The sequence below is a fragment of the Desemzia sp. C1 genome (assembly GCF_020882875.1).
Classification (GTDB): Bacteria; Bacillota; Bacilli; order Lactobacillales; family Carnobacteriaceae; genus Desemzia; species Desemzia incerta.
Genome location: NZ_JAJIZP010000003.1, coordinates 2569568 through 2684910, shown reverse-complemented (window position 1 = coordinate 2684910; position 115343 = coordinate 2569568). Strand labels below are relative to the sequence as shown.

Annotated in this window: 93 protein-coding genes, 12 tRNA genes, 3 rRNA genes, 4 pseudogenes and 1 other annotated feature (2 of these 113 running past the window's edge); of the genes and pseudogenes, 87 read left to right on the top strand and 25 right to left on the bottom strand. The window is 38.2% G+C overall.

Features of this window, described 5'->3' with window-relative positions; all coding sequences use genetic code 11:
- From LMF32_RS13410 to LMF32_RS13385, 6 genes and pseudogenes are all read right to left on the bottom strand, one after another.
- Nucleotides 1-726, bottom strand: partial view of a glycosyltransferase gene (locus tag LMF32_RS13410; RefSeq protein WP_230525046.1) — the 5' portion only. 258 nt of this gene lie to the left of the window's left edge; the window shows 726 of its 984 coding nt (coding positions 1-726); the start codon lies at nucleotides 724-726; its stop codon lies beyond the left edge, outside the window.
- On the bottom strand, nucleotides 726-1448 hold the full coding sequence (locus LMF32_RS13405) for a Wzz/FepE/Etk N-terminal domain-containing protein (protein ID WP_230525047.1): 723 nt from the start codon (nucleotides 1446-1448) through the stop codon (nucleotides 726-728). The genes LMF32_RS13410 and LMF32_RS13405 overlap by 1 nt, the downstream gene beginning before the upstream one ends.
- A gap of 26 nt (nucleotides 1449-1474) precedes the next feature.
- A complete protein-coding gene (locus LMF32_RS13400) occupies nucleotides 1475-2767 on the bottom strand; it encodes an O-antigen ligase family protein (RefSeq protein WP_230525048.1) in 1293 nt (430 codons plus the stop codon).
- Nucleotides 2768-2804: 37 nt separating this feature from the next.
- A complete protein-coding gene (locus LMF32_RS13395; RefSeq protein WP_230525049.1) occupies nucleotides 2805-3734 on the bottom strand; it encodes a DUF6625 family protein in 930 nt (309 codons plus the stop codon).
- 104 nt (nucleotides 3735-3838) lie between these two features.
- Nucleotides 3839-5011, bottom strand: coding sequence for an aminotransferase class I/II-fold pyridoxal phosphate-dependent enzyme (locus LMF32_RS13390; RefSeq protein WP_230525127.1), 1173 nt, complete (start codon nucleotides 5009-5011; stop codon nucleotides 3839-3841).
- A gap of 36 nt (nucleotides 5012-5047) precedes the next feature.
- Nucleotides 5048-6439, bottom strand: a pseudogene (locus LMF32_RS13385) (nucleoside-diphosphate sugar epimerase/dehydratase); the annotation flags it as partial.
- A gap of 30 nt (nucleotides 6440-6469) precedes the next feature.
- Here LMF32_RS13385 and LMF32_RS13380 point away from each other — a divergent pair.
- The 16 genes and pseudogenes from LMF32_RS13380 to LMF32_RS13305 form a co-directional block, all read left to right on the top strand.
- Nucleotides 6470-7822 (top strand): annotated as a pseudogene (locus tag LMF32_RS13380) (nucleoside-diphosphate sugar epimerase/dehydratase); the annotation flags it as partial.
- Between the two features lie 36 nt (nucleotides 7823-7858).
- Nucleotides 7859-9031 (top strand): aminotransferase class I/II-fold pyridoxal phosphate-dependent enzyme, encoded by a 1173-nt coding sequence (locus LMF32_RS13375; protein ID WP_230525127.1) that lies wholly within the window; start codon nucleotides 7859-7861, stop codon nucleotides 9029-9031.
- A gap of 104 nt (nucleotides 9032-9135) precedes the next feature.
- Nucleotides 9136-10065: a DUF6625 family protein gene (locus tag LMF32_RS13370; protein ID WP_230525049.1), complete on the top strand. Its 930-nt coding sequence runs from the start codon at nucleotides 9136-9138 to the stop codon at nucleotides 10063-10065.
- 37 nt (nucleotides 10066-10102) lie between these two features.
- Nucleotides 10103-11395, top strand: a complete 1293-nt coding sequence (locus tag LMF32_RS13365) for an O-antigen ligase family protein (protein ID WP_230525048.1) — start codon at nucleotides 10103-10105, stop codon at nucleotides 11393-11395.
- A gap of 26 nt (nucleotides 11396-11421) precedes the next feature.
- Nucleotides 11422-12144: a Wzz/FepE/Etk N-terminal domain-containing protein gene (locus tag LMF32_RS13360; RefSeq protein WP_230525047.1), complete on the top strand. Its 723-nt coding sequence runs from the start codon at nucleotides 11422-11424 to the stop codon at nucleotides 12142-12144.
- On the top strand, nucleotides 12144-13127 hold the full coding sequence (locus LMF32_RS13355) for a glycosyltransferase (protein ID WP_230525046.1): 984 nt from the start codon (nucleotides 12144-12146) through the stop codon (nucleotides 13125-13127). Before LMF32_RS13360 ends, LMF32_RS13355 begins: the two co-directional genes overlap by 1 nt.
- A 32-nt stretch (nucleotides 13128-13159) precedes the next feature.
- Nucleotides 13160-14161 carry a glycosyltransferase family 2 protein gene (locus LMF32_RS13350; RefSeq protein ID WP_230525045.1) on the top strand — a complete coding sequence of 334 codons (1002 nt, stop codon included), beginning with the start codon at nucleotides 13160-13162 and terminating at the stop codon, nucleotides 14159-14161.
- 345 nt (nucleotides 14162-14506) lie between these two features.
- Complete coding sequence (locus LMF32_RS13345) at nucleotides 14507-15763, top strand: dicarboxylate/amino acid:cation symporter (RefSeq protein ID WP_230525044.1); 1257 nt, start codon at nucleotides 14507-14509, stop codon at nucleotides 15761-15763.
- 29 nt (nucleotides 15764-15792) lie between these two features.
- Nucleotides 15793-16755, top strand: a complete 963-nt coding sequence (locus tag LMF32_RS13340) for an alpha-L-glutamate ligase (protein WP_230525043.1) — start codon at nucleotides 15793-15795, stop codon at nucleotides 16753-16755.
- Nucleotides 16756-16928: 173 nt separating this feature from the next.
- On the top strand, nucleotides 16929-17669 hold the full coding sequence (locus LMF32_RS13335; protein WP_230525042.1) for a glycerophosphodiester phosphodiesterase: 741 nt from the start codon (nucleotides 16929-16931) through the stop codon (nucleotides 17667-17669).
- A 254-nt stretch (nucleotides 17670-17923) separates the two neighbouring features.
- The gene (locus tag LMF32_RS13330) at nucleotides 17924-18595 is read left to right on the top strand and encodes a hypothetical protein (RefSeq protein WP_092479561.1); all 672 of its coding nucleotides are present in this window, start codon (nucleotides 17924-17926) and stop codon (nucleotides 18593-18595) included.
- Between the two features lie 160 nt (nucleotides 18596-18755).
- On the top strand, nucleotides 18756-19802 hold the full coding sequence (locus tag LMF32_RS13325; RefSeq protein WP_230525041.1) for a LacI family DNA-binding transcriptional regulator: 1047 nt from the start codon (nucleotides 18756-18758) through the stop codon (nucleotides 19800-19802).
- A gap of 117 nt (nucleotides 19803-19919) precedes the next feature.
- Nucleotides 19920-20516: a sugar kinase gene (locus tag LMF32_RS13320; protein WP_230525040.1), complete on the top strand. Its 597-nt coding sequence runs from the start codon at nucleotides 19920-19922 to the stop codon at nucleotides 20514-20516.
- Nucleotides 20513-20746, top strand: a complete 234-nt coding sequence (locus tag LMF32_RS13315) for a PfkB family carbohydrate kinase (protein ID WP_230525039.1) — start codon at nucleotides 20513-20515, stop codon at nucleotides 20744-20746. The genes LMF32_RS13320 and LMF32_RS13315 overlap by 4 nt, the downstream gene beginning before the upstream one ends.
- Before the next feature lie 125 nt (nucleotides 20747-20871).
- A complete protein-coding gene (locus LMF32_RS13310) occupies nucleotides 20872-21198 on the top strand; it encodes a four-helix bundle copper-binding protein (RefSeq protein WP_092479563.1) in 327 nt (108 codons plus the stop codon).
- A gap of 150 nt (nucleotides 21199-21348) precedes the next feature.
- Entirely contained in the window at nucleotides 21349-21903 is a 555-nt protein-coding gene (locus LMF32_RS13305) for a dihydrolipoamide dehydrogenase (protein ID WP_230525038.1), read from the top strand.
- 161 nt (nucleotides 21904-22064) lie between these two features.
- On the opposite strand, the gene LMF32_RS13300 is transcribed toward LMF32_RS13305, so the two are convergent.
- Both LMF32_RS13300 and LMF32_RS13295 read right to left on the bottom strand, forming a co-directional pair.
- Nucleotides 22065-22748 carry a deoxynucleoside kinase gene (locus tag LMF32_RS13300; RefSeq protein ID WP_092479564.1) on the bottom strand — a complete coding sequence of 228 codons (684 nt, stop codon included), beginning with the start codon at nucleotides 22746-22748 and terminating at the stop codon, nucleotides 22065-22067.
- Nucleotides 22749-23101: 353 nt separating this feature from the next.
- Nucleotides 23102-23725, bottom strand: a complete 624-nt coding sequence (locus tag LMF32_RS13295; protein WP_230525037.1) for a histidine phosphatase family protein — start codon at nucleotides 23723-23725, stop codon at nucleotides 23102-23104.
- A 254-nt stretch (nucleotides 23726-23979) separates the two neighbouring features.
- On the opposite strand from LMF32_RS13295, the gene LMF32_RS13290 reads away from it, so the two are divergent.
- From LMF32_RS13290 to LMF32_RS13275, 4 genes are all read left to right on the top strand, one after another.
- Nucleotides 23980-25053, top strand: a complete 1074-nt coding sequence (locus tag LMF32_RS13290; protein ID WP_230525036.1) for a MupG family TIM beta-alpha barrel fold protein — start codon at nucleotides 23980-23982, stop codon at nucleotides 25051-25053.
- A gap of 16 nt (nucleotides 25054-25069) precedes the next feature.
- A complete protein-coding gene (gene murQ, locus LMF32_RS13285) occupies nucleotides 25070-25963 on the top strand; it encodes an N-acetylmuramic acid 6-phosphate etherase (protein WP_092479567.1) in 894 nt (297 codons plus the stop codon).
- A 26-nt stretch (nucleotides 25964-25989) separates the two neighbouring features.
- Nucleotides 25990-27465 carry a PTS transporter subunit EIIC gene (locus LMF32_RS13280; RefSeq protein WP_230525035.1) on the top strand — a complete coding sequence of 492 codons (1476 nt, stop codon included), beginning with the start codon at nucleotides 25990-25992 and terminating at the stop codon, nucleotides 27463-27465.
- Between the two features lie 128 nt (nucleotides 27466-27593).
- Nucleotides 27594-28463 carry a MurR/RpiR family transcriptional regulator gene (locus LMF32_RS13275; protein WP_092479569.1) on the top strand — a complete coding sequence of 290 codons (870 nt, stop codon included), beginning with the start codon at nucleotides 27594-27596 and terminating at the stop codon, nucleotides 28461-28463.
- Between the two features lie 55 nt (nucleotides 28464-28518).
- On the opposite strand, the gene LMF32_RS13270 is transcribed toward LMF32_RS13275, so the two are convergent.
- The 3 genes from LMF32_RS13270 to LMF32_RS13260 all read right to left on the bottom strand — a co-directional run bounded on the left by LMF32_RS13270 (nucleotide 28519) and on the right by LMF32_RS13260 (nucleotide 30152).
- The gene (locus tag LMF32_RS13270) at nucleotides 28519-29589 is read right to left on the bottom strand and encodes a peptidoglycan-binding protein (RefSeq protein ID WP_230525034.1); all 1071 of its coding nucleotides are present in this window, start codon (nucleotides 29587-29589) and stop codon (nucleotides 28519-28521) included.
- Nucleotides 29590-29689: 100 nt separating this feature from the next.
- A complete protein-coding gene (locus LMF32_RS13265; RefSeq protein WP_092479571.1) occupies nucleotides 29690-29914 on the bottom strand; it encodes a DUF2922 domain-containing protein in 225 nt (74 codons plus the stop codon).
- A gap of 34 nt (nucleotides 29915-29948) precedes the next feature.
- Nucleotides 29949-30152, bottom strand: coding sequence for a hypothetical protein (locus LMF32_RS13260; protein ID WP_092479572.1), 204 nt, complete (start codon nucleotides 30150-30152; stop codon nucleotides 29949-29951).
- 229 nt (nucleotides 30153-30381) lie between these two features.
- Between LMF32_RS13260 and LMF32_RS13255 the strand changes: the two genes are divergently transcribed.
- The 9 genes and pseudogenes from LMF32_RS13255 (at nucleotide 30382) to LMF32_RS13215 (ending at nucleotide 40705) form a co-directional block, all read left to right on the top strand.
- A complete protein-coding gene (locus LMF32_RS13255) occupies nucleotides 30382-31212 on the top strand; it encodes a general stress protein (protein ID WP_230525033.1) in 831 nt (276 codons plus the stop codon).
- A gap of 183 nt (nucleotides 31213-31395) precedes the next feature.
- Nucleotides 31396-32265 carry an SDR family oxidoreductase gene (locus tag LMF32_RS13250; protein WP_230525032.1) on the top strand — a complete coding sequence of 290 codons (870 nt, stop codon included), beginning with the start codon at nucleotides 31396-31398 and terminating at the stop codon, nucleotides 32263-32265.
- Nucleotides 32266-32300: 35 nt separating this feature from the next.
- The gene (locus LMF32_RS13245; protein WP_230525031.1) at nucleotides 32301-32837 is read left to right on the top strand and encodes a general stress protein; all 537 of its coding nucleotides are present in this window, start codon (nucleotides 32301-32303) and stop codon (nucleotides 32835-32837) included.
- A gap of 184 nt (nucleotides 32838-33021) precedes the next feature.
- Nucleotides 33022-34780 (top strand): annotated as a pseudogene (locus LMF32_RS13240) (glycoside hydrolase family 3 N-terminal domain-containing protein).
- Nucleotides 34781-34930: 150 nt separating this feature from the next.
- Nucleotides 34931-35776 (top strand): recombination regulator RecX, encoded by an 846-nt coding sequence (gene recX / locus LMF32_RS13235; protein ID WP_177192473.1) that lies wholly within the window; start codon nucleotides 34931-34933, stop codon nucleotides 35774-35776.
- Complete coding sequence (gene mutY / locus LMF32_RS13230; RefSeq protein WP_230525030.1) at nucleotides 35773-36966, top strand: A/G-specific adenine glycosylase; 1194 nt, start codon at nucleotides 35773-35775, stop codon at nucleotides 36964-36966. The genes recX and mutY overlap by 4 nt, the downstream gene beginning before the upstream one ends.
- Nucleotides 36967-37588: 622 nt before the next feature.
- Nucleotides 37589-38878, top strand: coding sequence for a group II intron reverse transcriptase/maturase (gene ltrA, locus LMF32_RS13225; protein WP_230524654.1), 1290 nt, complete (start codon nucleotides 37589-37591; stop codon nucleotides 38876-38878).
- 196 nt (nucleotides 38879-39074) lie between these two features.
- Entirely contained in the window at nucleotides 39075-39611 is a 537-nt protein-coding gene (locus tag LMF32_RS13220; protein ID WP_092479624.1) for a DUF402 domain-containing protein, read from the top strand.
- Between the two features lie 236 nt (nucleotides 39612-39847).
- The gene (locus LMF32_RS13215; RefSeq protein ID WP_188204477.1) at nucleotides 39848-40705 is read left to right on the top strand and encodes an SGNH/GDSL hydrolase family protein; all 858 of its coding nucleotides are present in this window, start codon (nucleotides 39848-39850) and stop codon (nucleotides 40703-40705) included.
- Nucleotides 40706-40758: 53 nt separating this feature from the next.
- Here LMF32_RS13215 and LMF32_RS13210 read toward each other — a convergent pair whose 3' ends face one another.
- Nucleotides 40759-41859: an aromatic acid exporter family protein gene (locus LMF32_RS13210; protein WP_230525029.1), complete on the bottom strand. Its 1101-nt coding sequence runs from the start codon at nucleotides 41857-41859 to the stop codon at nucleotides 40759-40761.
- A gap of 99 nt (nucleotides 41860-41958) precedes the next feature.
- Entirely contained in the window at nucleotides 41959-43251 is a 1293-nt protein-coding gene (locus tag LMF32_RS13205) for a glutamate-1-semialdehyde 2,1-aminomutase (RefSeq protein WP_230525028.1), read from the bottom strand.
- A gap of 295 nt (nucleotides 43252-43546) precedes the next feature.
- Here LMF32_RS13205 and LMF32_RS13200 point away from each other — a divergent pair, with 295 nt between their 5' ends.
- The 3 genes from LMF32_RS13200 to LMF32_RS13190 all read left to right on the top strand — a co-directional run bounded on the left by LMF32_RS13200 (nucleotide 43547) and on the right by LMF32_RS13190 (nucleotide 46075).
- Nucleotides 43547-43993: a Fur family transcriptional regulator gene (locus LMF32_RS13200; protein ID WP_230525027.1), complete on the top strand. Its 447-nt coding sequence runs from the start codon at nucleotides 43547-43549 to the stop codon at nucleotides 43991-43993.
- A gap of 159 nt (nucleotides 43994-44152) precedes the next feature.
- On the top strand, nucleotides 44153-45109 hold the full coding sequence (locus LMF32_RS13195; RefSeq protein ID WP_092479582.1) for a LacI family DNA-binding transcriptional regulator: 957 nt from the start codon (nucleotides 44153-44155) through the stop codon (nucleotides 45107-45109).
- A 54-nt stretch (nucleotides 45110-45163) separates the two neighbouring features.
- Nucleotides 45164-46075, top strand: a complete 912-nt coding sequence (locus LMF32_RS13190; protein ID WP_230525026.1) for a diacylglycerol kinase family protein — start codon at nucleotides 45164-45166, stop codon at nucleotides 46073-46075.
- Nucleotides 46076-46149: 74 nt separating this feature from the next.
- Here the strand turns inward: LMF32_RS13190 and LMF32_RS13185 are convergent, their stop codons facing one another.
- The gene (locus tag LMF32_RS13185; RefSeq protein WP_188204481.1) at nucleotides 46150-47523 is read right to left on the bottom strand and encodes a D-serine ammonia-lyase; all 1374 of its coding nucleotides are present in this window, start codon (nucleotides 47521-47523) and stop codon (nucleotides 46150-46152) included.
- Between the two features lie 312 nt (nucleotides 47524-47835).
- Between LMF32_RS13185 and LMF32_RS13180 the strand changes: the two genes are divergently transcribed.
- From LMF32_RS13180 to LMF32_RS13035, 30 genes are all read left to right on the top strand, one after another.
- Nucleotides 47836-49527: an alpha-glucosidase gene (locus tag LMF32_RS13180; RefSeq protein ID WP_230525025.1), complete on the top strand. Its 1692-nt coding sequence runs from the start codon at nucleotides 47836-47838 to the stop codon at nucleotides 49525-49527.
- A 26-nt stretch (nucleotides 49528-49553) separates the two neighbouring features.
- The gene (locus tag LMF32_RS13175) at nucleotides 49554-51383 is read left to right on the top strand and encodes a glycoside hydrolase family 13 protein (RefSeq protein ID WP_230525024.1); all 1830 of its coding nucleotides are present in this window, start codon (nucleotides 49554-49556) and stop codon (nucleotides 51381-51383) included.
- A gap of 258 nt (nucleotides 51384-51641) precedes the next feature.
- The gene (locus tag LMF32_RS13170; RefSeq protein WP_230525023.1) at nucleotides 51642-52943 is read left to right on the top strand and encodes an extracellular solute-binding protein; all 1302 of its coding nucleotides are present in this window, start codon (nucleotides 51642-51644) and stop codon (nucleotides 52941-52943) included.
- Nucleotides 52944-53100: 157 nt separating this feature from the next.
- Nucleotides 53101-54375, top strand: coding sequence for a sugar ABC transporter permease (locus LMF32_RS13165; protein WP_230525126.1), 1275 nt, complete (start codon nucleotides 53101-53103; stop codon nucleotides 54373-54375).
- A gap of 3 nt (nucleotides 54376-54378) precedes the next feature.
- Nucleotides 54379-55236 (top strand): sugar ABC transporter permease, encoded by an 858-nt coding sequence (locus LMF32_RS13160; protein WP_230525022.1) that lies wholly within the window; start codon nucleotides 54379-54381, stop codon nucleotides 55234-55236.
- Between the two features lie 39 nt (nucleotides 55237-55275).
- Nucleotides 55276-56124, top strand: a complete 849-nt coding sequence (locus LMF32_RS13155) for a DUF1189 family protein (RefSeq protein WP_230525021.1) — start codon at nucleotides 55276-55278, stop codon at nucleotides 56122-56124.
- 19 nt (nucleotides 56125-56143) lie between these two features.
- The gene (locus LMF32_RS13150; RefSeq protein ID WP_230525020.1) at nucleotides 56144-58414 is read left to right on the top strand and encodes a glycoside hydrolase family 65 protein; all 2271 of its coding nucleotides are present in this window, start codon (nucleotides 56144-56146) and stop codon (nucleotides 58412-58414) included.
- Between the two features lie 818 nt (nucleotides 58415-59232).
- Nucleotides 59233-60783 (top strand): 16S ribosomal RNA (locus tag LMF32_RS13145).
- A gap of 207 nt (nucleotides 60784-60990) precedes the next feature.
- Nucleotides 60991-63909 (top strand): 23S ribosomal RNA (locus tag LMF32_RS13140).
- A gap of 79 nt (nucleotides 63910-63988) precedes the next feature.
- Nucleotides 63989-64104, top strand: a 5S ribosomal RNA gene (rrf, locus tag LMF32_RS13135).
- Together the 16S, 23S and 5S rRNA genes with 12 tRNA genes alongside form the textbook arrangement of a ribosomal RNA operon.
- Nucleotides 64105-64115: 11 nt before the next feature.
- Nucleotides 64116-64189, top strand: a tRNA-Asn gene (locus LMF32_RS13130).
- Between the two features lie 46 nt (nucleotides 64190-64235).
- Nucleotides 64236-64325 (top strand) — tRNA-Ser (locus LMF32_RS13125).
- Nucleotides 64326-64344: 19 nt separating this feature from the next.
- Nucleotides 64345-64416 (top strand) — tRNA-Glu (locus LMF32_RS13120).
- 24 nt (nucleotides 64417-64440) lie between these two features.
- Nucleotides 64441-64513, top strand: a tRNA-Val gene (locus LMF32_RS13115).
- Nucleotides 64514-64527: 14 nt separating this feature from the next.
- Nucleotides 64528-64600, top strand: a tRNA-Asp gene (locus LMF32_RS13110).
- 37 nt (nucleotides 64601-64637) lie between these two features.
- Nucleotides 64638-64710: transfer RNA gene (locus LMF32_RS13105), tRNA-Phe, on the top strand.
- 5 nt (nucleotides 64711-64715) lie between these two features.
- Nucleotides 64716-64799 (top strand) — tRNA-Tyr (locus tag LMF32_RS13100).
- Between the two features lie 5 nt (nucleotides 64800-64804).
- Nucleotides 64805-64875: transfer RNA gene (locus LMF32_RS13095), tRNA-Trp, on the top strand.
- 19 nt (nucleotides 64876-64894) lie between these two features.
- Nucleotides 64895-64967, top strand: a tRNA-His gene (locus LMF32_RS13090).
- Nucleotides 64968-64974: 7 nt separating this feature from the next.
- Nucleotides 64975-65046, top strand: a tRNA-Gln gene (locus tag LMF32_RS13085).
- Between the two features lie 14 nt (nucleotides 65047-65060).
- Nucleotides 65061-65131 (top strand) — tRNA-Cys (locus LMF32_RS13080).
- A gap of 34 nt (nucleotides 65132-65165) precedes the next feature.
- A tRNA-Leu gene (locus LMF32_RS13075) sits at nucleotides 65166-65250 on the top strand.
- Between the two features lie 125 nt (nucleotides 65251-65375).
- The gene (locus LMF32_RS13070) at nucleotides 65376-65561 is read left to right on the top strand and encodes a hypothetical protein (protein WP_188204936.1); all 186 of its coding nucleotides are present in this window, start codon (nucleotides 65376-65378) and stop codon (nucleotides 65559-65561) included.
- A 538-nt stretch (nucleotides 65562-66099) separates the two neighbouring features.
- Complete coding sequence (locus LMF32_RS13065) at nucleotides 66100-67659, top strand: phosphoenolpyruvate carboxykinase (ATP) (protein WP_230525125.1); 1560 nt, start codon at nucleotides 66100-66102, stop codon at nucleotides 67657-67659.
- Nucleotides 67660-67778: 119 nt separating this feature from the next.
- On the top strand, nucleotides 67779-69200 hold the full coding sequence (locus tag LMF32_RS13060) for an oxaloacetate decarboxylase subunit alpha (RefSeq protein ID WP_230525019.1): 1422 nt from the start codon (nucleotides 67779-67781) through the stop codon (nucleotides 69198-69200).
- Nucleotides 69201-69215: 15 nt separating this feature from the next.
- On the top strand, nucleotides 69216-69533 hold the full coding sequence (locus LMF32_RS13055) for an OadG family protein (RefSeq protein ID WP_230525018.1): 318 nt from the start codon (nucleotides 69216-69218) through the stop codon (nucleotides 69531-69533).
- Nucleotides 69534-69548: 15 nt separating this feature from the next.
- On the top strand, nucleotides 69549-69887 hold the full coding sequence (locus LMF32_RS13050) for a biotin/lipoyl-containing protein (RefSeq protein WP_230525017.1): 339 nt from the start codon (nucleotides 69549-69551) through the stop codon (nucleotides 69885-69887).
- A gap of 18 nt (nucleotides 69888-69905) precedes the next feature.
- Nucleotides 69906-71039, top strand: a complete 1134-nt coding sequence (locus LMF32_RS13045) for a sodium ion-translocating decarboxylase subunit beta (protein ID WP_230525016.1) — start codon at nucleotides 69906-69908, stop codon at nucleotides 71037-71039.
- A gap of 28 nt (nucleotides 71040-71067) precedes the next feature.
- Nucleotides 71068-72189, top strand: coding sequence for a sodium ion-translocating decarboxylase subunit beta (locus LMF32_RS13040; RefSeq protein ID WP_230525015.1), 1122 nt, complete (start codon nucleotides 71068-71070; stop codon nucleotides 72187-72189).
- Between the two features lie 27 nt (nucleotides 72190-72216).
- The gene (locus tag LMF32_RS13035) at nucleotides 72217-72369 is read left to right on the top strand and encodes an OadG-related small transporter subunit (RefSeq protein ID WP_177192553.1); all 153 of its coding nucleotides are present in this window, start codon (nucleotides 72217-72219) and stop codon (nucleotides 72367-72369) included.
- A gap of 53 nt (nucleotides 72370-72422) precedes the next feature.
- Here the strand turns inward: LMF32_RS13035 and LMF32_RS13030 are convergent, their stop codons facing one another.
- Both LMF32_RS13030 and LMF32_RS13025 read right to left on the bottom strand, forming a co-directional pair.
- Complete coding sequence (locus tag LMF32_RS13030; protein ID WP_230525014.1) at nucleotides 72423-73061, bottom strand: DUF624 domain-containing protein; 639 nt, start codon at nucleotides 73059-73061, stop codon at nucleotides 72423-72425.
- Nucleotides 73048-73707: pseudogene (locus tag LMF32_RS13025) on the bottom strand (carbohydrate ABC transporter permease); the annotation flags it as partial. The gene LMF32_RS13030 and the pseudogene LMF32_RS13025, both read right to left, overlap by 14 nt.
- Before the next feature lie 356 nt (nucleotides 73708-74063).
- Between LMF32_RS13025 and LMF32_RS13020 the strand changes: the two are divergent.
- Together LMF32_RS13020 and LMF32_RS13015 are read left to right on the top strand one after the other, a co-directional pair.
- Nucleotides 74064-75338: an aminotransferase class I/II-fold pyridoxal phosphate-dependent enzyme gene (locus LMF32_RS13020; protein WP_230525013.1), complete on the top strand. Its 1275-nt coding sequence runs from the start codon at nucleotides 74064-74066 to the stop codon at nucleotides 75336-75338.
- A gap of 88 nt (nucleotides 75339-75426) precedes the next feature.
- A complete protein-coding gene (locus LMF32_RS13015; protein ID WP_230525012.1) occupies nucleotides 75427-75993 on the top strand; it encodes a YtxH domain-containing protein in 567 nt (188 codons plus the stop codon).
- A 48-nt stretch (nucleotides 75994-76041) separates the two neighbouring features.
- Here LMF32_RS13015 and LMF32_RS13010 read toward each other — a convergent pair whose 3' ends face one another.
- Entirely contained in the window at nucleotides 76042-76479 is a 438-nt protein-coding gene (locus LMF32_RS13010; RefSeq protein WP_230525011.1) for a DUF2188 domain-containing protein, read from the bottom strand.
- A 191-nt stretch (nucleotides 76480-76670) separates the two neighbouring features.
- On the opposite strand from LMF32_RS13010, the gene LMF32_RS13005 reads away from it, so the two are divergent.
- The 7 genes from LMF32_RS13005 to yidD all read left to right on the top strand — a co-directional run bounded on the left by LMF32_RS13005 (nucleotide 76671) and on the right by yidD (nucleotide 84645).
- Nucleotides 76671-77567: an NAD-dependent epimerase/dehydratase family protein gene (locus tag LMF32_RS13005; protein WP_230525010.1), complete on the top strand. Its 897-nt coding sequence runs from the start codon at nucleotides 76671-76673 to the stop codon at nucleotides 77565-77567.
- A 32-nt stretch (nucleotides 77568-77599) separates the two neighbouring features.
- A complete protein-coding gene (locus LMF32_RS13000) occupies nucleotides 77600-78454 on the top strand; it encodes a methyltransferase domain-containing protein (protein ID WP_230525009.1) in 855 nt (284 codons plus the stop codon).
- 273 nt (nucleotides 78455-78727) lie between these two features.
- Nucleotides 78728-79918 (top strand): tRNA epoxyqueuosine(34) reductase QueG, encoded by a 1191-nt coding sequence (queG, locus tag LMF32_RS12995; protein ID WP_230525008.1) that lies wholly within the window; start codon nucleotides 78728-78730, stop codon nucleotides 79916-79918.
- 33 nt (nucleotides 79919-79951) lie between these two features.
- Nucleotides 79952-80461: a tRNA (uridine(34)/cytosine(34)/5-carboxymethylaminomethyluridine(34)-2'-O)-methyltransferase TrmL gene (trmL, locus tag LMF32_RS12990; RefSeq protein ID WP_188204923.1), complete on the top strand. Its 510-nt coding sequence runs from the start codon at nucleotides 79952-79954 to the stop codon at nucleotides 80459-80461.
- 333 nt (nucleotides 80462-80794) lie between these two features.
- Nucleotides 80795-82549 (top strand): ABC transporter ATP-binding protein, encoded by a 1755-nt coding sequence (locus tag LMF32_RS12985; protein ID WP_230525007.1) that lies wholly within the window; start codon nucleotides 80795-80797, stop codon nucleotides 82547-82549.
- On the top strand, nucleotides 82533-84278 hold the full coding sequence (locus tag LMF32_RS12980; RefSeq protein ID WP_230525006.1) for an ABC transporter ATP-binding protein: 1746 nt from the start codon (nucleotides 82533-82535) through the stop codon (nucleotides 84276-84278). Before LMF32_RS12985 ends, LMF32_RS12980 begins: the two co-directional genes overlap by 17 nt.
- A gap of 109 nt (nucleotides 84279-84387) precedes the next feature.
- Nucleotides 84388-84645, top strand: a complete 258-nt coding sequence (yidD, locus tag LMF32_RS12975; protein ID WP_230525005.1) for a membrane protein insertion efficiency factor YidD — start codon at nucleotides 84388-84390, stop codon at nucleotides 84643-84645.
- A gap of 89 nt (nucleotides 84646-84734) precedes the next feature.
- Here yidD and argS read toward each other — a convergent pair whose 3' ends face one another.
- Entirely contained in the window at nucleotides 84735-86429 is a 1695-nt protein-coding gene (argS, locus tag LMF32_RS12970) for an arginine--tRNA ligase (RefSeq protein ID WP_188204921.1), read from the bottom strand.
- A 210-nt stretch (nucleotides 86430-86639) separates the two neighbouring features.
- Nucleotides 86640-86867 (bottom strand) — a binding site (T-box leader).
- 173 nt (nucleotides 86868-87040) lie between these two features.
- On the opposite strand from argS, the gene argR reads away from it, so the two are divergent.
- From argR to proS, 6 genes are all read left to right on the top strand, one after another.
- A complete protein-coding gene (argR, locus tag LMF32_RS12965; RefSeq protein WP_092481030.1) occupies nucleotides 87041-87499 on the top strand; it encodes an arginine repressor in 459 nt (152 codons plus the stop codon).
- A gap of 218 nt (nucleotides 87500-87717) precedes the next feature.
- Complete coding sequence (locus tag LMF32_RS12960) at nucleotides 87718-87909, top strand: hypothetical protein (RefSeq protein WP_230525004.1); 192 nt, start codon at nucleotides 87718-87720, stop codon at nucleotides 87907-87909.
- 514 nt (nucleotides 87910-88423) lie between these two features.
- Nucleotides 88424-89743 (top strand): IS1380-like element IS1678 family transposase, encoded by a 1320-nt coding sequence (locus tag LMF32_RS12955; RefSeq protein ID WP_230525003.1) that lies wholly within the window; start codon nucleotides 88424-88426, stop codon nucleotides 89741-89743.
- Nucleotides 89744-89981: 238 nt separating this feature from the next.
- Nucleotides 89982-91517, top strand: coding sequence for a phosphomannomutase/phosphoglucomutase (locus tag LMF32_RS12950; protein WP_278046305.1), 1536 nt, complete (start codon nucleotides 89982-89984; stop codon nucleotides 91515-91517).
- A 32-nt stretch (nucleotides 91518-91549) separates the two neighbouring features.
- A complete protein-coding gene (locus tag LMF32_RS12945; protein WP_230525002.1) occupies nucleotides 91550-92413 on the top strand; it encodes an aldo/keto reductase in 864 nt (287 codons plus the stop codon).
- A gap of 429 nt (nucleotides 92414-92842) precedes the next feature.
- Nucleotides 92843-94282 carry a proline--tRNA ligase gene (gene proS, locus LMF32_RS12940; RefSeq protein ID WP_092481027.1) on the top strand — a complete coding sequence of 480 codons (1440 nt, stop codon included), beginning with the start codon at nucleotides 92843-92845 and terminating at the stop codon, nucleotides 94280-94282.
- A gap of 421 nt (nucleotides 94283-94703) precedes the next feature.
- On the opposite strand, the gene zwf is transcribed toward proS, so the two are convergent.
- Nucleotides 94704-96212, bottom strand: coding sequence for a glucose-6-phosphate dehydrogenase (gene zwf / locus LMF32_RS12935; protein ID WP_230525001.1), 1509 nt, complete (start codon nucleotides 96210-96212; stop codon nucleotides 94704-94706).
- A gap of 364 nt (nucleotides 96213-96576) precedes the next feature.
- Here zwf and LMF32_RS12930 point away from each other — a divergent pair, with 364 nt between their 5' ends.
- Nucleotides 96577-96879 (top strand): hypothetical protein, encoded by a 303-nt coding sequence (locus tag LMF32_RS12930; protein WP_188204917.1) that lies wholly within the window; start codon nucleotides 96577-96579, stop codon nucleotides 96877-96879.
- Between the two features lie 226 nt (nucleotides 96880-97105).
- On the top strand, nucleotides 97106-98440 hold the full coding sequence (locus LMF32_RS12925; RefSeq protein WP_092481024.1) for a DEAD/DEAH box helicase: 1335 nt from the start codon (nucleotides 97106-97108) through the stop codon (nucleotides 98438-98440).
- Between the two features lie 130 nt (nucleotides 98441-98570).
- On the opposite strand, the gene LMF32_RS12920 is transcribed toward LMF32_RS12925, so the two are convergent.
- Both LMF32_RS12920 and LMF32_RS12915 read right to left on the bottom strand, forming a co-directional pair.
- Nucleotides 98571-101213, bottom strand: coding sequence for a cation-translocating P-type ATPase (locus LMF32_RS12920; RefSeq protein WP_230525000.1), 2643 nt, complete (start codon nucleotides 101211-101213; stop codon nucleotides 98571-98573).
- An 810-nt stretch (nucleotides 101214-102023) separates the two neighbouring features.
- Nucleotides 102024-102788, bottom strand: coding sequence for a DUF1189 domain-containing protein (locus LMF32_RS12915; RefSeq protein WP_347401934.1), 765 nt, complete (start codon nucleotides 102786-102788; stop codon nucleotides 102024-102026).
- A 259-nt stretch (nucleotides 102789-103047) separates the two neighbouring features.
- Here LMF32_RS12915 and LMF32_RS12910 point away from each other — a divergent pair, with 259 nt between their 5' ends.
- The gene (locus tag LMF32_RS12910; RefSeq protein WP_230524999.1) at nucleotides 103048-103656 is read left to right on the top strand and encodes a superoxide dismutase; all 609 of its coding nucleotides are present in this window, start codon (nucleotides 103048-103050) and stop codon (nucleotides 103654-103656) included.
- Nucleotides 103657-103701: 45 nt separating this feature from the next.
- On the opposite strand, the gene LMF32_RS12905 is transcribed toward LMF32_RS12910, so the two are convergent.
- Nucleotides 103702-106476: a YfhO family protein gene (locus LMF32_RS12905; RefSeq protein ID WP_230524998.1), complete on the bottom strand. Its 2775-nt coding sequence runs from the start codon at nucleotides 106474-106476 to the stop codon at nucleotides 103702-103704.
- 195 nt (nucleotides 106477-106671) lie between these two features.
- Between LMF32_RS12905 and LMF32_RS12900 the strand changes: the two genes are divergently transcribed.
- Nucleotides 106672-108777 (top strand): penicillin-binding protein 2, encoded by a 2106-nt coding sequence (locus tag LMF32_RS12900; protein WP_230524997.1) that lies wholly within the window; start codon nucleotides 106672-106674, stop codon nucleotides 108775-108777.
- A 63-nt stretch (nucleotides 108778-108840) separates the two neighbouring features.
- Here LMF32_RS12900 and LMF32_RS12895 read toward each other — a convergent pair whose 3' ends face one another.
- Together LMF32_RS12895 and LMF32_RS12890 are read right to left on the bottom strand one after the other, a co-directional pair.
- Nucleotides 108841-109371 (bottom strand): endolytic transglycosylase MltG, encoded by a 531-nt coding sequence (locus LMF32_RS12895; RefSeq protein WP_230524996.1) that lies wholly within the window; start codon nucleotides 109369-109371, stop codon nucleotides 108841-108843.
- A gap of 18 nt (nucleotides 109372-109389) precedes the next feature.
- Nucleotides 109390-109740: a FeoB-associated Cys-rich membrane protein gene (locus tag LMF32_RS12890; RefSeq protein WP_230524995.1), complete on the bottom strand. Its 351-nt coding sequence runs from the start codon at nucleotides 109738-109740 to the stop codon at nucleotides 109390-109392.
- Between the two features lie 200 nt (nucleotides 109741-109940).
- Between LMF32_RS12890 and LMF32_RS12885 the strand changes: the two genes are divergently transcribed.
- The 6 genes from LMF32_RS12885 to LMF32_RS12860 all read left to right on the top strand — a co-directional run bounded on the left by LMF32_RS12885 (nucleotide 109941) and on the right by LMF32_RS12860 (nucleotide 114580).
- Nucleotides 109941-111581, top strand: a complete 1641-nt coding sequence (locus LMF32_RS12885; protein ID WP_230524994.1) for an alpha-glucosidase — start codon at nucleotides 109941-109943, stop codon at nucleotides 111579-111581.
- 127 nt (nucleotides 111582-111708) lie between these two features.
- Nucleotides 111709-111858, top strand: a complete 150-nt coding sequence (gene rpmG, locus LMF32_RS12880) for a 50S ribosomal protein L33 (RefSeq protein ID WP_092481016.1) — start codon at nucleotides 111709-111711, stop codon at nucleotides 111856-111858.
- A gap of 133 nt (nucleotides 111859-111991) precedes the next feature.
- On the top strand, nucleotides 111992-112573 hold the full coding sequence (locus LMF32_RS12875) for a 5-formyltetrahydrofolate cyclo-ligase (RefSeq protein ID WP_230524993.1): 582 nt from the start codon (nucleotides 111992-111994) through the stop codon (nucleotides 112571-112573).
- Nucleotides 112574-112669: 96 nt separating this feature from the next.
- Complete coding sequence (locus LMF32_RS12870; RefSeq protein WP_230524992.1) at nucleotides 112670-113371, top strand: rhomboid family intramembrane serine protease; 702 nt, start codon at nucleotides 112670-112672, stop codon at nucleotides 113369-113371.
- Nucleotide 113372: 1 nt separating this feature from the next.
- Entirely contained in the window at nucleotides 113373-113597 is a 225-nt protein-coding gene (locus LMF32_RS12865; protein WP_188204908.1) for a YqgQ family protein, read from the top strand.
- Between the two features lie 14 nt (nucleotides 113598-113611).
- Complete coding sequence (locus tag LMF32_RS12860; protein WP_230524991.1) at nucleotides 113612-114580, top strand: ROK family glucokinase; 969 nt, start codon at nucleotides 113612-113614, stop codon at nucleotides 114578-114580.
- A gap of 295 nt (nucleotides 114581-114875) precedes the next feature.
- Here the strand turns inward: LMF32_RS12860 and istB are convergent, their stop codons facing one another.
- Nucleotides 114876-115343: the 3' portion of an IS21-like element helper ATPase IstB gene (gene istB / locus LMF32_RS12855; protein ID WP_047927680.1), read on the bottom strand. 270 nt of this gene lie beyond the right edge of the window; only the last 468 of its 738 coding nucleotides appear in the window; its start codon lies off the right edge, out of view; its stop codon occupies nucleotides 114876-114878.

Below are 115343 nucleotides of genomic sequence, written 5' to 3'. Positions count from 1 at the left end.
TTGAGGCGAGTGAAGCAAACACTGCTGCAACAAATATTCTCCGGCTTCTAATCGATCAAATTTTTTCTCGGTGAATTGAGCCCCCATGATACTTTCTTTTCGCTGCAAATAATGATAATGACACTTAGGAGTGTTCACCATTCTTTGTATGTGCAGTAAAGCGTCTGTCAAGATAAAAACATCTTCATTGTTCTTACCGACCTTAAAACGCAGTTCTTCAAATAATTCAACTTTATACAATTTATTCCACACCACAGAACTAAATTCATTTGTTATATAATACGCTTTTTCAACTTCTGATTTAGTATCGAATCGTCTGTCCCCAAAGTGGATTTCACGTGTGATTTTCCCTTGCTCGTTGATCAATGTATAGCCGCATTGTACAACCTCTGCTTGATAGGAGAGAGCTAAATAAAGCATAGACTCATACATGTGACTATCGATCCAGTCATCACTATCGACAAATCCAATAAACTTTCCTTTAGCATTATCTAATCCAACATTTCTAGCGGAACTTAGTCCTCCGTTCTCTTTATGGATAACTTTTACTCTCGAATCCAGAAAAGCATATTCCTCACAAATAACTCCAGAGCTGTCCAGCGAACCATCATCCACTAGAATCACTTCAATTTGTTTATACGTTTGGTTTAATATGCTTTCAATGCATCGTTGGACATATTTTTCAACATTATATACTGGAACAATGATACTGATTAAAGGATTCATTAATATGACCTCCCATTCATCTGGTTCTTAGTTACAAAGCCTGCATCCCCTACAGTTTCTATAGAACTGATCACTCCAATAACATTCCAGTTTAATAACTGAGGAATCATCTTTTCAGTACGGATTTTTTGATCTGCTAAAGTCATGATCAGTGCATAAATGGTTCCGAAAAGCATCCCAATCAATCCACCCAAGATTGTATGGAAAGGCACATTTGGATAGATAGAAGAGGAACTGCTTTTTGCTGGAGATAAAATAGCTACATTTTCTATACTGATCACTTCCATGATATTTTTTTGGAATGAAGCAGCTATTTCGTTAGCAATCAATGCGGCTTTATCTGGGTGATCTGCAAAAGCTGTCAGAGAAAATACTTGAGAATTTTCTTCGATTGTGACTTCAATTTTTTTTTTCAATTCCTCTGCCGTAAATTCATTCCCTAGATTTTCTGCCGCATCATTTAATACTATAGAATCTTGTATTACATCCCGGTAGGTTTGAATCATTCGCAGATTGGTTTCGATTTCTCCTAATTCTATCGCTTGAGAATCCGAAACCCCTTGACTGACCAAAAGATTGGTAGAGGCTGAGTATTGCGGCGTCATAAGATATGTACTAGCTAGAAAAGCTGCTATTGCAAAAGCAGCACCACCAATAAGCAGCACATACCAATTATTTTTAAGGACCAATAAAAGTTCCATTAAACTAATCGTACTTTTCATCCGTATCCCTCCACTTATTCTGTTCTTCATCTGTCTGTTTTTGTTGTGTGGTTTTTTTCCTTTAGTTCTACCGAATACCACACTGCCATCCCTAGCAGAAGCCAAAAAATACGGGAATTATTAAAAGAGAGGGACAGCGAACTGACTAAAAAAGCAACCAGCATTTCTTTTGTAGTAAGGTGGACTTGTTTATTTTTCCCTTTAGAAACCGAAATAAAAAATACTCGAGTAATGTAATACATCATAAAAAGGGTTATAGGTATACCCCATTCTCCTGCCATTTGCAAATACGTATTGTGAGCAAGATTTCCCATAGGGCTCATCCCTTGAACAACCGTTAAGTAGTTGGCTGTATTTCCTACTCCTAATAAAGGAAATTCTTGAATCAAATCCATTGCGATGACCCATTGCTCCTCCCGCCCAGACCCATTTGCTGTAACGGCTTGGTCAAAGTCTGTCAGCAAGAGTTCTACTCTGGAAAAAACTGGGAACTTATCGGAAATCATTTCTAAAGAGCTGCTTAAAATCGCTTGGATATTTGGAAGAAAGAAAAACACCACAAACAAGCAAATGAGGTTGAAAATCAGTTTCCTCACTTCAATTTTGCCTTCCAGAAAAGTATTGAACATCCAAAAGACGAGCAAACATCCTAATGTAAGAAACCCAGTTTTCGAACCGGAACTAAAAATAGAAAGAATTAGTATAGAGATCGAACCGATTTTGAATAAACTAGGCAGAGGTTTATAACGCAATAGGATCGCTATCGCTGCACATTGAATGACCGAAAAGTAATTTGGATCATTCATCAGCCCCTTCAACCTCACTTGTTCATAAAATAATAAATCGACCATTTGAGGAATAGGCACAAGAGAAAAAATAATCCCTAAACAACCCAATATTACGGCTGCGATCGCAAACCATTTAAAAAGCTTTTGACTCAATCCGTTTTTTGCGATCAAGTAGCCAACCAAAAAATACAAAAAGCTGACCACTACCTTGATATAATCCGTCAATACAGCTCCTGCATAAACAGGGATTTGGTATAGATTCGGGATGACAAATACCGCATTTATAAAAATCACAACTGAAAAAAGCAAAAATACCAAGATGTGAGTGGATGATACATGGAACAAATTATAATTGATCAGCGCTCCAATAAATAAAACAATGAAAAAATCAGCCAATGAAATATTCATTCCAAATAGTACATCTGATTGATTCAACAAGGCTCCTATGAAACACGTCATCACAATCAGTACACTGCTTCCTGTAGAACTTTTAGTGGATTTACCGAGTTCTATGGGTCGTGAAACCATCATTTAAAGACTCCTTTCTTTCCTATAAAAGGTTACTTTTTTACAACATCAACCCCTTAAGAGTACGTTTTACTTTTATAGGGGTGATGCCTTTAAGCCGTTTGACATGATACTGAAAGGCTTGTTTGTAATTGGCTTTATTGATTTCGACTGTTTCATTAGAGGAGTAAAATCCGTAAGCAGAAATGACAAAAGCTTCTTCTTTTGTCAGTGAGGAAGGGGGCGTTGGGAAAGCACGTTTTTGTAGATGGATATAACTGTATTCTCGTTGCTGGATTTCTCCATTCTCTTCCCAGCATTTGTAAACATGTCCGTTTCTCCATTGGAAGAACTGATTTTTATGATGCTGATCATCCCCAAACAACACATTTCTAAAATAAGGTGACTGAGGAAGAATATCTGCGTATTGAGGATTATTGTATTGTCGCAATCCATATTTTTCGTACAGCAAATTGATTCCCCACTCATCAAAGTACATCACTTCAGGAACTTGAATACAGTACCTGAAGCTCGTATCTTTATCTCCTATCAAATCGAATGAGTGATTGACTTTTTTAGTATTCCGGTAAAGGATAAGATGTCCGTCCATAAAAATCTTATCGTGTTCGGCTAAAATTTCTTCTGTAATGAATTGCCTTAAATCGCCAAAGATCAAATCAATGTCACAATGTCCCCAGAAATCATACTTCTCTAAATAATCAGCAAATATTTTCCCGTAAGCAGGTTTGTAGTCGCATAATTTATACGGATCGGGTAAAGCAGCTGAAGTGTTTAATTTGTAAGAAATCAGGCTTTTCAACTGATCGAATGTCATAGGCACTATTTTCACGTTACTTGGTAATTCGTCGACTTCATTATCTGTAAAAATCAACCAATCGATAGATGGATTGAATGCACAGCTTTTCAAAAATAAGTCAAAATAGTTAGGGAATTCCCCGAAGTACGGCACAATTAAACCGATTTTTTTCATTTAATGTCACACTCCTCTTTCGGTACTTAAGATGGAAAGCGAATGATTTATGGAAAGGAAAATCTTGTTTGATGAATGTAAAGCAGATGTTTTTTAGGAGGGGGTTATACAGCTTTTACTGTTGCAGGTTGCTTATTCAACACTTTTTTCAGTGCATCAATGACTCTGTATTGATCATCTTCTGTCATGTTCGAGCCACTTGGCAAGCAAATTCCAGTGGTGAATAAGGCTTCGGAAATAGGCATTTCATTTGGTCGATGAGCATAGAAAGCTGTGTGTTTAAAAACAGGTTGGAGATGCAGCGGTTTCCACAACGCTCTTGTTTCAATACCTTGTTCATTCATTTCCACCATCACGTCAAATGGGTTGGTCTTGATAACTGCTGGATTTATCAACATCGTTGTCAACCAACGATTGGATTTTGTATTAGCTAGTTCAGGCATGAAATGAAGACCTTCAAGAGATTCGAGTTCTGCTGTATACCGTTCAAAAACAGTTCGTCTTTGTTGAACTCTCTCGTCTAAAATGGCTAATTGAGCTCTTCCTACTCCTGCCAAGATGTTGCTCATCCGGTAATTGTATCCGATTTGACTGTGTTCATAGTATGGCGCGGCATCCTTTGCTTGTGTGGCCAAAAAGCGTGATTTAATCAGCAGTTCTTCGTCATTGGAAACCATCGCCCCGCCCCCTGAGGTCGTAATAATTTTATTTCCATTAAAGGAGTAGATACCGATTTTCCCAATACTGCCGCTCTTTTTGCCTTTATACTCTGCTCCCAACGATTCGGCAGCATCTTCTACAATAGGCACTCCATAAGCATCTGCGATGGCACAAAGTTCATCCATTTTTGCGCTTTGACCATACAAGTTGACGACGATAATGGCTTTGGGCAGGCGATTAACTTTTTTCGCTGCAACCAGCGCACGTTCTAAAGCTTTAGGAGACATATTCCAACTGTCCAATTCGGAATCAATGAACACCACTTCTGCCCCTAAATATACTGCCGGGTTTGCACTGGCAATAAATGTGAATGTGGAACAAAACACATTGTCCCCTTTTTTCACTCCCAGAGTAGTTAAAGCTAAGTGAATTGCTGCTGTACCAGAACTGGTTACAGAAGCTCCAACAGTCCCAGAATACCTGGCTAATTCTGTTTCAAAGTGATTGACATTAGGTCCTAAAGGGGCTATCCAATTGGTCTCAAAAGCTTCATCAATATACTTTTGTTCATTTCCAGACATATGAGGTGAAGACAATAAGATTTGTTTTGATTTCATCATAGTATTTTCCTCCCGTTCTCTTCATCGTTAAGATTAAGCCGGCGCTAGAGACTTCTCTTTTGCAGCAGAAAATTCTTTGGAAAACGGCTGGTTCATTTGGACAACTTGTGCATCTTTTTCAACGATAGATTTTTCGCCCACTTTAGCAAATTGAATCAGCTTTTCTTTGTATTCTTCAGGCTTGCAACCTGCTAATTGGTCTAAAAAGAAGAGGACATCTTTCATTGGACGATTGACAGCTTTTCCAACAAAAATCTTATCGTAAACTTTTTTATCGGTTCGTTCATTGGCAACCAAGAGTTCTTCATATAACTTTTCTCCCGGTCTGATACCCGTTTCCACAACAGGGATTTCCTCTTCTGAAAATCCGCTTAATTTAACGATTTTCTTCGCCAGTTCTACGATTTTGACTGGATTCCCCATGTCTAAGACAAATATTTCTCCTCCTTGAGCTAACGCACCTGCTTGAATCACCAATCGGCTCGCTTCCGGAATCGTCATAAAATAACGTGTCATTCGAAAATCGGTTACCGTTACAGGGCCACCATTTCTCACTTGTTCTTCAAACAGCGGAATCACACTGCCTCTGCTGCCTAACACATTTCCAAATCGCACAGCGGCAAACCTTGTTTTCCCTTTTTCATTCAAGCTTGTAACGATCATTTCTGCGATCCGCTTAGTGGCTCCCATGACATTTGGCGGATTGACTGCTTTATCTGTAGAAACCATGACAAATGTTTGGACATTGGCCGCCTTAGCAGCTTCCGCCATATTTTTAGATCCAAAAACATTGTTTTTTACAGCTTCAATCGGATTGTATTCCATCATAGGAACGTGTTTGTGAGCCGCTGCATGATACACGATATCTGGTCGATAGGTTTGCATCACTTCAAAAATTCTTTTTCGATCTTGAACGTCGGCTATTACAGGAGACAATTCAATGCGGCTTCCATATTTTTTAGACAGCTCTCTATGGATTTGATAAATAGAATTTTCTCCATGTCCAAGCAAGACGATTTTTTTGGGTGAAAATGTCGCTACGATTCTGCAAATTTCTGAGCCGATTGATCCGCCGGCACCGCTGATCAAAATCACTTTTCCGCAAATAGAATTCGATAAAGCAGTCGTGTCCAACTCGATCTCTTCCCTGCCCAATAAATCGACTACATCGATCGATCTGAAACGACTAACGGTCAACTTGCCATTCATGACATCTTCTATGGATGGAATAAGGTTTGCTGTGACACCGCTAGTATTGCAAATGCCTAAGATTCGATCCAACTCTTCCGGGCTTAAGCTCGGGGCGGCGATGGTGATTTGTTCTATTTCATACTGTTTGACCAGTTCTGGAATGTCTCTTGTGGTTCCCAAAATTTTTACCCCATAAAAGTTCAATTGTTGTTTTGCAGCATCATCATCTACGATGATATGCATGCAAAACAACAATTGAACTTTTATGGGGTAAAAATTTTGGGAACCACAAGAGACATTCCAGAACTGGTCAAACAGTATGAAATAGAACAAATCACCATCGCCGCCCCGAGCTTAAGCCCGGAAGAGTTGGATCGAATCTTAGGCATTTGCAATACTAGCGGTGTCACAGCAAACCTTATTCCATCCATAGAAGATGTCATGAATGGCAAGTTGACCGTTAGTCGTTTCAGATCGATCGATGTAGTCGATTTATTGGGCAGGGAAGAGATCGAGTTGGACACGACTGCTTTATCGAATTCTATTTGCGGAAAAGTGATTTTGATCAGCGGTGCCGGCGGATCAATCGGCTCAGAAATTTGCAGAATCGTAGCGACATTTTCACCCAAAAAAATCGTCTTGCTTGGACATGGAGAAAATTCTATTTATCAAATCCATAGAGAGCTGTCTAAAAAATATGGAAGCCGCATTGAATTGTCTCCTGTAATAGCCGACGTTCAAGATCGAAAAAGAATTTTTGAAGTGATGCAAACCTATCGACCAGATATCGTGTATCATGCAGCGGCTCACAAACACGTTCCTATGATGGAATACAATCCGATTGAAGCTGTAAAAAACAATGTTTTTGGATCTAAAAATATGGCGGAAGCTGCTAAGGCGGCCAATGTCCAAACATTTGTCATGGTTTCTACAGATAAAGCAGTCAATCCGCCAAATGTCATGGGAGCCACTAAGCGGATCGCAGAAATGATCGTTACAAGCTTGAATGAAAAAGGGAAAACAAGGTTTGCCGCTGTGCGATTTGGAAATGTGTTAGGCAGCAGAGGCAGTGTGATTCCGCTGTTTGAAGAACAAGTGAGAAATGGTGGCCCTGTAACGGTAACCGATTTTCGAATGACACGTTATTTTATGACGATTCCGGAAGCGAGCCGATTGGTGATTCAAGCAGGTGCGTTAGCTCAAGGAGGAGAAATATTTGTCTTAGACATGGGGAATCCAGTCAAAATCGTAGAACTGGCGAAGAAAATCGTTAAATTAAGCGGATTTTCAGAAGAGGAAATCCCTGTTGTGGAAACGGGTATCAGACCGGGAGAAAAGTTATATGAAGAACTCTTGGTTGCCAATGAACGAACCGATAAAAAAGTTTACGATAAGATTTTTGTTGGAAAAGCTGTCAATCGTCCAATGAAAGATGTCCTCTTCTTTTTAGACCAATTAGCAGGTTGCAAGCCTGAAGAATACAAAGAAAAGCTGATTCAATTTGCTAAAGTGGGCGAAAAATCTATCGTTGAAAAAGATGCACAAGTTGTCCAAATGAACCAGCCGTTTTCCAAAGAATTTTCTGCTGCAAAAGAGAAGTCTCTAGCGCCGGCTTAATCTTAACGATGAAGAGAACGGGAGGAAAATACTATGATGAAATCAAAACAAATCTTATTGTCTTCACCTCATATGTCTGGAAATGAACAAAAGTATATTGATGAAGCTTTTGAGACCAATTGGATAGCCCCTTTAGGACCTAATGTCAATCACTTTGAAACAGAATTAGCCAGGTATTCTGGGACTGTTGGAGCTTCTGTAACCAGTTCTGGTACAGCAGCAATTCACTTAGCTTTAACTACTCTGGGAGTGAAAAAAGGGGACAATGTGTTTTGTTCCACATTCACATTTATTGCCAGTGCAAACCCGGCAGTATATTTAGGGGCAGAAGTGGTGTTCATTGATTCCGAATTGGACAGTTGGAATATGTCTCCTAAAGCTTTAGAACGTGCGCTGGTTGCAGCGAAAAAAGTTAATCGCCTGCCCAAAGCCATTATCGTCGTCAACTTGTATGGTCAAAGCGCAAAAATGGATGAACTTTGTGCCATCGCAGATGCTTATGGAGTGCCTATTGTAGAAGATGCTGCCGAATCGTTGGGAGCAGAGTATAAAGGCAAAAAGAGCGGCAGTATTGGGAAAATCGGTATCTACTCCTTTAATGGAAATAAAATTATTACGACCTCAGGGGGCGGGGCGATGGTTTCCAATGACGAAGAACTGCTGATTAAATCACGCTTTTTGGCCACACAAGCAAAGGATGCCGCGCCATACTATGAACACAGTCAAATCGGATACAATTACCGGATGAGCAACATCTTGGCAGGAGTAGGAAGAGCTCAATTAGCCATTTTAGACGAGAGAGTTCAACAAAGACGAACTGTTTTTGAACGGTATACAGCAGAACTCGAATCTCTTGAAGGTCTTCATTTCATGCCTGAACTAGCTAATACAAAATCCAATCGTTGGTTGACAACGATGTTGATAAATCCAGCAGTTATCAAGACCAACCCATTTGACGTGATGGTGGAAATGAATGAACAAGGTATTGAAACAAGAGCGTTGTGGAAACCGCTGCATCTCCAACCTGTTTTTAAACACACAGCTTTCTATGCTCATCGACCAAATGAAATGCCTATTTCCGAAGCCTTATTCACCACTGGAATTTGCTTGCCAAGTGGCTCGAACATGACAGAAGATGATCAATACAGAGTCATTGATGCACTGAAAAAAGTGTTGAATAAGCAACCTGCAACAGTAAAAGCTGTATAACCCCCTCCTAAAAAACATCTGCTTTACATTCATCAAACAAGATTTTCCTTTCCATAAATCATTCGCTTTCCATCTTAAGTACCGAAAGAGGAGTGTGACATTAAATGAAAAAAATCGGTTTAATTGTGCCGTACTTCGGGGAATTCCCTAACTATTTTGACTTATTTTTGAAAAGCTGTGCATTCAATCCATCTATCGATTGGTTGATTTTTACAGATAATGAAGTCGACGAATTACCAAGTAACGTGAAAATAGTGCCTATGACATTCGATCAGTTGAAAAGCCTGATTTCTTACAAATTAAACACTTCAGCTGCTTTACCCGATCCGTATAAATTATGCGACTACAAACCTGCTTACGGGAAAATATTTGCTGATTATTTAGAGAAGTATGATTTCTGGGGACATTGTGACATTGATTTGATCTTTGGCGATTTAAGGCAATTCATTACAGAAGAAATTTTAGCCGAACACGATAAGATTTTTATGGACGGACATCTTATCCTTTACCGGAATACTAAAAAAGTCAATCACTCATTCGATTTGATAGGAGATAAAGATACGAGCTTCAGGTACTGTATTCAAGTTCCTGAAGTGATGTACTTTGATGAGTGGGGAATCAATTTGCTGTACGAAAAATATGGATTGCGACAATACAATAATCCTCAATACGCAGATATTCTTCCTCAGTCACCTTATTTTAGAAATGTGTTGTTTGGGGATGATCAGCATCATAAAAATCAGTTCTTCCAATGGAGAAACGGACATGTTTACAAATGCTGGGAAGAGAATGGAGAAATCCAGCAACGAGAATACAGTTATATCCATCTACAAAAACGTGCTTTCCCAACGCCCCCTTCCTCACTGACAAAAGAAGAAGCTTTTGTCATTTCTGCTTACGGATTTTACTCCTCTAATGAAACAGTCGAAATCAATAAAGCCAATTACAAACAAGCCTTTCAGTATCATGTCAAACGGCTTAAAGGCATCACCCCTATAAAAGTAAAACGTACTCTTAAGGGGTTGATGTTGTAAAAAAGTAACCTTTTATAGGAAAGAAAGGAGTCTTTAAATGATGGTTTCACGACCCATAGAACTCGGTAAATCCACTAAAAGTTCTACAGGAAGCAGTGTACTGATTGTGATGACGTGTTTCATAGGAGCCTTGTTGAATCAATCAGATGTACTATTTGGAATGAATATTTCATTGGCTGATTTTTTCATTGTTTTATTTATTGGAGCGCTGATCAATTATAATTTGTTCCATGTATCATCCACTCACATCTTGGTATTTTTGCTTTTTTCAGTTGTGATTTTTATAAATGCGGTATTTGTCATCCCGAATCTATACCAAATCCCTGTTTATGCAGGAGCTGTATTGACGGATTATATCAAGGTAGTGGTCAGCTTTTTGTATTTTTTGGTTGGCTACTTGATCGCAAAAAACGGATTGAGTCAAAAGCTTTTTAAATGGTTTGCGATCGCAGCCGTAATATTGGGTTGTTTAGGGATTATTTTTTCTCTTGTGCCTATTCCTCAAATGGTCGATTTATTATTTTATGAACAAGTGAGGTTGAAGGGGCTGATGAATGATCCAAATTACTTTTCGGTCATTCAATGTGCAGCGATAGCGATCCTATTGCGTTATAAACCTCTGCCTAGTTTATTCAAAATCGGTTCGATCTCTATACTAATTCTTTCTATTTTTAGTTCCGGTTCGAAAACTGGGTTTCTTACATTAGGATGTTTGCTCGTCTTTTGGATGTTCAATACTTTTCTGGAAGGCAAAATTGAAGTGAGGAAACTGATTTTCAACCTCATTTGCTTGTTTGTGGTGTTTTTCTTTCTTCCAAATATCCAAGCGATTTTAAGCAGCTCTTTAGAAATGATTTCCGATAAGTTCCCAGTTTTTTCCAGAGTAGAACTCTTGCTGACAGACTTTGACCAAGCCGTTACAGCAAATGGGTCTGGGCGGGAGGAGCAATGGGTCATCGCAATGGATTTGATTCAAGAATTTCCTTTATTAGGAGTAGGAAATACAGCCAACTACTTAACGGTTGTTCAAGGGATGAGCCCTATGGGAAATCTTGCTCACAATACGTATTTGCAAATGGCAGGAGAATGGGGTATACCTATAACCCTTTTTATGATGTATTACATTACTCGAGTATTTTTTATTTCGGTTTCTAAAGGGAAAAATAAACAAGTCCACCTTACTACAAAAGAAATGCTGGTTGCTTTTTTAGTCAGTTCGCTGTCCCTCTCTTTTAATAATTCCCGTATTTTTTGGCTTCTGCTAGGGATGGCAGTGTGGTATTCGGTAGAACTAAAGGAAAAAAACCACACAACAAAAACAGACAGATGAAGAACAGAATAAGTGGAGGGATACGGATGAAAAGTACGATTAGTTTAATGGAACTTTTATTGGTCCTTAAAAATAATTGGTATGTGCTGCTTATTGGTGGTGCTGCTTTTGCAATAGCAGCTTTTCTAGCTAGTACATATCTTATGACGCCGCAATACTCAGCCTCTACCAATCTTTTGGTCAGTCAAGGGGTTTCGGATTCTCAAGCGATAGAATTAGGAGAAATCGAAACCAATCTGCGAATGATTCAAACCTACCGGGATGTAATACAAGATTCTATAGTATTAAATGATGCGGCAGAAAATCTAGGGAATGAATTTACGGCAGAGGAATTGAAAAAAAAAATTGAAGTCACAATCGAAGAAAATTCTCAAGTATTTTCTCTGACAGCTTTTGCAGATCACCCAGATAAAGCCGCATTGATTGCTAACGAAATAGCTGCTTCATTCCAAAAAAATATCATGGAAGTGATCAGTATAGAAAATGTAGCTATTTTATCTCCAGCAAAAAGCAGTTCCTCTTCTATCTATCCAAATGTGCCTTTCCATACAATCTTGGGTGGATTGATTGGGATGCTTTTCGGAACCATTTATGCACTGATCATGACTTTAGCAGATCAAAAAATCCGTACTGAAAAGATGATTCCTCAGTTATTAAACTGGAATGTTATTGGAGTGATCAGTTCTATAGAAACTGTAGGGGATGCAGGCTTTGTAACTAAGAACCAGATGAATGGGAGGTCATATTAATGAATCCTTTAATCAGTATCATTGTTCCAGTATATAATGTTGAAAAATATGTCCAACGATGCATTGAAAGCATATTAAACCAAACGTATAAACAAATTGAAGTGATTCTAGTGGATGATGGTTCGCTGGACAGCTCTGGAGTTATTTGTGAGGAATATGCTTTTCTGGATTCGAGAGTAAAAGTTATCCATAAAGAGAACGGAGGACTAAGTTCCGCTAGAAATGTTGGATTAGATAATGCTAAAGGAAAGTTTATTGGATTTGTCGATAGTGATGACTGGATCGATAGTCACATGTATGAGTCTATGCTTTATTTAGCTCTCTCCTATCAAGCAGAGGTTGTACAATGCGGCTATACATTGATCAACGAGCAAGGGAAAATCACACGTGAAATCCACTTTGGGGACAGACGATTCGATACTAAATCAGAAGTTGAAAAAGCGTATTATATAACAAATGAATTTAGTTCTGTGGTGTGGAATAAATTGTATAAAGTTGAATTATTTGAAGAACTGCGTTTTAAGGTCGGTAAGAACAATGAAGATGTTTTTATCTTGACAGACGCTTTACTGCACATACAAAGAATGGTGAACACTCCTAAGTGTCATTATCATTATTTGCAGCGAAAAGAAAGTATCATGGGGGCTCAATTCACCGAGAAAAAATTTGATCGATTAGAAGCCGGAGAATATTTGTTGCAGCAGTGTTTGCTTCACTCGCCTCAATATCAAAACTGGGCAAGAATTGAATTATGCAAAATCTGTATTTTTTTATACATTGATTTGATGCACAGTAAAAATCAAATCGATCAAGAATACAAAAATAAATTGGTTTCAAATTTTAATCTCCATTTTCGAACGCTGAAAGGCAGTTCGGAATTAAAACAAGCTAAATTAGTGGATAAAATACTGCTTCACAGCTTTTCATTAAATAGATCTTTTACTCAATATTCGTATGATTTGTATCGACTAGTACGAGGATAGCCAGTAAAAGGACCTGAGGGGAGAGAAGTTAAATGGATCATCCTTTAGTCAGTGTCATCATACCAACTATAGAACGGCCATATTATTTAAAGAGAGCTATAGAAAGTGTGTTGAAACAAAGTTATGACAATTTAGAGATTATTGTGGTCATAGATGGAATGTCATCCAAGACTGTTGAACTGATAGATTCTTACAAAAATAAAAGTGGGATTTCTCTGCAATGGATCGAAACAGGAAAGAAAGTAGGGGGAAGTGAAGCTAGGAATATCGGCGCCCAAAAAGCTCAAGGAGACTTTATCGCGTTATTGGACGACGATGACGAATGGTTAGGGGATAAAATTGTTGCTCAATTAAATTTGATTAAAGAATATACTTTAATTGAAAAAGACTCGTTCGTTTGTTTTACGTCCATTTATGTCTATGAATCGAGCGATCAAAAAAAATACAAACAACTGCCGATCGTAAGTTATTTAGATAGTCGTAAAGAAAGAATAGCTGACTACTTATTTGAAGCGAATGGATTAAAAAGAATCGGTTTGATTCAAACTTCAACCATCCTCACACCAAGACATTTGCTGTTGCAATATCCTTTCACAAAAGGACTGCCCAAACACCAAGACTGGGACTGGCTGTTGAAAGTAGATCAACTACCTGATTTGCAAGTTCTTCAAGTGAATCAACCAATGGTGATCTATCATTCAGATGTGCCAAAAGAAAAACGGATTGGACTAGCGAACCATTGGCGTTTTAGTGAAGAGTGGTTGTCAGAGCATCGAGATAGTTTTGGAAAAAATGCTTATGAAACATTCCTATTGGATATACTCATCCCAGGCATTATTACGGATGAATCATTATCTGGGACAGAACGTACCATAGAAATCAAAAGAATACTTTACAAATTATCTTTAAGGGCATATAGTCGGCCGTTTACTTGGAAAATGTTGAGTTACTCCATCATCAGAAAGAATGACTACTTTTTTAAAAAAATACAGCATTCTTCCTTACTAATGAGTGTCAAAAATTGGCTGTTTTAATGTTTGACAAATCAGTGAACCTTTGTTAAGATTGTTCCAGTTTCACTTAAGTGCGCGCTTAAACAAACGAAACATAAAAAATGATTCAATAAAAAAGGAGGAAACCAAATGTTGATGTTTAACTGTTGTTGTTCATGTTGTATCAAAAACTCATGTAATCAGTTGACATCGTATGCGGTTTCTTTCAGCTAAATAGTCTTTTTGTGTTCTGTTAAATAACAGAATGTTACGGTTTTCAGGGAAAACTGTAGGCTTTTTTAGATTAAACCAATTATGAACATAGACTGTGCATGAGAATTTATTTTCTCATGCACTTTTTTGTTTTATAAAGAGGAGTGGAAGAATGTGGAAAAAAGAGGACAATTGAAAAGGCCCAGCCTAATGATCCAAGTGGTTATAGGAGCCGTTATCGGGACTTTATTAGGTTATTTAAGCCCAGCTGTAGGAATGGAAATGGAATTTTTAGGTACTTTATTTATGAATTTTATTCAAATGGTCATTGTGCCGTTGATTTTTCCTTTGATCGTATTAGCGATTGTAGAAATCAGCAAAGCAAAACGATTCGGCAATGTTGCATTTAAATCTTTTGCGTATTTTTTTGTGGTAACGACATTCTTGATTGTCTTAACGCTGATTATCGGTGCTTTGAGCAACGTAGGGAACGGTCTATTGATCGATTCCATCAGTACGGAAGCTTTGGATGGGATTGCCAACAGTATTGATTTTAGAACATTCATTTTAGGAATCATCCCAAGCAATGTTTTCCAAGCGTTTGCGGACGGCAATTTATTGCCGATCATTTTCTTCGGTATTTTCTTGGGTATTTCTCTAGTCACTATTCAAGAAAAAGCAAAACCAGTATTAGATTTTTTTGATGCTTGGATAAGTGCTATGTTCAAAATGGTCAATTACGCGATTGCCGTTGCACCGATTGGAGTATTTGGATTTTTAGCGTATGATGTGGCTACTTACGGAGTCAGTAATTTATTGTCTCTAGGTCAGTTTGTTATTTGGGCCTATCTAGCGTATGCTATTGTAGCATTTGTAGTGTACCCGATAATCGGTCTAGGATTTAAGGTTCCATATTTTTCTCTGTTAAAAGAAACAAGTGATTTATCTTTATTAGCTTTTTCAACCGGCAGTTCCAGTGTAGTGTTGCCATCTTTAATTGATCGATTGAAGAAGTTCGGTGTTCCGAGTTCAGTGGCGTCGTTTGTTACTACTCTGGGTTATTCCTTTAATCTTGGAGGAGCAGCTGTTTATACGACATTAGCCGTCATGTTTGTAGTGAATTTATACGGTGCTTCTTTAAACGTCACTGATTATATCGCATTGGTCTTTTTCCTTACCATTATCACTAAAAGTATTGCAGCAGTCCCATCAGGAGCAGTTGTTGTTTTATTAGCTTCTGCTACTCAATTAGGCTTGCCGCCACAAGGAGTTGCGCTGCTGGTATCGATCGACTTTTTTGTCAATGCGGGACGTACAGCGCTAAACGTTGTAGGAAATGCATTAGCACCAGTAGTTATCGCGAAAACGGAAGGGAAATTTGTTCCTTCAGGCGTTTTAAATGAAAAAGAGAGCTCAAATTTGGTAAAATAAGAAGATAAGAAATGGAGTGGACATGAAATATGAAAAAAGTTTATATTATTCACGAAAATGATGATTGGACAAGACACTTGACAGCTCGATTAGACGAATTGAACGTACCTTATGAAAACTGGGATCTATCTGAAGGGTTAGTAGATATTCAAGTTGCACCGCCAGAAGGTATTTTTTATAATCGTATGAGTGCTTCTTCTCATACCAGAGGTCATCGTTATGCTCCAGAATTGACAGACAACTTATTGCATTGGTTAGAAAGCTATGGAGCTACAGTAATCAATGGTACCGGAGCAATTGAATTAGAAGTCAGCAAATTAAAACAACATTTAGCATTGAAAACAAACGGAATCAACACCCCAGAAACTATTGGTGCTGTAGGAAAAGAAAATATTATCCAAGCAGCTGAAAAGTTGAATCGTTTTCCATTTATCATCAAACACAATCGTGCCGGAAAAGGGCTCGGAGTACGTTTGATGTATACAATCCAAGATCTGAAAGACTATGTTTATGGGCCGGAATTTGAAGATTCTATTGATGGAATCAGCTTGATCCAACAATACGTTCGCCCAGCTGATGGAAACATTGTCCGTTCTGAATTTATTGGCGGAAAATTCTTTTATGCTGTAAAAGTTGATTCCAGTGATGGTTTTGAACTTTGTCCAGCAGATAATTGCCAAATTCCTATTGGAACAGAAATGTGCCCAGCAGAAGAACCTGAAGAGTTGACACCAAGTAAATTTAAAATCAAAGAAGATGGATTACCACAAGCTCAAATCGACTTATACGAAGCATTCTTAAAACAACAACGTATTGACGTGGCAGCGATTGAGTTCATCGAAACCGAAAACGGTCAAACGTATGCGTATGATGTAAACACCAATACAAATTACAATGCAGACGCCGAAAGAGAAGCTGGCAAATATGCTATGTTGCAATTAGCAACGTATTTGAAAAATGAGTTGGAAAAAACAGCAGCTGTAGAAGTTTAAGAAAACTACAAATAGCTTTAACAAAAATAAAAAATAGAGTCAGCAAAAACAGTGTGAGCGAACAGCTAGCACTGTTTTTTTCTGTCAGAATGAGACATAGGTAAATTACATAGGATATGATGATAGAAGTGATATACTAAACGTGTAGCAATAAAAAAGGAGTTGAAGAGAGATTGCAAAAGAAACCTTTGAACTTTGCTCATAGAGGATTCAGTGGAAAATACCCGGAAAACACTATGCTGGCTTTTCAAAAAGCTTTCGAAGTAGGAGTCGACGGTATCGAAATAGACATTCAATTAACCAAAGATGAAGAGTTGATCGTGATTCATGATACCACTGTCAATAGAACAACGGATGGAAAAGGTTATGTCAAAGACAAAACGTTAAACGAGCTGCAGGAACTCAATGCGGCACATAAGTTCCCGGAAATTCGTGACAGGGAGAAAATACCCACATTACAAGAATACTTCGATTGGGTAAAAGAAAAACCTTTAGCAACCAATATAGAATTGAAAACAAATGTATTCGAATATCCAGGTATTGAAGAAAAGGTCGTAGAACTCATTCAAGAGTACCGACTGCAGCATACAATCATTTTTTCTTCATTCAACCATTACACTATCCAGAAATTGAAAGCATTAGATCCGACAATCAAATGCGGCTTATTATCTTCGGATTGGATTGTTGACTTTGGAGAATACGCTAAGAAAGTTGGGGTAGAATGCGTTCATCCGGCTCATTATACATTACAAAATCCTGCAGTTCTAAAAGATTTACAAGAGAGTCATTTAGAGATCAACACTTGGACAGTTAATAAAGAAGAGCAAATGAGAAACTTGGTCCAATCTAATGTGACGAGCATCATTACAAATTATCCAGATAAATTAAATAAAGTACTAGCAGAATCGAAATAAAAGATTCTATGCTAAACACCAAAAAGGCGGCTGAAAAAAAAGCTGCCTTTTTGGTGTTATTCAAACAATTCTGTACGTTAAAAGCATGCAAAAAAGTGCGTTTATCTAATCAACTGGTCAGGAAATACATATGTCATCTGAATTTGAAATGAAAGTACAAATCTGACAATTTGGTGTATTTGGTATTCTACCTTGAATTCATCAGTTCTTTTACGTATAGTGTTGGGTAATAGAATGGAACAGGAGTGAAGTGTGTGACGAGAAAAATAATGATGAATGTGATCTGTGTAGTTTTAGGCACAACTTTAGTAGGTATAGGCGGAAGTCTGTGTATCAAAGCGGCTATAGGCGTTTCAGCAGTAGATGCTTTCAACAGCGGAATCAGTGAATTGACTACGATCAAAGTAGGAACCGTCTCAGTTATCATTAATGTATTGTTGGTATTTGTGCAATGGATAATTCAAAAACGTGATTTCAAACTGTTTCAGTTGATGCAAATCCCTTTATCTCTATTAATCGGCGAAGTTATCAATACAATGGTTTATGTTGTATTGCCTTCTCTTGTTTTAGAAGAATACTATATGAATGTCTTATTGGTCATCTTAGGCAACTTAACAGCTGCTTTAGGAGTAGGGTTGTGTACAGCGTTAGACTTCGTCAGTTTCCCATTAGAATCTCTGTGTATGGTCATCAGTAAGCGTGCAAAAGCTAGTTTTGGAAAAATCAGACAATCCGCAGACATCATTCTTATTATTGCCTCTTTAACACTTTCTTTGCTATTTGGCGGTTCTTTCTTTATACGTGAAGGGACAATCATCGGTGCGTTGTTATTTGCTCCAATGATGAATTTTATCTACTTGAATATTTCTCGTGTTTTTCCACTCCACCATATTAAGCTCACACCAGTTGCGAAAAAGATGATGTAAAAGATCAGCTGAGCTGATCTTTTTTAAATAAAGAAGAATCCGGAAACGAGTTGACAAACTATCTTTTAAAGCATACACTTAAATAAATGATAACGATTTCTAAAATCGATTAACGAAATCGATACACAAAATAATTCAGTAAAAGAGCAGGTGTGGCATTTTGGCTAAAAAGAAAGTGACTTTAAAAGATATTGCTAAAGCAGCAAACGTCAGTGGAACGACTATATCTCGTTATTTGAACGGGAAATTCGATTATATGTCAGCAGATACTCGTCAGACGATTGAAAGAGTGATTAAAGAATTGGAGTACCGACCAAGCAATATAGCGCGGTCTTTAAAATCACAAAAAAGTATGCTCCTTGGAGCAGTCATTGCAGATATTGAAAATCCATTTTCGAACACGATCATTAAGGGATTATCAGACCGTGCGAATGAGTTGAACTATTCTTTGATGGTGGCCGTTTCCGACGGCTCAAAAGAACGGGAACAAAAGCATATCCAACGTTTTTTAGATAATCGAGTAGATGGATTGGTCATCAATACAGTAGGAGAGAATGAGGATTATTTAGTATCGTTGAAAAATGAACACGTTCCCATTGTATTGTTAGACAAATCCATGTCGGATAAAAGCTATGACTGTATCACCTCAAATAATTACGATCTCAGCAAAGAGCTGACGCAACATTTGGTGGAAGAGGGCTTTGCTTCAATTGGCTATTTTACGCCGACTATAAAATCCAATACCGTTCAACAAAGTAGATCCCAAGCTTTAGAAGATGTCTTAAAAGACCATTCAGAAATCGAGATGAAACAATATGTGATGGCGAAAGGACAAATTGACTTGTTGATTGAAGCGATAGAAAGTTTCTTTAAGCTGCCCGAACCTCGAGTTTTGATTGCTGCAAATGGTTTGATTTTACTGAACGTATTGAAAGAAATCGAAAAAATGGGGAAAAGAATAGCTGTCGATTATGGCATTTGCGGATTCGACGATATTTTGGCTGCTTCCATCATTAGTCCAGGGATCACAACGGTTGCTCAAAATTCTTATGGTTTGGGGAAAGAAAGTGCATCTTTACTGGTCCAAAAAATCAATGAAGACAAAGAAGAGTATTCCATTATATATAAGGAATTACCTGGAGAACTGAAAATACGAAAATCTACAAGAGTAGAAGAGTGGAACAGAAAGGACGAAATCAATGAGTGATGTAATTTTGATTGGGGAACCAATGGGGTTGTTTATTTCAAATGAATATGGAGAATTGGAAGACGGTAAGACCTTTTCCAAGGGATCGCTGGTGCTGAAGTCAATGTAGGAACAGGGTTGGCCAGACTTGGATTCGAAGTGGACTTTCTTACGAAATTAGGAAAAGATCCATTTGGACAATATATTTATAAATATCTGCAAAATGAAAGAATCGGTACAGAACATATTACATTTGATGAAGAACTGAATACAGGGATCATGTTGAAGAACAAAACTAAAGAAGGCGATCCTATTACAGCTTACTACCGTAAAGGCAGTGCTTTTACAAACTTCTCCATTGAAGATGTGATGGATATCGATTTTTCTGAGGTGCGTTTATTGCATGTGACAGGCATACCTCCTGCTGTAAATCGAGTGACTCGCGGAGCGGTGTACCATTTGATGGCAAAAGCGAGAGAAGCAGGTAGTTTCATTACTTTCGATCCGAATATGCGTCCTGAGTTATGGAAAAATGAAGAAACGATGATCAAAGTATTGAACAACATGGCTCGTTATGCAAATGTGGTCCTTCCAGGAATCAGTGAATGCGAAAAATTAACGGGTTCTAGAGACAAAGAAACGATCGCGCAATTTTATTTAGACATGGGTGTAGAATATGTTGTGATTAAAACTGGTTCTGATGGTGCATTTATAAAAAACAAGGTCAAGAAATGAAAAATGTGCCTGGTTTTGCAGTGAAAGAAATCGTTGATACAGTAGGAGCTGGAGACGGATTCGCAGTTGGAGTCATCAGCGGCTACTTGGATGGATTAGACATGGAAAATAGCGTACTTCGTGGGAATGCTATAGGTTCATTGCAAGTACAAAACCAAGGCGATAATGAAGGGTTGCCTTCACGTGATGAGTTAGAAAAATACATTCAAGAAAATAATCCATTAAATTAAAGTGTCTGATTCAAGAGCTCTTCACTAAAAAGTGAGAGCTCTTTTTTAACCCGTATGATTTGAATTATTTTTACGGACTATTTATACTGAATTTGTAAACTAAAAAATGAAAGAGGGATCGCAGTATGAATACAACAATAGAAGAAGTGGCTCAAAAAGCGTTAGAGTGTCAAGAGACCTGTAACCAGTGTTTCAGTGCTTGTTTGAAAGAAGATCATGTAAAAATGATGGCTGAATGCATTCGTTTAGACCGAGATTGTGCAGATATTTGCGGTTTAGTAGCAAGTTTTTCTAGTAGAGAGAGTCGATTTACAAAAGAATTGATTCAGTTATGTGCAGAGATTTGTCAAGCTTGCGGAGATGAATGCCAGAAACACGACCATGATCATTGCCAAGAATGCGCAAAAGTCTGTCATGAATGTGCTGAAGTATGCCGGGCTTACGTAGCATAGATCATAGATTAGTAGATGAATCACTAGGAGTTCTCATAGGACTTCTAGTGATTTTTTACTACTGTCTTGTAACGGGTGTGGTATGGTATATTAACAGTAACAATGAAGTCGATAACATCATTTAACCAATATTCAAGGGATGGTACAGGGATGAAAGAAAAAAGTTTAACTGCTTCTCCAATAAAGTGGGTAGGGTTAAAACCCTATCGATTTAAAAAATACCGAACATGGATCAATCGCGTAAAACCAGGGATTTGTGGGACTTATGCAAGTGCAGCTTTAGTCCATGATACTTTTTTACAAGAATATAAAGTTGATTTAGCCAAAGACAATTTATTGAACGGCTTAAAATCGGTCATTGATGATTTGTTTCCATATAAGGGAACTTTTCCTTGGGATTTAAAATGGGGATTGGATTATGTCTTGAGAGATATCCCTGAATTGAAAGTAAAAATGAGTTTAGTTCCGGAAACAACAGTGGTGAATGTCTTGAATCAGCCAAATCCTATGCCTCTAGCGGTCGGCACAGCCAAGTTATTCGGCAGCAACTATAAAAATCATTGGTTGTTGGTGTATGCATATGGATACAATCAAGACGGAAAATTATTCTTTAAAGCGTATGACAATCATGGAAGATATCAAGCAGTTGTACCTGCCTCTCAAACGATTGGTTGTGTATGGATAAAGAAACAAGACATCTCTTAGTCGGTTAAAATAGCAGCAAAAAAATAGTTGTATGGAGCAAATGGAAAGAAACAGAACATCCACTTGATGATATGTACATGATTTGAAGTGTAAAGAAGTTATACAGATTCTTATTCATTAAAAAAGACACTGAGATTTTCTCTCAGTGTCTTTTTTATCTGTTATGGAGAAACGACAGGAGCAGTTTCAGTTTCACTGCGTACTTCGTTCAATCGTTTTTTTACCATATCAATAATCGCTTCAGCATGCTCGGGATTTTCTAGGTCGTATTGATCAATGTCGATCGTTAATGTAGCACTCTTATTGTACCCATTGAACCAGCCGTCATAGCGACTATGTAAATGTTTGTAATAGTCTAACAGACCTGAATTTTTTTCGACTTGTTCGTAGTCGCGCCCGCGTTTTTCGATGCGTTCTAGAACGGTATCTAGAGAACCTCTTAAATAAATCAATAGATCTGGAGATTTTTTTGGCATGCTGTCTAATTCTTCCATCATGTTTTCCAACAAATCTAAATAAGTATCCATTTCCGGTTCGCTCATATTGCCTTGTTCATAGTTGATGCGCGTGAATAAAGCATCTTCATAAATAGAACGGTCTAAGACGTTATTTTTATGTTTAAAAGCATCTTTGATACTTCTAAAACGAGTGTTTAAAAAATAAATTTGCAGCGAGAAAGCCCATCTTTTCGGATCCTCATAAAATTTTTCTAAAATACGGTTGTCGTCTACACTTTCATAAAATGCCTCACTGCCAAGTGCTTCGGATATCAAAGCGGTATAAGTGCTTTTTCCTGCGCCAATCATTCCTGCCAATACAATCACTGCGTTTTGTTCTCCTTTCATTTAACGGTCATCCTCCCAAACAAAGACCGATCGTGTCTTTATCATTTATTTAAAAAAACTTCAGCTTTCCTCAAATAGCCTTAATCAGTATAGCATATTTTTCCTGTTTTAGAGATCAGATTATAAGAGTTTTGTTTTTTTCTGTAAACACGATTGTGTAAAATAATGAAAACAAGAAAACTAAAGATGCAAATGTTACGAAAGATTGACGAAATAATAAATGAATGACCACAGTGAAAGTTCTGTTTATGAAAATCGATGATGAATAAGCAACGAAAAAAGGCTCTCCAAATAAGAGAGGCTTTTGGATGCAATTAGTGGGTGAATGTAAATCACCAACAATCCTTCAGCAGCTATGCTGAGTGGTCGATGCCATTCCATTTTTCTAAAGAATAATGACCATCAGTCAAGTTCAAAATTGAAATGCTCGTATTTTCAAGCGGAGGGGAAGAACGCAGATCTTTGGTTTCTTTTTTGAGTAGGGAAAGCATGGTACAAGTAATTGTGATGCTGTGACCGACAAACAAAAGATCTTTTCCTGGGAAAGCTGCACAGGCTGTTTCTACCACTGCAATACCTCTTTTGACTAATTCGAGGTAAGTTTCGCCTCCAATTTCAGTTGGATCATACAACTCTGGTCTTACTCTTAGGTGATGAAACATTTCTGGAAAAGATTGCTTTAATTGTGGGATAAAAGCTCCTTCCCAGTCACCATATTTCAATTCTTTAAACTTTTCATCGAAATGAACTGTAAAGGGATGTTCAAATTGATTGGTAATTAATTCAGAGGTTTCCACTGCACGGTGTTGCGGGCTGGCAATCACGTGTGAGATTCTTTTGTCTTTCAAAGCGATACCAGTTTTGATGGCATCTTCTTTGCTTTCTGGAAGAAGCGGTGAATCAACCTCTCCGCCTTGTACTCGATCAGCAAGATTGTATTCTGTTTTTCCATGGCGAACAAAATAAAGTTTAGTCATGTCATCTCTCCTAAATTGAAATTTTATTTCATGATAACATATTAAATCGAAAATAAAAGAGGTGTGAAGTGATTATCGAAAGTGAAACGGATACATTTTTGAAAAAGGTATAACATTGTTATGTCATGTACTTAAACGATAATACTACATTAAATTTTAATGGTATATCTGACAAGTGCAAAAAAAGTAGTTGAAATAAAATTTCAGTGTGTTAATATGAAGTTGCAAATGAAAACGCTGTAAGGAGGAATGCCATGTTTGGCTTATCTGTATTCTTAGGTGACGAGTTGACTCAAGAAAGAAAAAGGTATTTGAAGCAAATGAAAGAAGCAGGTTTCACAAAAGTTTTTACTTCCTTACATATTCCAGAAGAAAATGCCGATCAATACTTAGAAAGATTGGCTGAGTTGGGATTAGTAATGAAAGAACTAGAAATGGAACTAGTAGCAGATGTTTCTAAAGGAGCTTTGGCTAAGATTGGAGTCTCTAACCTTTCAGTTGATGGATTAAAACGATTGAAAGAAAAAGGGGTAAACGGTCTTAGAGTCGATTACGGTTTTTCAAACCAAGAAATTGCTTTTATGTCTCATGAATTAAATATCGTTTTAAATGCTAGTACAATCACTCAGAACGATATTGAAGAGTTGAACCATTATGGAGCAAGTTTTCCTCGTATGGTAGCTATGCACAATTATTATCCCAGACCTGAAACGGGTTTAGCGAAGGAAGTACTAAAAGAGAAAAATCAGTGGTTGGCAGAGACCGGCTTTACAGTAGCTGCATTTGTTCCTGGAGATAAACAGCTGAGAGGTCCTCTGTATAAACAGTTGCCGACATTAGAAGATCACCGAGGCAAACATCCTTTGGCTGCAGCCATTGAATTGATAACAGAATGTTTCGTAGATGAAGTGTATATTGGAGACCCGGAAATAACAGAAACGACGATATACCAATTCCAGAGATATATTTCGGACAGTACGATCGTGTATTTTGTTGAATCTGTAAATCAGTCACCGTATTTTGAAACCGTTTTAGGAACGCATCAAAACCGGTGGGACCCAGCTAAAGACGTGTTGAGAAGTGCAGATGCTCGGTTCAGAGATGTTCCTCAAATCAATCCACATGCAACGATTGAGCGAGTACGCGGTTCTGTAACAATAGACAATCAGAACTACCAACGATATATGGGGGAAATACAAGTTGTCGTTCATGATTTACCTAAAGATGAAAAAGTCAACGTTGCAGCGCATGTTAGAGCAGAGGACTTGCATTTATTAGATTGGTGCTTTGCAGGCGGAGAGTTTGAGTTGAAAGAACAAATGATTTAAAAAGAGGAGAATATAAGTGAATTTAGATAAATTAACCACAGAAACTAGAAATCACCAAACAATGAATTTAGATGAACTGACTACAAGTGAAGTAGTACAGTTAATGAATGAGGAAGACAAAAAAGTTGCGTATGCAGTTGAAAAAGAACTGCCGTCAATTTCAAAAGTAGCTGAAGCCATCATTGAAAGCTTTAAGAAAGGAGGACGTTTGATTTATATGGGAGCCGGTACCAGCGGACGTCTAGGTGTTTTAGATGCAGCTGAGTGTGTTCCAACATTTAGTGTAGATCCGACTATGGTACAAGGTTTGATTGCTGGCGGAATGAAAGCGATGACCGTTGCTGTTGAAGGCGCTGAAGACTCTGCTACTTTAGGAAAAGAAGATCTGCAACACATTGAATTGACTGAAAATGACGTAGTCTTAGGAATCGCAGCCAGCGGAAGAACACCATACGTTATCGGAGCATTGACTTATGCAAATGAAATCGGAGCAACAACTGCTTCTCTTTCCTGTAATAAAGATGCTGAGATCAGCCGCTATGCGACTTTACCTATTGAAGTAGAAGTAGGACCTGAAATTTTAACTGGTTCAACTAGACTGAAATCCGGTACAGCACAAAAACTAGTGTTAAATATGTTGTCTACCAGTTCAATGATCGGCATCGGAAAAGTGTATCAAAACTTGATGGTGGACGTAAAACCATCTAATGAAAAATTGGTAGAACGTTCAAAACGCATCATCATGCAAGCAACGGATTGCTCTTATGAACAAGCTTCTCAAGCCTTTACAAGTGCAAATCAACAAGTAAAAACAGCTATTGTTATGATCTTGACTGACTCTACTAAAGAGGAAGCTGAACAAAAGTTAGTAGAATCGCAGGGATTTGTTAGAAATACTATGAATAAATAAAGTATAGAATAAGAGGAGGAAGAGTAATGGCAAGTGCAAAAGAAGAAAAATTAGCTAAAGACATCTACAGTCAAGTTGGTGGGATGAGTAACGTGGGGAATGTCATCAACTGTATGACTCGCGTCCGCTTAGACATCAAAGATTACGACCAAGTCGACATTGAAAATTTGAAAAAAGTCGACGGTGTTTTGGGTGTAGTAGAAGATGATACATTGCAAATCGTTTTAGGACCTGGAATCGTTACTAAAGTAGCCAATGAAATGTCTCAAATGAAAAAAGGACGTCCGGCTGAAGTAGATTCTTCAGGTGTCAATTCAGGGAAAGCTGAAGCAGAAAGAAAGGCTGCAGCTACTAAATCTGAACAAAAAAAACGCAATAATACTCCATTCAAGCGTGCTTTAAAATCAATCGCAAATATCTTTGTACCATTAATTCCAGCATTCGTTGGAGCGGGTATCATTGGTGGTATTGCTTCAGTGTTCCAAAACATGATGACAGCAGGTATGATCGAAGGAGAAGCATGGTTATACAGTATCATGGTCTTAAACATTATTAAAAGCGGACTTTTTGGCTATTTAAATATTTATATCGGGATCAACGCAGCAAAAGTATTTGGAGCTACAGAAGGTTTAGGTGGAGTTGTGGCTGGAATCATTTATTTAACAGGGATGACACCAGAACTTCCATTGCCAAATATTTTTACTGGTCAACCTTTAGCAGCTGGACAAGGTGGGGTAATTGGAGTCGTATTAGCTGTATGGCTATTGTCTATTGTTGAAAAGAACTTGCGCAAAGTCGTACCGAATTCATTGGATGTTATTGTAACACCCACAATTGCTTTATTAGTTATCGGATTGATTACTATTTTCTTAATCATGCCAATTGCTGGTTTCATCTCTACATCTCTAGTAGGCGCTATTACTTGGGTATTGAATGTTGGTGGTGCATTTGCAGGATTCGTATTAGGAGCTACTTTCTTACCAATGGTTATGTTTGGTTTACACCAAATCTTAACACCGATCCATATTGAAATGATTGCATCTCAAGGTTCAACATTACTACTGCCAATTTTAGCTATGGCCGGCGCTGGTCAAGTTGGAGCAGCAATTGCATTATGGGCAAAATGCCGCAAAAATAAACAATTAACAAATATGATCAAAGGGTCATTGCCAGTAGGAATTTTAGGAATTGGCGAACCGTTGATCTACGCTGTTACATTACCATTAGGTCGTCCATTCATTACAGCATGTATTGGTGGAGGAATCGGTGGTGCTGTTATCGGATTGATCGGTGGAGTCGGCGCTACTGCTATCGGACCAAGCGGGGTAGCTTTGATTCCGTTAATTGCTGATGGTCTATGGTGGGGATATGTATTAGGATTATTGGCAGCTTACGCTGGAGGTTTTGCAGCAACTTACTTCTTTGGAGTACCTGCAGAAGCTATGGAAGCGACTGAATTGCCTACTACTGAAATAGATGGCGAAACGGTAGTCGACTATTAAGCGTTTAAGCTTTATACTATAAAGGTAACTGTAAAAGGCAACTAACTGAAATCAGTTTAGGTGCCTTTTCTTTTTATAGAGTGTCTATATAGTCCAAATTGATCAGCAGGACCAAAAGGGGAAAGTATATGTTAAACAATATCTTACTGCAGATAAAAGAAAAAAAAGCCTTTTTGCCATTGTCGGAGAAAAAAATTGCTGAAGTGATTTTGAAAGATCCTGTATCTGTCATCAATATGAATTCATCGTTGTTGGCAAAAAAAGCCGATTCCAGTTCGGCAGCGGTCATTCGGTTTTGCCGTTCCATCGGGTTAAAAGGTTTTGTAGATTTAAAGCTGCAGCTATCAGCAGATTTACAAGGGATCAATGATAATGTCTACACAGATATCGTTCCAGGTGAAGACTTAGAACAGATCAAAAAGAAGCTTCTGGTGAATACTCATCATGTATTCAAAGAGACAAACCACACGTTAGATCCAAAAGCTGTGTCTCAAGCTACTAAATTATTTTATGAAAGTTCAGTGATTTATCCATTTGGGGTAGGGGCTTCCAGTATTGTGGCTGAAGACTTTCAACAAAAGTTCAGTCGGATAGGCAAAAAAGTGATCGTTCTTCAAGACCAACACGTATTGTCAACTGCACTAGCCGTGGCAGACGATAAAGCGTTGTTTTTAGGCATCTCTAATGGAGGGGAAAAAAGCGAAGTGTTAGCTTTGACGAAGATGGCAAAAGAGTTCGGAGTCCAGACGATTTCGCTGACGCGCAACACTGAGAACACATTAAGTACTTTAACGAATGTGTCGTTAAAAACAGCCTTTGCTCAAGAGCCTCCACTAAGAAGTGGAGCAACGGTTTCATTACTGGCACAAATGTATGCGATCGATATTTTATTTTACGCATACGTGACGAATTACTACCAAGCCAGTATACAGAAACTGGAAAAATCAAAAGAAGCCATTGATCACTTGTATCAGCAATATGATTTTTTCAACCTATAAAAAGAAGCCGGTCTGGAAACAGACTAGCTTCTTTTTTGTGCTGCTGTCTACGTCTTCAACTAAAGAGTTTTTTCTGAGTCTTGGGTCCGAAGATCCCATCTACTTGCAAATGATGTTGCTTTTGAAATAAGCGAACGGCACTTTCAGTTTTGGGACCATACACCTTATCGAGAGTTCCTATATTTTTGTAATTCAAACAATACAACAGAGCTTGTACAGCATACACATCCCATCCTTTACTGCCGGATCTTAAGACGCGTGCAGAAAGAGACAGGGAATCGTTCCAAATACCAGTTGGATAGATGCCATAGGTACGTTGGTATAATTTCAAAAGAGCCGTCTTAGTGTTTGAACCAAAACGACCGTCTGGTTCAGTACCTATCGTTCGTTGGATTTGAGTAATGATTTCTGAATTGGTGATGGTGCTGTCTTTTTTTAGCCTGAGCATTTGCCCGGTGTAAATGACTTCAGAAGGCAAATGGTTGATTGCTGCCAAATATTGAACAGTCGTTTGGTATTTTTCAGCAATGCTCCACAGGGTATCTCCTCTTTTAACCAAATGTGATTGAGAAACTGGTTCTTTAGAAGAGCTGCTGGATCCCTTAGAAAGATCCCGCGCGAATTGGGCCAACGTGACCCCAAAACTGGCCAGATAGTTGTCCGGGTCAGTATGTGTTGTTCCTCCTAAGTTGCGGCTGACCCAATGATGAGTTTTTATGCCTTTATCTTCAATAGAATGTCCCGTATTTAATGTAAAAGGGATGGAGGTTTCAGTAGCTAACTGTCTTAATAACCAGACATAAGCAAGATAATCTTTAGCGAACTGTTTTTTGTCTGTTGTTCGGGCTAATTCGACTTGAGCAAAAGCATAAGGATTGGCTTTTGCTCCTGCACCATATTGGATTTTTCCGGTTTGGGCTATTTGAATAATTCTCCCTCCGCTTCCTACCCAATGACTCGTAAAAGAACCCCCTTCCTCAGCTTTTCGAGACATATAGGAGACTTCATTGAGTAGAGCGTTTTTACCTGTATTAGCTGGGTTTCCGGATTCATGGGCAATAATAAATCTTGATTCCAGCAGAGGCTTTTGATGGATAGGGACCAATTGTTTTTCGATCGTGTACATAGAGACGACCTCCTTATTTTAAAATAGGGTATAAAAATAACTGGACCAATAAGCTTGGTCCAGTTTTCGGTATAAAGACAAATTTATTACGGACGAACCATTACTCTGTTTCGAAAATATCCGTTACTAATCGTTCCACATAACGAGCTGAAAGACTGGTTGCATAAGGATTAACACCTTCAATGTCAAACATATTCAAGCGAATGATATCTGCCATTGCTTTTTGAGCAGCCTCAGAAGTTACATCAAGAAGCGGGTCTTTCACACTAATTGTTTTTGTTTTATTGATACTTGTTCCAAACTTCAATTCTAACGTTTTTGCCATGGTTTATTCCTCCTTTTAATATTATTACGTGCGGTTAGCGAGTGTATTTGTATTCTTCGACAATTACTGTGTGACCTAGATTTAATCCAGATAAAGATTCAATAGCTGCAGTGAAGCCTTCGACTTGTTCTGGGGAGACATTTTCAATAGTGTTTGGATAGCTTCGACGAAGAAATTCCTCGTTTTCAACATCTTCAAAATACAATTCAATCGCACCTTTATTCCATTCTCTTTGCATAAATCATTCCTCCTTTTCTGATTTGTGTAAGGTTGTCATGACTGCTTACATGCTTAGTAACGTAATCCAGTTTTCAACTGTTTCCTTCCGCGCTGATTTAGGCTGAAGGCTTTATCTGCGAGTCATCTTCTTTGAAGAGAATAAAGGATTTTGATATGCTTACCTTGAACTTAAGTAGTCTTTAATATGAACCAAAAATTTGTTTTAACTAAATTGGAGCGTGAGAAGAATGCAAAGACGAGTAGAAGGAACTTACCAAACTTCATCAGAAGTGATCAAAGCAGTAGAAAGACTGATGAATGAAGGATATAAGGCTGAAGAAATGGTCGTTGTCACAGATAATGACTCAAAACACCAAGAAGAATTAGATGATCTAACTTTAGTAGAGGTAGATACTGTTGACCCCGATGAAGGAAGTTCTTTTTGGGAGAAAGCAAAAGAAATGTTGACTTTTGGAAATTATGATACTAATGAATCGAATACGCCGCTCACAAAATATGACGTGGCTGAAAGTGATGCGGAACAATACAACTCAGCTTTGAAAAATGGGGACATTTTGCTGTTAGTTGCGCAAAAAGAGTCATCAACTCAACAGCAAGCTGCAACAGTAAAACAAGAAGATCCAGCAATCATTGCTTCAAAAGAGACAATGAAAGAAGATTATGAACCTTCTCCAGGAGATGAAGAAATTTTTGATCCAACTAAAGCTCAATCTGCTCGAGAGGATAAACCAAACGAAAATAAGGAGGAAACACTCATGGATGACAAAGAATTAAATAAAAATGCTCAAGAATCTGCAGAGAATAATGAAAATGACAATATGTTAGAAGACGAAGAGGCTCCTCAATTAACGGGCGATGAAACAAGTGTCACTGTAGATGAAGGAAACCATGTTTATCCAGACAACATCAACACAGGCTATACAGCCGGCAATGCTGGAAATGATGCGGATGACTCATCCGACTATGTCAATAAACCAGATAATGAATCAAATAATGACGACACTTATATCCAAAGTGGCGAAAAAAACACTGATGATGCTGAAAAAAATAATCATTAAGAAATTTAACATCACTTAAATTGTGAATAAAAAGAAGTTAGAAATTTTCTAACTTCTTTTTATTATTCATCATATGACAAGCGTCTTTTTTGTAACTAAAAAAGCTTTTTGTTATCTTTAAAATGAAAAACAAGTAAATGAATGTTAAACAGAGTAAAATATCAGAAGGGTTGAGGATAAATAATGACAAACAAAGAATGGACATCACAAGAACCAAAAAAAGGATATTTGATGAGTGACGCTACAGCAGATGTACCTCAAGAAATTGAAACTGAAGATCCGAATTATAAACCAGCTGGAAAGCTGAAAGACAAAAACACTATTATAACAGGTGGAGACAGTGGTATCGGACGAGCGACTGCTATTGCATTTGCGAAAGAAGGAGCTAACGTGGCAATCGTCTATCATGAAAATGATGAAGATGCCGAAAAAACAAAAGATCGTCTGAAAGACTTGGGAGTGAACGTTCTAGCAATCAAAGGCGATGTAGGTGACGAAGGTTTTGTCGTACAAGTGGTTAAAGAAGTGACAGATGAATGGGGACAAATTGATGTCTTGGTAAACCATGCCGGAGAACAACATGTACAAGAAAAAATCGAAGATATCACAGCTGAACAAATAGACCGTACTTTCCGGACGAATGTATACAGTATGCACTACTTTGTCAAAGCTGCTCTTCCATATTTATCTGAAGGAAGTTCAATCATCAATACAGCATCCATTACAGCCTATAAAGGTAAACCGATCCTTCTTGATTATTCTGCATCTAATGGAGCGGTAGTAAGTTTTACAAGAGCCTTATCGCAACATTCGCAAATACTAGATAAAAAAATTCGTGTAAATGGAGTTGCACCAGGTCCGATTTTGACTCCTATGATTCCCGCTACTTTCAATGAAGAGCAATTGGAAACTTGGGGAGAGAGCGGGGCTCTTGGTCGACCAGGGAAAGCCTACGAGTTGGCAGGAGCTTATGTGTATCTTGCAAGTTCTGATTCTAGTTATGTTTCAGGTCAAATGATTCATGTCAACGGTGGAGAAATTATTAACGGATAACCCTATTTCTTTAAGTGAACTGGAGGCAGATAATGATGGCGAAAAAAGTAGAAGGTTCTTACGCTTCAATAGATGAAACAATACAAGCAGTTCGTCGTTTACTGAATGAAGGGTACTATTTATCAGGAGATATCACAGTAGTCACAAATCGGAAAAATCACGAAAACCTAGAAGATTTAACATCTGTCCAAGTAGATAAAGTAGATACCGTAGAGGATAAAACAGCTTGGGATCGTTTTAAAGGCATGTTTGCTAAACCAAGTGAGGAAGCGACTTTAGAGCAGTATGGAATTGAGATGCATGAGGCTGTTAAACTTGAAGAAGATTTAATAAATGGAAAATATGTAGTCATTGTAAATGACACTGATTTAAATGCTGTGGAGAAGAGTGCAACGTCTATTAGTGATAGAGCAGATACGGAATCACAAGCTCAACAGACCGACATTGAAATGGAAGAAGATTCTTTATTGAATGGTTCTGTAGATAGAGGACCGATCTATGGAGTAGTCAAAGAAGAAACAAATGCTAGACCATTAGATGATATTGTGGACGATGAAAGAAATAAAAAATAATGGGTACTACTAAACTTACTGTATAAGTTCATTCAATATACAGTAAGTTTTTTTGTCTTGTAAAAACGATTATGAAAAAGAAATGATTTTTTTAAAATAAAACCAAGTTTTGTATTGTGATATTTGGTTACTTCTTTTATAATGATATAGAAAACGTTTTATAAATTGAAGGGAGATTTAAAAAATGAAAGTTGATTTAACTGCAAAACCGTATAACTTAGACGCTGAATCCATTAAATGAGTAGAAAATACGATTGAAAGCATGACAGATGAAGAGAAAATTGGTCAATTATTTATTAAATGGGTTCAAGCCGTACTGAAGAATATTTAACAGGTGTCTTAAATGATTACCATATTGGTGGAGTCCGTTACAATCCTGGTAAATCAGATGAAGTTTACGAACAAAACCGTATTTTACAAGAGAACAGTAAAATTCCACTGTTGATCGCCGCTAACACTGAAATGGGCGGAAACGGCGCAAGTACTGATGGAACATACATCGGTAACGAAGTAAAAATTGCTGCTACAAATGATCCTAAGTTCGCTTACGAGATGGGACGAGTTTCGGGAGTTGAAGCTGCAGCTATTGGATGTAACTGGAGTTTTGCTCCGATCGTTGACCTTTTACGCAACTGGCGTAACCCGATCATCTCAACGCGTACTTGGAGTGCAGATGTGGATCAAACTATTGAACTTTCTCTAGAATATATGAGAGGAATTCAAGAAAGAGGTATCGCTCCAGCTGCAAAACATTTCCCAAGAGACGTAATCGATGAGCGTGACCAACATTTATCATTTGCGCCTAACCACTACTCTGTAGAAGAGTGGGATGCTACTTTTGGTAAAGTTTACGGTTCATTATTTGATGCTGGACTTCCATCTATCATGGTTGGACACATCTCATTACCTTCTTACGTACGTCACTTCAACCCTGAAGCAACAGTGCAAGAAGCAAACTTGCCAGCTACTCTGAGCAAATACATTTTGACAGACTTATTAAGAGATAAGATGGGATTCAGTGGCTTAGTCGTCACAGACGCTAGCCACATGGTTGCTTTAACAGGTGCTATGAAACGTAAAGACATGCTTCCAGCTTCTATTGCTGCGGGATCTGATTTATTCTTATTCTTCAACGATCCAGACGAAGACTTCCAATGGATGATGGATGGTTACAAAAACGGTGTAATCACTGAAGAACGTCTAAAAGAAGCGTTGACTCGCATTTTAGGAACAAAAGCTGCTTTAGGCTTGCACAAAAAAGCTAAAACAGAAATTTTGCCTTCTAAAGAAGAAGCAATGGCTAAAATTGGTCTTCCTGAAAACCAAAAATTGCAGAAGAAGTTGCTGATAAAGCAATCACTTTAGTCAAAAATAAAGAGAATATCTTCCCGATTTCTCCAGAAGACAAAAAACGGATATTGCTAGTAGACGTTAAGGGGACACAAGGTGGATTTGGTGCAATGATTGGCGAAAATGTTCGTCCATCTGCTAAAATGAAAGAATTACTTGAAGCAGAAGGTTTTGAAGTAAGTATTTGGGAAGCTGCTGAAGAAAAAATCATGAAAATGCCTGAAGAAGAAAGAAAAGCAGCATTAGCAAACGTATATGCTCAAAAACGTCCAATTGCTGAATTAACCGAAAACTATGATTTGATCATCAACTTGGCTATCGTTAATCCAAATACAGATCAACGTATCCAGTGGCCAGCTTCAAAAGGAACTCCAGATATTCCATTCTATGTACACGAAGTGCCAACGATCTTCGTTTCATTGCAATCACCATTCCATTTAGCTGATGTTCCACAAGTACAAACGTACATCAATGCTTATGATAACAAAGATTTCACAATGAAGGCTTTAGTAGATAAATTCTTAGGCCGTTCAGAATTCAAAGGTGTATCTCCAGTAGACGCATTTTGTGGATTCGAAGATACTCGTTACTAAACGATAAATCATTTAATGGAGCGCTTATGTGAGAGGCAACTCTCGCATAAGCGTTTTTTTACTTTTAATTTGAATGAAAAGAATTGATTCGAACATTTGTTTGAGGTAGGCTATAATAAGAGCACTAAATAGGATTAGGAGGTGAGGGGATTGGCACTTATTCCCAATGATCAACCAAAGAATGAGGGGAAAACGAATCCCAAAATCACAAAAATAGAAACTCAAAAACGTAAAGGACGCTACAACGTTTATTTAGATGGAGAGTATGCTTTTCCTATAGATGAATCAGTATTAGTGAACCATGTATTGTTTAAAGGAATGGAAATTTCAAAAGAGTTTCAAAAGCAGCTGGAGGAAGAAGATGATTTCAGCAAAGCTTTTTCTCGTGCCGTAAATTATTTGAGTTATTCATTGCGTTCAGAAAGAGAAGTCCGAGACGATTTGTTGAAGCATGAATTCTCGTTAGAAACAGCAGAAAAAGCTATCGAAAAACTAAAAACGATGAAGTACATTGATGATTTGACTTATGCAGAAAGTTATACAAGAACTGCGGCTAATCTAAATGGAAAAGGACCTTATACTATCCGCCAAGAATTGAAAAAGCGGGGAGTTCATGACACGATCATTGAACAAGCTTTAATGCAATATCCTTTAGAACAGCGAATCGAAAATGGAGTTGCTGCTGCGAATAAGGTGTTAAAAAGAACCAAACAGAGTTCTTCAAAAGAAACAGCAAATAAGGTTAGGCAAAATCTTATGCAAAAAGGTTTTAACAGTGATGAGATCACTGAAATTTTGACTCATATAGATACAGAAAAAGAAGAAGATGACGAATATGAAGCGTTGAAAAAACATGGAGAAAAAATTTGGCGGAAACAGTCTAAACTGACAGGCAGCAAAAAAATCCAAAAAGTGAAGACTAATTTATACCAAAAAGGGTTTGATGGTGAATTGATCACCCAATTTATTAACGAGAAGGAACTGGAAGAAGAATGAATGAAACGAGTATGACAACAGCAAAAGTAATCAATGGAATACAAATTTGGCCTCAAGAAAAAATCGAGCGTTTTCGAACAACTCTATTAAGCTGGTATGATATAGAAAAGCGTGATCTTCCGTGGAGAAAAAACAATGATCCGTATCGTATATGGGTATCGGAGATCATGTTACAGCAAACGCGAGTAGATACGGTTATCCCATATTATTTAAATTTTATGCGTACATTTCCCTCTATTGAAGCTCTCTCTCAAGCAGAAGAAGACACTTTATTGAAAACTTGGGAAGGACTGGGGTATTACTCCAGAGTCCGTAATCTGCAAAAAGCGGCTATTCAAATCATAGAAGAATACAATGGTGAAATGCCGCGTGATCCAAAAGAAATCATTAAATTGAAAGGAATCGGTCCATATACGACTGGAGCAATTGCTAGTATGGCTTTTGGATTGCCGGAGCCGGCTGTGGATGGAAATATCATGCGTATTTTAAGCCGCTTATTTGAAATTGATGCAGATATCGCGGTGCCGGCAAATCGTAAGCTGTTTGAAGAGATTTTAAGAGAGATCATTGATCCTTATAGACCAGGAGACTTCAATCAAGCTTTAATGGATTTAGGGGCTACTATTTGTACGCCGAAAAATTATCATCCTGAAAAAAGTCCTGTTAAAGAATTCAATCAATCTTATCTCAATGGCACATGGGAAAAATATCCGGTAAAAAGTAAAAAGAAAAAAGCCGAACCGGTTTATTATGCTGGAGTTGTTATCAGCAATCAAAAAGGAGAATTGTTGCTTGAAAAGCGCCCCAGTAATGGGTTGTTAGCCAGTATGTGGACTTTTCCTTTGTTAGAAGAAAGTCAGATGAGCCAGTTTTTCGCTAAAGGAAAATTTGTCTCGGCAAAAGAAGAAACATCTGATTATTCGGTCGATGAGTTGAATGATCAACTGGATCTTTTTTATGGAATAAAACCGATATTGATAAAAGAGCCGATTGCTGGAGAGACACACATTTTCAGTCATTTGAAATGGCATATGGCTATTTATTACGGAGAGCTCCCTAAAAATGATCTAATCGATTCTATTCCTGAACATTGTGCATGGGTGAAGCCAGAAGACTTTGATCAGTATACTTTTCCTGGTCCTCAAATGAAGATGTGGGCAGCGTATAAAAATAAATTTTTAGAGAAATAAACAAACTTGTTTGAATATCGATAAAAGCTTTTTTCGCTGTGACCTTACGAGCATTTGTGCATTCGAGATAGTCGGAAAATAGATGCTTTAGATCAACGAAAAAAAAGGTGGGCTAAACCCACCTTTTTTTGTTCGCCCAGCATGGGCGAACTCTAACGGGTGCAAGTCCCGAATGCGACCTGACAGTGGTAAGCATATAGCTGACGGCAAGGGTGTCCACCGTGAGGTGGAATCTGAAGGAAGCCTAAGGCAAAACTCTGGTCTGACGAACAGAAATCACATAAGAGGTGAGTCGAGTGGATAAGGCTGCGAAAGAAGCTAAAGTCCGATAACTGTCCTAACTCGAAGCATAAATGTGGCAGATAGATGGAGTGAAAGAGTTCGCACCTTAACTGGGGAGGTCTCATGACGTTATACCAAATACACTTAGTGATAAGTGCTTGACTCATGAGAAGTCAGCAGAGGTCGTAGTAGTGAAGACAGCTAGTGAAAGCTAGAAAGAGCGAAGGACCGAACAATTTTATCGTTACAAACATCTTTATTGGAGGCCGCCAAAGACTATTGGCTACGACAGCGTAAAAGTAGATAGCTGCCTTACGAGAGCAGAAAAGGAGTAACAAGCATGCAGGAAAACAGGACACTGGATAGAATCCTATCCAGAAATAATTTAAACGAAGCCTTTCGACAAGTGGAACGGAATAAAGGTGCCGCAGGCATTGACGGTATGTCTATCGAAGAGGCTAAAGAATATCTTCGTCAGCACAAAGAAGAGCTTATTCAGACTATTCGTCAACGTCACTATCAACCTAAACCTGTCAGAAGAGTAGAAATACCTAAACCATCGGGTGGGGTCAGACTACTGGGTATACCGACAGTGGTTGACCGAGTTATTCAACAAGCGATTGCACAAGTTCTCACACCCATTTTTGACGAACACTTCCACAACAGTAGTTATGGATTCCGTCCAAACCGCAACGCCCATATGGCTATAGCGCAAGGGCTAAGAGATATGAACGAAGGTTATCACTGGATTGTCGACATTGATTTAGAGAAGTTCTTTGACACTGTTAACCATGATCGACTGATGAATCTAGTTTCTCGGAAAATAACCGATGGTGATGTGATATCATTGATTCGGAAATATCTCGTGAGTGGCATTATGGTAAACGGAGAATATGAGGAAAGTCCAGTTGGCACTCCCCAAGGGGGAAACCTCTCGCCATTATTGAGTAATATCCTCTTAAATGAACTCGACCAAGAACTAGAGAGAAGAGGTCTACACTTCGTGCGATACGCAGATGACTGCATTATCCTCGTTAAGAGCGAATTCGCAGCAAGGCGCGTAATGCGTTCGGTTACACGATATATTGAGGAAACTCTGGGTTTAACTGTGAACACGAGTAAATCGAAAATCATTAAACCTAATGACCCAACCTTTAAATTCTTGGGATTTGGATTCTATTGGTCGAAAGCAGATAAAGGCTATCAAGCAAAGCCTCATGCCATATCAATCGAGACGTTTAAATATAAGCTTCATCAGCTAAGCAAGAAAAGCTGGGGCATTGATATGGCTTACCGCATCGTTAAATTGAATCAAGTCATCAGAGGATGGGTGAACTATTTCAAAATAGGAAATATGCACACAAAACTCAAGAAAATAGCGAGTCATCTTCGTTATCGACTGAGGATGTGTATCTGGCACCAATGGAAAACAGCCAAAAATCGAAGAAGAGCCCTCACTAAACTAGGGATGAGCGACTACAACGCCTACATGAATAGCCACAGTTCCAAAGGAACTGCCCGAATAGCCCTGTCCTGGGTTATGACAACCACAGTAACCAATAAGATACTAGCCTTCAAAGGTCTAGTATCTCCAGATAGTTACTATTTAAAACAAAAGCATGTTATATGAAATTGAACCGCCGTATACCGAACGGTACGTACGGTGGTGTGAGAGGACGATAAATAAATTAATTATTTATCTCCTACTCGATTACTTTATTAAAATGATTATGGTATACTATTTAATGATTCGAGTGTATTCTTACACTTGTGGTAAAGTAACTATCTCTCAACAAGTAACAGAGATAAAGAAAGTTGGGTTAGCGATGCATCATCCAAAAGAAGGAGAATACATCACGATCCAAAGCTATAAACACGACGGCAGTTTACATCGCACGTGGCGAGATACAATGGTACTAAAAACAAGTAATCAATCCTTGATCGGCTGCAATGACCATACTCTAGTTACAGAAGCCGATGGCAGAAGATGGGTGACAAGAGAACCGGCTATTCTTTATTTCCATAAAAAATATTGGTTCAACATCATCGCTATGATTCGCGATAACGGGGTATCTTATTATTGTAACCTTGCCTCACCAGCTCTTATTGATGAAGAAGGGTTAAAATATATTGATTATGATTTAGACATCAAAGTATTTCCAGATGGCGAGAAACGGTTGTTGGATGTAGATGAGTACGAAGACCATAGTCGCAAATGGGAATATCCAGAAGATATTGATCATATATTAAAAGAAAATGTCAAGATCCTAGTAGATTGGATCAATGAAGGCAAAGGACCATTCTCTCAAGCCTATATGGACATTTGGTATGATCGATACCGTCAATTATCTGGAAAGCAATAGGTCTTCATACGAGGTTGTGAGTGTTCGATACAGTAGCATTTTCATCAATCATTTTAAACAATTCGCCATGCATTTTTGTTTCGGAAAAATGTGTAGCGGATTGTTTTGATCTTTAAGTAAAAAAATGAGTTTAAGAACAAAAAAGCAGGTCCTGATCATATTGAAATTTATGATGGTGACCTGTTTTTTGTATGTTATAATAACGAAGGAAATTAAAAATGAAGGAGTGAGAAAATATGAAAAAGAAAGGTATAGTTCTGGTTTGTCTACTATTTCTTCTCACTGTAGCAGTTGTGTTTGTGGGGTATTCATATTCGAATAAACAGCAAGAAAAATTGATTCATGCTACTACTGCATCCACTACAGAAGAAACAACTGAACCTGCAGAAAAGAAAGAAAAAGAACAGGCTGTTGACATCACAACGTATGAAGAAAACAGAGACAGCTTATCTATAGTAGAGTACTTAAACTACATACAAACGGTTGAAAAAGAAACAGCAATAGCTTTTTACGGACAACTGCCTGAAAATGCGACTTGGGCAACTAAGGCTGAGGAGTATCTTAAAGAACAGGTGACTGGTGAATTGACTTCTTCTTCGTTAGTGAGCGAAGAGGCAGATTCATATGAGTTGTACATTACAAATACTTTTAATGAATTAGCAGAAACCAATGCATCAGTTGTCTTCTTTATGGTCCCGGCTCTTGGCGACCAAGTTCGGGACATTAGTTTAGTGGATTCTGAAGATTATTTAACTAGAAATGTAACATCCATTAAAGAAGTTCTGCCAGATGCGTTAGTTGTAATGGTAACACCATCTCCTAACAGCAGTGGAATAGAGGATTATAATTCTCGAATGTTGGATTACATCCAATACATGGAGAATGCAAAAGAAACTGCTGCTGCTAATGATTGGCCAGTATTCGACTTGCACGATTTGTATATGAACAAGTTAGAAGCAGACAATATAGATTTGACCGCCACCCTAGAAGAAGATGGATACAGCCTAAACAGTCAAGGCGAAGAATTGATGTCTGAATTGTTTATCGAAGAATTATCTAAACCAATTGACACAACCTCAGGAAGAGAGGAATAGAATTGTTAAAAAGAAGCTTGACCTGGCTACTTTACACCAGATCAAGCTTCTTTTTATTGTTCAATATTTTGAATATTGTCGATAGCTTCTTTTTGCGACCAATCATAGTGTCTGTAACTCGTAACCAATCGGTTCAAAAGAATCAAATTTTCTTCATACTCTAATATGGCTGACATAATATGAATAACAGCGTTGCTGTCTCCATAATCATCATGCATGTAGGAGTCTAATTTGGCTTCGTCAAAAAAGGTACTCATAAATTCTTTTCGAAGAGAAGATTTGTATGCGATAAAATTAACTGCTTCAGGATCTACACGACCATTAAACTTTAACAATATTTGTTCATGACCGCTTAATAATACTTCCAATCTTTCCCGGATCAAAATCCGCAAGTCAGAAGAAAAGTGGTTAAAAACATTTTCTGCAGAATGCAATGTACTAGCTAAGTTGTATGCAGCTCTAGTGGTTTCGACCAATTGTCGATAAACTGCGATTCTACGAAGGTTTCTGATTTGTTTGATTCTGGATTTGGTTAAAATATTGTCTTCCTTCATCATGGACATATAATTGTCCATCCGTTTGATCTCAGATTGAATGAACTTCAAGTCTTTTTTCAAAAGAGTAAACTGTGTATTTTTTCGAACACTTGCTCGAATCCATTTCATCAATTCAGACGATGTGTAATCCATTAAGTGAAACAGCTTATCTTCATATTTTGGTCGATATAAAAACGTGTTTACAATGGTTCCGATGATGACACCCATAATCGTAGCCAACACACGTATCCCTGCAGCCAATACAAAAGAATCGGCTGTGGTAAAACTGATAACGATCAATGTAACTACAGCATTCCCAATAACATTGTCAAAATTCAATTGGTGTAAAATAGCGATCAATATGGCAGACGCAAAACCAACGATCAGATAATGACTGCCAAAACTCAAAGTGAAAATAACTGCTACTATACCGCCTATCGTATTTCCTAAAATTCGATTTCGAACTTGAACCCACTGACGTTTAGGAGAGGGCTGCATTGCAAAAACAGCAGAAATTCCAGCTAAGATACTTCCTTCCGGCATGCCGAGTAAGGGTGGAATTAATAAAGCCAGTGCAACTGCAAGTCCTGTTTTAAACGTTCGAGCGCCAATTTTCATAAAAACTGAGTCCCCTCATGATTAATAATTGTCTACAATTGATTTATTATACCAAAGCTTAATAGTTTTGCAAAGGGTATCTGAAGATTGATCGTCATCTTATAATTTAGAAAATGCAGTATCGATAGCTTTTTTAGTTTCGTCAATGTCTTCTTGAGTATGCATGATCGTAATATACATCGCTTCGTATTTACTTGGTGCTAGATTGATGCCTTCGTCCAACATGGCTTTAAAGAATTTTCCATAGCGTTCAGCATCTGTATCAACGGCGTCGTTATAATCCTTTACCTCATGGTCAGTAAAGTATACTTGTAAAGAGCCGCCGATTTGATTGACAACAGTAGGGATAGAATATTTTTCCCCAGCAGCTTCAAGAGCATCTCTTAATTGTTCAGCAAAATCAGCCATTCTTTCGTAAATACCTGGTTCTTGCAGAACTTCCAAACAAGCAATACCAGCTTGCATCGACAATGGATTTCCAGCCATTGTACCAGCTTGATAAGCAGGCCCTAAAGGAGCAACAGTGTCCATAATTTCAACTGGACCACCATAAGCACCGATCGGAAGACCGCCGCCAATAGATTTACCAAAGGCAGTTAAATCTGGGATAACGCCTAATAGATCTTGAGCAGCTCCGTAATGGAAACGGAAATTAGTGATGACTTCATCATAAATCACTAAAGCACCATGTTGGTGGGTGATTTCATTAACAGCTTCCAGGAATCCTGGTTTAGGTGCAACCATACCGAAGTTTCCTACAATCGGCTCAACTAATACAGCAGCAACTTGATCTCCCCATTTTTCCATAACCGCACGATAAGATTCAACATTATTGTAAGGAACAGTAATTACTTCTCTGGCAGTTCCAACCGTTACTCCGCCAGAACTATTCGTTCCTAAAGTTGAAGGACCGCTTCCTGCTTCTACCAGAACCAAGTCAAAGTGACCGTGGTATTGTCCGGAGAATTTAACGATCAATTCACGATTTGTATATGCTCGAGCAACTCTAACTGTCGTCATAACGGCCTCAGTTCCAGAGTTTGTAAAGCGGACTTTATCCATTGAAGGAATAGCATCTGTCAGCATCTTTGCAAATTTAACTTCATGTTTAGTTGGTGTACCAAATAAAACCCCTGTTTCTGCTGCGCTTTTAACAGCTTTTACAACATGAGGATGATTGAATCCTGTAATAATAGGACCATATGCTGCTAAGTAATCAATATACCGGTTGCCATCAACGTCATATAAATAAGCACCGTCTCCGTATTCCATTGTAACAGGGTATCCGCCGCCAACTGCTTTATAAGAACGACTTGGACTGTTTACACCTCCTACAATAACTTTTTCAGCTTCCGCGCCTACTTGATTTGATTTTGAATGGTCTAGCTTCATATTGTTCCTCCTAAAATATCTCTAAAAATCGCAAAAAACCTAAATTCTTTGTACTTTAATCATAGGAGAATTGCAAAGAATTTTCAATCTTTATTGTGAAAAGTCGCCAAAACTCTCATAAAAAAGAAGTTTTGACTAACGAGGATTCAAAAAAGTTGAATTTAATATAGAAAAACTGTGAGTGAAAGAAATCTAGTTGCAAAAAAGAGAAAAAGTAAGTAAAATAAGAGAGTAAAGTATTATCATCTAATAATCGTTACAATCTGTTTAAGAAGAAAAAAGGGGAGTCCTGTTTATGAGTGAGCGTGTGTCTCAGTCCATCAATAAATTAAAAGCAAATAATATTCGTATCACACCTCAACGTTATGGAATATTGGAGTATTTGATCGAACACGACAGTCACCCGACTGCTGATGAAATTTATAAAGCATTATCTGATCGATTCCCTAGTATGAGTGTAGCCACAGTCTACAATAATTTACGTTTGTTTACAGAAATTGGCTTTGTTAAAGAAATGAGATTTGGGGATGCTTCCAGCAGGTTTGATTTTGCAACCACTGAGCATTATCATGCAGTCTGTGAGAATTGCGGTAAAGTAGAAGATATCTACTATCCAGGTTTGGAAGATGTGGAGAGTGTTACTGCGGATCTGACAGGTTTTAAAATTACCCATCATCGTTTAGAGATTTATGGACTGTGCATGGATTGTCAAAAGTTGGATCAGTTTTTTGAAGTAAAATAATATTGAACCTTTTTTGATAAGTAGTTATGTAGAAACCTTGAACGATTTTAGATTTCGAGGTTTCTATTTTTCTCTAGTCTGTTGTTTTTTATCAAAATAATAGCGATAATAAAATAGAAGAAACCTACTCAAATTAGGTGAATTGAAAGGGGATTCGAAATGGCGACGTTAAATGATGTGGCAAAAAAAGCTAATGTTTCTAAAATGACTGTTTCTAGAGTGATCAACCACCCGGAACAAGTCACAGACGAATTGAAAACATTAGTGATACAAGCGATGAAAGAATTGAATTATCGCCCTAATACAGCCGCCAGAGCTTTAGTAAATAATCGAACGTTAGTAATCAAGTTTTTTATTCTAGAAAAAATGAGTACAACGGAACCTTATTACATGAATTTGCTGACCGGAATTGCTAAAGGATTGGAAGCAGAACAGTATTCACTTCAATTAGTGACGCAGAACAATTTTGATATCGGGTTATGTGATGGATATATCATGACTGGAGTTCGTCAAAAAGACTATGAGTGGATTTCTAGAGCGACAAAACCAGTTGTATTGTTTGGAGAAAACGATCGCGGATACGACTTTATAGATACAGATAATAAGCAAGGTGTGTCTGCTGCCACCCAGCATGTATTAGATCTAGGCTACGAAAAAGTCGTTTACATAGGGATCGATATCAATGAAAAGTTCGAAAAATCAAGAGAGTCCGGTTATAAAGAGGTAATGGAAAAAAATCATAAAGAAACCACAGCTTTCCATTTTAAGAACCATTCTTCATTATCATCGCAATTTATAGAAGAGAACTGGCATTTATTTGAACCAAATACGGCTTTTGTATGCAGCTCTGATCGTTTAGCATTAGGAATCGAAAGAGGAATCTTGAAAATGAACGGCAGTATTCCGAACGATTATGGTATAGTAGGACATGATGGCGTGTTTTTAGACCAGATTGCTTACCCCAGATTGACGACTATGAGGCAACCGGTAGTGGAAATGGGAGAAGCTTGTGCTAAAATGATTTTGAAAAAAATAGCTGAAAACGGTAAATCTCAAGGAAACTTAGTTTTTGAGTCAACGCTAGTAGAAAGAGGATCAACAAGAAAAAAGAGTTAGTTAAACATCTCGTTAGCATTCACTGACACAAATAGGAAAGAGTGAGCCCACTTTATGAAAAAAATAATGATCATCGCAAATCCATCTTCAGGAAAAGAAAAATCTGAAGAGTATATCGAAAAATTGAAATCTATCTTAAGCGAAACAACCCAAGAAATCAAAGTCAACAAAACGAAAGAAAAAGGCGATGCTGAAAATTATGCGCATAAAGCTGCTGAAGAAGACTTTGATACTGTGATTGCTATGGGTGGAGACGGTACCATGCATGAAGTGGTGAATGGATTAAGGAAAAACGATCAATCAACAGCTCTAGGCATCGTACCGCTTGGGACAGTCAATAATTTCGCCAAAGCCTTAGGTATTCCGAACGATCCGTTGGAAGCGATAGAAGTTTTTTCAGATGCACAGATTGTTCCGATTGATACAGGTAGAATCAATGATACTTATTTTGTCAGTTCAGTTTCCGCTGGACCAATACCAGAAACGGTTCAACATGTGGACAGTGAAATGAAAACAACTTTTGGGCCGCTAGCTTACTTCATCCAAGGTGTTAAAGCGTTGGATCAAGAAACAGTTTATCCATTTACACTGCTTTTTGATGGCAAAGAGGTAAAAGAACGGTACAGCTTAATGATTATTGCATTAAGCAATTCGGTAGCGGGCATCCAAAACTTTATCCCGGAAGCGACTATTGAAGATGGCAAGTTGTATTTTCTAGGATTAAAAGAAACCAACTTGCATCAAAAATTGGTTTTAGTTCCTATGTTATTCCAAAATCATGCAGATTATTCAGACCAAGTAGATATGATACCTTTCAGCAAAGCTCAAATCAGACTGGATAAGGAGAATGACTTAAAAACAATCATTGATGGAGAAGTTGGACTAAGTTTTCCAGCTGAAGTTGAAGTTTTCCCACACTCATTAAATGTACTTATTCCTGCCAAATCCACTGTGGTTGAAGAATAATAAAAGAAACAACGAACGCGCCTAAAAGAGAAAGCATGCTCTTTTAAGCGCGTTTCTTTGTTAAGTTTTAAAGATTACTGCATATAGTCTAATGGTGTTGTACCTTGAAGATAAAATTCCTCTCGATCAATATCAGGAACCATACTTCCTCCAGTGGCCCACGCAATGTGAGTGGCTCGAGTCATTTTGTCTGTTAAATCATTTTCTGTCAAATAGCGCTTGCCTTCTGTAGTAGATAACAAGCGAGCAGCTCCAGGCAAACCAGCTACAGCAGCAGGTTCTAAAAAGATTTGTTCGCTGTCTGCTATAGAAGCGAGCAATTGATAAGTATGACGATCATCCAGTGTATAAGACCCGCTGAAAAAGTTTTCCATTACTTTAGCCACAAAACCAGAAGTACGAGGAACGGCTAATCCATCTGCACAGGTTTTTCCGTCGATAGAGAAGTCCTTAACAGATACGTTATCGTACTGTTGAGTAACAAGTCCTACCAGCATGGAAGGAGTGTGAGTAGGTTCGGCGAAGAAACAGTGAACGTTGTCTCCATAAATTTGTTTCAAACCAAAAGTAATGCCTCCTGGGCTTCCGCCGATTCCGCAAGGCAAATAAACAAATAGAGGATGATCCTTATCAACTCTAATATCTTTAGCATCCAGTTGGTTTTTTAATCGACTTCCAGCAACTGTGTATCCTAAAAAGAGATCTACAGAATGTTCGTCATCGACAAAGTAAGACATAGGATCTGCATTTGATTCCGCCCGGCCCTTTTCAACAGCTTTAGTAAAGTCTGATTCATGCTCAATAACCGTAACCCCGCGCGAGCGTAAAAAATCTTTTTTCCATTTTTTAGCTTCGACTGACATATGAACCGTTACTTCAAACCCCAGTTTAGCCCCTACAGTTCCTACACTGATCCCTAAATTACCAGTCGTGCCTACCGCGATTTTATGTTTTGCAAAGAAATCATGGAACTTCTCACTGGCAAAAATACTGTAATCCTCATCCATAGAGGTTAGAAGTCCGTACTCCAAAGCTAATGTTTCAGCGTGTTTTAAGACTTCATAAATAGCGCCTCTAGCTTTGATTGTGCCTGCAATGGGCAAAGTGTCGTCTCGTTTCAATAAAAAATTTCCTGGAATAAAAGTATCTGTTTCTTTTTCGATAATCTTTTTCATTTCTGTTAAGGGAGTTAAATCAGATTCGATGATGCCGTTTGATTCTTTGGTTTCAGGAAAAGCAATTTTTAAATAATAAGCAAATCGTTTTAACCGATTTTCAGCATCTTCGACATCCTTTTGAGTATAAACAACTCGTTCATTAGCGATGTCGAAAGCTATTTTATTTTGGTTGATCCAAAATATTTCCTCTGTTTTTATAATCTTTTCTAATATTGGTACCGACTCAATCCATTGAGGTAAAGTTTTACCTGCAACGATTTTTTCACTCACGAAAATCCCTCCTCCAATATCTCAAAAATACACCATTACAATAGCATACCCAAGAAAGAAATACTAGCCTGTTTCCAATCATACCAAGTGATGAAGCATAAAGTATGATGAGTAAAAGCTGATATTTAAAAAGGTGTTTAACGAACTAATAAAGATACATACAGTACAGAAATGAACAAAAATGAAAAAACTTAAAAAAGATGTTATCGGTAACATTTTTTAAACCTTGTAAGTGCTTTCTGAATTCGTTAATCTTAGTACGAAGCATGAAATTAAAATGGATCATTAGATAATGAGTTAGGAGAGAACAAAATGGAAGAAAAGTGGTGGCAGCAAGCTGTTGTATATCAAGTCTATCCTGGAAGTTTTCAAGATACGAATCATGATGGTATAGGCGACGTCAGAGGACTGATTGAACGATTAAAGTATATTCAATCGCTAGGAGCTAATGTTATCTGGTTAAACCCTATTTTTCAATCTCCGCAAGTAGACAACGGATATGATGTTTCGGATTATTACACGATAGATCCTTTGTATGGCACTATGGAAGATGTAGAAGAACTGCTGGATAAAGCACACAATTTAGGGCTTAAAGTAATTTTTGATTTAGTACTGAATCATACTTCTAGAGAACATCATTGGTTTCAAGAAGCTATAAAAGGCAGAGACAATCCGTATCGAGATTTTTATATATGGAGTGATCCCAAGTCTGGTAATCAGCTTCCTAACAATTGGGCTTCTTTTTTTGGGGGCTCTGTGTGGGAAAAAGAACCATCAGGGGATCAATATTACTTTCATTTATTTGACAAAACGATGCCCGATTTAAATTGGGAAAATGAAAGGGTCCAACAAGAAGTAGTCAATATAGCTGACTATTGGTTAGAAAAAGGGGTAGATGGGTTTCGATTAGATGCATTCATACATTTGGATAAAGCTAAAGGATTTCCTGATGTACAAGCCAAAGAAGGAGAAATCGTTTTAGCGGAGGAATACTATTCTAATCTCGAAAAAGTAACGGACTATATAGCTGAAATGGCAAAAACACTTCGTCGGAAAAAAGAAGATATTTTTATATTAGGTGAAGCCGCATCAGCAGACGTACAGAAAGCAAGAGAATACTCTGATCCTGCAAATGGAGCGTGCGATACCGTCGTCACATTCCGCTTCTTTCCCATGGATGAGTCTCAAAAAGACCCTAGATTGCCAGCTGATATGCAAATTGAAAAACTAGACATACCGGCCTTTAAAAAGACTATGAGCGAATTTCAAGAAGGATTGAGCGATATTGGAGGACCAACTTTGTATTGGAACAACCATGATATGGCTCGTATGGTATCCCGTTTTGGCAGTACGGAAAAAGAAAGAGACAACAGTACAAAAATGTTGGCAACATTGATGTACTTGCAAAAAGGAATCCCGGTTCTTTTGAATGGAGAAGAGATCGGTATGAAGAACTTGGAACGTGATTCACTGGATGACTTCAAGAAGATGAAAGAAATTTATTTCATCGAGAAAGCTCAATCGTTAGGGTATTCAGATGAGTTTATTATTGAACAGCTGAATGCTAGAAGCATCAACGCGAGTCGCGGAGTTATGCAGTGGGATACCGGGGAATATGCCGGGTTCTCTACTACCCAACCATGGAGCGGAGTAAACGATGAACCTAAGTATACTGTTGAAATGCAAGAACAGGATGAAACAAGTATATTGAATTATTACAAGAAGTTGTTAAAATACAAAAAAACACCTTTGTTTACAAAAGGAGAGTTTAAACTCCTTGAAACAAATCATCATTTGTATTGTTACGAAAGAAGTTATGCAGACTTTACAGCTTTAGTTTGCTGCAATTTCAGTGATCATGAACAAGTAATCATGGATACACGGTTAACTAAACTGCCTTATACGACTATCTTACAAAATGATCATAATAAAATTGAAGCAGACAGAATAACGCTTGCTCCATATGGGGCAGCAGTAGTGGTGTTTGAACAAACAGAATACTAACTTGAATAAGAAATGAGGACCAATCAATGGACACATCAGCATTATTACATCGTCCAGATAGCGAATATGCTTATCTATATGATGACAACAAATTCAATATTCGATTACGCACGAAAGCTGGAGAAGCAGAAAAAATTACTTTGATCAGCGGGGATAACTACGCGTATAAAAAAGATGAATGGAAAGAAAACGAACAACCCTTAAAATTAATCGCTCAAACAAATATTCACGACTACTGGGGGATCGTCGCTTCAGCACCTCATAATCGACTAGCTTATGCATTTCATATTACCGGAAAAGACGGGATTGAAGTACTGTATTCAGACAGGGGAGCGTATCCCTATGAAGATCGATACATGGAAAACATCAATAGTTTTTTCCGTATGCCTTATTTCCATGACATTGACCGTGTAGCTATACCAAACTGGGCTCGGGAGACGATTTGGTATCAAATCTTTCCAGAACGTTTTGCAAACGGGGATAAATCCAATGATCCGGAAAACGTCTTGGAATGGGGAGGGAAAAAGCACCCTTCACGAGATGATTTTTATGGGGGAGACCTTCAAGGTGTAATTGACCATTTGGATTATTTAGTTGATTTGGGAATCAATGGGATTTATTTTACACCGATATTTAAAGCACCATCTAATCACAAGTATGATACAGTGGATTACTTCGAAGTCGATCCAAACTTTGGAGACAAGCAATTATTCAAAAATTTAGTTGAAGAAGCACACAAGCGCGGGATACGTGTCATGTTGGATGCGGTATTTAACCACATCGGGATGTCTTCTTACCAATGGCAAGATGTCCTGGATAAACAAGAAGCTTCGGAATACATCGATTGGTTCCATATCGATGAGTTTCCGATCAGATCGTTAGAAGGATTAAGTGCAGATGAATTGGAGAACGTAGGCCCATTGAATTATCATACTTTTGCATTTACTGGACATATGCCCAAATTGAATACAGCGAACCCGGCAGTTCAAAAATATTTGATCAATATCGCAACATATTGGGTAAGAGAATTTGGTATTGATGCATGGCGATTAGACGTAGCGAACGAAGTAGATCATCGTTTTTGGAAGAAATTCAATCGTTCTGTACGTAAGGTCAACCCTGATATCTATATTCTTGGAGAAATCTGGCATTCTTCTCAAAGCTGGTTGCAAGGAGACGAGTTCCATGCCGTAATGAATTATGCCTTTACGGAACAAATCGAAGAATTCTTTACCAATAAATCCAGTTCCGCTGTAAAAATGGTTTCCGGATTAAATGAGCAATTGATGCTGTACCGCAGACAAACCAACGAAGTTATGTTCAACATGTTGGATTCTCACGATACTCCGCGACTGCTGACAAAAGCAAATGGGAATAAGCAAATTGCTAAAGCAGAACTGACTTTTATGTTCGCACAAACGGGGTCACCGTGTCTTTTTTATGGAACAGAAGTTGGCCTGGAAGGGTATAACGACCCAGATTGCCGAAAATGTATGATATGGGATGAAGAAGAACGAGATAACGACATGTATCATTTCATAAGAAGTCTGATTACATTCAGAAAAGAACACCAAGATTTATTGAGTTTTGGTGAAACAGAATGGCTGGATGTCAGAGAAGACGAACGAGTGATTGGATTCAGAAAATTCTATAAAGGTACAGAAATCTATGGTTACTTCAATCAAGGGGAAGAAACTGTCTCGTTGAAGTACCATCAAGAGCCGGTGCCGATCTTTAGAAACTTAACTTCTATCAAAGCCAATGAGATACGTATTAAACAATACGGATTTGTATTGTTTACTTTAGGTGATGAAGTAAAGTTAGATCATGACAAATACAACTATCAAGAACACTAAACCATATTACAAAGCTATCCTCTTACTTTATATAGTAAATAAGGATAGCTTTTGTTTTGGAAACACAGTTTTGTATTTAAACAACTCAGAAACGGACGAGAATGAGTAGTAAATAAGATAGGATTGGATGTTTTGTTGGAGTTCGCATCAAAGCGATATTTCTGTTACCGGTAACATTCAGAAAACGTTTGCAAAAGTATATAATTTTCGTAATAATAAGGGTGTACTTAAAAAGAACACATTAGGGAGGAATTATTCATGGATCAAAAAAGATTTAAAAAATACTTAATGGGCGTTGTTTCTGCAAGCGCTCTACTGTTAGCTGCTTGTGGCGGAGGAGAGGAAGAAACTGCTGAGTCAAGTTCTGGAACAAATGATTCGACAGAAACTTCAGGTTCTAATTTCGATGGTGAAACGTTAAAAATCTCGATTGACCCAATGTATTCAGAATTCATTGAGGGTATTTCTGATTCATTCGAAGAAGAAACAGGAGCAACGATTGAAGTAGAAGAAAAAGATATGTTCGAAACTCTTGAAGCTTTACCTTTAGATGGTCCAGCTGGTTTGTCACCGGACGTTATGCTGGCACCGTATGACAGAATCGGAGGTCTTGGACAACAAGGGCATTTAGCTGAATACACATTACCGGACGACGGTCGTTACGATGACATCGACGAACAGCAAGTAACGATGAAAGATAAGATTTATGGAGCACCTTTCGTTATTGAGTCAATGGTTCTATATTACAATACAGATTTATTAGAAAAAGCACCTGAAACTTTCGAAGAGTTGGAAGCGTTAACGGAAGATGAGCAATACGCTTATGAAGGCGAAGCAGGAAAGAGTGTAGCTTTCTTAGCAAACTGGGTAGATTTTTATAACTCTTATGGCTTATTAAACGGTTTCGGCGGATATGTTTTTGGTGCTGACGGTACAGACCCTTCAGACATTGGTTTGAATAAACCTGAAGCTATCGAAGGTATCCAATATGCAACAGACTGGTTCCAAAACACATGGCCAAAAGGAATGTTAGATGTTACTACAGCTGGAAACTTTATTGATGAGCAATTCACAACAGGTACAGCTGGAGCAGTTATCAATGGTCCTTGGGCTGCATCAAATTATATGGAATCTGGAGTAAACGTAGGAGTAGCAACAGTACCAACATTACCAAATGGAGAAGAGTACCAACCATTTGCCGGTGGTAAAGGATGGGTAGTGAGCCAATATTCAGAAAATCCTGAACTGGGTCAAGCATTCTTAGACTTTGCTACAAACGAAGAAAACATGGAAGCATTGTATTCAGATTATACAAATGAAGTACCTGCTAACCAAATGGTAAGACAAACAATCATTGATGCTGACGATGACGAATTAGCAATGGCTGTAGTAAACCAATACAACGTTTCATCTCCAATGCCAAACATCCCAGAAATGGCAGAAGTTTGGGTAGGTGCTGAAACAATGATGTTTGATGCTGGATCAGGCAACAAAACTCCAGAAGAATCAGCTAACGACACAGTTAAAGTCATTGAACAAAATATTGAACAAAAATACTAAAAAAGATAACGTAAATACTAAATAGTAGGAACGTGATTTCGGCGGAGATGATCGACTATATCTCTGCCGAAAATTTTTAAGAAGGAGATGAATAATTGTGGAGAAGAGTGAAGTACAAAAGAAAAAAGTAGAATACTCTCCAGAAGATAAAAAATGCATCCAAAAAGCTGGTGTGTTCTCAATTATTCCGGGACTAGGACAGTTTTACAATAAACAATACTTTAAAGGAGCACTTTTTCTAGCAGTGTTTCTATTGTTTGCGATAGAGATGGTTTTGTTCGGATTCAACGCATTTGAAAATTTGATCACATTGGGTTCGATCCCTAGAGAAGACCATTCTTTATTTTTAATGATTCAAGGGACATTGCAGATTTTAGTTACATTGATTTTTATAGTGTTTTATGCAGCTAATATCAGTGATGCAAGACGTGTTGCAGCACTGAAAGCATTAACTCCTGAAAAAGTTAGTTACTCTATCAAAAATACATTATTAAACACTTGGAATAATGGTTTTGCTTACTTATTGACTATTCCAGCCTATATCTTAATGATATTTACCATTGTATTTCCTGTATTAGTGACGATTTTTATCGCTTTTACAAATTACGATTTTTACCATATACCACCTGCAACTTTGATTGATTGGACCGGTTTTGAAAACTTCGCTGCCATCTTTACATTGAGCACTTATCGAGATTCATTTGGGGCTGTATTTGGATGGACAGTAATATGGACACTTTCCGCCACAACACTGCAAATCATTATTGGTATTTTTGCTGCTATTGTAATGCACCAGCCATTCATTAAATTTAAACGGATTTTTGGTGTAATTTTACTCTTGCCTTGGGCAGTACCTGCTTTTATCACCATTCTTTCTTTTTCCAATATGTTTAACGACAGTGCAGGTGCAATCAACACTCAAGTAATTCCATTGATCAACAGTTTGCCATTCATTGATATTCCGGCTATTTCTTGGAAGACAGATCCTTTCTGGACAAAAATAGCCATCATTTCCATTCAAGGCTGGCTTGGATTCCCTTATATTTACGTCTTGACTTCTGGTATATTGCAATCTATTCCGGATGATTGGTATGAAGCTTCCATTATTGATGGAGCGAGCATATTGCAGAAGTTCAGATACATTACTTTGCCGCAAATTTTTGCGGTAGCCGCACCTGTTTTTATTACCCAATATACGTTCAACTTCAATAACTTCTCTATGATTTACCTCTTTAATGAAGGTGGACCTGGAAGTGTGGGGTCAGGAGCAGGAGCAACGGATATTTTGATTTCGTGGATCTACAAATTAACCACTGGAACTTCTCCACAATACAATATCGCCTCAGCTATCACGTTGATTATTTCGGCAATAGTGATCTTTGTGTCCTTACTAGTCTTTAAACGGACACGGGCATTTGAAATGGAGGATTAAGCGATGCAAAATACAAAAAAAGTTAAAACACAAAAAAATCAACGTATTTGGGGAAAAATCTTTACGTACCTATTCCTGTTGTTTATGTCAGTCATCATCATTTATCCGTTGCTGATCACAGTCACTTCTGCATTCAAACCGGGAAACTTATTGGCATTTAAGTTGGATTTTGATTTTGAATGGACGCTTAATAATTTTAGACGCTTATTTGCTGAAACACAGTATGGTCAATGGTACATGAATACATTGAAGGTGGCCGTTATGGCTATGCTGGTACAAGTTGCAGCTGTAACCTTATCCGGCTTTGCATACAGTCGTTACCGCTTTACTGGTCGAAAAGTAACATTGAAATTCTTTTTGATAATCCAGATGGTTCCAACAACTGCTGCTCTTACAGCGTTTTATGTAATGGCTTTGCTGGTAGGTGGACTAGATCAGCATTGGTTCTTGATTCTTGTGTATATCGGCGGAGGAATTCCAATGAATACTTGGTTAATGAAGGGATACTTTGATACGGTTCCGATTGAATTGGATGAATCAGCTCGTTTAGATGGAGCAGGCCATTTCCGTATTTTCTGGCAAATCATTATGCCGTTAGTACGTCCGATGATCGCTGTACAAGCTTTATGGGCTTTTATGAACCCATTTGGAGAGTTTATGCTGGCTCGCTTCTTATTACGGTCAACAGAAAACTATACAGTAGCCATTGGATTGCAAACGTTCATCAATAACCCGCAAAACCAACAAGTTGCGCTCTTTTCAGCTGGAGCGATTTTAATCGCCGTCCCAATTTCAATTTTATTCTTCTATTTACAAAAGAGCTTTGTAACCGGCTTAACAAAAGGTGGAACGAAAGGTTAAGTTTTGGCAGGTGTAACAGAAAAGGAAGTGAAATAACCATTGAAAACAGATACTTTTCCATTAAACTACTTTAAAACCATATGGAGCCCTAAAAAAATCATTGAAAAACGTCAATCGCTAAACTGGTTTCAATTGTTGTTTCTCTTAATATTTTTAAATGCTTTGATGATTGTTCCGGTAAGCTTGAATTATACAAGAATGGACAGTTATTCGTTGGACAATACTTTTCCGGAATCTTTTCAAATGCTGGACCAATCGGTAGTCAGTGAACTATCAAAAGCATCCATTAAAAATGGAGAAATGACGATAGATGAATTTGAGATCAACAATGAGCAGGGTGCAGTAATGGGCGGTATTTCTTCTGATAGAGCAGAACTAGCACTCCAGGAAGAAGAGAACACCATTCTATTTCTTAAAGATGAGTTGGTCATCAAAGAAACAAATCAATCCGCTTCTCATGTGCCTTATACAAAAGATTTTACACTTGAAGGAATTGAGTCAACCAATCAATTGAAAGAGGCTGTTTCGCAACAATGGTTTATAAAGAACCAATCATTTCTGATAGCAGTATTGTCTTTCATTCTATTTGTTTTATTGTTGGCTGAACTAGTGTTTTTGATTTTTGGAGCAGCTTTCTTCCTATATATAGCTTCAAAAAACAAACCGCTGTTGAAAAGCAGTTATAAGGAATCCGTTTCAGTTGTAATGTATGCAACGGGTGTTCCTACGATTTTAGCTATGTTGATAGGATTGATCGATTTCAACATTATTACTATGGTGACTGTTCAATCTATAGGTATGATCGGGTTTATCTGGGTAATTTATTATCATAATAGAATCAGTGAAATAAAAGCACAGAAAGAAATGTCTAAACAAGTTCAATATTAATCCAATGGGAGAGAGATAAATGAAAAGATTATTTGATATTGATCCATGGGAAATAAAGACAACGTCTCTTGATAAAATGAACAAACGTTTACAAGAAAGCATCACATCGATTGGAAACGGCTATATGGGTATGCGAGGCAACTTTGAAGAAGGTTATTCTGGGGATACACATATTGGAACATATCTAGCAGGTGTTTGGTATCCAGACAAAACTAGAGTCGGCTGGTGGAAAATTGGTTACCCAGAATACTTCGGAAAAGTGATCAATGCGACTAATTTTATTCCTATAGCTATATATGTGAATGATGAAAAAGTTGATTTAGCTGTTGATGCAGTAAAAGAGTTCAATTTATCTCTAAACATGCAAGAAGGAATTTTAAGACGCAGTTATGTGTGGAGCAAGGAAAATACAGAAATTCGTTTTTCTTTTAAACGTTACGTAAGTATCGTGCAAAAAGAACTGGCAGTGATCGAAGTAAAGGCAGAAATTTTAAAAGGCTCAGCAACTGTTAAATTCGATTCTTATTTGGATGGGGATGTCGAAAATGAAGACAGCAACTATGAAGAAAAGTTTTGGATAGAGCGACAAAGAGACAGCAATGAAAAAAGTTACTTGACTACAGATACAATAGAAAATCCATTTGGAACAGAACAATTTACAGTAACGACCATGATGCAGAATTTAGCTGAGGGAAATAGTCATCGAGAAACTAGAAACCAGCATATGTTAGTTGGCGAAACGATTGCTTTTGAACTGGGTGAGGGGGAACAAGCGTTAATCACCAAATTAGTGACAGTAGTGACCAGCAGAGACATAGCTGCAGAACAACAAGTTCAAGAAGCCAGCTATTTATTAGATGCAGCTGTTCTAAAAGGGACAGAACAACTAGAAGCTGAACATAAAGCTGCCTGGAAAGAACGTTGGAGCAAAGCAGATGTGAAAATTGAGGGAGACGATGAAAGTCAGCAAGGCGTCCGTTTCAATATTTTTCAACTCTTTTCTACCTACTACGGAAATGACTCTCGTTTGAACATTGGACCAAAAGGGTTTACTGGAGAGAAGTATGGCGGAGCAACGTATTGGGATACTGAAGCATTTATATTACCGATGTATTTGTCTACATCAGATAAAGAGGTTACAGAGCAACTTCTTGACTACCGGTACAACCAATTAGAAGGGGCATACCATAATGCTCGACAACAGGGGCTAAAAGGCGCATTATACCCGATGGTGACATTCAATGGTATTGAGAGCCATAACGAATGGGAAATCACTTTCGAAGAAATCCATCGTAATGGAACAATCGCCTACGCTATTTACAATTATACGAACTACACGGGAGACGATTCATACTTGCAGCAGAAAGGGATTGAAGTCCTAGTAGGAATATCACGTTTTTGGGCTGATCGCGTTCATTTTTCTAAAAGAAAGAATAGTTATATGATTCATGGTGTTACTGGACCGAATGAATATGAGAACAATATAAACAATAACTGGTACACGAATAAAATGGCGACATGGACACTGCGTTACACAATTGAAAGCTTAGCAAAAGCCTCTCCCGTTAAGAAAGAAGAACTAGAGATCAGCGAAGAGGAAGTAGCACAATGGCAAGATATTATCGAACGGATGTATTATCCATACGATGAAGAATTAGGCGTATTTGTTCAACACGATACATTTTTAGATAAAGATTTACAAACCGTAGATTCACTAAGTCCGGATGAAAGACCGATCAATCAAAACTGGTCTTGGGATAAAATTTTGCGCTCGCCGTTTATTAAGCAAGCAGATGTTCTTCAAGGACTATATTACTTGAATCATGAGTTTAGTATAGAAGAAAAAGAACGAAACTTTGATTTTTATGAGCCTATGACAGTACATGAGTCTTCTTTATCACCAGCTATCCACGCTATTTTGGCAGCTGAATTAGGGAAAGAAGAAAAAGCTGTTGAATTTTATGCTAGAACTGCACGATTGGATTTGGATAACTACAATAACGATACAGAAGATGGATTGCACATCACTTCTATGAGCGGAGGATGGTTGGCTATCGTTCAAGGATTCGCTGGTATGAGAACAGCTAACGAAGAGTTGGCATTCAAACCCTTCTGTCCACCGAATTGGTCAAGTTACAGCTTTTTGGTAAAATACCGTGGTCGATTATTAGAAGTCCAAGTAACAAAAAGTGTTGTAACGGTTCAATTAAAAGAAGGAGAACCGTTAGAAATCAGATTGTATGATAAAAAAGAACGATTAGAAGATGCTGTATCAACTTCAGTCAAATAAAATAGTGTTGCAGTAAACAATATCGTGATAAAAATAAGCTTAGAAGGAAATCTTAGGGATAATGTAAGATTCTTTTTGAGCTTATTTACTTTTATCCGCTGTTCTGTTCTCAAAAAAGAAATTGAGATGCATTGAGAATAGAGCTGTGAAAACAAAATTTATCTCGTAGTAGAATATTAAAGTAAAAAGAAAAGCGAACATAAACGTTTTTAGTAGAGTTATACTGGTTGGAAAATGATAAATGTATATATATTCGTATTAGAATAACTGGTAATTGTTCGCTATTTCAACTAATTGTATTTTTAATTTAATTAATAGTTGACCAAATACAGAAAAGTTGATATAGTATTAAATGTCGTCAGGGAAGACTTGTAAGAGTTTACTTGATGAAAAAACATTTTTTGTATTTTTAGTATTGACACAATATACAAAATAAGTTAAACTCATAAGAGTTGATAGGTAAGAGAGCTCGTCTCTCGCGTTTTGGATAAATATTCAATAAAAAAAGAAAATATTCGAAATAACTATTGACACAACGATGAGAAGTTGATATACTAACGAAGTTGTTGATGCAAAGTGTCTGAGAAAAAGTTGAAATAACTGTTGACACTAAGTTGGAACGATGATAGTATTAAGAAGTTGTCGCTGAGGCAACGCAACACAAAATTAGACCTTTGAAAACTAAACAAAGTAAGACGAACCAAACGTGTAAGGAGTTTCGGCAAGTGCCGAAACAACAACATTAGTGAATAATTATTCGCTAGCAATCAATTAATGAGCTTCAAGCATCATTAAGCAGTCACCTTCGGGTGACGACTTTATATGAGAGTTTGATCCTGGCTCAGGACGAACGCTGGCGGCGTGCCTAATACATGCAAGTCGAACGCTTCCTACCGGTGCTTGCACCGGGAAAGAAGAGTGGCGGACGGGTGAGTAACACGTGGGTAACCTACCTACAAGCGGGGGATAACATTCGGAAACGGATGCTAATACCGCATAGATCTTTTTGTCTCCTGGCAGAAAGAAGAAAGACGGTTTCGGCTGTCACTTGTAGATGGACCCGCGGCGCATTAGTTAGTTGGTGAGGTAATGGCTCACCAAGACGATGATGCGTAGCCGACCTGAGAGGGTGATCGGCCACACTGGGACTGAGACACGGCCCAGACTCCTACGGGAGGCAGCAGTAGGGAATCTTCCGCAATGGACGAAAGTCTGACGGAGCAACGCCGCGTGAGTGAAGAAGGTTTTCGGATCGTAAAACTCTGTTGTTAGAGAAGAACAAGGATGAGAGTAACTGCTCGTCCCTTGACGGTATCTAACCAGAAAGCCATGGCTAACTACGTGCCAGCAGCCGCGGTAATACGTAGATGGCAAGCGTTGTCCGGATTTATTGGGCGTAAAGCGAGCGCAGGCGGTTCTTTAAGTCTGATGTGAAAGCCCCTGGCTCAACCAGGGAGGGTCATTGGAAACTGGAGAACTTGAGTGCAGAAGAGGAAAGTGGAATTCCATGTGTAGCGGTGAAATGCGTAGATATATGGAGGAACACCAGTGGCGAAGGCGACTTTCTGGTCTGTAACTGACGCTGAGGCTCGAAAGCATGGGGAGCAAACAGGATTAGATACCCTGGTAGTCCATGCCGTAAACGATGAGTGCTAAGTGTTGGAGGGTTTCCGCCCTTCAGTGCTGCAGCTAACGCATTAAGCACTCCGCCTGGGGAGTACGACCGCAAGGTTGAAACTCAAAGGAATTGACGGGGGCCCGCACAAGCGGTGGAGCATGTGGTTTAATTCGAAGCAACGCGAAGAACCTTACCAGGTCTTGACATCCTTTGACCACTCTAGAGATAGAGCTTTCCCTTCGGGGACAAAGTGACAGGTGGTGCATGGTTGTCGTCAGCTCGTGTCGTGAGATGTTGGGTTAAGTCCCGCAACGAGCGCAACCCTTATTATTAGTTGCCAGCATTCAGTTGGGCACTCTAGTGAGACTGCCGGTGATAAACCGGAGGAAGGTGGGGATGACGTCAAATCATCATGCCCCTTATGACCTGGGCTACACACGTGCTACAATGGATGGTACAACGAGTCGCAAAACCGCGAGGTTAAGCTAATCTCTTAAAGCCATTCTCAGTTCGGATTGTAGGCTGCAATTCGCCTACATGAAGCCGGAATCGCTAGTAATCGCGGATCAGAACGCCGCGGTGAATACGTTCCCGGGCCTTGTACACACCGCCCGTCACACCACGAGAGTTTGTAACACCCAAAGTCGGTGAGGTAACCTTCGGGAGCCAGCCGCCTAAGGTGGGACAGATAATTGGGGTGAAGTCGTAACAAGGTAGCCGTATCGGAAGGTGCGGCTGGATCACCTCCTTTCTAAGGATATAACGGAACTTTACACGGTTCGCTTTTACTTTGTTTAGTTTTGAGAGGTTTAGTCTCTCAGAACTTTGTTCTTTGAAAACTGGATATTGTCTAATAGAAACATTTAAGTAAGAAAACCGAGAAAACACCGCGTTTTAAATGAGTTTTTTAATGTTCTTATCGTAAGATAAAACAAGTAATACCAATTTAGTAATGATAGGTTAAGTTACTAAGGGCGCACGGTGGATGCCTTGGCACTAGAAGCCGATGAAGGACGGGACGAACTCCGATATGCTTTGGGGAGCTGTAAGTAAGCTTTGATCCAGAGATTTCCGAATGGGGGAACCCAGCATCTTTAATAGGATGTTACTGCTGACTGAATACATAGGTCAGTAGAGGTAGACGCAGAGAACTGAAACATCTAAGTACCTGCAGGAAGAGAAAGAAAATTCGATTCCCTGAGTAGCGGCGAGCGAAACGGGAAGAGCCCAAACCAGAAAGCTTGCTTTCTGGGGTTGTAGGACTGAACACATAGAGTCATAAATGAACGTCGTAGAAGAAGCGTCCTGGAAAGGACTGCCGAAGAAGGTAAAAGCCCTGTATTCGAAACGACTTTCACTCTGATCAGTATCCTGAGTACGGCGGAACACGAGAAATTCCGTCGGAATCCGGGAGGACCATCTCCCAAGGCTAAATACTCTCTAGTGACCGATAGTGAACCAGTACCGTGAGGGAAAGGTGAAAAGAACCCCGGAAGGGGAGTGAAATAGCACCTGAAACCGTGTGCTTACAAATAGTTAGAGCCCGTTAATGGGTGATAGCGTGCCTTTTGTAGAATGAACCGGCGAGTTACGATTACATGCGAGGTTAAGTTGAATAGACGGAGCCGTAGCGAAAGCGAGTCTGAATAGGGCGAATGAGTATGTGGTCGTAGACCCGAAACCAAGTGATCTACCCATGTCCAGGTTGAAGGTGTGGTAAAACGCACTGGAGGACCGAACCCACGTACGTTGAAAAGTGCGGGGATGAGGTGTGGGTAGCGGAGAAATTCCAATCGAACTTGGAGATAGCTGGTTCTCTCCGAAATAGCTTTAGGGCTAGCCTCGGAATGTAGAATCATGGAGGTAGAGCAACTGTTTGAACTAGGGCCCCTTATCGGGGTACCGAATTCTGATAAACTCCGAATGCCATTGATTCATGTCCGGGAGTCAGACTGCGAGTGATAAGATCCGTAGTCGAAAGGGAAACAGCCCAGACCACCAGTTAAGGTCCCAAAGTTTATGTTAAGTGGAAAAGGATGTGGGGTTGCTTAGACAACTAGGATGTTGGCTTAGAAGCAGCCATCATTTAAAGAGTGCGTAATAGCTCACTAGTCGAGTGACCCTGCGCCGAAAATTTACCGGGGCTAAACATAACACCGAAACTGTGGATAGAACCATTGGTTCTATGGTAGGAGAGCGTTCTAAGGGCGTTGAAGCTAGATCGTGAGGACTAGTGGAGCGCTTAGAAGTGAGAATGCCGGTATGAGTAGCGAAAGACGGGTGAGAATCCCGTCCACCGAATGACTAAGGTTTCCTGGGGAAGGCTCGTCCTCCCAGGGTTAGTCGGGACCTAAGCTGAGGCCGAATGGCGTAGGCGATGGCCAACAGGTTGATATTCCTGTACCTGTTTGTTTTGTTTGAGCAATGGAGGGACACAGGAGGCTAAGAAATGCGTGCTGCTGGATATGCACGTCCAAGCAATGAGTCTTGAAGTGAGTGAAATGCTTGCTTCTCTAAGGATGAGTTGTGATGGGGAGGGAAATTAAGTACCGAAGTTTCTGATGTCACACTGTCAAGAAAAGCTTCTAGTGAGAAACAAACAGCCCGTACCGCAAACCGACACAGGTAGTCGAGGAGAGAATCCTAAGGTGTGCGAGAGAACTCTCGTTAAGGAACTCGGCAAAATGACCCCGTAACTTCGGGAGAAGGGGTGCTGACCATTGGTCAGCCGCAGTGAATAGGCCCAAGCGACTGTTTATCAAAAACACAGGTCTCTGCTAAATCGAAAGATGACGTATAGGGGCTGACGCCTGCCCGGTGCTGGAAGGTTAAGAGGATGGGTTAGCTTCGGCGAAGCTCAGAATTGAAGCCCCAGTAAACGGCGGCCGTAACTATAACGGTCCTAAGGTAGCGAAATTCCTTGTCGGGTAAGTTCCGACCCGCACGAAAGGCGTAACGATTTGGGCACTGTCTCAACGAGAGACTCGGTGAAATTATAGTACCTGTGAAGATGCAGGTTACCCGCGACAGGACGGAAAGACCCCATGGAGCTTTACTGCAGTTTGATATTGAGTGTCTGTACAGCTTGTACAGGATAGGTAGGAGCTAATGAAGCCAGGACGCCAGTCTTGGTGGAGGCATTGGTGGGATACTACCCTTGCTGTATGGCCACTCTAACCCTCGACCATGATCTGGTCGGGAGACAGTGTCAGACGGGCAGTTTGACTGGGGCGGTCGCCTCCTAAAATGTAACGGAGGCGCCCAAAGGTTCCCTCAGAATGGTTGGAAATCATTCGTAGAGTGTAAAGGCAGAAGGGAGCTTGACTGCGAGACCTACAAGTCGAGCAGGGACGAAAGTCGGGCTTAGTGATCCGGTGGTTCCGCATGGAAGGGCCATCGCTCAACGGATAAAAGCTACCCTGGGGATAACAGGCTTATCTCCCCCAAGAGTCCACATCGACGGGGAGGTTTGGCACCTCGATGTCGGCTCATCGCATCCTGGGGCTGTAGTCGGTCCCAAGGGTTGGGCTGTTCGCCCATTAAAGCGGTACGCGAGCTGGGTTCAGAACGTCGTGAGACAGTTCGGTCCCTATCCGTCGCGGGCGTAGGAAATTTGAGAGGAGCTGTCCTTAGTACGAGAGGACCGGGATGGACACACCGCTGGTGTACCAGTTGTTCTGCCAAGAGCATCGCTGGGTAGCTATGTGTGGAAGGGATAAACGCTGAAAGCATCTAAGCGTGAAGCCCCCCTCAAGATGAGATTTCCCATCACGTAAGTGAGTAAGACCCCTGAGAGATGATCAGGTAGATAGGTTGGAAGTGGAAGTCTAGCGATAGGCGGAGCGGACCAATACTAATCGGTCGAGGACTTAACCAAGATTTTAGGTGGATTCAACGGATCCGAACGAATGCGATATTAGACAAATCCAGTTTTGAGAGCGCAAGGTTCTCATATGTGTGGTGATGATGGCAAGAAGGTCACACCTGTTCCCATGCCGAACACAGAAGTTAAGCTTCTTAGCGCCGAAGGTAGTGAGGGGTTTCCCCTTGTGAGACTAGGACGTTGCCACGCATAGTTTTTATTCCGCAATAGCTCAGTTGGTAGTAGCGCGTGACTGTTAATCACGATGTCGCAGGTTCGAGTCCTGCTTGCGGAGTTACATAGTATTTTTCATGTATAGGGTACCAAGGATACTTGAATCTGGAGAGTTGTCCGAGCTGGCCGAAGGAGCACGATTGGAAATCGTGTAGGCGGTGAAAACTGTCTCAAGGGTTCGAATCCCTTACTCTCCGTTGAAAAAATGTAAATCATGGCCCGTTGGTCAAGCGGTTAAGACACCGCCCTTTCACGGCGGTAACACGGGTTCGAATCCCGTACGGGTCATTTAAAAGGTTATTATTTAAACCTGGAGGTTTAGCTCAGTTGGGAGAGCATCTGCCTTACAAGCAGAGGGTCAGCGGTTCGAGCCCGTTAACCTCCATTGCAACAAATTATGGTCTCGTGGTGTAGGGGTTAACATGTCTGCCTGTCACGCAGAAGATCGCGGGTTCGATTCCCGTCGAGACCGTCATTTTAAAAAATGAATAGTATTACCTAAAAGATATGGCTCGGTAGCTCAGTTGGTAGAGCACTTGATTGAAGCTCAAGGTGTCGGCGGTTCGATTCCGTCCCGAGCCATTGTTGGAGGGGTAGCGAAGTGGCTAAACGCGGCGGACTGTAAATCCGCTCCTTCGGGTTCGGCAGTTCGAATCTGCCCCCCTCCACCATTTTTAGGGGTATAGTTTAATGGTAAAACTATGGTCTCCAAAACCATCGATGTGGGTTCAATTCCTACTACCCCTGTTGTTTAAATTAAATCATGGCGATTGTGGCGAAGTGGTTAACGCACCGGCTTGTGGCGCCGGCACTCGTGGGTTCGATTCCCATCAGTCGCCCTTTTTTTGGGCTATAGCCAAGCGGTAAGGCAAGGGACTTTGACTCCCTCATGCGCTGGTTCGAATCCAGCTAGCCCAGTTACTTAAAAATATGGCGGTATAGCCAAGTGGTAAGGCAGAGGTCTGCAAAACCTTCATCACCGGTTCAAATCCGGTTACCGCCTTATCTATAAAGATTGAAAAATTGCATTATGTTATGCCGGCGTGGCGGAATTGGTAGACGCGCTGGACTCAAAATCCAGTGCCCGTTGAGGGCGTGCCGGTTCGATTCCGGCCGCCGGTATCAAAGCAAAAACTGAACTCGCTGAGTTCAGTTTTTTTTATTTTCATAATAGTATAAAATATTTTCCAACCGATAGTAAAGCTCTGTTATACTAGGTGTAAGAAAAAGAAGAGGAGACTATGGTGATGAATAAGCGTCTTGGCAAATGGCAGATGATTGTTGGCAGCCTGATTATAATTTTGGGAGCAGTAGCTATGACCATACAACCCTTTGTGGCAGTTTTTGTAATTTTATATGGAGCCTACATTCTTTTTGTAGGATATAGAATAAAAAGTGGAGATCATCCCTTAAATAAAGATAAAAAAGAGTAAAATAAAAAAAGAATCAAAAGGCATTGTATTTAAAACTTTAAAAACCTTTAGTAGTCACATAGACTTCTAAAGGTTTTTTTATAGGCTATTTTTATAATAGGTGTTAGTCATTTTAAACAGGTTCTATAAAGTTCATAAGAGATAGCATTATAGTATGAAAATTAGAACTTGTAATTAATAATAGAGGGAACACAAAAATTGTTAAATTTAAAAGTAAGCCCTTTTAATAATGGATGTTTTCTGTTACTATGAGGGTGTATTAGACGTATAAATATAATAGATATATTCAAAGTTATATAAGTGTCAGTGAGAGTTCGACAAAGAATTTTCATTGATTGATTCTAGAAAAAAGGCAGGTGAATAAAGTTGATGTAAGAAATAAGAGCAGTAAATCAACATGTTGTTTGGTGAAAAGATTCCATAATACTGTAAAAAGTTAGGGGTGCAGCCATTGTCAACAAAAGATAGATTTTTAAAAAACGAAATTCGCCGATCCAATCATCTATTTTCTCCCTTACGTTCTATTGTTGAAACTTCTATGTACAGCAACAACGTCCAACCAATAACTTCGTTAGACCAAGCCTATCAAACAGCTCATGATGCTATAAATACAATAGTTACTGATTTGCCAGTTAAATTTCCTGATAAATTAGGGTTACCTTCTAATGCTAAAATACTCGTAGAAAATGGGAATTCTGTAGTAGGAAGAACCGCTGCAGCTAAAAGAATATACGGAGAAAATCCCGAAGAAGATGCTAAGTTGAAAACTTTAGTTCTGGATGCTATTTATGATGGAACAAAAACAAACCGATACAAGACTACAGCCTATGTTGGATTAGATCCTGAATTCATGGTAAAAGCTCATTTGACTGTACCAAAAGGGCAAGAAAACAATCTGTATTCCTGGTTGCTCAATTTTCAAGTCACTAATGAATTCTATAATGATCTATATAAGGATTCCAAAGAAATCAATGAAGGGGACATTTTGATTTACCAAGATGCAAATTGGCATCATCCTGATTACCCACTAGGATTAGCTTACTTTGATTCTGCACATAATTGCGCGATTATTCTTGGAATGAATTACTTTGGAGAATTAAAGAAATCGACTTTAACATTAGCCTGGAATATTGCTCATAATATAGGATATGTTTCTTGTCATGGTGGTCAGAAAAAGTTTGTATTGAAAGAAAATGAAAGTTATGTGGCTGCCTTTTTTGGATTGTCTGGATCTGGGAAATCGACCTTAACACATGCTAAACACAATAATAAATACGAAGTAGAAGTATTACATGACGATGCTTTTATCATTTCATTGAAAAATGGTTCTTCTATTGCGTTGGAACCAGCATATTTTGATAAAACTCAAGACTATCCAGCGGATCATCCTGAAGTGGATTATTTTGTGACGGTTCAAAACGTTGGTGTGACGCAAGACGAAAATGGGAATAAAGTACTGCTGACGGAAGATTTGCGCAATGGAAATGGTCGAACAATCAAATCACGGTATTCAACACCAAACCGAGTAGACAAATTCGAAGAACCGATTAATGCGGTGTTTTGGATCATGAAAGATGACTCTTTGCCGCCGGTATTGAAAATCAATGATCCGATTCTGGCCACAACCTTTGGAGCAACCTTAGCTACTAAGAGAACGACTGCTGAACGATTGAAAAAAGGAGTAGACATCAACAAACTTGTCATAGAGCCTTATGCTAATCCATTTAGAGTTTATCCGTTGATAGATGATTACAATAACTTTAAATATTTATTTGAAGAATTAGGAACGGATTGTTACATCTTAAATACAGGCTTCTTTTTAGATCATAAGATACCTAAAGAGGTTACACTAGGTGCTATCGAATCTATTATTGATGATACAGCTGAGTTTCAAGAGTTTGGACATTTAACAGACATCCAGTATATGGTCACTGAAGATTTTAAACCAGATTTTACGGATTCTTCTTATGTTTCATTAGTAGATGAAAGAATGAAAATGCGTGGAGAATTTATTCGAGAACAAGGTCAAAAGAATGCATTAAATGTGTTGCCTAATGAAGCTCTAAAAGCAATCTTGAGCCTAATAAACGAATCCTAAATAATAACACGAAAACGAGTTGTATGATGTAGCGATCATTCAACTCGTTATTAGTTCATCACAAAACAACTTCTTTTTTGCATAATTGTATACGGTCGTTTGGAATGGGAGTGATACCAATGACAGATAAGATGATCGGAATAACGGAAACCGTCCTTCGAGATGCACACCAGAGCTTGATGGCTACTCGAATGTCCACCAATGATATGTTGCCTATAATTGAGAAAATGGATAAAGTAGGATATTTTTCACTAGAATGTTGGGGTGGAGCAACATTCGATGCAGCTATCCGTTTTTTAAATGAAGATCCATGGGATAGACTGAGAGAAATACGAAAGCGTGCTCCAAACACGAAGCTGCAAATGCTGTTAAGAGGGCAAAATTTATTAGGGTATCGTCATTATGCTGATGATGTGGTAGATAAGTTTGTTGAAAAGTCAGTTGAAAATGGGATCGATATTTTTAGGATTTTTGATGCTTTGAATGATGTTCGGAATTTAGAAGCTTCTTTAAAAGCGGTGAAAAAGTACGGTGGACATGCTCAATTGACCATTTGTTATACCATCAGTGATGTGCATACCACTCCTTATTTTGTAGAATTGGCTGCAGAAATGGAAGAAATGGGAGCAGACTCCATCTGTATCAAAGATATGGCAGGAATCTTGACTCCTCATGTGGCAAAAGAACTGGTTCATGCGATCAAAAATGAGATCAGTGTACCTTTGAGTATACACACACATGCTACGAGTGGTACTTCACATATGACTTATTTAACAGCAGTAGAAGCTGGAGCCGATATCATTGATACAGCAATCTCACCTTTTGCAGAAGGGACAAGCCAACCTCCAACAGAAACAATGGCCATTTGTTTAAATGAAGGCGAACGGAAAACAACATTAGCTGTACCTTTATTGGAAGAAATTGCCGATTACTTCAAACCAATTCGCGACAAATACCTTGCTAATGAACTGTTGAATCCTAAAGTAATGGGTTCTGACCCAAAAGCGTTAATTTATCAAGTTCCTGGGGGGATGTTGTCTAATTTGCTGTCTCAATTAAAACAAGCTAATGCAACAGACAAGTATGATGAGGTGTTGAAAGAAGTTCCGCGTGTCCGTTCTGATTTAGGTTTTCCGCCTTTAGTTACCCCAATGAGTCAAATGGTCGGTACACAAGCAGTTTTTAATGTATTGGCCGGTGAGCGCTATAAAATGGTGCCTAATGAAATCAAAGAATATTTACGTGGTTCTTATGGGAAGACTCCGGTTCCAGTCACTGAAGAATTTAGAAAGTCGATTATTCATGATGATACGGTTATTACGGATCGTCCTGCAAATCACATACCTTCTGAATTTCAGCGCTTAAAAGAAGAGTTAGGGTCTCTTGCACGAACTGATGAAGATGTATTGACTTACGCACTTTTTCCGCAGGTGGGAAAAGAGTTTCTAGAAAAGAAATATCATCTGCAGGAAAAAAATAATCCAATCAACAAAGAAGATAAGAAAGAGAAAGAAGTCATTCGTATTTCGGCGACTATGTAGGAAAAGAGGGATAGTATGAGGGATTTTACTATCATGGATGGTGTAGTTGTTGCTGTGGTAAGTATCTTAGTAGTTTTTTTGGTCCTGATCGGTCTTCAAATCGTTATCAACTTGTTTAAATTTTTTTCTGGAAAAAATTATAATCTACAGAAGAAAATGAATAAGGAAGATATTAAAGAAGAAAGGAATTACCAGCCTGATCAAACGCCTTTTATAGATTTACCAGTAAATGAAGAACTGAAAACAGTCGCGGCTTTAACGGCATTAATACTTGCGAATAACGATCGTCAAGATAAGCAGTATCGTATTATTTCAATCAAAAGAATACGTTAGTTTGGAGGGAAATTCATGAAACATTATGAAATCACTGTTAATGGACAAGTCTATCAAGTGACTGTAGAAGAAGTCGATGCGGCAGCTTCCACCTCAAATCATCAACAAAAACCGCCTTTGCAGCAGTCAATTGTTTCAGAAAAAGCTACTGTCGTTGCCCCGATGCCAGGAACGATTTTACGTGTACTAGTAAATGAAGGACAAACCATAAAAGCTGGAGAAGTACTTTGTATATTAGAAGCTATGAAAATGGAAAATGAAATTGTAGCACCAACTGATGGAGTGATTGCAAGTTTAAAAATAGGCGCTAATCAAAAAGTAGATTCAGGTGATTCATTGGTTGTAATATCATAAGGCAAGGAGGAGAAATATGTGTTAGAGCCGTTAAATAAACTCATAACCTCTGCGGGATTGACTAACTTGAGTTATAAGGACATTATCATGATCCTAATTGCCTGTCTCTTTCTTTATTTGGCAATCAAAAAACAATATGAACCTTATTTATTGCTTCCAATAGCCTTTGGTATGCTATTAGTGAATCTGCCTTTGACAAATCTGATGGTCTCAGCAACTCAGGATGAGTCGGGCGGGCTGCTGTATTATCTTTATCAAGGAACAGAATTAGGGATTTATCCTCCATTGATTTTTTTATGTCTGGGATCGTCGATCGATTTTGGACCATTAATTGCAAATCCGATCACATTGTTACTTGGAGGTGCAGCTCAAGTGGGGATTTTTATTGCTTTCTTCGGGGCTTTAGCTTTTGGAATGACTCCAGAAGAAGCTTCATCCATTGGTATCATTGGAGGCGCTGACGGACCGACAGCTATTTATTTAACCAGTCAATTAGCGGAACACTTACTACCTATTGTTGCGCTAGCAGCCTATTCATATATGGCGCTAGTCCCAATTATTCAGCCACCAATCATAAGGGCATTGACCACTGAATCTGAACGGAAAATAAAAATGGAACAATTAAGACCAGTATCAAAACTTGAAAAAATCTTATTTCCAATTGTTACTACGATATTTGTTGTCTTATTAGTACCGTCTTCAGCACCGTTGATAGGGATGTTGATGTTAGGAAATTTAGTGAAAGAAAGCAATGTTGTTCCTAAAATAACTGAAACTTTGCAATCATCGTTTATGTTTATTGTAACAATATTACTAGGCATAACGGTCGGAGCTAAGGCTAACGGGGATATTCTTTTAACGGCAGAGACTCTGAAAGTAGTGGTACTCGGTTTGATTGCGTTTGCTGGAGGAACAGCAGGAGGAGTCTTAGCCGGAAAGGTGATGTGTAAATTATCGAATGGCAAAATCAATCCTATGATTGGAGCAGCAGGTGTTTCAGCGGTTCCGATGGCTGCTCGGATAGTGCAGAAAGAAGGGGTTAAAACCGATCCATCTAATTATCTGTTGATGCATGCTATGGGGCCAAACGTAGCGGGTGTAATAGGTTCAGCGGTTGCAGCAGGAGTATTGATGTCTTTCTTTGGCAACTAGTTGACTCCAAGGGGCAGGAGGGGTTTATGTGGAATCGTTTGTGGATGGAATATCAGCTGTTAGTACAGGTCAAGTGGGTATGATAGCTATTGGAGCGTTGTTGATCTATTTAGGGATTAAAAAGCAATATGAACCGACGCTTCTTATACCAATGGGAGTTGGAGCAATTTTAGTGAATATTCCTCATTCTGGATTGATCAGTCAGGAAATAAATGGAGTTGAACAAGAAGGAATCTTAGATGTTCTGTTTGATTTTGGAATCTCCAACGAATTGTTTCCTTTATTGATTTTTATTGGCATTGGAGCTATGATCGATTTTGGTCCGTTATTAAAAAATCCATTTATGTTTTTATTTGGTGCAGCAGCTCAATTCGGTATCTTTTTTACAATTTTAGTTGCGATCATTTTCGGATTCGACTTACAAGAAGCGGCAACTATAGGAATCATTGGAGCGGCAGATGGCCCTACTTCCATTTTTGTGAGCAATCAATTAGCTCCACATTTATTAGGCCCTATTACTGTAGCAGCATACTCTTATATGGCTTTGGTTCCAATCATTCAACCAATTGCTATCAGAGCAGTTACCACCGAAAAAGAGCGCAAAATCAGAATGAATTACAAAGCAGAAGCCGTATCAAAGACGACTAAAATCATTTTCCCCATTGCGGTGATTTTGATTGCCGGTTTCGTTGCTCCAGCATCATTGCCTTTAGTAGGTTTTTTGATGTTCGGCAATTTCATCCGGGAATGTGGAGTGTTGGATCGATTGAGTTCTTCAGCGCAAAATGAACTGGTCAATTTAGTCAGTATTTTATTAGGACTGACGATCTCAGTAAAAATGACAGCTGATCAATTTTTGCGGTTGGATACTTTGCTGATTATTGCATTTGGATTAGTAGCCTTTGTCATGGATACAGTGGGGGGAGTTTTATTTGCCAAGTTGCTGAATCTTTTTCGAAAAGATAAAATCAATCCGATGATCGGTGCTGCGGGTATTTCAGCTTTTCCGATGTCGGCAAGAGTGATTCAAAAAATGGCACATGAGGAAGATAATCAAAACTTTGTATTGATGTATGCCGTAGGAGCGAATGTTTCTGGACAAATCGCTTCAGTAGTAGCCGGGGGATTAGTATTGAATTTCTTTACTTAAGATACCCACAAGAAAGGGTGCAAGGAAATGTTTAATGTTGATTATGCAGCTTTAGAAAAAGGATTAGAGTTGATGGGTGTCGGTATGCTGGGGATTTTTACGGTTTTATTTATCTTGTATCTGATCAGTATAGTATTGATTAAATTATTTCCAGGAAAAGAACGTAAAGATATTGTATAGGTTAAAAATAAAGTAAAAGCCGAGCACTCAAAAAGAGGGTTCGGCTTTTACTTTTAATATTCTTCGGAAATTTTTTTCTTTCTCCGCATAGAGCTGTGATAGATCGCTTTATTAGTATACATCGTCGCTAAGCCTACTATGCCGCTGCCGGAAAAAAAGAACAGCAGAGCTGGAAATCTTAAAAGAATAATGACCAGCAACATACAGGACACTGCTAATAGCAGACTCAGTACTGGATGGCCAATCATCAACCAAAAAGCGGCCAATAATTGTTTAGGCCCAGATCCGCTTAATTTTTTGCTTAAAGAGAAGTAATACAATGCAGTTAAGCTGAACAAAATAGTCGTCATGTATAAGACGTATTTGTAGATGTGCAGCCAAGATTGCGTTTGAGCTAGAAGAGTTAAAATCCAGCTGTCCAACAATAAGACGACTAAAACTCCCCATACAAGTCCGCCACCTTTATAGCTATTCCAGAAATCCTTCTTGAAAGAATGCCAAAAAAATTTTGCGGTCGAAGGTGTGTCTTCTCCTTTTGACCATAAATAAAAAAGACGAAACAAAGCATTAGTAGAGGGGATGAGTGTAACTATAGGTAGAGAACACAACAACCACATTAGATTCGCTATAGCCAAACGAGAAATCCATTCCGTGGCAATAACGATTCCATTTGAAAAATCAAATTTTTTCATACTTGATACCCTTCCTGTAGATATGGCTAGTTACCCTTTTTGTGCCTCCTGTTAAATCCATTCCTTGAATAAAGTATTTTTGAGCAAAGAAGAATAATAAAACAGTAGGAATCATGACCAAAGTGGCTCCAGCCATCAAATAATTCCATTGAGTAGAAGATTGACTTTGGAACGTTTGCAGTCCAATCTGCAAGGTATACATATCTTCATCATGAATATAAAGTAAGGGTCCAAGGAAGTCGTTCCAAGCTCCGTTGAATGAAGTGATTCCAATAGTGATTAAAGCGGGTTTAGTTAAAGGAACCATCAAACGGCTCCAAATAAACAAATGATTGGCTCCATCGATTTGAGCAGCTTCTATTAATTCGTCATTGATGGATAAATAAAATTGTCGCATCAAGAAAATATTGAACGCACTCCCGAAGAAAGAGGGAACGATCAACGGTAAATACGTTCCTACCCATCCAATCTTGGTGAACAAAACGTATTGAGGAATCATGGTAACAAAACTAGGAATCATCATTGTAGCTAATACGAGAGAAAACAATAGATTTTTACCAGGAAACTCAATTTTAGCAAAACCATAAGCAATAAAGGAATTAGAAACAACATTCCCTAAAACGACAAAGAAGGTAATGAATAGAGTTTTGCCAATATGATCACCTTGACCTTTCTGTATATGTAATATGAGCAGCCTGAAAGACGACACTTGCTAATAAAGCGGTGTCATCAAACGAACTTCTTTAAAATGATGATATACTATAGTTTCGAAGTATTCAAACAATTACCCTTCAGAATTGCGGAAATTACTGTCCATATACAAGCTAAAAGCCTTGTATTAAAACCTTTGGATGCACAAATCAAATTGAGAGCGGGAAACCAAATGCTTTAAACCTAAAACAGTTGTGGAAGCAAGTGTATACTTTTTCTTTCTTTACTATACAATATTGGATATAATTTACAGTATGAAGAACGTATTATTCTTTTAAGGAGAGCATAGAGATGGAAAAAACAACTGCAGAAAAAAAACAGCGTCTAACTGAATTGAAAGAATCATACGAGACCGTTAAAAAAAATCCGTTGCAATTAAATTTGAAAAGAGGGGTTCCTGGAAGAGATCAGCTTCAACTATCTGAACCTATGTTGACTGTACTAACGCCTGAAGATTTATATGAAGAAACCGCGGCTGACTTTCGAAACTACGGCATACTGACAGGAATTCCTGAAGCTAAACAATTCTTTTCTGAAGTGTTGGAAACTGCACCGGAAGAAGTCATTGTTGGAGGAAACTCTAGTTTGCAATTGATGTATATGGTATTAGCCAGCAAGTTGTTTTTAGGTCAGCCTGATCGAAAATCAGCTTGGTCTCAAGAAGAGCAAATAAAATTTCTTTGTCCAAGTCCAGGATACGATAGACATTTTAATGTAACAGAAAAATTAGGCTTCGAGTTGATCTCGATCCCTATGACGGATACAGGACCAGATATGGATGAAGTGGAAAGATTAACTGCCAGTGATGCTACTATAAAAGGCATCTGGTGTGTTCCAGTGTATAGCAATCCAACTGGCACGACTTATTCGGATGAAGTGGTCGAACGATTGGCCAGTATGAAGACCTTGGCAGAAGATTTCACTATCATGTGGGACAACGCTTATGTAGTCCATCATTTAACAGAGACTAAAGAGCAAGTCAAAAATCTATTAGATACGTGTAAAAAATATGGGACAGAAAAACGAGCGTGGATGTTTTGTTCAACATCTAAGATTACTTTCCCTGGAGCAGGAGTAGCTGCACTGGCATCGTCTAAAGAAAATATCGAGTGGTTTACTGACATTCTATCTGACCAAACGATTGGATTTGATAAAGTAAATCAAAAGAGACATGTAAAATTCTTGAAGAACAAAGCTCATTTAATGGAACATATGGAAAAACACGCGGCACTCTTACAGCCGAAATTCCAAAAAATTGATACATTATTATCTGATTACTTCAAAGATGAAAATATCTTGGAGTGGACGGTTCCTAATGGAGGGTACTTTGTACATTTGACTACTCAAGAGGGCTGCGCTACTCAAATAGTTGAAGCTTTAGCTGCAATCGGAGTAAGTGTAACAGAAGCGAATTCCTCTTATCCTTACAGTACTAATCCTAAAGATAACAGTATTCGATTGGCCCCAACGTCTATCCCTGTAGAAGAAGTGGAAGAAGCTGTTCAAATGATTTGTTTGTGTGCAGAGATGGTTACTTTAGAAAAAGACCTTCAGTCGAACAAATAAAGTGTGTATTTTTTATTGAAATGCTAGACTGATAGAGACAAGATCAGAATAAGTCGATAAAACTATTAATGAAAGCGAGTGGATGAAGATGTCTAAAGGAACTTTTTGGTTAGGAGCCGCTATTGGAGGAGCAGCTGCTTATGCGGCCGCAATGTTGTATGCACCTAAATCAGGTCAGGAATTACAAGAAGAGTTAAGAGAAAAAGCTGATTACACGAAAGAAACCAGCAAAGATTATTATGATATTGTAAAAACGAAGAGCGGCGATGTTAAAGCTATGCTGCAAGACGCATCCCATGATGTGTCGACTAGTTTTAAAGAGGCTTCTCAAAAAATATCAGGACAAGCCAAAGTAGACGGACCTATATTAAAAGACAATCTTAAAGGATTGACAAAGAAAAACTCGATGAGCAAAGAATTGCTTAAAGCAAATTTAAAAGCTGCTACTCATGACCTGAAGCAAACGACTACAGAATTGAAGACTGATCTAACTGAGACAGGCAGCGCCGTAAAAAACGTTGCTGGAGAACTAGCTAAACAGTCGAAACAAGAAATGAATGAAGCAAAAATTGAAAGACAAGGCGAAAGAGAATACGAGTTGTATCAAGACGCTTTCCAAGAAGAACTGGATCTAGAAAATTCTTTTAAAAATTAATCCAAAAACACCTGCAAGCTATCCTTGCAGGTGTTTTTGAGTTCATTTTCAATCCTTTTGTTTTTTGCCTTCTTTTGTATAACGAATGACGGATGAATCTTTATTTTCAGCAATTTCTTTGGCACGTTTTACAGCATCGGCTTTTTTATCAAATGTCTCACTAGGACGTTTGGCCCCTTTTGTCTTGACTACCCAAGACTCATCTTCGAAAAGAACTTCTACATCTTTATCCAATAAATCAGGATTTGAGTGTGTTGAATCGTGACGGTCATTTTTTGACGGGTTAGCCTCTTTTTTATAGTCATTTTTTTCTTTTTCAGAAGCATCCTCCATCCATTCTTTTGCTTGTGAAATCGCAATCGGAATAGCTTTATCCTCTGGGTAATCATTATCCAATAAGGCGTTGGCAATGTCGATAGCTTTTTTGCGTAACAATGGGTCGAAATTTTTAAAGGCATTTGGATAGTCGTTCATATTCCATGGCATAGGAGTCATCCTTTCAATAGAGATTGTTTTTTTTAATGTACCATCGATGACTTTGACCAGCAAATAAAAGGGTTTACGATTTGCGCAAAAAACAAGTTCATTAATGTAAAAGGATATAACTTATGGTACAGTTAACGTATAAAAAAACTGAAGCTTACAAAAGAAATGCTATTCTTGTGAGGAGGGAAAAAATGAAGAAAGTACTTATTTTAGGCGGGACTAGATTTTTTGGACGTAAAATAGCAGATAAATTGTTATCAAACGGTTATCATGTAACATTTGCTACAAGAGGAAATAATAAAGTTCCTTATGGGAAAAATGTTAGCCACGTTATCTTAGATCGTTCTGATCCATCACATGAAGGCTGGAATCAATTAAGTCAGACTCAATGGGATGTTGTCTTAGACAATATTTGTTTTACAAAAGAAGATGCAAAATTGATTCAAGAAAAATTAGCCGGAAAAGTTGAGTATTATTTATTTACTTCAACGTTATCTGTCTATAGAGGAAGTAAAGGCGGCTTTAGTGAAACCGACTTTGATCCTTGGTTATTTGATATTGATTTAACGAAAAAAGTTACGTATGGAGAAGGAAAAAGACAAGCAGAAAAAGTGTTGTTTGAAGATGAAGCTTTTCCTACAGCAGCTTTGAGAATTCCTATCGTACTTGATACAGATGATTACACGCAGAGGTTGCATTACTACATTCGTCACATCATGAATGAAGAGAGTTTCCGATTGTATCGAGCAGATGCGCGTATTAGTTTTATTAAAGGTAGTGAAGTGGCAAATGTGATGATGTGGATGATCGAAAATCATAAAACAGGTGTCTATAATGCCAGTTCAAGTGAAACGATCGAAGTGGAAGAGCTGATGCAGATGATTGAGAAAGCTGTTGGAAAAAAAGCGGAAATCGAGTACAGTTCTAGTGACGAAAATCAGTCTCCATTCAGTTTGAAAGAAGACAGTTATTTGAAAGTCACTCGATTAGAAAAAGAACACTATCCAGTACCTGGTTTAATCAGCTGGTTGAAGCCGTTGATTTATGACTTAACTGCTCAGATCAGAAAAGAACAAACAGCATCATAAAAAAGAATTTATTATTAAGGAGTTTTACGAGGTTGAAAAAGATTGAAAGAGCTAAACTTTTTTTGCAAGAACACATGGATTTGTTTCAGTGTCCCATTTGCAAAGAATCTTTTTATAAAATTGAAGGAAATAGTTTAGAGTGCGGCCAAGGTCACTCTCTAAACATTTCCAAAAAAGGGACAGTTCATTTTTTGACAAAAACAATGTCTAATGATTATACGGCAGACATGTTGTCACCACGTTACAGAATCGCTCAAGCGGGATTATTTAATGAAATGTTAGAAGTTATTTACTCCCATATTGATGCTGCATCAGGAACTACGATCGATGTTGGTTCTGGAGAAGGGTCGCAATTAAATTATTTGTCTCAGTTAGGATTGAAAGGCGAACAGATCGGGTTTGATATTTCTAAAGATGCTATATCTTTAGCAGCCAGCCATTTTGAAAATGCTTTTTGGTGTGTCGCTGATTTGGCCCAATCTCCATTTGCAAGTGAGCAGTATGACACCTTATTGAATATATTCTCACCTTCTAACTACAAAGAATTTCATAGGATGTTGAAACCAAATGGAAAATGTTTGAAAATAGTACCAGAAAAAGATTACTTGATTGAGTTGAGAAGTTTATTGTATCGAGATAGAGAAGATAAGCAATCTTACTCGAATGATAAAGTGGTGGCAAAATTTAAAGAACATTTTAAAGATACTCAAACGGATACGATCAAATACACTTTCCCACTGACGCTTGAGAACTACCACGACTTGATTGAAATGACACCATTAAGTTGGGGAGCTAGTCAAGAATCGATTGATTATGCTCGTTCTCATCCTCTTAAAGAAATCACGATTCATGTACGGTTATTAGTTGGAAAAAAGGATAAAGTCTAAAGTCACAAAATGGACAAAAATACTTCAGCGTATTCCCTTGCATTAGTGCCATCGTGATGGTATATTATTATTTATAAGCCAAACAGGTTCATTCGTTTTTATCAGTAATCCCATCAGATGTTGATAAAAGTTAATGAGTACAAAATGGCTCACCAACGTATCGTTTCGCAGTGCTGGACACCGAAGCGATACGTTTTTTTTTGTCTAAAAAAATATACCGTCGAGTATCCTAAAAAAGCAACATTGTGTTAAAATAGAATGGATTCTTATACTATGGCAACAACTAAAAGGTTGGGATTTGATATGGTCAATGGGACGGTATTAAAAGAACGGATCATCGAAGAGAGCAAGCGAATCGGCATTGATAAAATCGGTTTTACGACGGCGGAACCGTTTGATGGTTTGGAAGAAAAGTTGCGCACTCAACAAAGCAAAGGCTATCACTCTGGATTCGAGCACAAAGTCATTGAAGAACGCGTTTATCCGGAATTGATTTTTCGTCGGCCTCGATCGATCATTGCAATAGCTTTAGCCTATCCTACAAAAATGGCAGAACCTCCAGAAAGAGAAAAAGGAGTGCGCCGCGGAGAATTTGCACGTGCTTCATGGGGGCAAGATTACCACGATGTCTTGCGTGATCGAATGGACCGCTTGATAGCTTTTATTCGTGAAGCAGCTGGTGAAGAGGCGGAGTTTAAGCCTATGGTAGATACGGGTGAATTGGTGGACGTAGCCGTAGCTCAAAGAGCAGGATTAGGGTTTATTGGAAGAAATGGACTTTTAATAACAAAAGAATTTGGCAGCTATGTTTATTTAGGAGAAATCATCACTAATTTAGACTTTGAGCCAGATGAGCCTGTTCCTTTTGGATGCGGAGAATGTATGCGTTGTGTGACAGCTTGTCCCACAGGAGCACTGTTAGGCGATGGCAGAATCAATGCAAAAGAATGTCTCTCTTACCAAACGCAGACAAAAGGCATGATGGAGGAAAAGTATAGAAGAAAAATGGGACATGTCATCTATGGTTGTGATATTTGTCAAATCGTCTGTCCTTACAACAAAGGGAAAGACTTTCACTTTCATCCAGAAATGGAACCCGATCCGGAAAAAGTTCTGCCGAAACTGAAACCATTATTAACGATCAGCAATAAAGATTTTAAGCAGCAATTCGGCTCAATGGCAGGTTCTTGGAGAGGAAAGAAGCCGCTCCAAAGAAATGCAATCATTGCTTTAGGCAACAAGAGAGACCGGGCAGCACTTCCGGATTTATTGCGTTGTATAGAAGAAGATATTCGCCCGGTGATTCGGGGCACTGCAGCTTGGTCTGTTTCTAAAATCGTCACTAAAAGAGACGAAATGGTATTAGAATTTTTAAGAGAAGCTCTAAAAAAAGAAACCGATGAAGAAGCTTATCACGAAATCACTTTGGCCATTGAAGCCATAGAGAACAAAAAAGGACTTTAATCAAGTGAAGCGAACAGGAGAGAAAAGAAAGACATGACTAATCATATTGCATTATTTGAACCGCTTATTCCAGCAAATACAGGAAACATTGCTCGTACTTGTGCAGCAACAAACACACACTTGCATCTAATTGAACCTCTAGGGTTTAAAACGGATGATAAACATTTAAAACGTGCAGGACTTGATTATTGGAACGATGTAAATATCACCTATCACGCTAATCTAGAAGCATTTTTAGAAGCCAGCAAAGAAGGAGAACTGTTTTTAGTGTCCAAATTCGCCAATCGAACATATAGTGAAGTAGATTACACGGATACTGAAAAAGACTACTACTTTTTATTTGGAAAAGAAACAACAGGATTGCCTGAGGAATTCATGAGAGCGCACGAGGATGAATGTGTTCGATTGCCGATGAATGATGAACATGTACGTTCATTGAATTTATCCAATACGGCTGCGATCATGATTTACGAAGTGATGCGTCAGCAATCTTTTAATGGATTAGAACTGCAACACCATTATGAAAATGATAAAATAGATTAATGTAGAAAATACAGCAAGCGAAAGAAGAGAAATCTTTCGCTTGCTGTATTTTTTATTTTTTTAGAGCAGTATTAAAAATATTGTTATTTTATGATAAAAATTCTTGTTTAATTTTAATGAAAGGGCTACAATATGACTTGTAGGAAATATTACAGAAACGGAGGAGATCTATTATGAAAAATGTTGCATTCTTACGCACTCATAAATACAGATTATCCCTCTATTTAAAAATCGGCGAGTAAGGTAAAGAATCATGCACTCATCTGTTTTTTTATAGATAAGTGCTATTTTTTTGACTTTTTTTAGATAGGGGAGCTAGAAAGTTGGGAGAGAATGAAAGAATTATTTAAACAACTGTGGCCTTTTTTTAAAAGCCACAAGAAAAGATATGGTTGGGGCATATTCGCCATGCTTTTTTCAAATGGTGCAGTGCTGATTCCTCCATATATCATTGGGAATGTCATCGATCAAATTTATTCCAATACGTTAACTACAGAAAAGTTGCTTCTGCAACTGGGTTTATTCTTTTTATCTATCGTAGTGACATACGGAACAGAAGTATTTTGGGGATACTTGTTTTTCGGGGGAAGAAATTTGTTGGCAAAAGAATTGCGCGAACGATTGATGAAACATTATTTACGGATGAGAGCTGCTTTTTACGAAAAGTATCGTACGGGCGACTTAATGGCACGTTCAACTAATGATCTAGATGCTATTTCTGAAATGGCTGGTTACGGTATCATGGTTACCATGGACTCTACGGTATTCTTAGGCTTTATTTTGACCATGATGTTTGTATCTGTATCGTGGAAATTGACGTTATGGTCTATGTTGACGATGCCGATTATGGGGTATTTATTAAAAGTGTTGGGAGATAAAGTCAATAAACGTTACTTAGCCTCTCAAACGGCTTTTGCAGACATCAATGACGATGTTTTAGAAGGAGTAGAAGGCGTGCGTGTTGTCAGAGCATATGTTCAAGAAGATGCTATGGCTAAAAGGTTTGCTGATAAAACAGAGGATGTCTTGCAGAAAAATATTGCTGTGGCTCAAATTAATGCATTGTTTTCACCTATTACAAAAATCTTATTAGGAATCAGCTACGTCATAGCTTTTGGATATGGAGCGATTTTAGTTTCTAATGGAGAATTGTCTTTAGGAAAGTTGATTTCTTTTCAAGTGTATTTAGGGATGCTGGTTTGGCCGGTCCAAGCAGTTGGAGAATTGATCAACCTAGTACAACAAGGTAGTGCATCCATGAAACGGGTAGCAGAAGTGTTGGAAGCCACGGATGATATGGATGTAGAAGGCAGCAAAACGGACTTAGAAGGTCACGATATAGAATATTCAGAAGTAACATTTAAATATCCATCTTCTGAGTCAGCTAACTTGACGAGTGTGGTAGCAAAGATCACACGAGGAAAAACGCTTGGGATCGTTGGAAAAACTGGGAGCGGAAAAACAACTTTTATTCGCCAATTGTTACGTCAATATCCTGTTGGAGACGGAGCTATCAAAGTGGGTTCAGAAGCGATCCATGAATTGAAAAGCGATGTGCTGCGTCCAATGATCGGGTATGTTCCTCAAGACTACACACTGTTTTCTCGGTCCATCAGAGAAAACATCAAATTCGGTAAGGCAGACGCTACGGATGAGGAAATCATGGAAGCCGTTCGACTAGCGAACTTTGAAGAAGACCTTGATCGAATGCCTGAAGGACTGGATACATTGATCGGTGAACGAGGTGTAGCTATCTCTGGAGGACAAAAACAACGGGTATCTATTGCTAGAGCACTGATCAAGAATCCTGAGTTTTTGATTTTAGACGATTCTCTGTCAGCTGTCGATGCAAAAACGGAACAAAAAATTATTGAGAATATTCAAAAAGTCAGAAAAGGAAAGACAACAATCATTACTACACACCGTTTATCGGCGATTCATCATGCGGATTGGATCATTGTGTTGGAAGATGGAGAAATCATTGAAGAAGGAACTCATTTGGAGTTGATTTCTCAAAATGGCTGGTATGGGACCCAATACCAAAGACAACAGTTAAAGGAGGGCTCCATGGATGAAAAATACAGCTAAAGAGTTGGTTCGTTATTCGTTTCAGAAAAAAGTGCATTTTTTCTTTGGTATTCTATTGATGGTTGCAGCCGTTGCATCTGATTTAGCTGGACCTTTGATTATTCGACAAATTATTGATGGAGTAATCGCTCCGTCAAATCAATCCGTGCTAGCTGTAGATTCTTTGCTGCGCTATTTGTCCATTTTCTTTGGGCTGGCTGTCATAACAGCAATCTCGCGTTATTTTAGTTTTTTATTGCTGACGATCGGAGCAAATGAAGTTGTAAAAAATATGAGGACTGATTTGTTTTCTCATGTTCAAAAATTACCGATTCGTTATTTCGATAATTTGCCAGCAGGAAAAGTTGTTTCGAGAATCACCAATGATACAGAACAACTGAGAATTTTTTATGTCGTTGTAGTAGGGCAAGTATTGACCAACTTGATTTATTTGGTGGGAATCTATATTGCTTTAATACAGATCAATGTTTCCTTTGGATTGACGACGATGCTGCTGATTCCATTCTTTATTTTATGGGCTATGGTCTACCAGAAATTCGCTGTTCCGTTTACGACGAAGATCCGTTCTTTAGTCAGTGAGATCAATGGAACATTGAATGAATCGATTCAAGGGATGTCTATTATACAAGCTTATCAACAAGAAGAAAAAATGGAAAAAGAGTTTTCAGACGTCAATGATGAGTGGTATTCGTATAGTTTAAAATTCACGATGCTGGATTCTTTAGGATCTTTTAGTTTTGTAGAAGTAGTCAAAAATATAACTCTGCTATTATTGGTTTTGTATTTTGGAAACGGGTATTTAACAGGGGCTTTAGGTATTACAGTAGGTGTGTTGTATGTGTATGTTGACTATACGACGCGATTGTTTAATCCTATCCAAGGAATCGTGACACAGTACGCATACTTGCAAACAGCAATGGCATCAGCTAAACGAGTATTCGAAATGAAACTGGTCAAAACAGAAGAAGAGCAGACAGAAGAGTTAACTTTTAAAGAAGGAGAAGTATCCTTTGAACACGTTTATTTTGCTTATAAAGAGAAAGAGTACGTCTTGAAAGATATTCACTTTACAGCAAAAAAAGGTGAAACAGTAGCTTTAGTTGGACATACAGGTTCTGGGAAAAGTTCGATCATGAATTTGCTGTTCCGCTTTTATGATCCAACTAAAGGTACCATCAGGATAGATGGTACTCCAACTACAGCCGTTTCTCGTAAAAGCTTACGGAAACATATGGGGATCGTTTTGCAAGATCCTTATCTTTTCAAAGGAACAATCGAGTCAAATATTAGTTTAGGAGAAACTACCATCAGTCGAGAAGCAGTAATCAAAGCCATCGAAGAAGTGGGAGGAGAAACCTTACTGCACAATATGCCAAAGGGAATCGACGAACCAGTAGTCGATAAAGGGAGCACTCTTTCATCTGGTCAGCGTCAGTTGATTTCATTTGCGCGTGCATTGGCTTTTGATCCTGAAATATTGATTTTAGATGAAGCGACTTCGAGTATTGATACTGAGACAGAAGAGATGATTCAACATGCGATGGATGTAGTCAAAAAAGGACGAACAACTTTCATTATCGCCCATAGATTATCTACCATTCAGCATGCGGATCAAATACTAGTATTGAATCAAGGAGAAATTGTTGAACGAGGCAATCATCAGCAGTTGATCCAAAAAAATGGCATTTATGCTGAAATGTACCGTTCGCAAAAAGAGAAAAGTCAATAATGGATGGAACTTATAGAACATGTTCTTTAACGGAAAGAAGTGTTCTTTTACTTTACATTAGTAAGAGAACACTTTATAATGATAAGCATATTAAATAGTAGGTGACTAAATGAAAAAAATAATTATTTTGATGATACGCGGTTACCAAAAGGGTATTTCACCCCTGTTTCCACCTAGTTGTCGTTACCATCCTACTTGTTCCCAATATTCCATTGAGGCTGTTCGAAAGCATGGTGCGTTGAAAGGTTCGATTATGGGGATCTCAAGAATTATGCGTTGTCATCCTTTTGTTAGCGGCGGACATGATCCAGTACCAGAACATTTTACTATAAGACGAAACAAAAAAGAAACCAGCAAGTTCCATTAATTGGACTGCTGGTTTCTTTTTTAGTGTATTCATGAAAGGTGAGGTAAATTCATTAGGAGTAAGTGTATTGCTTCAGATTAATTCGCACTCTACATTTGGTCTGGTGAGTGGACTCCTAATAATCTTAAGTCTTCTTTCAGTAAAATAGCTACAGCTTGAACAAGAGCCAAGCGAGCTGGTTTTTCAGCATCTTCGGTTAAGACACGGCTGTTAGCGTAGTACTTGTTGAAAGCTTGTGCCAAATGAATCGCATGTTTTGCGATGACAGATGGCTCTAGTTTATCAAAAGCACGTTGAACAGTTTCTGGGTATTCTTGGATCAATTTGATAACTTCCCAGCTGTAAGAGTCGTTTAAAGCATAAGCAGCATCTAATGAAAGTTCACCTGCATCAGCTTTACGCAAAATACTTAAAGCTCTAGCTCGAGAGTATTGTACATAAGGTCCAGTTTCGCCTTCAAATTGTACGATTTCTTCGATAGTGAAGTCAAAGTTGTTCAAGCGATCATTTTTAAGATCGTGGAAGACAACCGCTCCGATACCTACTTGGTTAGCAACCGTTTCTTTGTTTTCTAAATCAGGGTTTTTAGCTTCGATTTGTTTTAAGGCTACTGAAACAGCATCATCCAATACTTCTTCTAAAAGAACGATTTTCCCTTTACGAGTAGATAACTTTTTACCATCTTTAGTAATCAAGCCGAATGGTACGTGGTGCATATCTTCAGCCCAATCGTAACCCATTTCTTTTAGTACAGCCTTTAATTGTTTGAAGTGGTTGCTTTGTTCATTACCAACTGCATAAAGAGATAAGGCAAAATCGTAAGTACGTTTACGATAAATAGCAGCTGCCAAATCACGTGTAATGTATAATGTAGCGCCGTCTGATTTTTTGATCAAAGCAGGGTTTAAGTCGTATTTTTCTAGATCTACGATGCTAGCTCCATTGTCGACAGTTAACAGATTTTTTTCTTCTAATAAGTCGACAACTTCTTGCATCTTGTCGTTATAGAAAGCTTCTCCATTGAAAGAGTCAAAAGTGATTTCTAGTTTATCGTAAATGCGGTTGAATTCTTTCATCGATTCAGCCTTGAACCATTTCCATAATTCAACAGCTTCTTCATCGCCATCTTCTAGTTTTTTGAACCATTCACGGCCGTCATCTTCTAAAGCAGGATTTTCTTCTGCTTCATCATGAAATTTTACATATAATTTTAGGAGTTCTTGAATAGGGTTTTCTCTAACAGCTTCTTCGGATCCCCAAAGTTTATAAGCAGTCATCAATTTACCGAATTGAGTTCCCCAGTCGCCTAAATGATTGATCTTGATAGGGTTGTAACCCATTTTCTCAACGATATTTGCTAATGCATTTCCGATAACAGTTGAACGTAAATGACCCAAAGATATAGGTTTAGCAATGTTCGGTGAAGACATATCAATAGGAATGTTTTTTCCTTCTCCGACGTTGTTGGCACCAAAATTGTCTTGTTGAGTAAGGATTTCTTTCAATACAGTTGAGCTGACGAATTTTTTATCTAAGAAGAAGTTTAAGTAAGGACCTACAACTTCTACTTTTTCAACGATTGGAGAGCTGATTTTTTCTCCTAGATCAGCAGCGATTTGCTGAGGGGCTTTACGAAAAACTTTAGCTAATGAGAATGTAGGGAAAGCCACATCCCCATGTTCTACTGATTTTGGTTTTTCAAGTAAGCCAAGAATATCTTCTAAAGATAACGATTCAAAAACGTGTTCGTGTAAAGACTGAGCAATTTGTAATTTGTAATCCATTTTAAAATCTCCTCCGATTAATAATAATTTGGTTTTTATTTTTCATTCTGAATGAATAGTAAATAAGGTGAACGATATTGAACTTTATTTTACGATCAGTAAATCCGGTTCGTCTTAGAATCAATAAGGACGAATAAATCGTGCACGGCTAAAAGTTGATTTTTAGGCAAAAAAATAGCCCTTCTTTAGTTATTTCCATGAATAAACTAAAAAAGAGACGAGAAATTCCCGCGGTACCACTCTCATTGTAATGCCCTAAAGACACAACCACTTGATTCAGGGTAACGGCTTGAATTAGCCGGACAGAACTCATTGGGTTAACCCATTCGTTCATATCTCTCAAAAGTGCGCTTCCTGCAAAACTCTATTACTGGCTTACACCGTCCCAGCTCGCTTTTTAATGTCCTTAAGCAGTACTCTCTTTATCTACGATCGTTTCATTCAATTTTGTACAGCTAATTATAACAAAATAGGGAGTAAGTTGCTATCCTTTTCCTGAAAAAGAATCTTTATTCATTTTTTTTGTAAAATTAGTCGAAATATTAACCGCTTTCTAATGTTTTTTGATATACTTGTAGACAAAGATACGAATTACATATGGAGGTTTTGATATGAAGAAAACAAATCGTCAATTAGCAATTAAACAAATTATTACTAATCGAGATATTTCTACGCAAGATGAATTGCTCCATTATTTAAAAGAAGAAGGTGTGGACGCAACTCAAGCAACGATCTCTAGAGACATCAAAGAAATGAACTTGATTAAGACGTCTACTCCGCAAGGCGGCATGAAGTATACGTTGTACCAAACAAATAACCTTTCCGTTGAAGAGCGTCTGCAGTCAACATTGGGAGATGTGGTAGTGAAATTAGAACGGGTTCAATTTATGACCATTCTGGTGACTATACCTGGTAATGCTCATGTAGCAGCAGCTTTGATCGACACGATCGAATTCCCTGAAGTCGTGGCATCTGTTGGAGGAAACGATACTTGCTTGTTGATTTCTAAAGATGAAGAGAATGCCCAAAAGATGTATGATTATTTGAAACAATTCGTGAATATTCATTAACAAAAACAACTCAATCCTAGATTATTCATACTTTTAGCATTAGTGTCTTAAAATCGGATAATCTTTCGGTTTTGGCCGTATTCCTTTTTCACTCCCTAGGTGATGAAAAAGGACTAGTAAAACATGGATGCATTACGATTTTGAAGTACTTTTATGAAAAGTACGAATAATCTAGGAATTGTTGTTTTAATTAAATTTTATAGAGAGGGGATTTAATTATGTGGTTTTTTATTTTGGTTATTATAGTCGTGGGGATTGCTTCTGCTAATAGCAAAGAAAGAGGAGAAGGAGAATTTGGATGCATTCATTGGATTTTAGCAATTCTCTTTTGTTTTGTTTTTCCACCAATCGTTCCTTTTGTGCTACTTCTTTTGGGGATAGGGTTAGTAATAAATTTTTTCTCACACTAAGTATACATTTCAGACTTAGTGAATTAGATAAACTTCCAGTGATATCTTGTAATAAAGGATTTTCCGAGGGACACTATTTCACATGGCTCGCTACAGATGAAACAAAGTCTTGATCCACTTGATTGAAATCCAATCATTGGTTAGAAATGTCAGATATAATATATGAACTAAGAAGAGTTTATCAAATTTTAGACATAGGACATCATGTAGCATTATATGGTTTTGTGGAAGAAATAGTCTCCACTAATTATAGTTAGTGGACCAGTTCTGTTTGGTTCTTTAAGATGACTGGTTCTCAATGTTAAAGTTTTTCTTATACTTTGAGTGAACTACGAAAAAATTAAAAATGAAATTAATTACCTGAATAATTCATACTTTTAATTAAAACCATGTGAAACTGCCTCACGGCAGCTTACAATTACTTTTTCATCTTCACCCGTTAAGTGATGAAAAAAGAACCCCTTTCTGCTATGGTTAAAGTGACTAAACCAACCAAAAGAAAGGAGTTCTTTTCATGACTAGCTTACACAAAAACCAAGTAAAATTCAATTCAAATATCACTATTTCTCATACAGGTGGTCAATTATCGAGTGATTCGGGTCTCGTCCTAGTGAAAGAGCTGATGAACATCTTTGGTTTTTCTGAACTGGCTAAGCAACACATTCACATTGAAGACGAACGAGCGTATTTTACTCATGACAACTTATCCATACTTGAGCAGTTCATTATGCAATTAATTGCTGGTTACTCAGCTGATTCTGCAGCTAATCTCCTGAGACAAGATCCTGTGTTTAAAGCTGTTTTAGATAGGAAAGAACTCGCTTCTCAATCTTCACTTTTCCGATTTTTAGATCGACTATCTGAGGAGAATATCCATGAACTTCAAGCTTTGAACCAAGAACTTATCGATAAAGCACGCCTCATCCGTAATGATACGGAATTAATCATTGATTTAGATTCGACCCATTCAGATACATTTGGTCACCAAGAACAAACGAATTATAATACACACTACCAAACCTATGGTTACCATCCATTGGTAGCTTTTGACGGATTGACTGGTGACTTCTTAAAAGCTGAACTACGTTCAGGAAATCAATATACATCAAAAGGCGTAAAGGAGTTTCTCACACCTTTATTAGAGCACTATAATCACTCTCTACCAAACACTGACATCTTGGTTCGTGGAGACAGCGGGTTCGCTACACCTGATGTGTATGATTCGTGTGAATCAAAAAAGAGTCATTATGTTATTCGACTGAAGAATAATCGTAGACTAGGTCAAATAGCTGAGAAATCAGTACTTTATGGCGATAATCAAAAGTGGGAAGAACGAGAAGTTCAGTACTTCTCGACCACTTATCAAGCACAATCCTGGTCACAAAGTCGTCGCGTGTGTATACGCTCAACACGTGAAGCGGGCGAACTACTCTTTCGACATGAATTTATCGTGACGAATCTATCAGAAAATGTTTCTCCTGATACCATCTTTTCTCTCTATGCCAAACGTGGCACAATGGAGAACTTCATTAAAGAAGCGAAAGCTGGCTTTTACTTTGACAAAACAGACAGTCCTCGCTTTTTGGAGAATCATGTCCGAATGATGCTCAGCTTGATAGCTTACAACTTAGTCAACTTCTTAAGAACGATTGGCTTTGAAGAAGTCCAAAAGGGAATGACCATTCATTCTATTCGATTGAAGTTTCTGAAAGTTGCTGGGAAATTAGTCCAAACGGGTAGACGAGTCTATCTCAAATTATCTAGTTATCATGTGTATCAGAATGAATTCTACAGGGTCTTTGCTCGCCTGAGGCGAGCCAGTCAATGGATCTAATCCAACAATCTAACGATTTTTTTACTGGGAAGTTATCCAGGGAGAAGTATGCTCAAAATGCCTTACACCCAAAATTTATTCCTCAATATTTTTGAACAGTGAATGTTTGAAGTAACTTTTTAGTCAAAATCAGTTGATAGGGATATTAGTGATACATATTTCAATAAAATGTGCCAAAGAATTAAAGCTATGAATTATTCAGGCTCAATGTTAAAAAATAAATAAATGAGGTGCGGAATTGTCTAATACACAAAAAAATGATTTATCAGCTTTGCAAAATGGATCGGATATACGAGGAATTGCTATGCAGACAGTGGATAAGGAAGTCACACTGGCTAATCAAGTGATTGAAAAGATCGGATACGGATTTGCTGTATGGTTGAAAGAGAAAAAACACTTGGCTGTGGACAGTTTAGATAAACCCGTAAAGGTAGCGGTAGGACATGACAGCAGATTGTCTGGAGAACGGATCAAGACTGCTCTGATAGAGGCTTTAACAAATGCAGGAATCGATGTGGTTGACGTAGGTTTAGCGACTACTCCTGCACTTTTCATGGCTACTCAATATGAGCAATATGACTGTAAAGCTTCGATTATGATCACAGCCAGTCATCTACCGTTTGAATACAACGGTTTAAAATTCTTCACTGCCAGTGGCGGAGCTGAACATGAGGATATCGCTTATATATTAGAACATGCCGATTGGGATGCCGTAACTTGGGAGAACAATCAAGGTGTAACAATGAAAAAAAACTTATTGAAAGATTATTCGGCAGATTTGCGAAAAAAAATTTTCTCAGGTATCAAAACAGCATCTAATCCGGATATGCCGTTAAAGGGGAAACATATTGTAGTAGATGCCGGGAACGGTGCTGGTGGATTTTTCGCTACTGAGGTGCTTGAAAAATTGGGAGCCGATATTTCAGGAAGCCAATTTCTAGAACCGGATGGTCATTTCCCAAATCATGTTCCTAATCCGGACAATAAAGAAGCTATGGAAAGCATCAAAACTGCTGTATTAGAAAATAAAGCTGATATGGGGGTTATTTTTGATACAGACGTTGACCGTTCAGCGTTGGTAGACCGTAATGGCCAAGCAGTAAACCGAAATAATTTGATTGCTGTAATCTCTGCGATTGCTATCCAAGAAAATCCAGGAACAACAATCGTGACAAGTTCAGCCACATCAGAGCACCTAAAAGACTTTATTGAACAACTTGGCGGTCACCAAAACCGGTACATCACTGGTTATAGAAATGTGATCAATCAAGCTATCAAATTAAACCAAGAGGGTACTCATACATCAGTAGCTATCGAAACCAGCGGTCACGCTGCTTTGAAAGAAAATTACTTTTTGGATGATGGGGCTTATTTGATTGCGAAAATCTTAATCGCTGATGCAGAAATGGCTGTTGATGGAAAAAACTTCTCTTCCTTGTTGGAAAACTTAAAACAGCCTGTTGAAACGGATGAAGTCCGCTTTAAAATCACTACAGACACCGTTCAACAAACGGGAGAAACGGTTATTGAGGCATTCAGCAAGTTTATTCAAGAGGCGCCTGATCTGGAAGTGGAGCCTGATAACTTAGAAGGCGTTCGTGCTAACACATTGGGAAGATATGGATCAGGCTGGCTGCAAATGCGCATGAGTTTGCATGAGCCGTTACTTGTGCTATATTTTGAAAGTGATCAAAAAGGTGCTATAGCTCAATTGAAAAATGATCTGAAATCATTTTTCACGGAGCAAGAGGGCATCGACACATCAAGTCTGTAGAAAGAAAACAATCAAGAGAAGGAAGTGCTGAAATGGTTAAACCTTTGACAGAAAGTATTACATTATATAATGGAGTAGAGATTCCAAAATTAGGTCTGGGCGTCTTTTTAATGAAAGATGAAGAAGAGCTTGTGGAAGCAGTAAAAGCTGCTGTAGAAGTAGGCTATCGCCACTTTGATACGGCTAAAATTTATGGAAATGAAGAGTACTTAGCTAGAGGATTAAAAGAGTCCGGTATTTCCAGAGAAGAAATTTTCTTGACGTCTAAAGTTTGGAACTATGATTTGGGGTATGAGCAGACAAAAATTGCTTTCCAAGAAACATTGGACCGCTTAGATACAGATTATCTAGATTTATATTTGATCCACTGGGCAGCACCAAAATATGCAGAATCGTGGAAAGCATTGATTGAATTGTATGAAGAAGGACGAGTAAGAGCTATCGGTGTTTCAAATTTCCAAATCCATCATTTAGAAGATTTGAAAAACCAAGAGTTGATGCAGCCAATGATCAATCAAATCGAAACTCATCCAGAATTCCCGCAAAACGAGCTGCATGAATACATGAAAGAAAACGGTATTGTCCATGAAGCTTGGGGGCCATTAGGACAAGGAAAAACAGACTTGTTCCAACAACCGGTCATTCTTGGACTGGCAGACAAATATGGAAAAACACCTGCTCAAATCATTTTACGTTGGCATTTGGAAAGAGGAGAAGTCATTATTCCTAAATCTGTTCGCGCTTCTCGCATTCAAGAAAACAGCGAAGTGTTTGATTTCAGTTTGACCAGCAATGAGATGGAATTGATGGCAACTTTAAACACGGGCACTCGCTATGGAAGCGACCCGGATGACCAAGAACGGTTGAAACAAACTTCTATCCGTCCTGAAAACTAGCAATCATTGAACTCTTCTGAGATTGAATACTTTTCAATCTCAGAAGAGTTTTTATTTGAAAAACTTAGGTAACAATAGAAAAAACAGTCAAATCACGAGAATCAGCAGAATAATGGTGCAACAGAAAACAGCTTGTATTTTTGTTTGACTTAGCTTACAATATCCATGTAGGTGCGTTAGGGCTAGTAAATGAATAATGGGTAAAAGAGAGTCTTTTATGTGCTGAAAAAAGGACCCCCGCTTATTGATTGAACCTTCCTGACAATACGTTATAGAAATATAACCGGCGTCCGCCGTTATCGGAAGTTGAGTTGGGTCAATGACCAATTAAGGTGGCACCGCGGATACATGATAGTATGTTTCGTCCTTTTCTAGGGATGGAGTATGCTTATTTTTTTTTGCACAAATGATAGTAGGAGGAATGAATAAATGAGTAATTTACAAAAAGAAGATTTTTCAGCATGGTATATCCAAACGATCAAACAAGCTGATTTGATGGATTATTCCCCAGTTCGCGGGTGTATCGTGTTTAAACCAGACAGTTATGAAATGTGGGAACACATTCAAGAAGAGTTCAACAAGCGTTTTAAAGAAGAAGGAATTCGTAACGCTTATTTCCCTATGTTGATTCCAGAATCTTTCTTTACGAAAGAAAAAGATCACATTGAAGGATTCAGTCCAGAGTTGCCGTGGGTAACTGAAGCCGCTGGAGAGCCTTTGGAAGAGCGTTTAGCTTTACGTCCAACTTCTGAAACAATGATCGGGACTGCATTTAGTGATTGGGTAAATTCTTACCGCGATTTGCCAATGCAAATCAACCAATGGGCAAACGTATTCCGTTGGGAAAAGAAAACTTTGCCATTCTTGCGTACGTCTGAATTCTTATGGCAAGAAGGACATACAGCACACGAAACAGAAGAAGATGCTCGTATCCGTACAATGCGCATGCTTCAAGTTTATAAAGAAGTTATCGAAGGATTGTTAGCTGTTCCTGTATACGAAGGACAAAAAACACCTTCTGAGCGTTTTGCTGGTGCAGTGGATACATTCTCTGTGGAAGCTATGATGAAAGATGGAAAAGCTGTTCAAGCTGGAACTTCTCATTATATGGGAACTAAGTTTGCTGAAGCTTTTGACATCAAATATTTGAACCGCGACAACAAACACGTATTAGCACACACAACTTCATGGGGAGTTTCTACACGTTTGATTGGCGCTTTAATCATGACACACGGTGACGAACAAGGATTAGTATTGCCGCCAAAAGTAGCCGCAAAACAAATCGTTCTTTTACCTGTAGGACCATGGAAAAAGAAACCAGAAATCGTAGAGAGATTAGCTGTTTTAGAAGAGCAATTAAAAGCTAAAGGATTCCGCGTAGTCTTAGATGATAGCGACAACTCGCCAGGTTTCAAATTCAACGAATGGGAACTGAAAGGTGTTCCAATGCGTATTGAATTTGGTCCTAGAGATATGGAAAACAATCAAGTAATGGTTAAAATGCGTGACTTAGCAGATAAAGAAGCTGTTTCTTTAGATGATATCTTAAATTACGTGCCGGAAGCTCTAGAAATCATGCAACAACGTTTGTTGGAAACGGCTCGTGAATTCCGCAAAGAAAACGAGTATACAACAATCGATACTTTAGATGAGTTAAAAGCTCATATCGAAGAGAAAAAAGCTGCTGGAGAAACTCCAGGATTTGTATTAGCTGGCTGGGACGGCGAATTAGAATCAGAAGCTAAAATCAAAGAAGAAACAGGATTTACAACACGTAATATCCCATTCAACCCACCAGTAGAAAAACAAACCTGTATCGTAACAGGAAAACCAGCCAAACACACAGTATGGCTAGCAAGAGCTTATTAAGAAAGAGCGTGGAGTAAAGCGTTCAGCCTATCGATTATAAGAAAAAACCAACAGACAGGTGCTTTTTACCTGACAGTTGGTTTAGGCTTATAGACGCATAGGCTGCTTTACGCAACGCGTCTAAAACCAAAGCGTGGAGTAAGGCGCTTAGTTCGACGTACACTTCATAAAAATGGAATTAGGGTGTTTTTCCCTAAGTTCCATTTTTTGAAAGTGATAGGCGAACTGCCTTACGCAACGCGTCTAAGAAAGAGCGTGAGAAAACCGTTCAGACTTCCGTGATTTTCATGCACTCTTTTTAGTCAGGCGTTTTTCCTGACAAAAAAGAGTGCAGAAAATGCAGAAAGACTGGTTTTCACAACGCGTCTAATAAAGCAGCACCCAAAAAGTTCGTTTGAACTTTTGAGTGCTGCTTTTTTGATTATTTATCAGTCATTTCATCAGCAATCGTTTTTACTGGCGACCAATGCCATTGGAAGCCGTCTTTTTTCAATAAATACATGCTTTCTATCGGACCCATAGAGCCGCTTGGATAATTAGGGAATTCCATAGTGGTTTCGTCCCACGCTTCTCTAATGCGATCGACAAATTCCCATGAACCAGCTACTTCATCCCAATGTGTAAAGTTTGTCGCATCACCATTCAGACAATCCAAAATAAGTTTTTCATAAGCTTCTGGATTATTGGCAGTTTCTTCGGCAGAACGAATGCTTGTTAATTTGATCGGTTCAGCTTTCATTCCAGGACCAATTTTCTTAGCATTTAACTGTAAAGAGAACCCTTCAGTTGGAGAAATGAAAATAGACAAAACATTTGGTGGGAGAGGTTCATCATTTTCTGTTTGGAATAATTGATGAGGGATATTTTTAAATTCAATATCGATTTGAGTGCCTTTTTCAGCTAATCGTTTACCCGTACGAATGTATATTGGGACACCCGACCATCTCACGTTATCGATAAATAATTTTCCAGCTACAAAAGTTTCTGTTTGAGAATCTTCTGCCACATTTTGTTCTTCACAATAACCGTGCAACGTTTCTCCATTAACGGTACTATGTCCATATTGGCCGCGCACAAAATTCAAACGGACTTCATCTTTAGAATACAAACGCAATGCACGTAATGCTTTAATTTTTTCTTGTCTGATTTCATTATCATGCATGATAGAAGGAGGCTCCATAGCCAACAAAGCAACGATTTGTAAAACATGGTTTTGGACCATATCTCTTAAAGCACCACTTGTGTCGTAATAACCACCACGTTCTTCAACACCTAAGGATTCGCTAAGGGTTACTTGGATGTTATTAATGTATTGGTTGTTCCACATTGATTCGATCAATTGGTTTCCAAAACGGACAGTTGAAATGTTCTGCACCATTTCTTTTCCTAAATAATGATCAATACGGTAAATCTGATCTTCTTCAAAAGAAGAGCGGATATGAGTATTCAACTCTAAAGCACTTTGGTAATCATGGCCAAATGGTTTTTCAATGATCAGACGATTGAAACCAGTTGAAGTGATCAATTGTTGCTCTTTAATGTTTTCAGCGATGATCCCAAAAAAGTTAGGGGACATAGCTAAATAAAACATACGATTGCCTTCTAATTGATATTTATCATCTAAACGGTCAGCTAGATTTTTTAATGTTGTATAATGCTCAAGATCTTTTACATTATGAGATTGATAGTAAAAATGGCTGGCAAATTCTTCAGCTTGTTCTTTAGTATCAGCCAGATCCTCAACTTTACTTACAACAACTTCTCGATAATATTCGTCGGACCATTCTCTTCTGGCAGTTCCAATAACCGCAAAGTGCTCATTCAAATAGCCGTTTTTATATAAGCGATAAAGGGAAGGGTACAGCTTGCGGTTCGCCAAGTCTCCTGTTCCGCCAAAGATGATAAATAGAGCTTTTTTTTCTTTAGTCACTCCAATAAAACCTCTCTTTCAAGTAATCCTTAAAAAATGAAATACTTACTTTTTGTCTTTACTTTGTTTCCATTTATTGTACTTTTTTCTGTGAGCAGAATCAATCATTCTATTCGAAACCGAACTGTTTATTTGTTCTCTCCAAACAGATGATATACATACTCTTTTAAAAAAATCATAACATCTTTATTTTACCATAGGCTGACGATAAATCCTAAGAGAGAAACAACTTTTTGCCTTGTTTATTTACTTGTCTATCTGCTGAAGAGAGGACTTATCTCAAAAGGATGTAGGGTATTCCTTTTAACTGGAAGTGATTTTCGCGTATACTTTAGGAGAGATCAATAAACAACGAGGTGGGAAAATGGATGTACTTTATTTGGTTTTTGCGTTAGTCAGTATAGTTTTCATGACAGATGGTATGCTCCTTAAGACAGAAAAATTCCAAAAACTGATAGCTCAATGGATCAAAAAACAGGATGCAGCAGGAATCGTGTCGCTTGTCAGTACTCTTTTAGTCACTACAGGAGCGGTCGGACTTATATGGTCAGCAGTTGGCTATCTGTTGTCAGAACAAGTGAGCGTAGAAGTCTTTATACTCATATACGTCGTGTTACTTATTATCCCAGGAGTCTTCTTAGCTAAGACTTTGAGGAGATACTATTAATGGAGGAAATAAAAACACTACCAGATAGAATTCTTATTTAGAAAAATAAGTATTTTGTGTTATACTATTCAAGATGCAAAGTCATAGAACTGTGAATATACGTTATTCTATATAAACGAATGAATGTGGTAAATTTGTGAAGTAGGCAAGTCTAATGAACACTAAAATAAAGCATCAACTTTACTATGTGAACTGAAAGATAGTGAGGAAAGAAAGAGGCGATACAATGGGACATCCATTTGAAAAATTTAATTTACAACCATTTTTGATAGAAGCAATCGAAGAATTGGGATTCAAGGAACCAACTGAGGTTCAAGAGAGATTGATACCGGCTATTCAAAAAGGCAGAAGTGTTATTGGACAATCACAGACAGGATCTGGAAAAACACATACTTTTTTGCTGCCATTAATAAATAAAATTGATGCAACTCATAATGAAGTGCAAGTTGTTGTTACTGCACCTAGTCGTGAGTTAGCGGAACAGTTGTATCAAGCTGCTGTGCAGTTAGCTGAAAAATCTGATCCAGCAGTGATTGTACAGAACTTTGTCGGCGGAACAGATAAAAAACGTCAATTAAGCAAATTAACCAATACTCAACCGCATATTGCTATAGGGACTCCAGGACGAATCTTAGACTTGGTAAATGCTAACGGACTATTGGTTCATACAGCGCAGTACTTTGTAGTGGATGAAGCTGATATGACATTAGATATGGGATTCTTAGAAGACGTTGATAAGATAGCTGGAAAAATGCCGGACAAATTGCAAATGCTGGTTTTCTCTGCAACAATACCAGAATCATTGAAACCATTCTTGAAAAAGTATATGGAAAATCCTTTATTTGAACAAATCGCACCAAAAGATGTTATTTCACCATCCATTGAGAACTGGTTGATTTCGACTAAAGGTAGAGAACGTATTGATATCGTCTACCAACTGTTAACGATTGGACAGCCTTACTTGGCAATTGTTTTTGCAAACACTAAAGCAAAAGTAGAAGAAATCGCTGATGGCTTGAAATCAAGAGGATTGAAAGTGGCTACTATTCATGGAGATATTCCTCCGCGTGAGCGTAAACGGGTAATGAGACAAATTCAAAACCTTGAGTTCCAATATGTTGTAGCGACAGATTTAGCTTCTCGAGGGATAGACATTGAAGGAGTATCTCATGTCATTAATGCTGAGATTCCGAATGACGTAGAATTCTTTGTTCACCGAGTGGGAAGAACAGGAAGAAACAACATGAAGGGAATTGCCATCACGTTGTATGCTCCAAGTGAAGAGAACTTTGTAAATGATATTGAGAAAATCGGAGTTACATTTGAACCAAAAACTATCTCAAAAGGCGAGATTAAAGAAACTTATGACCGTCAACGTCGTGAGAAGAGAACAGATACAGCAAAAGACACGTTGAGTCCTTCTTTACGCGGTTACGTGAAAAAGAAAAAGAAAAATGTTAAACCAGGATACAAGAAAAAAATCAGTCGTGAAATCAAAAAGAACAACCAAAGAAAACGTCGGATTGAGAAAAACCGTGGAGAGAAATCAAAGAAAAGTTAAGCAAGTTTTGACTACTCTCGAAAAAACAAAAACAGCTGATCAAAAGAAGACTCTTTTGATCAGCTGTTTTGACATTAAAAAAGGTCTTGAGAATTTCTCAAGACCTTTTTGGTGTATTTAATCGCGTTCTTTAAAACGATCTATTCATTTTACGTAAAATGAATTTTTGGATTTCAACGACTACAAGGATTGTTACTGAAAGCCCAAAAGCAATGATCCAATGAGTCAAGCTGAGTTCTACTAAGCTGAAGATACCAGCTAAAGCAGGGACTAGACCAACAACTGTCAATAACACTAACGACAAGATTGCCAACCAGAACAAGCTTTTATTGGATGTTACACCAGCTTTGAAAATAGATTCTTTTGTTCGAGCATTAAAAATGTGTAATACAGATGACCAGCCTAAAATCATAAAGGCCATTGTTTGACCGACTTCGTGACTTGCTGTGATAGCAGAGTCAATATCAACAAACGAACCAATATAGAAACCAATCAAGGTAGTAATTGTGAAAGTCAAAGCAGCAACAGCGATGTTTCTATATCCGCCCTTTGCAAAAATACTTTCGCCTTTACCAATCGGATCATTTTCCATGATCGTTGGATCGGATGTTTCTCTACTAAGAGCAAATCCAGGAATACCATCAGCTACAACGTTGATGAACAACAATTGAATCGCAATAACTGGTAGACCCCAGCCCATAATAACAGCAATCAGCATAATCAAAATTTCAGAGATGTTACAAGATAATAAGAAGTAAACAGTTTTTTTGATATTCTCGTAAACACGACGTCCTTCTTCAACAGCATGTACGATCGTATCGAATTTATCATCCGTCAAAATCATATCAGATGCGCTTTTTGCTACTTCAGTACCTGCAATTCCCATTGCTGTACCCACATCAGCGGCTTTCAAAGCAGGAGCATCATTAACACCATCTCCGGTCATAGCGACAACTTCACCATGTGATTGCCAAGCTTCAACGATACGGATTTTATCTTCTGGAGACACACGAGCGTAAACCGAATAGTCACGAACGTTTTTCTTCAATTCGTCATCCGAAAGTTTGCTTAATTCAGCACCTGTGATGGCTTTGTCGCCTTCTTCAAAGATACCGATTTGTTCAGCAATAGCCGAAGCAGTAGCTGCATGGTCACCAGTAATCATAATCGTTTTGATACCGGCTGATTTAGCTTCTTTAACAGCTTGAATACTTTCTTCTCTCGGAGGATCAATCATCCCTACGATTCCAGCAAAGACAATGTCACTTTCCAGCTCATCAGGTGTTAAATCTTCAGGAAGTTCATCATATTTCTTATACCCTACAGCCAAAACGCGTAAAGCATCGTTAGCAAAAGAATCGTGAATCGCTCTAGCTTCCTCTCCTACATCCTCTGTAGTAGAAGAAGAGTTGATAGGCAGACGGTCAAAAGCACCTTTAGTAATAGAAATATAGCCATCATCCAGCTTATGAACAGTCGTCATTAATTTCCGTCCTGAATCAAAAGGAATTTCGTGAATACGAGGATAGTTCTGATCTAATTCAGGTTTAGGTAAACCTTTTTCTTGCAACAAGCGGATAATCGCCGTTTCAGTAGGGTCACCGCTGATGATTTCTTCGCCATCTCTGTCTTCAATCGCAGCGTTAGAAGCTAAACTCATCATTTTGAGCACCCATTTTTCATCTTCGCCAAAATCACTTTCTGCATCAATTGGTTTATTAGGGTAAGCCCACAATTTTTGAATCGTCATTTTGTTTTGTGTTAATGTCCCTGTTTTATCAGAAGCGATCACAGAAGCACTACCTAAGGTTTCTACCGAAGGAATGGTTCGGATGATAGCATTTCGATCCACCATGTTCTGAACACCATATGCCAATGAAATCGTAACAATGACAGGTAACGTTTCGGGAACTGCAGCAACAGCCAGAGACACAGCAGTCATCAAACTATTGATGAATTCTTCTCCTTGGAAAAAGCTTAAGGTGAAAATAATCGCACCAGCAATCAGAGCCAACAAACTAATTTGTTTGCCTAATTGATCCATTCGTTTTTGCAATGGAGTTTTTCCAGAAGTTGTACGGTTCAGTAAACCGGCAACAGCTCCCATTTCTGTATCCATACCAGTAGTGACAACTACGGCTTTAGCACGACCGTTTGTGACTAATGTACCTGAGAAGACTGTATTGAATACGTCACCTATAGGACTGTCCGGTTCGATATCAGCATTTTCGTCTTTATCTACAGGAACACTTTCACCAGTCAAAGCAGATTCTTCTACTTGCAGATCGCTGCTATTAAGAATACGCGCATCAGCTGGAACTAAGTCGCCTGATTCGATCAATAAAATATCTCCAGGTACTAAATCAGCTGCAGGAACAACTTCTTCTTGACCGTTTCTCAGTACTCTGGCTTGTGGAGCTGACAAACCTTGCAAGGAGGCCAAAGCTTTTTCAGCTTTCCCTTCTTGTCGAATAGCCAAGACCACATTCAAGATAACAATAGAGAAAATAACGATTGGTTCAGAGAAATCATCGGGGTGTTCCGTAATTGCAATATAAGTGGAGATAATACCGGCTAAAATTAGAATAATAACCGTAACATCTTTAAGTTGATGAAAAATTTTTGAAAACAGTGATTCGCTTTCTTCTTCATCGAATTGATTGAGACCGTATTTTTCTTTGTGCTGGTCTACTTGTTCAGGGGTTAATCCTTTTTCTGTGTTGCTGTCAAATTGATCTAAGATAGTATCTAACTTTTCGGTTCTAAAATCCATAACATTTCTCCTTTTTTGTATAGTGTTTGTACAACTTTAAAAGACTAAGAAATTAGGCTACTGATTTGTCCGCTATAAGAATAACTAAAGCAAGCAGTAAAAGAGAAGGCAACTACCAAAATGAGGACAATTCTTTTTGCAATCCTGTGACTGAAGAACCTGTTTTTTTGTTAAGCAGGAAACTTCGATCGGTTTTATGAATATAATAATTATATACCCATAGAATGGGTAAAACAAAATGATTGAATCTGTGTAAAATTGACCAGCACTAGATTATCTGCAACACATAAAGTGTTTTTATCTCATTAAGACATATGTTGGGTTTCTATCAGAAGTGTTCAACTAGTTCTAAGACATTAACTAGTGTAAAATTAAGAAAGGATTGTTAAAAAGTAGTAAACATTCAAGGGTAATGGATGGAAAACATCCGTTTTAAGGTAATAGTAGCCAATTCAGCTTTACTTTGTTAGTTCCTATATAAAATAAATCATCTATTGAACTTCGTTATCTAAGGGGTGAATGAAGTATAAGTCTTAGAGTAGAAGCGAAGTTGCGGAAAAGATCATGCAATTTAAAATAGTCTTTCAAAGGCGTACAGAATATTTAACGAGGTTCATCAAGAAGCAAGCACTCACTTGCTTGCTTACTTTTTAATTGTAACAAATACATAGGTGTTTTTCAAGGATTATGACTGAAAAAACTAAAAAAAAGAAGTCAAAACGTTGATTCCATTGATGAAACTCATAATGGTAGGCAAAAAAAGCGCAGATACCCGTTTGATGGGTTCTGCGCTTTTTAGGATAGATAAACCTATCTTGAAAGTTTCTTTATCGCTTTATAATAGAAGAAAACGGTAATGATCAATTGGATCTCAATTTGAAATAAGGGTTGGATATTAAATGCATTCAACAATGCAAAAAGAACTGTCGGCAGAGTAGAAGCGAATAAAACTACTTTCCAAGTCTCTTTAAACCGGATGGGCTTTCTCGTAATAGCAGCCACTAAATTTCCAAAAACGGTATACAAAAAATTGTAAATGACAATTAAGATGACTGAACTGATCCACAACAAGACAAAAGTTAACAATAGAATCAAAGGATTAGTATCTTGCATGTTTAAGATGATTTCTTTCATCGTGACAACGTTAAGACCGTTCAACTGACTATAAGGTATTTCCATCGGATAAAGAGGGATAGACAGATAGAGGTTTTTTTCTAACAAAGAAAATCCTATCGTATCATTAAAAACACGTCTGTCCATATCAGAAGGGCTGATTTTTCCATTTGGATCGAATGCAAAAATAATCGAATCTGTTTGATAAATAAAACTTTCATCTTGTTCTTCAGGAACAAGTTCGTCGTTTTCTATTTTAAAAGCTGGAATATTCTCTGCGATTTCCTGACCATCTTGAAGAAATTCATTTAACGTGCGAGTCGTTTCGATCCAAACCGGCAACGTAATGACAAAAGATAGAAATAAAATGTAGAAAATCGTCTTTCTGGTTTTGACATTTCTTGCTTCGACCAGTTGCTCTGGGCGAGATAAAGATGCTTTAAATAATTGAAATAATGAGATAACGATTCCTCCTTAGATAATTCGTACCATACTAGCTAATTGTAAACTGTTCTATAAATAAACTCAACTAGATAAAAAGAGAAAAAACTATTTTGAATGTGCTGGATAGTTTTTGCTCTAGAATAGACACCAGAAGATTTTTTAAATGGAATGTGACAAGTATATTCACATAATCGTCACTTTAAATTGTAATCGGTTATAAAAAATGTTAAATTATTATTAGTAAGCAAAATATTTTATTATATGGAGGAATGACACAATGGCTTTTGAATTACCAGAATTACCTTATGCATACGATGCTTTAGAACCACATATTGATGAAGCAACAATGAAATTACATCATGACAAGCATCATGCGACTTATGTAGAGAAAACAAACGGGGCACTTGAAAAACACCCTGAGTTAGCTGAAAAAACAATCGAGGAATTGGTTGCTGATTTACAATCTATTCCTGAAGATGTTCGTACAGTGATTCGCAATAACGGCGGCGGTCACGCTAACCATACTTTCTTCTGGGAAATCTTATCTCCAAATGGTGGCGGAGAGCCTACAGGTGCTCTAAAAGAAGCTATCGAAGAAACTTTTGGAAGCTTTGACAAATTCAAAGAAGAACTGTCTGCAGCAGCAGCTGGTCAATTTGGATCTGGTTGGGGTTGGTTAGTATTGAACAACGGCAAACTTGAAGTTACTTCAACTGCAAACCAAGATTCTCCATTAACAGAAGGTAAAACACCGATTATTGGAGTGGATGTATGGGAACATGCATACTACCTAAACTACCAAAACAAACGTCCAGCATACCTTGAAGCATTCTGGAATGTTGTAAACTGGGAAGAAGCAGGCAAACGTTACGACGCTGCTAAATAAGAAAACAAAAAGACAAGAAACTGATTTTTCAGTTTCTTGTCTTTTTTATTTTATTGAGTTAAATAGAGTTTTTCTTTGCACATAGAACGTCATTCCCAACAATACAATCGAAATCAATGTGAGGATAAACCCTTCAAAAAGGTAAGGCGTGCGGTAGGTGAATTCTACTCGATGAGTTCCAGATTGTATCGGGACGCCTAATAAACTATCTACTACTTTTTCCGTTGGGGCGGGATTGCCGTCTATAGAAACAGACCAACCTGTACTGTAAGGGATCGTGGTCATTAAGAAGTTTTGATTGTCTTGAATTGTGACCACACCTTCAATATGTGTATTACCGTATTCTTCAACTTTCATTCCTCCAGACTGAAGAGTAGTGATTGATTCCATAAAAGCTGAGCTGTCCAGACGGTACAATTGTATATCTTCTAAAGAAATAGAATCTTGTACCAATTCCAATTCAAAGGTCATCGTTTTTCCATAATCGTTATTAGCGATATTGTAGACCAACGTTTCGTCTGAGCTGTCATAAAAAGCATACGGTTCACCATTCAAGGTTAATTTCACTTCATCTTCACCTATCACTGATCCCATAGTTAAATAATATGCATCATTGGTCTCTGGTATGAATTGGAATTTAACAGAAGCCTTTTTAGTGTGATCATCGATAGAGACGGTAGGTTCAAAACTAGATTCTGACAACAATAGATTTTGGTAAATGGTACTCGTGAAATCTTCTGGGAAGAAGTAAGTCGTTGTTTTTCCTTTCCCGACTAAAGCATTCAACAGATTTTCTTGCATTTCGATAGGACGTTTTCTTTGCAGATAAAGCGAAGAAACGTTGTCTGAACTGCCGAAAGCAATCGGCAAAGCATAAGGGTTCTTATACAATAGAATCTGGTTGGTTGCTGCAATTTTTTGATAATCATTTAAATCGGGTTTCGTCTGCTTCAACGTAAATTGATATTTGTCTGTATTGGTTGAAGTTTTAGAAAGAAGCGGAAAGTCTGATTCGATAGTATCGTATCTAAAATGATCTAGTTTTAAAGGTAAAGAAGTTTTTTCAATTAAAGCAGGAATGTCTTCTTGATCAGACCAGTACAAGTCATTTTGTTCACTTGCGTAGTATTTGATGCCAAATAGTGCGTCTGTTAAGAGGGTACCATTCGAGTACGTCAAAAAACCTCCTCCAACTGGATTCCCTAGTCGGCCAAACAATTCTGGTACCGTACTCTCAAATGTTGAACTGAAATGAGTGATACCATTGAAATCAGCTTGAAAGCTGTCGTTTTTAGTTCTTACAAACGTTTTTTCCAGTCGATAGAAATCATCGTCATACTGCTTGAACCAATCAGACATTTGCTGTTGACCTTGCTGATACACCGTAAAAGAGTCTTGATCGACGTAGCTTAGGCGAGACAAAGAAATACCTGCGTTTACTGTCATTTCGATACTCGTTACTAGGAACAGCACCAATCCCATCCATTTGTATTGTTGCGGCTGTAGGATTAATAATAAAAGGACCAAATATATAAACAGCAACGTAATAATGATTTGAATAGGAGTAAGGAAATCGAACTCTTTAGAGTACACATAAATTCCAGTACCTGTTGCAACAATCATGGTCAAAAAAGTTGCCAGAGGGCTGACACCTTTTAATTTAGTAAAGCTTCGATAGCCTAATAACAATAAGAAAAATGAAACGACGAATGAAAATCGGTAAGGATACCAGTTAGGATACTGCATAGCATGCCATATTTTATTCATCGCACTGATATTCATTGAAAAAACAAAAAAGCTGGTTATGAAAAGTGCTGCCAGCCGTTCTTTCAAGGGGATTAAACGGTTGAAAAAATAAAAACAGAAACACAATAAAGCTAGGCTGCCAATAAATAAGTTAGGGTAGCCTGATGGCATTTGATCAAAATTAAAGGCACCTACAAAAAATTTGGACACTATTTCAGTAACAGGATAATCTGTTTCCCATTTTAGATCTAATTTGGTGTAGCTGGCTTTACCAACCATTAGAGAATGTAAGGTAGGCAACAGCAAAACAGCAGATAATCCTCCAGCTAATAAAGAATACCAGGTAAACAGAAGACTGGTTTTGATTCTAGCAACCACTTTGTCTTTTTTTTCTGTGATAGCTGAATCATCATAGCTGATCAATCGGAAAATAAAGTAGCAAACCAAGAAGAAACAAATCATATATCCTATGTAATAGTTAGCAAATAATGCAAGAGCCAAGCATATAGAGTAAAACAACCCTTTTTGTTCTTTTATCAAGCGTTCCAGCCCAAGAATAATGAGAGGCAGAAAAATCATTCCGTCGAGCCACATAATGTTGAACTGGTTGACGATAGTATAGCCCATCAAGGCATAACTGGTAGAAAAGGCGACGATAGTAAAATTGTCTCCGTCAAACTGTTTCTTCAGCAAATAAGCAAAGCTCCAGCCTGCTAAACCATATTTGATCATTGTCAAGACAGTAACGGCTAAAGAAACTTGATGATGAGGAAATAAAAGGAAAATCAAGTTCAACGGGCTGGCTAGATAGTACGCCCACAAGCCTAACATGTCTCCACCAATAGCTTTGGAAAAAGAATAAAACAACCCGCTTGGATCTTCAAGCAGTGTCCTACGATAATAAGCAAAAAAATCAACATATTGTTGTCCTAGATCAATGGTTAATACTGTTTCATTTCCAAATGGATACACGCCTTTAATAGCATGAAGAATAGACATGATCATAAAAGGAACTAAAAATGCTAGAAATAATGGCCATTGCTTTTGAATAAGCAAGCCGAGTCGGTTTTTCATTAGTGATCACCTCATAAAAATTGCTTACTCATAGAATAGCATACTCTAGTAAGAGAAATAATCCATTATGCTAAAACTTTTTAAAAGAACGTGCTGGAAATTGTGTTAAAAGTTTAAAACTTTCTTCAGTTTATGGTTATAGCTGGAATAATCTGTTACAATATACGGAGTTCTATGTGATAGGAAGGTGTTTATTTGAAATCGAATCAAAAGAAACAATCAAAGAGTAAGTCGCACATTCCTTTAAGGCTGAATATCTTATTTGCTGGTGTATTTGCTTGTTTCGCGATGCTTATATTGAGACTTGGTTATTTGCAAATCGTTAGTGGTGAAGAATTTGAAGCAGAAGTAGCTCGTACTGAAACAACTTTAGCGACGGGGAACGTACCTCGTGGAGAAATCTATGATGCTAATCATCGCAAATTAGTAGGGAATACAGCTGTTCAAACGATTACTTACACTCGTGGTCAAGGTGTCGCTTCAGAAGATATGGCTAAAATAGCTGTTGATCTAGCGTCTTTTATCGATATGCCTCATAAAGTGAGAGTAGGAGACGAAAAAGAATTTGATATTACACCCCGAGATCTGCAAGATTTTTGGTTGGTATTGAATGAAGAAAAATTAAATGAACGATTAACAGACAAAGAAAAAGAACAAAGCGGACCTGAATTTTATCAAACGCAAATTTCTAAAGTGACTGATGAAGATATCGCAGGGTTGTCTGATGTAGAAAAAGAGGCTGCAGCTATATTCAAGAAAATGAATGGAGCTTATGCGTTAACAACGATAAACATTAAAAACGACGGCGTAACGGATAAGGAAATAGCTTTAGTCAGCGAAAATCTTCATATGCTGCCTGGTGTTGATACTGGGACAGATTGGATCAGAAACTATCCGCAAGAAGGTATGCTGAAGAGTATTTTAGGGGAAGTTACTACAGAAGAAAAAGGCGTTCCAGAAAGTCAATTGTCCACTTATTTGGCTAAAGGATACGCGAGAAATGACCGTGTTGGAAACAGTCAATTAGAAAAAGAATACGAACCCGTTCTAAGCGGTTCAAAATCAAAATCGGAAACGCAAACCAATAACAGTGGAGATATCATTGAAACGATTGAACAATATGCTGGTGAAAAAGGCGACAACTTGGTTTTGACAATCGATATGGATTTCCAGAAAGTTGTAGAAGAAATCGCTATAGAATCATTGAGTGAAAGAGAAGGGTATAATGATCGAATCTTTATTGCTGCTTCTGATCCTCAAACTGGTGAGATATTAGCATTAGTGGGTAAAAGTTACAACTCCAAAACAGGTAAGGTTGAAGATGTATCATTAGGAAACATCAATCAGACTTATTCAATGGGATCTGCTGTTAAGGGAGCTACAGTTTTAGCTGGTTATATGGACGGCGCTTTAACATATGAAGACAATGTTATGGTCGATGCTCCTTTGAGGTTAAAGAGTACCCCCTCAATCAGTTCTGTATTCAACCGAAGTGGTAGTGTGGCATTAAATGACATTAAGGCTTTAGAAGTATCATCTAACGTTTATATGGCTAAATTAGTGCTGCGAATGGGTGGGCAAGACAATGTCGTTCAAAATGGTTCGGTATCTATTAATGCAGCTCAAACAATTGACAAATTAAGAGAGTATTTTAATCAATTTGGACTTGGTATGGAAACTGGTATTGATTTGCCTGGAGAAAGTACTGGACTTAAGGGGAACACTCCAAATGGAGGATTAGCGATGTACTTTGGATTTGGACAGTATGACACTTATACTCCAATTCAATTGTTGCAATATGTGTCTACTATCGCTAATGGTGGAAATCGAATTGCTCTTAGATTAGTAGATGAGATTTGGTCAACTGGAGAAGATGGACAATTAGGGGCTATCGAAACTCAGCTCGAACCTCAAATACTAAACACAGTAAATGTCGATCCTAAAGCGATGGAAAGAGTACAACAAGGGTTTTACCAAGTAGTTCATGGTGCTAATGGATCAGCTCGCTCTCGCTTTATAGGTGCAGAGTATGAAGCAGCAGGTAAAACTGGAACAGCTGAGGCATTTTATGAGGGTAAATCCGTAACCAATAAAACATTTGTTGGTTACGCGCCCTATGATGACCCAGAAATTGCTATATCAATAGTGGTTCCATATTTGCCAAATGACAATACAAACTATGAAAATACAATTGTAGCTAGAAAAGTATTAGACGCTTATTTCAAAGTAGGCGAATTTAAAAATACTGCACCAGAAGATGTTGAAATCGAATCAGAAGAGGACTCTTCTGAAGATGAATAACAATAAAAAAACGTCCAGCTCTTTATATGAGCTGGATGTTTTTTGGATAAATATAGAAACAAATCAGCTTTCGCTTAACAGAATGTCAGCAATTTCTTGGAAAGACATGTCGCTATTGACTGTGAAGCTACCCGGACGTACTAGATTAGATAAATTGTTTGATTCTAAAAATTCATCGAATTCTGCAGAATCTTCAATAATACCTTGTTCTTGCAACTGACGAGCCGCAGTACTACTAGGATCTCCTTGATTAATGACCACGGTGGCAGTCGCAACGTCTTCGCTGTCTTCTTGGCTCTCCTCAGTATCACTCTCGCTGCTTTCTTGAGCAGCTTCATCTGATGCAGCAGATTCTGTGTTTTCTGTACTCTCACTTTCATCAACATAGCCGTTTTCTAATTGAGCCAACTCTGTTTCTGCCAGTAAGGTTTCGTACTTTTCTTTATAAGTCAATTCATCTTGTGTCAAAGGGGCAGTATCAGATTCACTTGAATCCGCAACTTGCGGTTGGTATAAAAACGAACGATAACCGGCCAATATGATCGCAGAGACCAAGAACCCTAAAGCTAAGTAACGTAATGCTGGTTTACTCAAGTTATGTACCTCCTTTTATTAGGCTTCTAAGACATAGTCATCAATGACTGATTTAATTGTTTTTTCCGACAAGCGGGTTTGACTAGAAATTTCCTCGATCGCAATACCTTGAGTATACAAAGTGACTACGTGTTTTCTCAGAACATCATGAACTTTGTCTGATAGAGGCAATTCTTCCGATTGAATATTCAATTCTGATTCAAGAGACAACACTCTTTTTTTCAAGTGATTGATTTCTTGCAACCATTGTAACGAAAGCTCTTCGAACTCTTCTTGTACTTTTTCACCATTATCTTGTTTATAAAACGACCAAATCATTAAAGCAACTGCTATGACAAGTAAAGCAATAACGATAATCCATAAATCCATTTATTTCACCTCTTTACAATTTACTTCCACAAAAAAGTTTACCACAATCTCGGCGTAAAACCTATCGTGTAAATAAAACTTAATATTTAACTCCAGACTTTAATCGAACAATACATGAAGAAAATATTTGCTAACAGAAGAGACAGAAGTATGCTAAACTAGTATTGAAAGCCTTATCAAAGATTTGTGAGGAGATTATTATGAATAAAAAATGGTGGCAAAATGCAGTAGTTTATCAAGTTTATCCTAGAAGTTTTCAAGATAGTAATGGAGACGGAATTGGTGATATCAAAGGCATCATCCAACGCTTAGATTATTTACAAAAGCTAGGTATCAACGTCATATGGCTTAGTCCCGTCTATCAATCGCCAAACGATGATAATGGGTACGATATCAGCGATTATTATGGCATCATGGCAGAATTTGGAACTATGGAGGATATGGATGAATTGATTGCTGAAGCTAAAAAGAGAAATATCTCATTAGTGATGGATTTGGTAGTCAATCACACTTCTGATGAAAACAAGTGGTTTGTTGAAGCTAAAAAGGCAACGGATAACGAGTACCGAGATTATTACGTATGGAGAGATCCAGTAGATGGAAAAGTACCAAATGATCTAGGTTCCGTTTTTGGCGGATCGGCCTGGGAGTATGATGAGGAGAGTGGTCAATATTTCTTGCATCTATTCAGTAAACGACAACCTGATTTGAATTGGGACAATAAAAAGATGCGTTACGAAATATATGATATGATGAATTTTTGGCTGGAGAAAGGTATCGGCGGATTCCGGATGGATGTGATTGAATTGATCGGCAAAGTGCCGGATGAAGGAATCACGGCTAACGGTCCTCTTGTCCACGATTACCTGCAAGAAATGAATCGAAAAACCTTTGGGAATTACGATGTAATGACAGTGGGAGAGACCAATTCCGCTACTATAGAGGACGCCAAATTGTTCTCAGGTGAAGATCGTCAAGAGCTGTCTATGGTTTTTCAATTTGAGCATGTCAATTTAGACCAGCAGCCAAACAAATCTAAATGGGATCTGAAGCCTTTATCTCTTATTGAATTGAAAGAAGTTCTATCAAGATGGCAATATGAACTTCAAGAAGAAGGTTGGAATAGTTTGTTTTGGAACAATCATGACCAGCCAAGAATCGTTTCCAGATGGGGAAATGATCAAGAGTTTAGAGTAAAAAGCGCGAAGATGTTTGCAATTTTACTGCATATGATGAAAGGAACGCCTTATATTTATCAAGGGGAAGAAATCGGAATGACGAATAATGTGATAACAGATATTTCACAAGCCGATGACGTAGAAACACTGAATATGTATCGAGAACGCATCGAAGAAGGCTACTCTGAAAAAGAGATTTTTGAATCGATCAATGCCAAGGGAAGAGATAATGCCAGAACGCCTATGCAATGGGACAGTACAGCGGAAGGCGGCTTCACAAGCGGTAAACCGTGGTTAGCTGTCAATCCAAACTATTCTTCTATTAATGTGGAGCAGGCGCTGAAAGATAAAGAATCGATTTTTTATTGTTACCAAAAATTGATTCAGCTGCGAAAAGAAAACCCTCTAATCGTTTATGGAAAATATGAGCTGCTTCTTCCAGATCATCCTACGCTCTTTGCATACACTAGAAGCTATGGAAAAGAAAAGTGGTTGATCGTTGCAAATTTCAGCGAAACTGAGAATCAAATCAGTTTAAGTCAAGAACCGACGGATTTAAAACCGATCATCAGTAATAGAAAAGTAGAATCGTATAATTTGAAAGAACTTATCTTAAGCCCATATGAGACATTTGTGGTGAAAGTTGACGATTTAGTTATGTAAAGTAAAAAAACTTTACAAAGAAGAAAAAAATACTGGAATCTAATATAAAAAGATGGTATCATTATCAAGTCGGAAGATTGGATAAATAACTATCTTCAAATATTGTTTAATGCTTGGAGGGAAAATCATGCGTGTAAACATCACATTGGAATGTACTGAATGTAAAGAACGTAATTACATCTCAAAGAAAAACAAACGTAACAATCCGGACCGTGTTGAATTTAAAAAATACTGCCCAAGAGAACGTACTGTAACTCTACACCGCGAAACTAAATAATTCTATCTGATTTGATAGTATTATTTCTTTTAAAACGCGTTTGAGAGCAATTATAAGAGATTAAAAAAAGAGCTGAGGTTTCCCAGCTCTTTTTTTGTTATACTAGATGTAAAAGAGGATAGAGGGATGGAAATTGACGAAAAAAGAGATACGCAAAACAAAAATTGCATTGATGAAAGAATTGAATAAAATAGAAAAAGAAGCAGAAGAGCACCAGTTGTATACACGGCTATTTGAATCGGAGTATTGGAAAAAAGCCGATTCTATCGCCATGACGATGTCTCATGATTTTGAAATCAATACTCAGCCTATAATGGAAGAAGCATGGAAGAATCATAAAAAAGTACTATTACCTAGAGCGAAAAAAGGCAGAGTGATGGATTTTGTTCTTTACACTCCAGAGACTGTTTTAGAGAGGTCTTCTTTTGGGATTCTTGAACCATCTGCTCATCTACCAGCTGTTGAAAAAGAAGACATTGATTTGATCATCGTTCCGGGACTAGCTTATTCTCAAGATGGCTACCGTATTGGTTTTGGCGGAGGGTATTATGATCGTTTCTTAGCGGACTATAATGGATTGAAAATATCTCTAGTCTTAAAAATACAACAAATGGATGAATGGACTCCTGAAAACTTTGATATCCCCTTAGATGCTTTGATAACAAAGGATAGGATAATTATCAGTCAAGAATTAAGAGAGCAAAATAACGAATAGGAAAATACATTTTTTAGTTTTGCAAGGAGTAGTTTATGGTATAATAATTTCTTGAAAAGACAAATAAAATGAATGACTAAGAATGGAGTCCGTTCTATGAATTATCAAAATCAAATGAAATTAAAGCGTTTTTTTAGAAAGCCAGTAGTAACGTACACTTTTTTAGGACTTCAATTGATTCTTTTTCTGTTAATGACTATTGATGGAGGAAGTACGAATACCTTTACTCTTATCGGCTACGGGGCTAAGTTTAATCCGCTGCTTGTTGCAGGAGAATGGTGGAGATTGGTCACGCCAATTTTTCTTCATATTGGGTGGGTCCATTTGATCATGAATTCCGTTATTCTGTATTATTTAGGCATCCAATTAGAAGATACGCTGGGACATTGGCGATTTGCGGCGATTTATCTTTTGAGCGGAATGTTGGGAAATGCAGCTAGTTTTGCGTTCAATGCATTTTCAGTATCAGCAGGCGCCAGCACCAGTTTATTCGGTTTGTTCGGAGCAACATTGTTTTTAGGAAAAACATATACCGGTAATCCGGCGATTCAGCATATGGCACGAAATTTTGGAACCTTGATTTTAATTAATTTGGTATTCGGGTTCTTTAATACTTCTGTCGATTTAGCAGGACATATAGGCGGTCTGGCAGGTGGATATTTGATATCTACAGCTATCAGTATCCCTGATCCATTGCCTCGATGGAAGAAAAAAAGAGTGCTTTATGGAGCAGGATTTGCGGTTTTGCTGATCTTATTGTTGAGTATCGGCTACTTTCGTACTTTAGGAGCGTTTTAACATGAGGCAATCTTTTAGAAGCGTGTATGACGTGCAACAGTTATTGAAGAGGTTTGGTATTTTTGTTTATGTGGGCGAAAGGCTTTGGGACATTGAATTGATGATGGATGAGATAAAGAAAATCTATCAACATCAACTCATTGATCAACAAACTTATTTATCGGCCATGGCAGTACTGAAGAAAGAACATCAATGGGAAAAAGAGAGATCAAATAAAAACGACTAGTTGGAGGAATACATATGTCAAAGAAAATTATTGGAATTGATTTAGGCGGAACAACTGTGAAATTTGCTATTTTATCTTCTGAAGGAGATATTCAGCAAAAATGGAGTATTGAAACAGATATCTCTGAAGAGGGAACTAAAATTGTTCCTTCAATCATTGCTTTCATCAAAAAACACATCGAAATGTACGATATGTCAACTGGAGATTTCCTAGGTATCGGTATGGGATCTCCTGGAACAGTCGATGCTGAAAATGGAACGGTTATTGGAGCATATAACTTGAATTGGAAAACCTTGCAAATGGTACGCCAACAAATCGAGGAAGGCACAGGAATTCCATTCTTCATCGACAACGATGCTAACGTTGCTGCTCTAGGGGAAGCTTGGAGAGGTGCAGGAGAAAGTGAACCTGATGTCGTTTTCTTAACTTTAGGAACTGGTGTAGGCGGCGGGATCATCGTAGACAAAAAATTGGTTCATGGAGCTACAGGAGCAGCTGGAGAAGTGGGGCACATTACGGTCGAACCAAATGGATTCCAATGTACTTGCGGAAAAACAGGTTGTTTAGAAACGGTAGCAAGTGCTACAGGAGTGGTTCATTTAGCCCGCGACCTATCGGAAAGTTATGCAGGAGATTCAAAGTTGAAATACAGTATTGATGACGGACAATTGATCACAGCGAAAGATGTATTCGATTTAGCCAAGGAAGAAGATCCTTTAGCACTTATCGTTGTCGATAAAGTAGCTTACTATTTGGGATTGGCAAGCTCTCATTTAGCCAACATCTTAAATCCTTCTACCATCGTATTGGGCGGAGGCGTTTCACGTGCTGGAGATATTTTAACAAAATCTATTCAGCCTTATTTTGAACAATACACTTTCCCGACTATCCGTAAATCTACTAAGATTCGTTTAGCTTTATTAGGAAATGACGCTGGAGTAATTGGAGCTAGTTCATTAGTAAAATCTTCTTTAGAAGGATAAAACTCACTATCCTTAAAACCCGTAAAACAATATAGACAGGCAAAGACCCCCAAAAAGTTAGAGTATAAGCTAACTTTTTGGGGGTTATTTTTATGAGATCCCTTAAGAGCAAAAGGCTTTTTAGAAGAGGTAAAAAAAGGTATATGCTATAATGAACATAAGATTGTTATAAACGTGCAAAAAAAGTAAACGTATTGAAATAGATTTGAGTCATAACTGTCAAGGACAGTATAAAATTGTAGGTTTATGACAGAATAAAAATGTAGGTTTTTGACAGTCTAATTTAGAAGTCCATTTATATTTTCCCTTTCATACGATATGATTTTCCAGTAATCTTGAAGACTTTAACATGGTGAACCAGACGATCAAGAATGGCGGCGGCTATTTCAGAATTCTGAAATAGCTCCCCCCATCGAGATAAGATAATATTTGTCGTAATCATTGTTGATTTTTTTTCGTAACGCATCGTTAATAGTTGAAAGAAGAGGTTAGCTTCAACTTTTTGAATTGGTAAATAACCTATTTCATCAATGATCAAAAGATCATATTTGGCATATCGTTTCAGAACACGATCGACGGTCCCTTTTTCAAAGGCAGAACGAAGACGTAAAAGTAATTCATGACAACTGATAAACAGCGTACGGTAGCCTTGATGACATGCTTCAATGCCTAATGCAATGACAAGGTGTGTTTTCCCTACACCAGGGTTTCCAATGAAAACTAAGTTTTCTTTTTTCTCCATAAAAGCCATATGTTTCAAGTC

Coding starts and splice junctions, on each gene's coding strand:
- LMF32_RS13375 (WP_230525127.1), top strand. CDS start 7,859: ATGAAATCAAAACAAATCTTATTGTCTTCACCTCATATGTCTGGAAAT.
- LMF32_RS13060 (WP_230525019.1), top strand. CDS start 67,779: ATGACAGATAAGATGATCGGAATAACGGAAACCGTCCTTCGAGATGCA.
- LMF32_RS13170 (WP_230525023.1), top strand. CDS start 51,642: ATGGATCAAAAAAGATTTAAAAAATACTTAATGGGCGTTGTTTCTGCA.
- LMF32_RS12870 (WP_230524992.1), top strand. CDS start 112,670: ATGAATTATCAAAATCAAATGAAATTAAAGCGTTTTTTTAGAAAGCCA.
- LMF32_RS13405 (WP_230525047.1), bottom strand. CDS start 1,448: ATGAAAAGTACGATTAGTTTAATGGAACTTTTATTGGTCCTTAAAAAT.
- LMF32_RS12885 (WP_230524994.1), top strand. CDS start 109,941: ATGAATAAAAAATGGTGGCAAAATGCAGTAGTTTATCAAGTTTATCCT.
- LMF32_RS13005 (WP_230525010.1), top strand. CDS start 76,671: ATGAAGAAAGTACTTATTTTAGGCGGGACTAGATTTTTTGGACGTAAA.
- rpmG (WP_092481016.1), top strand. CDS start 111,709: ATGCGTGTAAACATCACATTGGAATGTACTGAATGTAAAGAACGTAAT.
- argR (WP_092481030.1), top strand. CDS start 87,041: ATGAAGAAAACAAATCGTCAATTAGCAATTAAACAAATTATTACTAAT.
- LMF32_RS13315 (WP_230525039.1), top strand. CDS start 20,513: ATGAAAAATGTGCCTGGTTTTGCAGTGAAAGAAATCGTTGATACAGTA.
- LMF32_RS13050 (WP_230525017.1), top strand. CDS start 69,549: ATGAAACATTATGAAATCACTGTTAATGGACAAGTCTATCAAGTGACT.
- LMF32_RS12905 (WP_230524998.1), bottom strand. CDS start 106,476: ATGAAAAACCGACTCGGCTTGCTTATTCAAAAGCAATGGCCATTATTT.
- LMF32_RS13200 (WP_230525027.1), top strand. CDS start 43,547: ATGAGTGAGCGTGTGTCTCAGTCCATCAATAAATTAAAAGCAAATAAT.
- LMF32_RS12960 (WP_230525004.1), top strand. CDS start 87,718: ATGTGGTTTTTTATTTTGGTTATTATAGTCGTGGGGATTGCTTCTGCT.
- LMF32_RS12860 (WP_230524991.1), top strand. CDS start 113,612: ATGTCAAAGAAAATTATTGGAATTGATTTAGGCGGAACAACTGTGAAA.
- LMF32_RS12890 (WP_230524995.1), bottom strand. CDS start 109,740: ATGGATTTATGGATTATCGTTATTGCTTTACTTGTCATAGCAGTTGCT.
- ltrA (WP_230524654.1), top strand. CDS start 37,589: ATGCAGGAAAACAGGACACTGGATAGAATCCTATCCAGAAATAATTTA.
- LMF32_RS13395 (WP_230525049.1), bottom strand. CDS start 3,734: ATGAAAAAAATCGGTTTAATTGTGCCGTACTTCGGGGAATTCCCTAAC.
- LMF32_RS13065 (WP_230525125.1), top strand. CDS start 66,100: ATGTACAGCAACAACGTCCAACCAATAACTTCGTTAGACCAAGCCTAT.
- LMF32_RS13340 (WP_230525043.1), top strand. CDS start 15,793: ATGAAAAAAGTTTATATTATTCACGAAAATGATGATTGGACAAGACAC.
- LMF32_RS13310 (WP_092479563.1), top strand. CDS start 20,872: ATGAATACAACAATAGAAGAAGTGGCTCAAAAAGCGTTAGAGTGTCAA.
- LMF32_RS12925 (WP_092481024.1), top strand. CDS start 97,106: ATGGGACATCCATTTGAAAAATTTAATTTACAACCATTTTTGATAGAA.
- LMF32_RS12865 (WP_188204908.1), top strand. CDS start 113,373: ATGAGGCAATCTTTTAGAAGCGTGTATGACGTGCAACAGTTATTGAAG.
- LMF32_RS12945 (WP_230525002.1), top strand. CDS start 91,550: ATGGTTAAACCTTTGACAGAAAGTATTACATTATATAATGGAGTAGAG.
- LMF32_RS12955 (WP_230525003.1), top strand. CDS start 88,424: ATGACTAGCTTACACAAAAACCAAGTAAAATTCAATTCAAATATCACT.
- LMF32_RS13195 (WP_092479582.1), top strand. CDS start 44,153: ATGGCGACGTTAAATGATGTGGCAAAAAAAGCTAATGTTTCTAAAATG.
- LMF32_RS13205 (WP_230525028.1), bottom strand. CDS start 43,251: ATGAAGCTAGACCATTCAAAATCAAATCAAGTAGGCGCGGAAGCTGAA.
- LMF32_RS13010 (WP_230525011.1), bottom strand. CDS start 76,479: ATGCCATGGAATATGAACGACTATCCAAATGCCTTTAAAAATTTCGAC.
- LMF32_RS13255 (WP_230525033.1), top strand. CDS start 30,382: ATGCAAAGACGAGTAGAAGGAACTTACCAAACTTCATCAGAAGTGATC.
- LMF32_RS12920 (WP_230525000.1), bottom strand. CDS start 101,213: ATGGATTTTAGAACCGAAAAGTTAGATACTATCTTAGATCAATTTGAC.
- LMF32_RS13190 (WP_230525026.1), top strand. CDS start 45,164: ATGAAAAAAATAATGATCATCGCAAATCCATCTTCAGGAAAAGAAAAA.
- LMF32_RS13275 (WP_092479569.1), top strand. CDS start 27,594: ATGTTAAACAATATCTTACTGCAGATAAAAGAAAAAAAAGCCTTTTTG.
- LMF32_RS13365 (WP_230525048.1), top strand. CDS start 10,103: ATGATGGTTTCACGACCCATAGAACTCGGTAAATCCACTAAAAGTTCT.
- LMF32_RS12910 (WP_230524999.1), top strand. CDS start 103,048: ATGGCTTTTGAATTACCAGAATTACCTTATGCATACGATGCTTTAGAA.
- proS (WP_092481027.1), top strand. CDS start 92,843: ATGAGTAATTTACAAAAAGAAGATTTTTCAGCATGGTATATCCAAACG.
- LMF32_RS13280 (WP_230525035.1), top strand. CDS start 25,990: ATGGCAAGTGCAAAAGAAGAAAAATTAGCTAAAGACATCTACAGTCAA.
- LMF32_RS13245 (WP_230525031.1), top strand. CDS start 32,301: ATGGCGAAAAAAGTAGAAGGTTCTTACGCTTCAATAGATGAAACAATA.
- LMF32_RS12985 (WP_230525007.1), top strand. CDS start 80,795: ATGAAAGAATTATTTAAACAACTGTGGCCTTTTTTTAAAAGCCACAAG.
- LMF32_RS13210 (WP_230525029.1), bottom strand. CDS start 41,859: ATGAAAATTGGCGCTCGAACGTTTAAAACAGGACTTGCAGTTGCACTG.
- mutY (WP_230525030.1), top strand. CDS start 35,773: ATGAATGAAACGAGTATGACAACAGCAAAAGTAATCAATGGAATACAA.
- LMF32_RS13260 (WP_092479572.1), bottom strand. CDS start 30,152: ATGCAAAGAGAATGGAATAAAGGTGCGATTGAATTGTATTTTGAAGAT.
- LMF32_RS13180 (WP_230525025.1), top strand. CDS start 47,836: ATGGAAGAAAAGTGGTGGCAGCAAGCTGTTGTATATCAAGTCTATCCT.
- LMF32_RS13270 (WP_230525034.1), bottom strand. CDS start 29,589: ATGTACACGATCGAAAAACAATTGGTCCCTATCCATCAAAAGCCTCTG.
- LMF32_RS13400 (WP_230525048.1), bottom strand. CDS start 2,767: ATGATGGTTTCACGACCCATAGAACTCGGTAAATCCACTAAAAGTTCT.
- LMF32_RS12980 (WP_230525006.1), top strand. CDS start 82,533: ATGAAAAATACAGCTAAAGAGTTGGTTCGTTATTCGTTTCAGAAAAAA.
- LMF32_RS12930 (WP_188204917.1), top strand. CDS start 96,577: ATGGATGTACTTTATTTGGTTTTTGCGTTAGTCAGTATAGTTTTCATG.
- LMF32_RS13300 (WP_092479564.1), bottom strand. CDS start 22,748: ATGAAAGGAGAACAAAACGCAGTGATTGTATTGGCAGGAATGATTGGC.
- LMF32_RS13220 (WP_092479624.1), top strand. CDS start 39,075: ATGCATCATCCAAAAGAAGGAGAATACATCACGATCCAAAGCTATAAA.
- LMF32_RS13175 (WP_230525024.1), top strand. CDS start 49,554: ATGGACACATCAGCATTATTACATCGTCCAGATAGCGAATATGCTTAT.
- LMF32_RS13250 (WP_230525032.1), top strand. CDS start 31,396: ATGACAAACAAAGAATGGACATCACAAGAACCAAAAAAAGGATATTTG.
- LMF32_RS13290 (WP_230525036.1), top strand. CDS start 23,980: ATGTTTGGCTTATCTGTATTCTTAGGTGACGAGTTGACTCAAGAAAGA.
- LMF32_RS13015 (WP_230525012.1), top strand. CDS start 75,427: ATGTCTAAAGGAACTTTTTGGTTAGGAGCCGCTATTGGAGGAGCAGCT.
- LMF32_RS13265 (WP_092479571.1), bottom strand. CDS start 29,914: ATGGCAAAAACGTTAGAATTGAAGTTTGGAACAAGTATCAATAAAACA.
- LMF32_RS13305 (WP_230525038.1), top strand. CDS start 21,349: ATGAAAGAAAAAAGTTTAACTGCTTCTCCAATAAAGTGGGTAGGGTTA.
- argS (WP_188204921.1), bottom strand. CDS start 86,429: ATGGATTACAAATTACAAATTGCTCAGTCTTTACACGAACACGTTTTT.
- LMF32_RS13160 (WP_230525022.1), top strand. CDS start 54,379: ATGCAAAATACAAAAAAAGTTAAAACACAAAAAAATCAACGTATTTGG.
- LMF32_RS13020 (WP_230525013.1), top strand. CDS start 74,064: ATGGAAAAAACAACTGCAGAAAAAAAACAGCGTCTAACTGAATTGAAA.
- LMF32_RS13360 (WP_230525047.1), top strand. CDS start 11,422: ATGAAAAGTACGATTAGTTTAATGGAACTTTTATTGGTCCTTAAAAAT.
- LMF32_RS13215 (WP_188204477.1), top strand. CDS start 39,848: ATGAAAAAGAAAGGTATAGTTCTGGTTTGTCTACTATTTCTTCTCACT.
- queG (WP_230525008.1), top strand. CDS start 78,728: ATGGCAACAACTAAAAGGTTGGGATTTGATATGGTCAATGGGACGGTA.
- LMF32_RS13370 (WP_230525049.1), top strand. CDS start 9,136: ATGAAAAAAATCGGTTTAATTGTGCCGTACTTCGGGGAATTCCCTAAC.
- yidD (WP_230525005.1), top strand. CDS start 84,388: ATGAAAAAAATAATTATTTTGATGATACGCGGTTACCAAAAGGGTATT.
- LMF32_RS13070 (WP_188204936.1), top strand. CDS start 65,376: ATGAATAAGCGTCTTGGCAAATGGCAGATGATTGTTGGCAGCCTGATT.
- LMF32_RS13150 (WP_230525020.1), top strand. CDS start 56,144: ATGAAAAGATTATTTGATATTGATCCATGGGAAATAAAGACAACGTCT.
- LMF32_RS13030 (WP_230525014.1), bottom strand. CDS start 73,061: ATGAAAAAATTTGATTTTTCAAATGGAATCGTTATTGCCACGGAATGG.
- LMF32_RS13390 (WP_230525127.1), bottom strand. CDS start 5,011: ATGAAATCAAAACAAATCTTATTGTCTTCACCTCATATGTCTGGAAAT.
- LMF32_RS13295 (WP_230525037.1), bottom strand. CDS start 23,725: ATGACTAAACTTTATTTTGTTCGCCATGGAAAAACAGAATACAATCTT.
- trmL (WP_188204923.1), top strand. CDS start 79,952: ATGACTAATCATATTGCATTATTTGAACCGCTTATTCCAGCAAATACA.
- LMF32_RS13350 (WP_230525045.1), top strand. CDS start 13,160: ATGGATCATCCTTTAGTCAGTGTCATCATACCAACTATAGAACGGCCA.
- LMF32_RS13035 (WP_177192553.1), top strand. CDS start 72,217: ATGTTTAATGTTGATTATGCAGCTTTAGAAAAAGGATTAGAGTTGATG.
- LMF32_RS13355 (WP_230525046.1), top strand. CDS start 12,144: ATGAATCCTTTAATCAGTATCATTGTTCCAGTATATAATGTTGAAAAA.
- LMF32_RS13055 (WP_230525018.1), top strand. CDS start 69,216: ATGAGGGATTTTACTATCATGGATGGTGTAGTTGTTGCTGTGGTAAGT.